The sequence below is a fragment of the Mesorhizobium sp. WSM4842 genome, assembly GCF_055901575.1.
This window is the reverse complement of record NZ_CM148372.1, coordinates 2115001-2229952: the sequence shown is the minus strand read 5'-3', so window position 1 is coordinate 2229952 and position 114952 is coordinate 2115001. Positions and strand designations below refer to the sequence as shown.

Here is a 114952-nt window from a genome sequence, read left to right as displayed (position 1 = left end):
TGGTGGTGGTTTCGAGAACCGGCGCGCAGCGGACATTTGGGTCCGTGAGCACCGGAAGCGCAGAAAACGCCATCAGATGGCCGCCAGAGTAGAGTTTCCAAACAGTCTCTTAGGCCAGCGCGGCAGCGATCGCGTGGACGGCTTTCATCGTCGCCACCGAATAGGCGATGCTGGTGAAATCCGGATAGCTCGAAAGCTTCACCACGACCATTCTCGTGTTCCAGTCGATATGGATCAGCTGCCCGAACACGCCCCGGCACATAAGCGCGCGCGAACGCGGGTCCTCGATCCAGAACTGGTTGCGGTAGCTGCCTTCCGGCAGGCTGGGATTGAAGTCGGGCCCATGCCTGCCGGTGCGCGTTGCCTCGATCCAGTCGGCCGGCACCACGCCGCCGCCATTGTCGAGGATCAGCTGGCCGAAACGGCCATAGTCGCGCAGCGTGGCGTTGAAACCGCCGTCGGCGATGGCGTAGCCGGCGCTGTCGACGGTGAAGCAGGCGCTTTCATCCGCCCCGAGCTTTTGCCAGAGTTCCTCCGAAACCAGCTGCGCCAGCCGCTTGCCGGTTATTCGCTCCATGATGAAGGCGAGCACGTCGGTCTCGATCGAACGGTATTCGAAGGCAGCACCATGCGGCCGGCTTGTCTCCTTGAGTCGCAGGATCAATTCGAACATATGCGACGGCCACTCGAAGGCCGGATCGCTGTCCGGCGGCACCGGTTTCCAGCCGCTGGCGACATCGACCTGGCCGATGTCGGAATAGCGGTCGGTGTATTCCTCGGAAAAGCGCACGCCGGTCGTCATGTCGAGCACATGCTGCACGCTTGCGCCGGCCCAGCCGGTGGCGCCGAGTTCCGGCAGATAGGTCGTCACCGGCAGGGCCGGATCGATCAGGCCGCGCCCGGCCAGTATGCCGAATACCGAGCCCGTGACCGATTTCGCCATCGACTGCGACAAATGCAGCGTGCGCTCGCTCATGCCGTTGCAATAGCGCTCATAGGCGATCTTACCGTCCTTGAGCACGAGAAGGCCGTCCGTGTAGGTTTCGTCCAGCAGCCCGGCCAGCGTCGTCGGCTGGCCTGTGCTGTCGCTCACCGGCAGCGCGTCAAGATCGACCTCGGTCCGCTCGAACCGGCGGCGATGGCCATTGCCGCGCCAGACTTCGACGGTCGGCAGAATTTCGCGGATGTCCTGGAACGCCCAGCGGTTCCATGGCGGCCGGTCCCAGTCGAGCTTCGGCGGCACCATCTTGGGCGGCGAGCCCTGCATGATCGGCGGCACCGGTTCACTGTTACGGTAGGAGGTCATTGCATGCTCCGGGAAGTGTCGTCCCGCGGTGTCCCGACGGTTTTGCTTTCAGTGCGGTCGTGCCGTCCGTCATAGTTTCGGCCGACGCGTCTTTTCTCCGTACCAGCCACCAACTGCTTTCTCATAGGCCATGCCGGCGCGAAACACATCTTCGTCGCTATAGGTGCGGCCGACGATCTGGATACCGGTCGGCACGCCGTTCTTTGCGTGGCCGGATGGAACCGACAGCACCGGACAGCGGCTCATCGTGTTGAACGGCGTCGTCATCACCCAGCCCAGCGAGGGATTGACCAGCTTGCCGTTGATCCTGATCTCGTCTTTCGATTGGTCATAGTCGGCCGGCACTGACGGCAGAGCCGTGGTCGGGCAGATCAGCACATTGTAGTTTTCGAGCAGCGGCCCAAGCGTCATGTACATGCGGCCAGCCACCTCCAGGCTGCCGACGAAATCGGTCGCCTTGGATACTGCTCCCTCCTCGGCGAACTTGCGGGCGTAGGTCGTCATCTCGTCGGCATGGTCGGGCAGCAGTTTCGACAGGAACGCACCGAACAAATGGTTCAGATAGGCGAGCCCGGCCTCCAGGACCTCCGGTCCCCAGCCGAGATCGACCTCCTCGACCTCGGCACCCAGCGAGCGGAACACGTCGAGCGCTTTCTTCGTGTTCTTCACCACTTCCGGATCGACCTCGAAGCAGCCGAGATCCATCGAATAGGCGATCTTCCAGCCCTTGATCGGCTTGAACCTGGTCGACAGCGTCAGCTTCGGCCGGAGCGACGCTATATCCAGCGGACTGGGACCGGTCATGACGTTCTGTAGCAGGATCGCATCCTCCACCGTGCGTGCCAGCGGCCCGGTGTGGCAGTAGAAGTCGAGATTGAAGGGTGGGTCGTCCGGGTTGCGGCCATAGGGCGGCTTGTAGCCGACGACACCGCAGGCCGATGCCGGGATGCGGATCGAGCCGCCGATGTCGGAGCCTGTGGCGATCGACGACGTGCCGGAGGCGAGCGAGGCACCCGAGCCGCCCGACGAGCCTCCGGGCGTGAACTTGGGATTCCACGGATTGCGGGTGACACCCCATAACCTGGACCATGTGTAGGTCGCGCAGGAGAACTCCGGCGTCGCCGTGCGTGCATGGACGATGCCGCCCGCCTCGATGACGCGTTCGTTTATGGTCGAGCTGGCGTCGGCAACGAAATCCCTGGTGATCAGCGAGCCACCGGTGGTCGGCTTGCCCTTGATGTAGCTCTCGTCCTTGATGCCGATGGGCAGGCCCTCGAGCGGGCCTGTCTTCTTGCCCTTGGCGTATTTCGCCTCGGCTTTTTTGGCCAGCGCCATCGCCTCGTCGAAATGCGTGTTGGTGAAAGCGTTGACCGTGTCCTTCGTTGCCTCGGCCTGGCTGATGACCGCTTCCATCAGCTCGACCGGTGAGAGCTTCTTTGCCTTGAAGCGCTTCAGCGCTTCGCTTGCCGGCATGTAGCAAAGATCGAGATCGGACATGGCAGGCGCACTCCAGGCGCGTCGGACGACAGCCGACGTTGGATCTTGTCGAAGGCATTCCCTTGATGGATTCAAACAGGACCCGGCAGCCATGGCTGCCGGGTCAATGGTACTGCGATCACTTCTGCAGTTCGGTCCAGATCCTGGTGTAGAGTGCCTGCACGTCGGGCGCGCAGGTCAGCATGAACGTGCCCTTGTCGGCGAACTCGGCGGGGATGTTGACCTCCGGCGCCGTTTTCATGTCCTCAGGCATGAAGGCTTCCGATCCCTTGATGCCGTTGGCGTAGCGCGCGAAAGACGAGATCATCGCGGCGTTCTCGGGATCCATGACGAAGTTCTGGAACAGCTTGGCGTTTTCGACGTTCTTGGCGTCCTTCAGCACCGCGAGATTGTCCATAAAGATCGGATAGCCCTCCTTCGGATAGCCATAGACGATATCCTTGTTCTGCAGGCGGGAGCGAAACGACGCGCCGTTCCAGTCGACGCTGGCGGCGAAGTCGCCCTTGGCGAACTTCTCGACCGTGCCGTAGTCCATGGAGATCCATTTCGGCTTGGCCGCCACCAGCGCATCGCGCACCTTCTTCAGCACCTCCTTGTCGCCGGTGCACGGCTCGCCGCCGACATATCTGATGGCGAGATGCATGACGTCGGCCATTTCGGGAACGACGTTGATCTTGCCGACCAGTTCCGGCGGCGGATCCAAGAAGATGGCCGAGGTGTTGGGATCGCCCTTGTAGACTGAGGTGTTGACCGTGACGCCAGTCGTGCCCCACTGCCACGGCACGGTGTATTTGCGGCCCGGATCGAAGGGAACATCGACCCATTTCGGATCCATGTTCTTGAAGTTCTCCATCTTGTTCGGCTCTGTCTCCAGGAGCAGCCCTTCCTGGATCCAGATCGGCACGAAGCTCGCCGAGGGCACCACGACATCGAAGCCGCTGCCGCCCTGCCTGATCTTGGCCAGCGCGGTGTCGTTGGAATCGTAGTCGGTGACGGTCACCTTGACCTTGTATTTTTCCTCAAATTTCTTGATGAGGTCGGGGCTGGTGTAGTTGCCCCAATTGTAGATGTTGAGTTCGCCATCGGCGCGGGCGAGACCCGCCGAGGCGAACAGCGCGGCGCTGAGTGCCGTCGCAGTCAGTTTCCACTTCATCGTTTCTCCTGTCACTCCTGATCCTTTTTCCTGCTGATGAAAAAGAAGACGGTGACGATCAATATCGAGATCAGCAGGAACACCGTCGAAATCGCGTTGATTTCCGGCGTGATAACGCGCCGGAATTGGCCGAGCATGTAAGTCGGCAATGTATCCTGGCCGCCGGACTTGACGAACTCCGTGATGACGACGTCGTCCAGCGAGATGACGAAGGCCAGCATCAGCCCGGCAAGGATGCCTGGCCAGAGCAGCGGAAAGGTGACGCGCCGAAAAGCCTTCCAGGGTGTCGCGTAGAGGTCGGCCGCCGCGATCTCCAACGACAGGTCCATGTTCTCGAGCCGCGCCCGGATCGGCAGATAGGCAAAGGGAATGCAAAAGGCCGTATGCGCGGCCATCAGGTAGCCCAGCCCCGAATAGCCGGTCCAGATCTTGATGCGCGAAAAGAAGATCAGCAGCGCCACCGCAGTGACGATTTCCGGCACCATCAGCGGCTGGTTGATGAAGGCGTATTTGAAGCCGAGGCCGGGATATGGCTTCGTCCGGGTCGTGGCGAGTGCAGCCATGGTGGCGACGATCGTGGCAATAGTCGCGGCGACCGAGGCGATCTGCAGCGACCGGATCGAGGCATCGACGACCTGGTCGTTGTTCCAGGCCTGGTAGAACCAGCGCAGCGACACGCCTTCCCAGATCGCGATCGAATTGCCGGCGTTGAAGGCATAGACGACAACCGTGACGATCGGCAGGTACAGCGCGAAAAAGCAGATCATCGCGATGGTCGTGAAGCCGGTCTGCCGGCGAATGTCGAAGCGGCTAGCCATGCGCGCCGTCCTGGCGCCCGGCGGAGCGGACATAGAAGAGCAGCGCGACCATCACGATCGCCATCAGCGAGAGCGACAGCGCCGAGCCGAGCGGCCAGTTGCGGCCTTGCCCGAATTGCAGCTCGATCAGATTGCCGAGCATCATATTCTTCGACCCGCCGAGCACGCGCGGGGTGACATAGGCGCCCAGCGCCGGGATGAAGACCAGGATCGAGCCGGCGACGATGCCGGGCTTGACCAGCGGGATGATGACCCGCCTCAGCACCTGCAACCGGTTGGCATAGAGGTCGTAACCCGCCTCGACCAGCCGGAAGTCGATCTTTTCCATACTGGCATAGAGCGGCAGCACCATCAGCGGCAGATAGACATAGGTCATGCCGACCATCAGCGCGAAATCGGTGAACATCATCTGGATCGGCTGGCTGATGATACCGAGCTTGATCAGCACCGTGTTGACGATGCCCTCGTTGCGGATCACCTCCTGGATGGCGAAGGTGCGGATCAGCAGATTGGTCCAGAACGGGATGGTGATCAGGAACAGCCAGATGTTGCGCTGTCGCGCCGGCCGGGTGGCGATGAAATAGGCCGTCGGGAAGCCAAAGAGCAGCGTGAAGATCGTCGTCAGGAACGACAGCTTGGCCGAGCGCCAGAAGATCGACAGATGCGCGTCGGCGAAGGCCAGCGTATCGTCGAAGATGTCACGCTGCATCAGCACCGACAGCCAGCCGTCCGTGGAGAATTTCCACACCACGTCGCCGTAGGGCCCCGGCGTCAGGAATGAGTAGATCACGACGATCAGCAGAGGGCCGGTCGCCGCGAGAAAGATGATGATCAGTGCAGGCGCCGACAGCAGCCAGCGATCGCGGATTTCACGGTGTTCGGCGTCCTTGGCGACTTCTTCCGCGCTCGCCATCAATCCCTCAGCACTTGTGCGGCGTCGTTGCCGATCGAAATGCCGACCTTGTCGCCCCGCTCGAAACCGCAGCCGGCGCTGCGCGTGTTCTGCTGGCGCACGGTGAAGGCCTCGCTGCTGTCCAGTCGAACATGGATATGCGTGTCCGTGCCGAAATAGACGATGTTTTCGAACCGTGCCTGACAGGTCGCCCTTGCCGCTGGTCAGCTTGGCATGTTCCGGCCTGACCACCACGGTGGCATTGTCCTTCGGCTGGAAGCCCTCAGCCACGGTCGCGTCGATCGTCGCGCCGGATTTGAGCGTTGCGCGTGCCTTGCCGTTGCCCATGCCGGTGATGGCCGCCGTGAGAAAATTGGTTTCGCCGATAAAGTCGGCGACGAAGCGCTCCGCCGGCTTGTCATAGATATCCCAGGGCGTTCCGACCTGCAGGATCTTGCCCGACGACATCACCGCGATGCGGTCCGACATGGTCAGCGCTTCTTCCTGGTCGTGGGTGACGAAGATGAAGGTGATGCCGGTCTCGTGCTGCAGCCGCTTCAGCTCGATCTGCATCTCCTTGCGCAGCTTGAAGTCGAGCGCCGACAGCGGCTCGTCGAGCAGCAGCACTTTTGGCTGCGGCGCCAGAGCCCGCGCCAGCGCCACGCGCTGTTGCTGGCCGCCGGAAATCTGGCTGGTGCGGCGGTTGCTGAGCGCCTCCATCTTGACCAGCTTCAGCATCTCGGCGACCCGCGCCTTGACTTCGGCCTTGGGCTTGCCGAGCATTTCGAGGCCGAAGCCGATGTTCTCGGCCACCGTCATATGCGGGAACAGCGCATAGTTCTGGAACACGGTATTGACCGGCCGTTTGAACGGCGGCAGCGGTGCGATGTCCTGGCCATGCAGCAGGATCTCGCCGGCGCTCGGGAAATCGAAGCCGGCGATCAGCCGCAAAAGCGTCGTCTTCCCGCAGCCGGACGGACCAAGCAGCGTGAAGAACTCATTTTCGCGGATCGACACCGAAACCGTGTCGAGGGCGGCGACCTGTGACTCCCCGGTACCGAACACCTTGCGGACGCCACGAACTTCAATTGCACTTTTACCCGGTTGTTCCGGCACGATTACCCCAATCTTGTGTCCGCTCTTAAGGGCGAATCCAGTTCCCACTCGATTGTCAGCACACGGCGCATGGCTTGGCAAGCACACATCCGAATGTCGATTCAGAACGCAATTCCCGTGCCACCGTCAGACCTGATAAGTGACCTTGCCGCCGCAGATCGTCGTCACCGGCCGTACCGTATGCAGCGCTTCCGGTGCGGTCGCCTCGATGTCGCCTGAGAGCACCACGAGATCGGCCATAAAGCCTGATTTCAGGCGGCCCTTGCGATGCTCCATGAACTCGGCATAGGCGCCTGCCACCGTATAGCCCGCGAGCGATTCATGCAGCGAAAAACTCTGGTCGGGATCGCCGTCTGCCCATGGTTTGCGCAGCACTGCCGCCTGAATGCCCAGGATCGGATCGATCGGCGACACCGGCCAATCGGAGGCGAAGACGACGCGCGCGCCGGCATTCTTCAGCGTCCGCCAGGCATAGCTCAGCGGCCAGCGGGCGGACCCGATGCGCGACACCGTCGGCTCCAGCGGCAAGCCCATGCTGCCCGGCGGATGCGGCGGCTGCATCGAGGCAATGGCGCCAAGCTTTGCGAAGCGCGGTATGTCGGCGGCGGTGACCACCTCGATATGCTCGACCCGGTGCCGGCTGTCGCGCCTGCCATTCGCCTTTTGCGCCGCCTCATAGCCGTCGAGCACGGCGCGCACGGCGCCGTCGCCAATCGAGTGCACCGCCATCTGCAGCCCGCGCCTGTCGACGGCCACGGCAAGGTCGATGAATTGCTGCGGCGTGAACAGCGGCTCGCCCACCCAATCCGGACGGTCCGCATAGGGCTCGACCATCACCGCCGTCCATGAATCGAGCACGCCGTCGTAGAACACCTTGACCATGCCTGACGACAGCCATTCGCCAGCGTAGCGCTCAGCCATATCAGAGGCTTTGTCGAGCATGTCGAGCGTCATGAAATTCTTATAGTGGAACGGCACCTGCACGCGGCACAGCAAGCCGCCCTCGGCCTCGATCTCCGACAGGAGTTCGAGCTGGTGCAAATTGCCGTCCATGTTCTGGATCGAGGTGATGCCGTGCCTGGCACACCATTCCAGCCCGCGGCGCATGATCGCCCGGTCGGAGGCCTGCTCCGCCGGCGTCGGCTTCGGGTCCGGCTCGCCGCCGGTGGCCAGGCCGAGCCGCACGCGATCCTCGCCGGCCAGCGCGATCAGCGGCCCAAAAGCCTCGCCCTCGCGCAATTCGCCACTGGCCAGCCCGTCGTCGCCCATGACGATCTCGTTGCCGGGACCAAGCCGCTTGCCTCTAAGCAGGCCGGCCAGTTCCAGCGCCTTGGTGTTCGCCCACATTGTGTGGTGGTCGGGCGCTGCCATGACGAGGGGCCGGTCCGGCAGGATGCGGTCGAGGTGATGGCGGCTGACCCGCTCCGTCGCCGACAGGATGGTATAGTCGGCGCCTTGCGCCTGCAGGACGGATAGATCCGGCCGCTTTGCTGCATAATGGCGCACAGCATCGCAAAGCGCATCGAAACCGTGGATGCCCATCAGCTGGAGGTGATCGAGTTCGGCCGCGCCGGCGAAAAGATGCATATGCGCTTCGATGAAGCCGGGGACGACCGAGCCGCGGCCGGCATCGATGACGCGCGTGCCGGGTCCCTTGTGCTCCAGCACGGTCGCGCGATCTGCGATCGCAATGATTTCGCCGCCCTTGACGGCTATGGCTTCGGCGCGGGGAGTATCGGGATCCATTGTCAGTATGCTGGCGTTCTCGACGATCAGATCGGCCGATGGCGGCATAAGTTTCTCCCGTTTGAGCTTAGGCTAGCAGAGTCTTGGCGTCTGGCAAGCCGGCCGCTGCCACTCGCAACAGCGGTCCGGAATGCCTCTTGGCGGCGCTGAAACTCTCTGCCACAAAGCAGTCCGTCAATGACAGATGCGCAACTCGAAGAGCGAGCCGGCCGCCCAAATGAAGACTGTTTTCTCCCCTCTCCACGCCGGTCATGCCGGCAATTTCGAACTGATTTCAGGCGCCATTGTGTCGGCCTTCGAGAAGCCCTCGCGCGCCGAGTTCATCAAGGCGAGGGTGGAGAGCGAAAAGCTCGGCCCGATCCTGCCACCCGAGACCCACGACCTCGCAGCCGCCAGGAAGGTGCATACCAGCGACTACATCGATTTCCTGCCGACCGTATGGCCGCTCTGGGAAGCGTCGGGCCGAACAGGTTCGGCCATCCCCTTCACCTGGCCGACGCGCGGCTTGCGCGGCGATGTGCGCCCCCAAACCATCGATGCGCTGCTTGGCTTTTATTCCTTCGACGGCGGCGCCACCTTCGTCAAAGGCACCTGGGAGGCGATCAAGTCGTCCTATGACGTGGCGCTGACCGCGGCCGCTCTGGTCAAGGGCGGTGAGACGTCAGCCTTCGCGCTCTGCCGCCCGCCCGGCCATCACGCCGGCGCTGCCTTCATGGGCGGCTATTGCTACGTCAACAATGCCGCCGTTGCCGCGCAATGGTTCCGCGACCACGGCGCCAAACACGTCTCGATCCTCGATGTCGACTACCATCATGGGAACGGCACGCAGGAGATCTTCTACAGCCGCGGCGACGTTCAGGTGCTGAACCTGCATGGCGACCCAATGACCGAGTATCCGTTCTTCCTTGGCCATGCCGACGAGCGCGGCGCCGGCGCAGGCGAGGGCTTCAATGTCAACTATCCCCTGCCGTTCGGCACCGCATGGGATGCCTGGAATGGCTCGCTGGAAGACGCCCGCGCGAAACTTGCGGCTTACGCTCCCGATGTCGTTGTCGTCTCGCTCGGCGTCGACACGTTCGAGAAGGACCCGATCAGCAAGTTCAAGCTGAAAAGCGCCGACTATCCCAAGATTGGCCGTCGCATCGCCAAGCTCGGCCTGCCGACGCTGTTCGTCATGGAAGGCGGTTATGCCGTCGAGGAAATCGGCATCAACGCCGTCGGCGTGCTGACCGGATTCGAAGATCGGTAATGCATGTCGCCCAAAGGACTGCCCCGGGGCGTTCGACCCGAGAGAGCGGAGCGGCTTTGGGCAACGACATTCGTAAAAATCTAGGCCGTAGACTCATAGCGCGGAGCCAAAGCCGCATTGAGTTCTCGCCGTCGTGCGCAGCCGTGATACTCTCCATCAGTCGGCCCCACACGCCTGCCTTCCGCCATCGCACGAAGCGGCTGTAGCAGGTGGTGCGGGCCATAGCGCTCGGGCAGGTCGCGCCAAGGCGCACCAGATCGCAGCACCCAGAAGATGCCGTTCAGCATGCGCCGCAATGCGAGTGGTCGGATTAGTTCTGTTGGCAGCCTATGACCGAGGAAGCACATCCTGCCATTCCGGATGACGGTCGATCTGCGCTTTTGCGAACGGACAAAGCGGAATGATATTGACTCCTTCGCGTCGTGCATCCTCGACCGCCTGGCGCACCATTTGCTCGCCGACCTTGCGGCCCCGCAAGGCTGCTGGAATTTCTGTATGGTCGATGATGATCAGTCCCTCGCCGGCGCGGCTATAAGTCATCTCGGCTTCGACGCCATCGATGACCATCCGGTAGCGTCCCTTGGATGCGCCATCCTCCCGTTCAACCTTTTCGTCGGTCGATGAAGGGGCCTTCTTCGGCAGCTCGGCGTGTGGTGGCCGCACCTGCCCCGGCCGCCCTTGCAGGCACTCCAGCAGATCGCGGTCCCATCCTCCGAGATCGGCGGCGGCCTCGTAGGTCGAGACGAGAAACGCCAATAGGGTCTCGTCGCCATCGGCAGCCGACTGCACGGCATCGTAGGGCAGGATGAACTCCGACAGGCCGTCATGCCAGAACGCCGCATCCGGCCGGACCGATGCGCCTCGAAAGCCGTTCGGCGTTGGATAGGCGTAAGCGTAGAAGGCGGGATAATCGATGCCGCCGCCGCCCGGCCAGAAGCCTGCCGAGGAGACCTCGCGGTCGTAGGCCTCCTGCGTCACGTGGTCCGGCAATGCCGGAATTCCGCCCGGATGGAGAGGAGCACGCCTCCCTGAGAAGCGCGTGACGGCCAGATCGAGAGCGCCCCAGAACAGGTGAACCGGGCTGGACTTGCCGAGAAAGGAGGTCCGGAACGTCTTGAAGACCCTGTCGACCGCCATCGACGCGTGATGGAAGCGTTGAACGGCGTCGCGGTCATAGGGCCGTTCGCGATGATCCTCTCTGAACGGCACCGGGTCCGGCACTTCGTTCGGCTGGCCGTTGAAGGTCGGCGTGCCGCCGAGTTCGGAAACCAGCCGGACGAAACTGGCGTGGAATGCCGCGACCGTGGTCGGCCCGAGCGCAAAGGACGCCTTGCGGCCGTCGCCGCTCGCGCCGATCACCATGTGGTCTCGAAGGTCGAACAGGATCTCGATGCCAGGGCCGTCGGGGATCGGCGACGATGTCAGGCCGTTAGGCGTGACATAGAAGGTCGCGTTCCAGGAATGGTTGAGCCACGGGCTATGAGCCAGCCGATACTTGCCGGCGATCTGCAAATAAAGATGCAGCGCAGAGCACGTCTCGCGCCAACCGAGGTAGTCGAGGTGGGGCCACTTGTTGCTCATTTTCGCTGTCTCCATCCAGAATTCAATTGGCACGCGACATCGTTCATGTCGTCCTCGACCGCCCGAGCCGCGTCCGCGCGATCATCTTATCAGCGCCGGTCAGTCCGGAAGAGGAATGTGCTCATCCCGGTCATCGACCGGGAGATCGAAGCGCCCCTTGCCCCAGTTTTGCGCGCGCCATTCTGCTTTGGCCTCCTCGATGCGCTCCTGAGAAGACGCGACGAAATTCCACCAGATATAGCGAGGACCCGGAAGGGTCGCGCCGCCGAGAATCATCAGGCGCGCGCCTCTGTCGCCGGCCGCGACAGTGATCCTGTCGCCGGGGCGGAAGACCATCATCCGACCTGCCTCGAAATCCTGGCCGGCGATCGAGATCGAGCCTTCGACGATGTAGATGCCCCGGTCCTCGTGATCGTGCGGCATCGGCAACCGGCCTCCCGCATCGAGCTTCACGTCGGCGTAGTACGTCTCCGAGTACATTGTCGCGGGGGCCTTCTCACCATAGGCGTCCCCGAGGATCAGCCGGACCGAAACGCCGCGATCCTCGATCACCGGGAGCGCCTCCTCGCCATGATGCTCGAACATCGGTGCCATATCCTCGTGACGCTGGGGCAGCGCCAGCCAGGTCTGAATTCCGAACAGGCTGTTCGGACCGCTTCGGGCGGCCGCTGATGTACGCTCCGAATGGGTTACACCGCGCCCGGCGACCATCCAGTTCAATTCGCCGGGACGGATGATCTGGTCTGCCCCGGTGCTGTCCCGGTGATGGAAGTCGCCGCGATATAGATAGGTGACGGTGCCGAGACCGATATGCGGATGCGGCCGAACGTCAACGCCCTGTCCGGTCAGGAGCTCGGCCGGGCCGGCCTGATCGAAGAAGATGAACGGTCCGACCATCTGCCGCTTCGGCGCCGGCAGGGCGCGCCGAACCTCAAAGCCGCCGAGATCGCGAGCGCGTGGAACAATGAGAGTTTCGATCGCGTCGAGGCTCACCTCATCGGGACAGCCCGGTTCGATTGCCGGGTTCCAACTCATGCGTCTCATCCTCTCTTGGGTTTCCGGGAGGCCCCGCCCTTGCTGATGCGAATGCCTGATTTCGATTAATCCGGACCGCGCGAGCGGGAAGAGCGCTTTCGGCCCGACGAATGCCTAAACTGGCGAGCGACCGTCTGCCCAACTAGCCCTGTGATACGTCAAGCTGTGTCGCAGTAAGTGGAACGTGCGGGCAATGTGGTCGAGTTCAGCGGCTCGGTGTAGAGCGACCGTCGAACGCAATTCTTTGATAAGGCTTCGCCCCGTTCGTGTTTTAACGGTCGAGACCCCAAAGATCCGGATTCCGTTTGAAATACTCAATCAGCATCTCGGTGAGCACCCGCACTTTCCGCGTGGGACGCTGACCCGGCGGGCGGACGACATATGCGGCCGCCGGAGGTACCGGATAGCGTGTCATGATCGGGACCAGCGCGCCGGAGGCCACATATTCATGTGTGATGCAATCGGCGAGCCAGGCGATGCCAAGACCTGCCGCCGCCGCGGCGGCAAGCGCCGTGGCACTATCGGCCTTGAACCTGCCCTGCGGCTGGACCGTAACAATTTTGCTGCCATCCATGAACTGCCAGGTTTCCGTTCCCTGCATGAGGGCCTGATGGGTGACGAGTTCGTCCGGAGTCTCGGGTGAACCGTGCGCTTCGATATAATCCGGGCTTGCGACAAGCTTGCCATGGAACGGCCCGACGCGCTTCGCGATCAGGTTGGAGTCCTGAAGGTAGCCAGCCCGGATCGCGCAATCGAAACGCTCTGCGATGAGGTCGACGAAGCGATCGCTGTAGGAGGTATGAATGTGAAGCTGCGGGTGCTGGCGCGCCATTTCCGCGAGCACCGGGGCGAAGTGGGTCGGGCCGAAAGTAAGCGGCATGGCAACCCTCAGGCGGCCGCGCAGCTCACCGGTGGGGAGGATCGTTTCCCTGGCCGTATCGATCTCGGCGCTGGCTCGGGCCGCGTGATCCCTGAACGTGATTCCCGCTTCTGTGAGCGCGGCGCCACGGGTCGTTCGTGCAAGAAGCTGGACGCCAAGCTCCGCTTCAACCCGAAAGAGCCGCCGACTGACGATTGACTTGGAGACGCCGAGCCGGCGCGCGGCGGCCGATACGCCCCCGGCATCGGCCACTGCGACGAATGTCTGTAGGTCTTCGATGTCCATTCCGGCGTTCCTTATTTCGCGACACAGCTTGCCCGACTATGGCACTACCGCACCACCAAAAGGAACAGCAAATTGCGTCCAGGCAACGTCGCCCGCTGGCGCATGTCTCCCGTGAACCCATCGCCGTCCATTGCGGCAGAGAAAGGAAGTCTTGATGACCCCTCGTAACGGCCTCGATTCGCTTCTTCGTCCCGAAGATTCGGTCCTCGTTCTGATCGATCACCAACCTTATCAACTCGCGAACCTGAACAGCCACGATCCGCATATGGTGGTCAACAACACGACCGCGCTGGCGAAGCTAGCAAAAGCCTTCAATGTTCCGACCATTCTCACCAGCGTGATCGCGGCGCGCGGTGGACTTCTCTTTAAGCAGATCACCGACGTATTTCCGGACCAGGAAGTCATCGATCGCACCTGGGTGAACACCTGGCAGGACGAGAATGTGGTGAACGTCGTCAAGGCGACCGGCCGCAAGCAACTGATCATCGCCGGCCTGTGGACCGAGGTCTGCGTCGCAATGCCTGTCATCCAGGCCGCCGGCGAAGGCTGGGACGTGACCGTGATCACCGACGCGTCGGGCGGGATTTCGAAGGAGTCTCACGAAGTTGCCATCCAGCGCATGGCCGCGGCCGGCGCGAACGTGATGACCGTGATGGCGCTCGCTGGCGAATGGCAACGCGATTGGGCGCGCACCGAGCATGTCGAGGAGCTGACCGAGATTCTCATCCAGCACTTCGGCGGCAGCGGCATCGCGTATCTTTGGGAGCAGCAGCTTCTCAACACGCCGGTGCCGAGCGAAGGCTGACCCGGGCCGGCATGGCGAGCACTTCGGTGAGGGTCGGGATCGACTCGTTTGCCGGCCCTCGCCATCCTCGTCCTGCAGAGAAGCCCCTGCAATGTCGGGAACAGTCCGATGCACGCAAGTGCCGCACCCGCTGGCCCCGGCTGGCCCGAAATTATCGTTGGCCTCGTCTGCCTCTCCGTTCTGCCAATAGGCGGGGGGCGTCGGCCTGGTTCGCCTGGGCATCGATCCGGTTCCGCTCGACCTCATCCTGACTGCGCTGTCAGGATGAGGCGGCATGGCCGGTTTCTTCGCGGCTTTCCTGCTGCGCATCCGGTCCTGGGCGGTGTGCGTCGCACGACCTAGCGATGGATCGTAATCGATGCTGCGGTTGGGATGGGCGCCTTCTTCGCGAAACTGGCTCTCATGGTCCTTACAAGTGCGGCCACATGATCAAGTTCAGGATCATGGCGGAACGTGCCTATCGGTTTGTTGAGTAGCAACGGCTGGATCACGCGCCATTCGAAGTCTGTCAGGTAATATCGGCTCATGGTGAGCCCTGAATCAGAATCCGGCGCGATGTGAAAGCAGCCAGTCGGCAACGCCCCCAATTCAGCTGTTCCGAGCTGGCCGCGCCAAACCCATAAGCGGTCATTCACAGATTTAAGGTGATGGCAGCTACGCCCCTTGGCCGCCGATCGTCTGGAGCGCGCCGCTTCCCCGGGCCCTCCCTCTTCGACAAGCCAAGTTGACGGGAAAGAGCGGATCGATCGTCATTGTCTGCTCTCCGGCGCGTAACGGAGGATGACAACACCAGACTTGAGCGTCTTCGTCTCCAGATGCTTCAGGGGTATCCGGTTCGGGCCGCCCTTGAAGAGCGGCGTGCCTCTCCTGAGAATGACGGGGTTGATCCCGAGGTGATACTCGTCGATCAGGCCGTGCTCCATCAGGGTCGCCGTCAGGTCGGCGCTGCCGAACACGAAGATGTCTCCGCCGTCCCTGGTCTTCAGCTTGGAGACTTCTTCCGCGACATTGCCGTTGAAGAGCTTCGTGTTGTTCCAGTCGGCGCTTTTCAGCGTGCGCGAGAAGACCACCTTCTCGATCTTGTTCATGAAGTCCGCGATCCAGCCTTGCTCGGACGGCCAATAGGCTGCCATGAGCTCGTAGGTCACGCGGCCGAAGATCAGCGTGTCGGCCTTTTCCTGGGTCTCACGAATGTAGTTCTCGAGTTCTTCTTCGAAGACGAACCAGCTGATGTCCCTGTCCGGACCTTCGAAGAAGCCGTCGACGGTCACCATGTCCCATATGATCAGTTTTCTCATAGAACCCTTCTCTTCGTGTATCCCTTTGTGAATTCTCGGCCCCATCCCGCCAAAGCGGAAGCGCATGTTGGTGATCTGCCCCGCTTCCGAGACCTCGGTCTTCTCCAGCCTGACCGGCTCCATGCCCTCCTGACTGAAGAGGCGGCTGCCGTCGCCGATGAGGACGGGCGCGATATCGATGAGGACCTCGTCCACAAGCCCTAATTCGAGCCGACGGGAGGTCGCAGCATTTCAGCGGGATGCGACGAAGCGTTCCAGTTTGCCCAGAGTTTGCAGTCCGAGTTCCACGGCACCGAAGCCCTTCGCCTCCTGGAACTCGGCAGCCGTGCTGAATACCATGCCCAGCGTTACCTTCGTTGCCCCGTCCTGATCCTCGAACGAGGCCCAGGCGTCGGCATGTTTCGGCCCGTTCTCACCCCACAACAGCGTATAGCCGAGCCTCTCCTCGGGCCGGACATCGACATAGAGATGGTGGTTGGGGAAGACCGTGCCATCAGGCGCGATCATGTCGAATACCCATTCACCGCCCTTCCGCAGGTCGATCCTTTGCGTGCGACAGGAGAAGCCTTCCGGCCCCCACCATAACGGCAGCGTTTCAGGGTTCATCCACGCGCCCCACACGATGGATCGTGGTGCCTGAATCACCCGCTGCAGCACCATGGTCCGTTCGGCCGCGCCCGCGAGGTTGTCCAGGCCGGCGCCGAAGCCTTCACGGTAGCCTGCCTCCATGTCCTTCGCCAGCGAGGAAAGCTGCACCGCCACGACCAACCGGCTGCGCTCGTGCGTTCCCGAGATATCCGCCGTCACCAGCGCGACCGATTGCGTCACGCCTTCGGATGAGATCACCTCGTAGTTCACGCTGCACACCTCTGGCTGCAACGCGAGCCAGCCATTCTCGCAGCGGATGTCTGGCTGGCCCTCTACCTTGCAGAGCGAGACCTCGCGACCACCCACCCTGGTGTCGGCCCCCAAGAACTCCACGGTGACCGAGGGCGATGGCGCAGCCCAGATCGCCCGCGCGGTCGGGGCCGTCCATGCCTCCCACAGCACGGCCAATGGCGCGGCCACGTCCCGTTCGAAGGTGAGCGTCGCAAAGCGGCCCTTCCTATCATCAGGCACCGCACGGGTCGCACTGTTTGTAGCGAGGTTCTGTGTCATTCTTCGCTTTCCTTCATCACATTCATCACAAATGCATCCAATCGGTTGAGCCGAGCCTCCCAGATGGCGCGCTGTTCATCGAGCCATGTCCGCACCGGATCCAGAGCCTCGGGTACGATGGCGCAGGTGCGTATCCGCCCGTCCTTGGACGTGGTGATCAACCCTGCCTCCTCCAGTACGGAAAGGTGCCGCATCACCGTGGGCAGCCGTAGTCCCGTGGGCCCAGCCAGATCCGTTACCCGCGCAGGTGTTTCGGCGAGCCGGGTCAGGATCGACCGGCGCGTCGGATCAGCCAGCGCATGGAAGAGCAGCGAGAGAGCAGGATCATGCTTAGCCATGTCGCTAACTATCGCCCAATTTGCCGGTGGCGCAAGCGAAAACTTCGTCAAGTCGCTAAGTATTTTTAGCCCAACGCGCCGAGTTCTTGGAGCAGGCGGCTTCCGTTGCCGAGTCCGCTGGGAAGTTGCTCGCAGCGATGCGAGCGCAGTCCGATGCCTGCAATCGAAGACAAAATCCTGAAGCCGCCAGTCCGCTTCCCACCAATCTCAGCCGTACGCGTTTTATGGGTTCACGGCCTAGTAGGCAGCGGGCGCGGCGGGCAGAAAGTCGGCCACCTCACCGAAGCGCTTCACGCGGCCTGCAAGAATGGCCGCTGACCTGTTCCAGCCACCGCTATCTTATTGTTGGACCATGATCTTCTTTGAAAAGGCGTTCGCCCTTTGCGAAGTCATGCTCTACTTCTAAGGGACGGCATGAGGGCACCGATTCTGGAAGAACGCAGCATTTGAAGTCGGGGAAGCATCCATGATCGACGACGAGCCGGACAGCGAACGCGTCTCGGCGCTGGCGCCGTTCCGGCACGGCATTTTCCGCGCCGTATGGTCCGCCAGTCTGGTTTCGAATTTCGGTGGCTTGATCCAGGGCGTCGGCGCCGCCTGGATGATGACCACGATCGCCACCTCGTCCTATCAGGTTGCGCTGGTCCAGGCCTCGACCACCTTGCCGATCATGCTGTTTGCGCTCGTTGCCGGTGCGATCGCCGACAGCTTTAATCGGCGCAAGGTCATGCTGATTGCCCAGATCTTCATGCTGGTTGTCTCGGTTCTGTTGACCGTGTTCACCTATCTTGGCTTGATGACGCCGTGGACGCTGCTCGCCTTCGCCTTCCTGATCAACAGCGGCACGGCGCTTTACAACCCGTCATGGCAGGCTTCTGTCGGTGACATGGTGCCGCGCGCCAAGCTGCCTGCGGCCGTCGCGCTCAACTCCTTGGGCTTCAACCTGACACGCAGCGTCGGCCCGGCGATCGGCGGCATCATCGTTGCCGCCGCAGGTGCTGCAGCGGCTTTTGCCGCCAACGCTTTGAGTTATGTTGGGCTCCTCATCGTGCTTGCCCGCTGGAAGCCGGACCTGCCGGCCTCGACACTGCCGCGCGAGACGCTGGGGGCGGCGATGGGCGCCGGCCTGCGCTACGTCGCCATGTCGCCCAATATCGGCAAGGTGCTGGTCAGGGGTGCGGCTTTCGGCTTCAGCGCCGGCGCGGTTCTGGCGCTGCTGCCGCTGGTGGCGCGCGATGTCGTCAAGGGCGATGCCTTGACCTACGGCATCATGCTCGGTGCTTTCGGTATCGGCGCCGTCGGCGGCGCCCTGATCAGCGTCCGGCTGAGGCAGATCCTGTCCAGCGAGGCGATGGTGCGCATGGCATTCGCCGGCTTCGCGCTCTGCGCCTTCAATGCCGCCGTCAGCGACCACGCCTGGCAGACGTCGCTCGGGCTGTTCATCGGCGGCGCCTGCTGGGTGATCGCGCTGTCGCATTTCAACGTCACCGTGCAGATGTCGACGCCGCGCTGGGTGGTCGGCCGGGTGCTCTCGGTCTATCAGACGGCGACCTTCGGCGGCATCGCGCTCGGCAGCTGGATTTGGGGTGTCGTCGCCGATGCGCATGGCGCCGAATTCGCGCTGGTCGCGGCCGCTGTCGCGATGCTGGCGGGCGGCGCAGTTGGCCTCTTGTTGCCGTTGCCGCAGCAGGCGGTGCTCAACCTCGATCCGCTGAACCGTTTCAAGGAGCCGCATCTTGCGCTCGACCTAAAACTGCGCAGCGGCCCCATCGCCATCATGATCGAGTACATCATCCGCGAGGAGGACGTGCCGGAATTCCTGGCCACCATGGCCGAACGCGGCCGCATCCGCCGCCGTGACGGCGCCCGAAACTGGACGCTGGCGCGCGATCTCGAAAATCCCGCAATATGGATCGAGCACTATCACACGCCGACATGGCTCGAATACATCCGCCACAACAAGCGGGCCACCCATGCCGACGCTGTTATCGGCGAGCGCGTACGGGCGCTGCACAGCGGCGACGAGCCGCCGCGCGTCCGTCGCATGATCGAGCGTCCGACAACCGCCGGCACCACGATCGTCATGCCGAAAGGACCGATCGAACACTAGACCGTGCCGGTGTGTTCAGCTGGATGAGCACATGACGTTCCAATCCATGCGCCAAGCTGATGGGTCACACCGTACACGAAATCGGCACCCTACCCGCGCCTCAGGATGCAGCGCGCAGGTTTGTACGGACGCGCCGCCTGCTTGTGGCGCGGGCCTTCTCCGCCACGACACCGGTGATCTCGACCACGCCGTTCTCATGCGGTCTGGCGTTTGTGACCTTGTGGAGACGCTCATAGGGCAACAGTTCCTTGACCCGAGCATCGAGCAACGCGACTTCGGCTCGCAGATCCTCGCATTCCTGCCTCTGGACATCGAGCTGTATCTGTTCGGATGCCTGCTGCAGGGAAAGCTGCGAAAAATTCGCGCTCACCGTCGAAAGGTGCATCTTGTCGTTTTCGTTCTCCTTTCTGAGAGCGGACAACCTTTCCTCCGCAATTTGCTTTTCGGCCACAGCGTCGCTGCATTGAGCCTTGAGATTGGCGATCTCGCTGGCGGCTTGACTGTTCTCGTTCGAGGCAACTTCCAATCGTGATTGGAGGTTGCGAATTTCAGAACGCAGGCCGCCGATCTCCGTGAAACTACGCGTACGCTCGGCTTCCCTGTCACCTTCCATGATACGGGCCGCTTCCGTCATTTCCGACAGCTTCGCCTGCGCGATATCGAGCGATTTCTGCAGCCGCATTTCCTCTTTCTCGCTCTTGCCAAGCGCAACCAGCAGTTCCGAAAGTCGCGCCGCGTCATTGGCATGAATCGTCGAGAGTTCATCCAGCCTGTGCCGCGCCTCAGCTTCCCGTTTCAGCGCCTTGTCGAGATCGATCGACAGGCTGACATGTTTTTCCCTCAGTATCTCGTTCTCGCGTGCGCATCTGTTGGCCTCGGCCGTTCTGGCCGAAAGCGTTTTGACGAGGTCGCCGAACTCCGCTTCGCGTTCTGCACTCGCATTGCCTGCCACCACGAGTTCCAGCCTTGCTGCAGCCAGCGCACCGCGAAGTGCCTCCTTGTCCTCGACCAGGCTTATCTCGCGCTGCTGCAGGGCCTCGACAGCGCTTTCACGCTCGCGCTGCTTTCTGGTCGCGTCGTGGAGCTGCTCCGACAGCACTCCTTGCTGCGTGGTCAGGCTGACATTTGCCAGTTCCAGCTCGTTGGCGCGAAGAATGTCCCCGTGAAGCAGCTTCAGGAATTCGCCTGTCAGATGATGCGAGGTCGCGATCTCCGACAGTTTCGTGTTGATCTCCTCCAGATACTCCCGTGCATCGTCAAAAAGCCCATCAACGGCATTTAACGCAGCCAGTCGGGTTTGTGTGTGGGAAGTCAGCCGTAATGCGATCTCGGGAGTGTCCGCATCGTCCTCGGGCTGAGAGTTGTCATTCCTTGCCGCGAGATTCTCATCCGGGACGTCATTCAACGGCGATTGGTAGTCCAGGTTGAGACACTCATCGAATGCATCCGCCAAATCGGCTTCGAGTTCTTTGAATGCTCTGTCCACCTTCTCGGCACGCTTGATCAGACTTTTGATTCTCATGACTGAACGTCCCCTCCTTCTAGCGCCACCACGGAGTCTTGATCCTCGCCTGCCGGATACGGGTTCATCCTACCTCCCCTGATCGTCCGCGGTCGCCGCGTGAGATGACCGCTCTTGATTCTCCTGTCATGGTCCCGTTTACGCCACCTCCGAGCGCAAAAGGTCGACCCTACGCTAGGGACAGGCTGGGCCACTGTCCTCGTCTGTTTGAATGATGCAAACTGTAACTGCCCTGATTGTCGCGGGCTTTCGGGCAAACAACCCACCGGAGGAACGTCCGCCGGAGTTCAAGACCTTGGGTACCCGACAGCTACTGACCGCGCATCCGCGATCATCGTCGTGCCGCTATCGGGAGAGGACGCGAATGCGGCTCTGAAACTCACCCCGATCGACATAGCATCCCTGCAGATGTCTCAGCCCCGTGTTTGGGTTGAACGATTGGCGGCCGTGAAGCACCCGGCGATTGTCGAAGACCGCCATTTCGCCGGCCTTGAGGCGGTAGACTTCTGATAGAGCGTTCGCGGATGTTGCTGGAGCTGAATGACGAAATATTCGCGACCTTGCGCGCGCGGGCACGCACGGTTCGGTCCGCCTCGGGGCTCCCGAAGCCTACGCGCATCTCTTTGTGCCACAGGTTCTCGCCCGTTTCGCGGCGACCAACCCCACAATGACAATCGAACTTTCTCATGCGCCGTCGTGCCAGCTCGTACCCAAGCTCAAGGCAGGTAACATCGATTTGCTGCTCTGTGTCGGGGGCCACGAGCCACGCCAGTGGCCGGTCTCCGAATTGTGGCGCGGTCCGTTGAAGTGGATCATGTCCGCACAGCATTCGGCCCATTTGCAAGACCGCTCCCGTTGGCCCTTTCTCCAGGGGACTGTCCATGGCTGCCACCATGGCTGGATGGGTATTTGTGGCGCGGCACCGCTCTTCGCGCTCTTGAACGAGCCGGCCGGCGTTACAAAATCGTGTCTACGGCCACAACAGTCGAAGGTCAGCAGGCTGCTGCCTTGGCGGGTCTCGCCGTGGTGATCTTGCCGGAAGCAACGCTGGTGCCCGGACTGCGGGCTGTAGGGAGCGACGAGGGCCTGCCCGACCTGCCGGAGACTGCCGTCTTGTTAGTCAAGGCACGGGAGGCTCGCCAGCCCGAAACAGACACGCTTGCTACAGTGATCATGGATACATTCGAAACGATAAGGGCCGCCGCACGACGAGAACCTGTTGGGCAGCCGAAATCCTCGTAAAACAGGTAATGCCCTGCGCGACCTTATCTCTCCAGCCACGCAAACGCGCACCGGGCAGCATCGACGGGGCAGCTTCGCTGCGGCGATAAAACCCATTCTCATCTCGGGGAACCGCGTTGACGTAAACGTCAACCCAAAGCTATATGCGCCAGCGATCGTGATCGCGAAATGCGCAAGACGGCGACTTCGGCCAGACCGAAGTGCCAATCTGCGACAAACGCAACGAGACGAGGAGAACGGCCATGGGCGTTCAGGAAATTGCCGACAAGATCAGCGCGCGCGTGGCGAGTGCCGGGTTCGATCGTTCGGTGAAATTCGATACCGGCGGCGACGGTGTCATTGTCATCGACGGCGCCACCATCTCGACCACCGACGCGCCAGCCGACTGCACCATAAAGCTTTCGCTCGACGATCTGGAGTCGCTGATAACAGGCGATCTCAACCCGACCATGGCCTTCATGTCCGGCAAGATAAAGGTCGAAGGCGACATGAGCGTCGCCATGGCGCTGAGCCAGTTGATCGGCTGATCCACTCCAATCCGGGATGAAAAAAGACGCCGCCCGATGGGCGGCGGCTTATTTCCGATCCGTCAGGCCGCGAGCGGCAGTCGCTGTGCCTTCAGCTTGCGCCCTGCCGCTTTCAGCGTGCCCTGGGCGCCGGCGAGTACGCCTTCCACCAGTTCCAGCGCCAGCAGGCGGTGCCGCTCATAAGGGCCAGGCATGGCCAGCGAGCCGGTTTTTTCGGCCGAAAACCCGAAGCGCTCGTAATAGGGCGCATCGCCGACCAGCAGGATTGCCGCATGGCCGAGGCGTGCGGCTTCAGCGATCGCATGGCGCATCAGCGCCGAGCCGATGCCGGTATTCTTGATTGTAGGATCGACGGCGAGCGGGCCAAGCAAAAGGGCTGCCCGACCGCCCTCGCCCAGCACCACATCCCAGAGCCGCACGGTGCCGGCGACGGCACCCGACGCATCGCGCGCGATAAAGGCCAGGCCTTCCGAAGGCCGGCGGCCGCGCCGCAGCTTTTCCGACGATTTTTTCCTGCGCTTCGGCCCCATGGCGCGATCGAGCAAAGCCTCGCGCGCCGAAACGTCAGCAGCGGTTTCGGCGGTGATCGCAAAAGCGCTGGCAATCTCCCCCCTCGAGGGGGAGATGTCGCCGAAGGCGACAGAGGGGGTCGCCGCGCGTGAAGCGCCGGCCCCACACAGCCCAAGAGAGGTCGCGACAGCTGAGCCGACCCCCTCTGGCCGCTTTGCGGCCATCTCCCCCTCAAGGGGGGAGATTTGCCAGCCCACGGCGCCCTCAACAATGAAATCCAAAACGTCCATGTCCGCGATCCTTCACGAGCGGATTGTTCCACAGGCGAACCGAAGCGGGCGATCTCGTCGCCCGCACCGGGTGATCTGACCGGCTCTTGCGAGCCGTCAGATCACGTAGGATCGGAGAGGCTCAAAGCCGTTGAAGGCGACCGAGGCGTAGGTCGTCGTGTAAGCGCCGGTGCCCTCGATCAGCACCTCGTCGCCGATGGTCAGCGACAGGGGCAGCGGATACGGCGTCTTCTCGTACATCACGTCGGCCGAATCGCAGGTCGGGCCGGCGAGCACGCACGGAGCAGTCTCGGTGCCGTCATGCGCGGTCACGATCGGGTAGCGGATCGCCTCGTCCATCGTCTCGGCGAGACCGCCGAACTTGCCGATGTCGAGGAAGACCCAGCGCACATTGTCGTTGTCGGCCTTCTTCGAGATCAGCACGACTTCCGATTTGATGACGCCGGCATTGCCGACCATGCCACGGCCCGGTTCGATGATCGTCTCGGGAATCGCGTTGCCGAAATGCTTGCGCAGTGCCGAGAAGATCGCCTGGCCATAGGCCTGTGCCACCGGCACATCCCTGAGGTAACGGGTCGGGAAGCCGCCGCCCATATTGACCATCTTGAGCACAATGCCTTCCTCGGCGAGCGTCGCGAACACCTTTTTGGCGTCACCGAGGGCGCGGTCCCAAGCGGTCAGGTCGGTCTGCTGCGAGCCGACATGAAACGACACGCCATAGGCGTCGAGGCCGAGCGTCCTGGCATGGCGCAGCACGTCGACCGCCATCGCCGGCACGCAGCCGAACTTGCGCGACAGCGGCCATTCGGCGCCTTCGCCGTCGGTCAGCACGCGGCAGAACACACGGGCGCCGGGTGCAACGCGGGCGATCTTCTCGACCTCCTCGACGCAGTCCACCGCGAACAGCCGGATGCCGAGCTGATAGGCGCGCTGGATGTCGCGCTCCTTCTTGATGGTGTTGCCGAAGGAGATGCGGTCCGCCGGCGCACCGGCGTCCATCGCCATCTCGACTTCGGCAACGGAAGCGGTGTCGAAGGACGAGCCCATCGCAGCAAGCAGGCGCAGGATTTCCGGCGCCGGATTTGCTTTCACCGCATAGTAGATTTTCGAATCGGGAAGCGCCTTCTCGAAGGCGCGGAAATTGTCGCGCACGACGTCGAGATCGACGACGAGGCAAGGGCCGTTCGGACGTCGGGTGGCGAGGAAGTCAAGGATGCGCTGGGTAGCCATCGGGGTCTCTCCATCAGCGCCTTTCGGCGCGCACAAAGGCTGCGGGACGCGGGTCATCGACCTCGCGAACACGCGGTGGACAAAGGCGGGACGTCAATCCATGGAACCAGCCGGTGGAGACCCCGGAACCATGAAGCGCCGTCTCGCGGCGGTGAACCTTGGCCTTGCCCGGCCTCGGTTCGCTTTGTCTGCCTTGGCTTGGATGGGAGACCCGTCCGCACTGCCGGCAATGAAGGTGTGCCTCTTCAGTAACCCCGGTCTTTGGACGACCGGCAGAACACCAGAAAGGCCCGCACCGTCGTTGCTTCAAGGTGTCCTCGGTCTGGCGGTTGGCCGCTAAACCGACTGGAGGGGTTAGCTCCAGTTACCTTACCGATATCCCTCACCATTTTGAGGATCGGCGGACACCCACAGGCACGTGCGACTTTGGGCAAGCGCGATATAAGAGCGAAGGGTTTCACAATCAATAAAAATCGTATGGCAGGTTGTAAAATTCCTGGCACCGAACAATGTTGCAACAACTGTATCCGGATATCGAACGCATGACAGGCACTCGCGGCCCCCTGAACGCTTTTCTCGACCTCGACGATATCCCGGTATCCAATGCGCAATCCGGCCTGCTTGCCGGCCTGCGGCTGGCCGTCAAGGATATCTACGACGTGGCCGGCTACCGCACCGGCTGCGGCAATCCACAGAAATACCAGGAGGCTTCACCCGCTTCGGCGACAGCGCCGGCCGTCCAGGCGCTGCTTGATTCGGGCGCGCGCTTCGTCGGCAAGACGCAAACCGACGAGTTGGCCTTCTCCCTGATGGGGCTGAACGCGCATTTTCCGTCGCCGGTCAATCCAGCAGCGCCGGACCGCATCACCGGCGGCTCGTCCTCCGGTTCCGCCGCCGCGGTCGCCGGCGGGCTGGCCGACATCGCCATCGGATCCGACACCGGCGGCTCGATCCGCGCGCCGGCAAGCTTTTGCGGCCTGATCGGCCTCAGGGTCACGCATGGCCGCATCTCGCTCGACGGCACCATGCCGCTGGCCCCCTCCCTCGATACGTTCGGGTGGTTTGCCAAGGATATGGCCACCTATGACAAGGTCGGCGCGGTGCTGCTTGGCAATGATCTGCATCGCGACGAATTGCAGAGTCCGCTCGCCCTGGATGTGCTGGACGGGCTCGTGCTCGGCCCGCGGGAGGCGGATGAATACCGCGGCATGGTCCGCCATGTCTCTTCGGTAATGGGCACGCCGCGGGTCATTGCGCCGCTCTCGCATTCCACCGACGAACTTTACTGGTGCTTCCGCACGCTGCAGGGGTACGAGGCGTGGCAAAATCATGGTGCCTGGATCTCGCAGGGTGACCGGATGCTCGGCCCCGGCGTCAAGGGGCGTTTCGAGCATGGCGCGACTATCGACGTCGCGATCGCGCAACGTGAAACGGAACGTCGCGTTTCGTTTCGGCTTGAACTTGTCGACCTGCTTGGCGATGACGGCGTCCTTGTGCTGCCGACCGTTCCGGGTGCCGCCCCGCTCAAGACCGATTCCTTCGATGATTTGCAGACCTATCGCGAACGCGCGCTAAGGCTGCTGTGCCTCTCCGGCCTGTCGGGCTTTCCGCAGATCAGCCTGCCGCTGGGCCATGTCGACGGCGCCCCTTTCGGCCTCTCGCTGCTCGGACCTGAGAACAGCGACCGGCAGTTGATGGCGCTTGCCGCGCGCATCCTTTCAGCCCACCAAAGGAGCGCATGACATGGATACGCTGACCCGCATGCGCGCCTTCATCGACGTGGTCGAGGCCGAAGGTTTTTCGGCGGCAGCGCGCAAGATCGGCCGCTCCAAGGCGCTGCTGTCGAAATATGTGCGCGAGTTGGAGGACGAGCTCGGCGCGTTGCTGCTCAACCGCACCACCAGGCAGTTCTCGCTAACCGAGGCCGGCCACACCTATTACCGCCGCGCCTCGGAAATCGTCCGCGAGGTCGACAGCCTGGCCGATGCGGTGCGCGAATCCTCCGGCGACGTGCGCGGCAGGATCAAGCTGTCGGCACCGCGCACTTTTGCCGACGCACCGATCGGCCAATCGCTGATCGACTTCGCCAAACAACATCCCGACATCGTGCTCGACATTCATCTCGACGACCGCTTCGTCGATCTGGTCGAGGAAGGTTTCGATCTCGCTGTGCGCATTTCGCGGCTGGAAAGCTCCTCGCTGATCGCCAGGCGTCTGGCGCCGTTCTCGGTGCGGCTCTGCGCATCGCCCGAGCTGATTGCCAAGCACGGCATGCCGGTGCGGCCGCAGGACCTTGGCCGCGTGCCCTGCATCATCGACACCAATGGCCGCTGGCTGACCAACTGGCCGTTCAAGGGCGACAGCGGCGACACGGTAACCGTTTCGGTCTCCGGTCCGATCGAGGTCAACAGTCCGATGGCGGCAAGGGCCGCCGCCGTGGCGGGATTGGGATTTTCCATCCTGCCGGATTTCATCGCCGCGCCCGACATCGAAAGTGGCCGGCTAGTGACCGCGCTGAATGACCGCATCCTGCCGGGTGGCGGCATCTTCGCCGTCTATCCGCACCGACGCTATTTGCCTGCGAAAGTTCGCGTCTTTGTCGATTTCCTGGTGCAGTGGTTCAAGACGATTGACAATGCATGAGCTTTTAGCCGCCGGGAGTCCCATTTTCGCCCCCTTTCTGGTAACTCTCGATATTTACCCAAGCTGATGGAATCGCGACCGAGAATGCACCTGAAACGGCAAGCAATCATGATGGCTTCGGCCATGGCGGCGACATTTGCCACGGTCGGGCCAGCAAATGTGCATCCCCACGTCTTCGCCGAGGCTCGCCTCGAAGTGATCCTCAGCCCGGATCACCAAAGTGTGAAGGCCTTGCGCCATGTCTGGCGCTTCGACGATTTGTTTTCGAGCACGGTGATGATGGAGTTCGATAAGAATTCCGACCTGAAGCTCGACGACAAGGAGCTGAAGGAAGTCGCCGACACCGTCCATGCTTCGCTGGCGGAGTTCAATTACTTCCAACTCGTCACCGTCGACGGCAAGGACGAGGCGATGAACCCGCCGCCGCAGCTGATGGCGAATTTCGACAACGACCAGCTCATCATCCTGTTCGAATCCGAACCGAAGGCGCCGACCAGGCTGGCCGGCAAGATCGATATCGGCGTCTATGACCCGACCTTCTACACGGCGATCGATTTCACCGAGGACGCGAATCTGCAGGTCGCCGGCTTGCCGTCGACATGCACGAGCAAGGTCGTTCGTCCCAACCCCGACGAGGCGCTCGCCGAGAACCAGAAGACCCTGACGGACGCCTTCTTCAACGATCCGACAGGCACCGATATGAGCAAGATCTTTGCGACCAAGCTCGAACTGAACTGTCAGCCAGAAGGATAATCCGGTGACGAAACCGTCCCTGCGTTTGGCTTTCGGCCTTTTGGCAGCCGCCCTTGTGATGACGCACGTCCTCGGCTCCGCCCACGCACAGAGCTCGCTCGGCATCGGCACCAATGACGGGATAGCTCCCACCACCGGGCCGTTCGCCCATATCCTGATGTGGATCAATCTGCGTCAGCAGGAATTCTACCGCGCGCTTGCCGGCGCGATGAAGGCAATGCGCGAGGATGGCGGCAAGCTGTGGTTGCTTATCGGCCTGTCCTTCGCCTACGGCATTTTCCATGCCGCCGGCCCCGGTCACGGCAAGGCGGTGATCTCGTCCTACATGGTGGCGAACGAAGTCGCGCTCAAGCGCGGCATCATGCTGTCCTTCGTCTCGGCCCTGCTGCAGGCGCTGACGGCGATCCTCGTGATGATGCTCGCCTACTTCGTCCTGCGCGGCACCACCATATCGATGACCGACGCGGCATGGTTCCTCGAAGTCATGAGTTTTGTCTTCGTCACCCTGTTCGGCGCCTGGCTTTTGTGGCGCAAGGCCGGCCCCGCTATCCTTCGCCTGTTCGGCGCGAACCCTGCCTACAGCCTGTCGGCGGCCCATGCCGGCCATTCGCAAACAGGCCACTCACATTCCGCCGATGCTCATTCGGCGCATTCCCATGCGCTTCACGCACATGGCCATGATGGCCACGACCATGATCATGGCGCACACGACCATCACCATGACCATGGCGGGCACGATCATCATCACCATGCGGGCGAGGTCTGCGAGACGTGCGGACATTCACACGCGCCCGACCCGGCGCTGCTTTCCGGCGACCGCTTCGACTGGCGCACCGCCTGGTCGGCGGTGGCTGCGGTCGGTATCCGCCCCTGCTCGGGCGCGTTGATCGTGCTGAGCTTTGCCATGCTCAACGGGCTGTGGTTCGGCGGCATCCTGTCGGTGCTGGCGATGGCGCTCGGCACCGCGATCACGGTCTCGATCTTGGCGACGCTGGCGGTGACGGCCAAGAACTGGGCAGTCTATTTCGCCGGTGACGGCCGCATGGGTAACCGCATCCATTCGATCGTCGAGATCGGCGGCGCAGCCTTCGTGTTTTTGTTCGGGTTGCTGCTGTTGTCGGCCAGCCTGACTGGCGGATAGCGCCTCGATCGGACGCGCAGCCTCCAAACTGAACCAGGAATTGTCGACCTCGGCGCCGCCCCTCATCGCCCTGCCGGCAACGCCGGCCATTGGCGAAATCACCGATGAGAGCGCCCCTCGCCCCGTTTACGGGGAGAGGATGCCGGCAGGCAGGTGAGGGGCAGCACCGAGATCGGCAATTTGTGTGTCGCCGCTGGCCCGAATATCGACACCTAACCCGCGATCTTCCCATCCAGCTCGTCCTCGATATGGGCGCGGATGATGTCGTCGAAGCTGGTTTCGGCGGCAAAGCCAAGCTCCCTCGACCGCCGCGCCTCGAACCGTGTCGGCCAGCCCTTGACGATCGCCCAGATCGTATCGTCGGGCTCCTCGCGGATCAGTTTCACCGCCTTGGCGCCGGCAATGCGTTCCAAGGCCTCGATCTGCTCGCCGACCGTGACGGCGACGCCGGGCATCGTCAGATTGCGGCGCGGCCCGACGGCGCTGCCGTCGATCCCTGCTGCGTGGATCAAAAAATTCACCGCCGAGCGCGGGCTGGCGTGGGTGTGCACGACAGAGCGCGGCACCGGCAATATTGCTTCCTGGCCGCTCAACGGCTCGCGGATGATGCCGGAGAAGAAGCCCGAAGCCGCCTTGTTGGGCTTGCCCGGCCTGACGCAGATGGTCGGCAGCCTGATGCCGATGCCGTCGAAGAAGCCGCGCCGCGTATAATCGGCGAGCAATGCTTCGCCCATCAGCTTCTGCGTGCCGTAGGAGGTTAGCGGCGTCGGGTGGAATTCGTCGGGGATGATGTCCGGAAACGGTGCGCCGAACACGGCGATCGACGAGGTGAAGACGACGCGCGGCGCAAACCCCGCCAGCCTTATGGCATCGAACAGCGCCCTTGTGCCGTCGAGATTGACGCGATAGCCGAGATCGAAATTGGCTTCCGCCTCGCCCGACACGACGCCGGCGAGATGGAAGATCACGTCGGGGCGCGACGCGACCAGCCGTTCCATCCCGCCCGCCGCGGCGAGATCGCCTGTATGGATGGTGACGCCGACGCCTTCCAGCGCCGGCGCCTGCGGCGGCACGATATCGTGAAGGTCGAGCGCGGCGATCTTCCGGCCGCTGAGCGTTCCGTCCTTCGCCAGCCGGGCGATGAGCTTGCGGCCGACCATGCCTGCCGCGCCGGTAATCAAAATACGCATATCAATGATCCTTTTTGCGCTGGCTGCGGCCACGCAGCCAAAACACGACGAAAATGGCCACCATGAAGACAGCGGCAATTACAGCGGCAAGAATGGTCGAGACACGGCCGGCCGCCAGCATCACGGTTGGCAAATAGTAGGCGGCGATGCCGAACAGCAGCAGCACCCAGAGGGCGCCTATCGCCGCGTTGCGCGTGTCGCGATCCATCACGCGGCCCTGACGCGGCGGGAATTCATCAAGTTCGTTATCAATGCCATGGAACTCCCGGTATCAGTGATAGTGGCCATGATGCGGAGCCGCATCGTGCGCATGGTCGTGCTCGCCATCGTGGCCATCATGGCTGTCGGCGCAATGGCCGAATTCCGGTTCTACGGTGGCGTGGGCAATGCCATGCTCGGCGGCAAGCCGCTTCTTGATGGCGCTGACCGCCTTGTGGGCATCTACGCCATCGTAGAGGCAAGCATGCAAGGTCGCCATGTTGCTTGACCCGTCGAGCGACCAGACATGCATGTGATGCACCTCGCGCACGCCCTTGACTGTCGCTTCTATGTCCCTGGCGATCAGGTCGCGATCGAGGCTCGCCGGCACGCCTTCGAGCAGGACATGGGCTGCTTCGCGCATCAGCGACCAGGCCGTGGACAGGATCAGCAGCGAGACGAGGACGGACAGGATCGGATCGATAGGCGTCCAGCCCGTTGCCAGGATGACCAGCGCAGCTATGATCGCCGCCGCCGAGCCAAGCAGGTCGCCGAGCACGTGCAGGATGGCACCGCGCATGTTCAGGCTGTCGCGGTCGCCGCCATGCAGCACGAAGAAGGAGCCGATATTGACCAGCAGACCGGCGATCGCGACGACCAGCATCGGCCCGCCGAGCACGGGCGCAGGCGTCAGCAGGCGTTCCCAAGCCTCATAGATGATCCACAGCGCAATGACGAAGATGGCGATGCCGTTGGTATAGGCGACCAGCGTTTTGACCCGGCCGAAACCATAGGTGAGGCGAACGGTGGCCGGCCGGCCGGCCAGATGAAAAGCATACCAGGCGAGACCGAGCGCGATACAGTCGGCGAGCATGTGGCCGGCATCCGCCAGCAGCGCCAGCGATCCGGTGAAGAGACCGCCAAGCGCTTCCACGACCATGAAGCCGGCGGTCAGGCAGGCTGCGATCAGCACCCGTTTCTTGTCGGTCGAGCCGTGCACATGACCGGCGCCGTCGCTGTGGTCATGCCCTTGCGAACCATGGTCATGCGCCATCTGCAAACTCCTGTTAGAGCCTGATCCATCCCGGCAGAATCAGGATGGAGGCTCAATCTCGTTTGACCATGATCTTGCCCGAATCCGGCCTCCACTTTTCGGGATCATGATCCGTCTTGTTTGACCATGATCTTATCCGAAAACCGGCCTCCACTTTTCGGGATCGTGGTCAGGCGCCGAACTCGGCGCGGAAATACTCGAGCCGTCGCTTCTGGCGACCGTCGCCATCGAAATTGGCCGGATCGAGCCATGCCTCATAGGCTCTGCGCAGTGCCGGCCACTCCTTGTCGATGATCGCGTACCACGCGGTATCGCGGTTTTCGCCCTTGACCACAAGATGCTGGCGGAAAATGCCCTCGAACTTGAAGCCGAAACGTTCGGCCGCGCGCTTCGACGGCTCGTTGCGGTTGTTGCATTTCCATTCGTAGCGGCGATAGCCAAGCTCATCGAAAATGTATTTCATGAACAGGAACTGCGCTTCCGTCGCCGCCGGCTTGCGCGAGATCAGCGGCCCCCAATAGATGTTGCCGATCTCGATCACGCCATGGGCCGGATCGATTCGCATCAGCGTCTGGCGTCCGGCGACCTTGCCGCTGGCCTTGTCGATGACCGCGAAGAACAGCGGGTCCTCGCTGGCTTCGGCCTTGTCCAGCCATGGCTGGAAGGCGGCGCGGGTCTGCGGTGGATAGTCGAACAGCCAGGCGAAACGACCATCGACGTCAGGCACCGACGACGCCTCGAACAGGCCGTCGCCGTGCTTTTCGGCGTTGAGCGGTTCCAGCCTGGCATAGCGCCCCTCCAGGACTTTGCGTTCGGGCCGCGGGCGCGGTTGCCAATTCTTGAGGTTTTCCGACACCCAAAGCTCCAATCCGTTTGACTTTTGCGAAAGGACGCTCACAAAAACGCTCGCTCGGTGAAAGAACCACACGGACGGGAAAAATGCTCCACACGATTTCGGCCTTCGATCGTCTCGGCGAGGAAAACGCCTTCGCGGTGCTGGCTCGTGCCACCGCGCTCGCCCATCAGGGCCGCGATATCGTCAATCTCGGCATCGGCCAGCCCGACTTCAAGACGCCGCAGCACATCGTCGAGGCGGCGATCAAGGCGCTGCGCGACGGCCACCACGGCTATACGCCGGCTAACGGCCTGCTGGCGACACGAGAAGCGGTGGTGCGCCGCGCGCTGACCACCACCGGCGTCGAGGTTTCGCCCGAGGCGGTGATGATCCTGCCCGGCGGCAAGCCGACCATGTTTGCCGCGATCCTGATGTTCGGTGAACCGGGCGCCGAGATCCTCTATCCCGATCCCGGCTTTCCCATCTATCGCTCGATGATCGAGTTCACCGGTGCTGCTCCGGTACCGGTGCCGATGCGCGAGGAGAACGGCTTTGCCTTCTCGGCGCAGGAGACGCTGGCGCTGATCACGCCGAAGACCAGGCTGCTGATCTTAAACTCGCCGGCCAACCCGACCGGCGGGGTCACCCCCCGCGCCGAGATCGAGAAGCTGGTCAATGGGCTGGAAGCGCACCCTGATGTCGCCATCCTCTCCGACGAGATCTACGACGTGATGACCTATGACGGCGAGACGCATTGCTCGCTGCTCAACTTTCCCGAGATCCGCGACCGGCTGATCGTGCTCAATGGCTGGTCGAAGACCTGGGCGATGACCGGCTGGCGCATGGGCTGGTCGATCTGGCCGAACGGCGACAAGGGCGCCCACCTCTACGATAAGGTGCGCAAGCTCGCGGTCAATTGCTGGTCATGCGTCAACGCGCCGAGCCAGTATGCCGGTATCGCGGCCATCGACGGTCCGCAGGACGACGTCGACAAGATGATGCGCGCCTTCGACCGCCGTAGGAAGATCGTGGTCGAAGGGCTGAACGCCTTGCCGGGCGTTTCCTGCATCACACCGAAGGGCGCGTTCTATGCCTTCCCCAATGTCTCAAAAACCGGCTGGAAGGCCAAGAAGCTGGCGTCTGCCCTGCTTGAGGATGCCGGCGTAGCGCTGATCGGCGGACCCGATTTCGGCATCCTGGGCGAAGGCTATATCAGGTTGTCCTACGCCAATTCCGAAGAGAACATCCTGCGCGCGCTGGAGCGGATCGAGGCGTTTCTGGGCAAGTGAGAACAAGCGCATTACCCCGAAATCGGAATCGATTTTCGCGGAGGCGCAAATCAAAGTGCTACGGCGTCCTTTGCGCCCGATAGAACGCGCGGCACTGTCTCAACGAGGAGATCGCTGTCGTCGGCGATAGAATTCACGACCGAAGAAAGGTGACGTCAGATGTTTTATGCCATCCTCGCCTATCACGTTGAGGAAGTGATCACTGCGCTGACTCCGGACGAGGATGCGGCGCTGATGACCGACCTGCTCCAGATAAACGAACGGCTATACCGCGAAGGCACGCTTGGCCCGGCGGCGCGGCTCGGGGCGACCCAAGACGCCTGTACCTTGCGCGGGCCGGGCGCCGGAATGGTCATTGACGGACCCTTCGCCGAGACCAAGGAACAATTGTTGGGGCTCTACGTCGTCGACTGCGCCACGCGCGATGCCGCGATCGCGATTGCGCGCGACCTTCGCCGCGTCAATCCGACCGCCGTCTACGAAATCCGCCCCATTTCGCTGTATCTTCCCGGCGTGCCGCTTTCGGTTATGCAGTCCTAGCCAAAATTGATCGCGGCCCGGCCGGGTCCCCGCTGCTGCGCAGCGTCCAGGCGTTCGCCGGCCTTCATCGTGCCACTGGCACGATGAATTCGCTTACGCGAACCAACCGCTCACCCTCGCCCGACATACGGCATCTTCGTCGCCATCACTGTCATGAACAGCACATTGGCGTCGAGCGGCAGGCTGGCCATATGGACGACGGCATCGGCGACCTGCTGGACATCCATCACCGCTTCGGCGGCGATAGAGCCATTGGCTTGCGGTACCCCGACCGTCATCGCCTGCGCCATGTCGGTCAAGGCGTTGCCGATGTCGATCTGGCCGCAGGCGATGTCATAAGGCCGGCCGTCCAGCGCCAGCGTCTTGGTCAGCCCGGTAATAGCGTGCTTGGTCGCGGTATAGGGCACTGAGCCCGGACGCGGCGCGTAGGCAGACACCGAGCCGTTGTTGATGATGCGGCCACCCATCGGCTGTTGCCTGCGCATGGCGCCGAAGGCGGCGCGGGCGCACAGGAACGAGCCGGTGAGATTGACCCCGACAACTTCGTTCCACACCTCGACGGGAATCTCGTCGATCAATGTCGACTTGTAGCTTGTGCCGGCATTGTTGAAGAGCAGGTCGACACGGCCGAAGGCCGCCGCCACCGTCTCGAACATCTCGTCGACCTGATCGGCCTTGCTGATGTCGCAGGCGACCGCCAGCGCCTTGGCTTGTGTAGATCCGGCATCGGCGATCGCCTTGTTCAGCACCGGCTTGCGGCGTCCGCAGAACACCGTGTTCCAGCCGGCCCTGAGCAGCGCCGTAGCGACGGCTTTGCCGATGCCGGTGCCGGCGCCAGTGACGATGGCTGTTTTGTAGTCTGTCATAACTGTCCTCCTGCAGCGCCGCGTGTCCGCAAAGGACGCCATAGCACCTTGATATCGAGCAATTTGATTTTGTGCATGATCGCTTCCAAAAATCGATTCCGATTTCGGCTCATGCGCTAACGGCATCGACAAAAGGGCGGCCATTGGCGGCCGCCCTGATCTGAACCGGCTTGGGAGGAGGAAAGCCGATCCGACTACCTAAAATCATGCGCTTCCTAGGTAAACGAGACATTAACGCGAGAGCGGTGCCCGGATTCCCGCTCTCCGCGGCCCGGAAGCCTACCAGCGCGAACCGGCGGTTGCCTTTCCCGACGCCGGCACCCCTGACTCCGGCACCTCTGGCGCCGGCACTTTTGCCGCCGACACCGTCGCCTCGACATGGTCGAGCAGTGCATCGGGCAAGCTGAGGCGGCCGGCGAGCAGATCGAGATAGCCGCGTTCGGCACGTGTATCCAGATCGATGGCGAGGCGCGAGGCGGTGTAGAGCTCGAGCTTCTGCGCGTCGGTTTGGGCGCCGGCGACCAGCGTATCCAGGTCGAGCGGCGTTTCCAGCTCAGACATCAGGAATTTCTCAGCGTCGGAGCCGATGCCCGCGAGGCTGAGCTTGCCGGCGATCTTTTGCCGTTCGTCGTCGTCGATATGGCCGTCGGCCTTCGCCGCCGAAATCATCGCCCGCACCAGCGTCAGCGTGAATTCGTCCTCGCCTTGCGGCGCTTGCGAGGGATGGAAGCTGGTGTCGGCGGGCGGCGGCAGCAATTCCGGCGAGCCGGCTGCGGCCGTCTCCGCAGGCGCCTTGCCGTTCTTGTAGTTCTGGTAGGCCTTGTAGGCGAGGCCGCCGATCACGGCCAGGCCGCCGAGCTTCACCGCAGTGCCGGTGACCTGACGGCCAGCGCCGGTTCCGAGCAGCACCGCGGCCAGCGCGCCGGCCGCCAGCGGATTGTCCTTGGCCATCTGCATCGCCTGACCCCCTTTGTCGCGGACGGTCGACCCCGTTCCGGGAATTTGCGAGCCGAGCAGATCGTCGAGGAGCTTCTTGGGATCGAACATCAATGCCTCCAGAATTGGCCCGGCCGAACGTGGACGGGCAGGTTTTCGGACGTTGAAGAGGTAGGCCCCGCATATTGGCATTACAATGACGGATGAGCGCTTTGCCAATGATGGCGAAAACAAGATGATGTCAGGATCTGCAGTGTCGGCCCGAAAATCGGAATCCATTTCGGAAGCACGATGCGTAGATTCAAAGTGTCAGAGCGTACTTTGTGCGTCCAAGCGGACGCACGTCGCTCTAACGTCCGACGTGCGGAGCCCTGCCTTGCGCTTCTGCAAGCTCGACCTGGCGCTGACGCTCGGCGTAGCGCGCGCGATCCTGGTCGGAACGGGCATCGAAGCAATGCGGGCATGAGATGCCGGCAGCGTATTTCGGCGGTAACAGGTCCTGCCCGATCAGCGGATGCCGACAGGCGCGGCACAGTTCCGCCTCACCCTCGACCAGCCCGTGCGACACCGAGACGCGCTCGTCGAAGACGAAGCACTCGCCCTGCCAGAGGCTCTGTTCGGCAGGCACCTCTTCGAGATATTTCAGGATACCGCCCTTGAGATGGAACACATCCTCGAAGCCGAGCAACTTCACATAGGCCGTTGCCTTCTCGCAGCGTATGCCGCCGGTGCAGAACATGGCCACCTTCCGGCCAACGAGCTCGGCTTGGTGCTGCTCGACCCAGGCCGGGAATTCGCGAAAGCTCGCCGTAGCGGGATCGACCGCGCCCTTGAAGGTGCCGATCGATACCTCGTAGGCATTGCGCGTGTCGATGACGATCGTGTCCGCATCCGAGATCAACGCGTTCCAGTCGGCCGGTGCGACATAGGTGCCGGCGCTTGCCGTCGGATCGAAATCCCTAACGCCCATGGTGACGATCTCGCGCTTCAGCCGCACCTTCATGCGGTGGAACGGCATCTGCTTGGCGCTGCTGTACTTGACCTCGAGACCGGCGAGACCTTCGATGGATCCGAGATGATCGATGAGCGCGGCGATGTCAGCTTCGCTGCCGGCGACCGTGCCGTTGATGCCCTCATGCGCCAGAAGCAGCGTGCCCTTGATACCGCGTCCGCAGCAGAAGGCGGCGAGCGGCGCGCGCAATGCCTCGAAGTCGTCGAGACGGGCAAACCTATAGAGCGCGGCAACGCGGAAAGGTTGATTGGGCAGTGTCATCGCCGAAGCCACTAAACGCTCATGAAAGCCGATTCAAGGCTGACGCGTGGAACTGCCTCTTCTTGTTGTCCGGGCTGCCGGAATTGCCGGCAGTGCGTGACATCGCGACACGCTTGGTTTCGTGGACAGAAAAACGGCCTTCTGCTAACCGGTTGAACGGATCAATACCGGAGAGACGACAAATGCCCAGCAAGACCGAAAAGCTTCTGTCGCTCCTCAACGGCCAACCGGTTATCCCGGTGCTGAAGGTCGCCAACGTCGCCGATGCCGTGCCGCTGGCGCGTGCCCTGGCGCGCGGCGGCCTGCCGGCGATCGAGATCACGCTGCGGACAGCTGACGCGCTGGAGGCGATCCGGCTTGTGGCAAGCGAAGTCGAGGACGCCATCGTCGGCGCCGGCACCATTCTGGACGCCCGCCAGTTCGGCGAGGCGGCAGCAGCCGGCTCTAAGTTCATCGTCAGCCCCGGCATCACCTGCGAGCTTCTGGCGGCGGCGAAGGACAGCGACGTTCCCTTGCTGCCCGGCGCCATCACGCCGGGTGAGATCATGGCCGCCCGCGAGGCAGGCTTGCGTTTCCTGAAATTCTTCCCAGCGGAACAGTCGGGCGGCATTGCGTCGCTCAAGGCATTCGCCTCGCCGCTCGCCGATGTGCAATTCTGCCCGACCGGCGGCATCACCGGCAAGAACGCCGCCGACTATCTGAGCTTGCCCAACGTCATCTGCGTCGGCGGCTCCTGGGTGGCGCCGGACGATTTGGTCAAGGCCGGCAGGTGGGACGAAATCGAGGCGTTGGCGCGCGCGGCGAGCAAGCTCGGGCGGTAGAGAAACTCTTATCCCCAAGTGGACTGGCAGCATCGCGGCGTGTTTGTTTGCGAACAGCAAAAAGCCGCGCGGGTTACCCGGCGCGGCTTTGTATTGCTGGTCGATCCGCTACTTGGTCTGGAAGCGGGCGACCGACAGGAACTTGACGGCATTGCCGGTGAACCGGTTGGCTTCGGCCAGTTGATCGTTCGACTGGAAGCCGGCGGTGTAGACCTCGGTCGGCGGCGTGTGCACGATATTGTAGGCATAGCGCGGTGCCGTCGTCGCGCTGGAGACGGTGGCGACATTCTCGTCGCTGTTCAACGCCCAGCGCGCCGCCTGAGGCTCGGCGGCGACGACTACGGACTTGGGACCAGGCTTCAGGTCACGGGCGGTTGCCCTGGCTGCCTTGCGGGTGGTCTTCACACCCGCACCGATCGCCGCGGCCGGATCGGAGCCCGGCGAGCGGGCAAAGACAGCCTCGCGCGGCGATGCAGCGTTGATGTTCGCCGGATCGCTGAGGACCGAACTCGGCTGGGACAGCGAAGCGACCTGGTACTCGTCGGTTGCGCTGACCCGCTCGAGGACGGCCTTGACCGCATCGGGTTGGGCCGCGTCGGGCTGGACCTGGGCGGGCTGCACCAAGTCGGGCCGAGCCGAGGGCAGCACCGAGAACGCATCGGTAGCGGTCTTGCCGTGGCCGGCCGTATCCGCGAGCGCCAAAAGCACAGCCTTGTCCTGCGGCGCAAGGTCGGCCGCTGCAAGGTCGGCCGGCAGCGAGTGATCGGGACGCCAGGTCGGCAACGGAATGTCGTTGGCTGCAACCTGCGCCGCATCGGCGACAGTGGACGGTTCGGCCATGCCGAAGGGAGCCGGCGCTTGTTCGGTGGTGGCGGTGGCATCCGCCACGCCGAACGGAACGTTTTCGGGCGGCTGAGCGCCGACATCGGTCTTCGGACGCGGGGCGAAATCAGGCAGCGGCACGCTGCGCGCCGGCAGCGCCGCAATGATCGTTTCCGGCGTGTCCTCCTCCGGTTCCGGAGCAGGCGCATCGGGGATCTGCGGAATCTCAGCGCGTTTCGCATCCTGAGGCGACACGATGGCAATGCCCGGAAGCTTGCTGCTCTTGGCGGCCGGCGCCGGCTTCGCGTTCGCCAGCTTCACGTTCGCCGGCTTCACGTTGGTTGACTTCGGCGTTGGCGCGGCTGCGACATCGGCGCTGTCATCCGCCTCGTCCTCACCGCCGCCGAAGAAAGCCGCCAGCAGACCACCGGATCTTTTGGAACCGCCACCTGCGCTGGCCAGTTCGATGGCGGGAGCGCCGGCGCCCTTGCGCGCCTTGTAGGAGGCGAGCGCCTGTGAATAGCCGGGCAGCGGCTTGCCGTCGCTCGGCACATGCAGCGTCTTGCCATTGGGGAACACACGCGCCAATTCCTGGCGGCTGATGCCCGGCCAGTGGCGCACATTGCCGACATCCATGTGGACAAAGGGCGAGCCGGATCTCGGATAATAGCCGACGCCGCCGCCCTGCATCCGCAGACCGATGTCGCGAAGTTTCTTCAGCGGCACGCCGGGAATGTAGAAGTCCATGGCCTTGCCGAGCATATGCTGGCTTTTCTTGGCGACGCCCCTGCTGCGGCTGCGCAGCATCGAGTTGGTGGACGACGAGCGATAACCGCACACGACCTGGATAAAGTCGGTGGCGCCGCTCTGCCGGTAAGCCTCCCAGACCAGGTCCAGCAGGCGCGGATCCATCTTGGTCGGCTCGTTGCGGCGCCAGTCGCGCAGGATGACGTTGATCTTTTTCAAACCCGCCTGGTCGTAGCGGCCGCCGCGCTTGAAGACGATCTCCGCCTTCTCTTTGGTGTGGAGGTTATAGAGTTTCAGCGAACGCGTCTGGGCGCTGGCGCCGGTCGCAGCCGCTGTAAGGAAGCCAAAGGCGAGGACCACCGCTGCCAGCCATCTCGGCCAGACGCTCATGTGATAATGCCGCCCGTTTGTGTGTCGTTCGACTTTGTTCAAATCAAAAGGCCTTGCAGGCTGCCGTTTGTCCCCGGATTTGACCAACGGATGCGGTGGTGTTCGCATCCGAATATCGATCCTAATGGTTAATCATCGCTTATTGAAGCCGAAATGCGGTAACACCGTGGCGATATCCCGTCAAAAATATTGCGCAGGGTTTCTTGGTAAACTGCTGGTTTAGATCATGTTTCGGCCTTTGCCATGAACACGATCTGTTACCGGCCGCCTCAATGCGTGAACACCGCCGCAAGCGTGTCGCCCGACGCACGTCACGCCCGATCGATGACTGTCGATTGTCCTGATGCCAGGCTGACAAGCTGGTCCGCACTTGCTTTGTCAGGAAGCAAGCCGGTCGATACGGCCTGTTTCCGGATCGATGCCGTATTCCTTGAGCTTCCTGTAGAGCGTGGAGCGGCCGATGCCGAGGCGGCGGGCGACTTCGCTCATCTGGCCGTTGTAATGGTCGATGGCGAGCTTGATCATTTCGAGTTCGACATCGGCCAGCGCCCGCACATTGCCGCGTTCGTCGAGTGCCCGCAGCGTGCCGAAGCGGGGCTGCGGCCAGGCCGGCGGATCGCGCTCGGTCGCAGCGATGCCGTTATTGGCCGGCGCGTCCTCGCCAGGCGGCTCGATGACCAAGGGCGAGGCGGGCAACGCGCCATCCGCATCGAGGTTGACGGTGCCCTCGACCTGCGCCCGTATCTGCGGAAACTCCTCTTCGGTCAGCACATCGCCTTCACAAAGCACTGAGGCCCGGAAGACGGCGTTTTCCAGCTGCCGGATGTTTCCCGGCCAGTCGTAGGCCTGCAGCATGGCGAGCGCCGCAGCCGAAATGCCGTGCAGGCGGTGACGTGGATCGGTGGGCGCAACCTTCTCCAGGAAGTGCTCGACCAAATACGGGATGTCGTCGCGACGATCGCGCAGCGACGGCACGAAGATCGGATAGACGTTCAGGCGATAGAACAGATCCTCGCGGAACTTGCCGTCCTTGACCTGCTGCAGAAGATTGCGGTGTGTCGCCGAGATCAGCCTGATGTCGACCCTGACGGTCGAACGCCCGCCGACCGGATCGACCTCACCGTCCTGCACGGCGCGCAGCAGCTTGACCTGCACGTCGAGCGGCAGGTCGCCGATCTCGTCGAGGAAGAGCGTGCCCGAATGCGCCTCGACGAACTTGCCCGTGTGTTTTTCGGTGGCGCCGGTGAACGAGCCCTTCTCATGGCCGAACAGGATCGATTCGACCAGATTGTCGGGGATGGCGCCGCAATTGACGGTAACGAAGGGTTTTGAGCGGCGGTCGCCGCTGCCCTGGATGGCGCGCGCCACCAACTCCTTGCCGACACCGGATTCGCCCTCGATAAGGATCGGGATGTTGGACGCGGCCGCCTTCTGGCCGAGACGGATCACCCGATCCATCGCCGGGCTGTGGGTGATCATGTCCTTGAAGGTCAGATGGCCGCCGCGCCGCCGCGACGTGCGCTTCACTTCGCCCTCGACCGCCTCGACCTTGAGCGCATTGCCGATCGATGCCTGCAGCCTGTCGGGAGAGGCCGGCTTCACGACGAAGTCGAAAGCGCCGTGACGCATGGCCGAAACGACCGTCTCGATGCCGCCCTGGGCGGTTTGTACGATGACCGGAACTTGGATGCCCCGCTCACGCATCGCCTTCAGCACGCCGATACCGTCAAGGCCCGGCATGACGAGGTCGAGGATGACCACCGACACGTCGCGCGCATTGGGCCCGTCGAGGGCGTCGAGACCGGCCTCGCCGCCATCCGTGATGATCGCGCTGTGGCCGAATTTCGTCACGGCCGCCTCGAGCAGCCTGCGCTGCACGGGATCGTCATCGACTATGAGTATGGAACCTGTCATGACTGGTTCAACGATGCTCGCCCAATATGCCCACCCAAGGGCAATCCACCCTATGGATCATCCTGGCACAGGGTTCTAAATAAGGTTTCAAAAAACCCGGTGAACGAATTCCTTAGGATTTGACCGGCTTTCTAATCCCCCTCTTGAATCTTTGAGTCTGACCGCTTGGGTCCTGCAATCTGGAAAGTATCGGCAATGCGCATGGTTTTTGGTCGGCAGCTTGCGGCGGCGGCGTCCGGTCAGGGCGCGGCGGAGCTTGGCAATCTGCCGGAATGGGATCTCGTCGATCTCTATTCGGGCATGGATGACCCCGAGCTGAAGCGCGACATCGCCAGGGCGGCGGCCGATGCCATCAGCTTCGAGAGCCGCTGGAAAGGCACGCTCGCCGCCGAGGCGGAGCGTGCCGACAGCGGCAGGCTGGGCGAGGCGCTTGCCGCCTATGAGGGACTGGAGGAACTGATCGGCCGGATCGTCTCCTATGCCGGACTGATCTATGCCGGCAACACCGCGGATCCGCAGCGCGCCAAGCTCTATGGTGACATTCAGGAGAAGATGACCGACGCCAGCGCGCATCTTCTGTTTTTCGCGCTCGAACTGAACTTCATCGACGATGCCGCGATCGAAACCGCGCTTGCTGCCGATCCCGCCTTTGCTCACTACCGGCCGTGGGTGCTCGATCTGCGCATGGACAAACCCTACCAGCTCGAGGATCGGGTCGAGCAGCTTTTCCACGAGAAGTCGATTACCGGACGCGGCGCCTGGAACCGCCTGTTCGACGAGACGATGACCGATCTGCGCTTCGACATCGATGGCGAGGAGCTTACCCTGGAGCCGGCGCTGAACCGCCTCCAGCATGCCGATGGCGAGGTGCGGCGCCGGGCCTCTGAAGCGCTGGCCGCAACCTTCCGCAAGAATCTGCGCACGTTCACGCTGGTCACCAACACACTGGCCAAGGACAAGGAGATTTCCGACCGCTGGCGCGGCTTCGAGGACATCGCCGATTCGCGCCATCTCGCCAACCGCGTCGAGCGCAGCGTGGTGGATGCGTTGGCCTCAGCCGTTCGCGACGCCTATCCGCGCCTGTCGCACCGCTACTACGCGATGAAGGCACGCTGGCTCGGCATGGAGGTGATGAACCACTGGGATCGCAACGCGCCTTTGCCAGAAACGCCGCAAGCGATCATCGGCTGGGACGAGGCCAAGAACACGGTGCTTTCCGCCTATCAGCGCTTTTCACCTGACATGGCTGAGATCGCCCGGGTTTTCTTCGACCGCAACTGGATCGACGCGCCGGTCAGGCCAGGCAAGTCGCCGGGCGCCTTCGCGCATCCGACTGTGCCGTCGGCGCATCCCTACGTTCTGCTCAACTACATGGGCAAGCCGCGCGACGTGATGACGCTGGCGCATGAGCTTGGCCACGGCGTGCATCAGGTGCTGGCCGCAGGCCAGGGCGCGCTGATGGCTTCGACGCCGCTGACGCTGGCCGAGACGGCATCCGTGTTCGGCGAGATGCTGACCTTCCGCTCGCTGCTGGACCAGACCACGGACAAGCGCGAGCGCAAGGCCATGCTCGCCCAGAAGGTCGAGGACATGATCAACACGGTCGTGCGCCAGATCGCTTTCTACGAGTTCGAGCGCAAGGTGCATGCCGAGCGCAAGAACGGCGAACTGACATCCGACCGGCTCGGCCAGTTCTGGCTGGAAGTGCAGGCGGAGAGCCTCGGGCCGGCGATCAAGCTGCGCGAAGGTTACGAGGTCTTCTGGACCTATATTCCACACTTCATCCATTCGCCCTTCTACGTCTACGCCTATGCTTTCGGCGACTGCCTGGTGAATTCGCTCTATGCGGTCTATCAGAATGCGGAGCGTGGCTTTCAGGAGAAATATTTTGCCATGCTGCGCGCCGGCGGCACCAAGCATCATTCCGAGCTCCTGGCACCCTTCGGTCTTGACGCCACCGACCCTGCCTTCTGGCAGATCGGACTTGGCGTGATCGGTGGGCTGATCGACGAGCTCGAAGCTTTGGACATTGACGCACAGCGCTGAACATCCGGGGCTGACAGAACAGTTTAGCCGCAATGCATATTGAGGCCGTTCTATTCTTGCCCTAAATATCTGTTCTTAAATAACTCTCCGTGGAATTTTTCCGTTAGCTTTCCGGAAGCTGTATGATAGCGTCCCGCCTCAAGCTCAGTCTGGCGCGGGGCTCAGGCCAGGAAAAAATCTTCGGCCGGTCACGGCGCTTCGGCGAGTGCGACAGCGGCCGTTGGCCATGGCAGGAAAAGCCGGTCGCCGACAGCTCGATCTAAGCCGGCTGTTCCGCGAAAAGCGGAGCCACCATTGAATGGTCCTTGTGCCAAGGTCACCACTCCAGGCCGTGGCAGGTGGATCGGACTGGAGAGAGAGACAATGGGCACTTTTTTCTACATGCTCCTGGCGTTCCTGGTAGGTGTGTTGGTTGGCTGGTTCATCTGGGGACGCCTGCGTGGCGAACTCGACAGCCTGCGCGGTGACATGGACCGCACGCGCAGCGAGCGCGACAGGCTGCGCGCCGACGCCGACCGCCTGACCGGCGAGCTGGAAGTATGCCGCGGCGCCCGCGCCGACCTGGAGCGCCAGTTGACCGAGGCACAAGGCGCCAAGACCGGCGCGACAAAGGCAGCAATCCCGGCACCGTCGGCATTGATGTCGACATCCGCGCCGGCCAAGCCCACGCCGGCCAAGTCCGCGCCAGCAAAGACTGCGCCGGCCAAGTCGACACCGGCCAAGACCGCGTCCAAGAAACCGGCGGCCGCCAAGGCGGCAGCCGGGCCAAAGGCCAGTGCGTCGAAAGCGGCCGCGTCGGAAACGAGCGCCACAGCCAGGAAGGCTGCGCCGGCGGCAAAGAAGGCCACCGCCGGCACGGCAACAGCGGCGGCAGCAGCTGATAAGACCGACAGTCTGCGTCGCTTGATCGGCATCGGCCCGGTCAACGAGCGGAAGCTGCACGGCCTGGGGGTTAGAACCTACGCTCAGATCGCCGCCTGGACGGCGGCGGATATCAAGCGGATCGAAGACGTTCTCCAGTTCGACGGCCGCATCGAGCGTGAGCGCTGGATCGAGCAGGCGAAACTGCTTGCCGCCGGCGACGAGAAGGAATTCGCGCGCCGCTTCCCGACCGCGGGGACCGCGAGCAACACCTGAATTGCCTGCCAGCATCGAGCACTAGCGGCGCCTTGAGGTGCCGCCAGTTTGCTTTTGCACCAAGCCTGCCTTTGCGTCCTGAGACGCCGCGCTCTCGATTGCGCCCGATCGAGCCCCCATATAGAGCGATAGCTGGCGTCATCGACCGCAGCATCCGAGTCCCATGTCCCTGCCCTCTGCAATTTTCCGGAATGACGAGCGCGCCCATCAGCTCGTTTTCGACCGCCCGTCCGGCATCATCGTGGCGCATGAGGCGGAGGATTTCCTGCCGGCGCTGGAAATTGCGCAGGCAGCGCATGACGCCGGCAAATGGCTGGCCGGCTATTTCTCGTACGAGGCCGGCTACCTGCTCGAACCGAAGCTCGTTCCGCTGCTGCCGGGCGAACGCCGCGCCCCGCTTGTCTGCCTGGGGATCTTCGACGCGCCTGTCGAACAGGCGGTCGTGCCCAGCAACGCGCCGGCGACCAACGGTCCGATCTTCGATGCAAGGGCTGCCTGGTCTTCAGAAGACTACGCAAAACGCTTTGCGCGGCTCCACAATCACATTCGAAAGGGCGATTGCTATCAGGGCAATCTGACCTTTCCGGTTCATGCGCAGTGGTCGGGCGATCCGCTGGCCGCCTTCGACGCGCTGACCGAGCGCCAGCCTGTGAAATACGGCGCGCTGATCGCGCTCGGCGATCCGGTCGTTTTGTCGCGTTCGCCGGAACTGTTCTTCGAGGTCGACGCCGAAGGCATCATCGAGACCCATCCGATGAAAGGCACCGCCCCGCGCGGCGCGACCAAGGCGGAGGACAAGCGGCTGAAGGCGTTCTTGCTAAATGATGAGAAGAACCAGGCTGAGAACCGGATGATCGTCGATCTGCTGCGCAACGACATCTCGCTGATCAGCGAGGTCGGCACGCTGGAAGTGCCGGAGCTTTTCCGCATCGAGAGCTACCCGACCGTCCACCAGATGGTGAGCCGTGTGCGGGCCAAGCTCTTGCCCGACCTCACCATCCGCCAGATCTTCGCTGCGCTGTTTCCATGCGGATCGATCACCGGCGCCCCAAAAATCCGCGCCATGGAAATCCTGCACGATCTGGAAGCCACACCACGCGACGTCTATTGCGGCGCCATCGGCTGGATCGCGCCCGGCGGCACGATGCGCTTTTCGGTTGCGATCCGCACCATATCGCTCTTTTCCAGTGGCGAAGCCGTCTACAATATCGGTGGTGGCGTCGTCTTCGATTCGACGGCCGAGGAGGAGTATCAAGAGTGCCTGCTGAAAGCGCGCTACGCGACGGGAACACCGCCGATTTCGAGTTGATCGAAACCATGCGTTGGCAGCCGGGCCAGGGCTTCCTCCGTTTCGACCGCCATTTGGCTCGCCTTTATGGCTCGGCAGCCGAACTGGGTTTTGCCTGCGATCCACAAAAGGTCGGCGAGATGCTCAGGAACGCCGTCGACCGGCCGGACATAGCCTTGCGCACACGCCTCGTCCTGTCGCGCAGCGGCAAGGTGACGGTCTCGGCGCTGCCTTATGAGCCGCATGCAGCCGACAAGGTGTGGAGGCTGCAACTGGCGCGGGTGCGGCTCGATTCAAGCGACACGCTGCTGCGCCACAAGACGAGCCGCCGGGACACCTATCAGCGGGCGCGAGCCGAATATCTGATCAGCCGGGCCGACGAGGTGCTGCTGGCCAACGAGCGTGGCGAAATCTGTGAGGGCACGATCACCAATCTCTTTGCCGATTTCGGCGACGGCGCGCTGGCGACGCCGCGGCTCGATTGCGGCCTGCTGCCGGGCGTATTGCGTGGCGAATTGCTGGACGAAGGCCGCGCCCACGAGGCAATCTACAGCTTGGATGATCTGAAGTCGGCCAAAGCGCTGTTCGTCGGCAATTCCCTGCGCGGATTGATCCCGGCGCGGCTGGGCTGAAATGCAACCGAAAAGATATCGACGACACGCCCTTGGCTGTGTCTCAAGCATGGTTTTCCCCTTGCGAGCTGGAGAAGATGCGTCCGGCCCGAGAAAGAATGGGCCGGACGCGCGGCAGCCGCTTGGGAGGAGCGACTATTCGCCTTCGTGGGTCTGACCGGAGCCGCCGACGGAAACGATGTTGAAGGGTTTGCCTTCGACGGCAACGTCGCCGGTTTTCTCGAACGACGTCACGTCAACGAGATGCAGCACACCTTGCAGAGGATCCGTAACCACGATCCTGTCGCCGGCGACCGCAACACGCGGCCTCGGCTCGCTCCAGTGACCATCCATCGAATAGGGGTCGGTCAGCTTGAGCGAGTTTGCGATCTCCCCCTTGACCACATCGAGCTGGTGAAGCTGGCCGTCCTCAGTGAAGACGTAGGCGAACTTCGGACGAACCGGATCGATCGCGAAATGCACGCGGCGCGTCGGAAGGCTGATCAGCCGGAATGCGTCGCTTTCGACCGTCGGATCGATCAGCACCACCTTGTCGGCGCCGTAGTTGCCGAGGAAATATTGCAGGCCCCTGCCGCCGATCAGCGTCGTCGTTTTGCCATCCGGCAGGCTGTCGGCATAGGGCAGATGACGGATCGCCGGGGTGCCGTCGCCATGGCTGACGACAAGCAGGCCGGTCGCGCAGGCGAAAGCCAGGATATTGGCGGAAGACGCCTCGCCGTGGAGGTCGGGGCAGGCGTGGATGCCGCCGATCGGCGCGCCGGCTTCGTCAGCGACCCTGATGCCGACCGGGAGTTCGTCCGGCTTTTCCCTGTTCGGCTCCGAGAGGAGGACATGGGAGCCATAGGCAACTGCGACGCCGTGCTGCGGCGCGTCCGTCTTCACTTCCCTGAAGTCCGATTTGCCTTCCAGGACGACCTTCTCGGAGACGATGCGGGCGACACCTTCGCCGTCGAAAAAAGCGGCGAAGTCTCCGTCATGCTCGACGAAATGCGACGGCTTCTTGCCTGTGATCTCGACGCCGGCAAGCTTTGGCGCTTCAACGTCGATGTCGCCGTGTTCGCCGTGGTCCTCGAAGGAAATGCCGCTCGCGATCCCGGTAACGACGCCGGCCGAGCCCTGCACGGCGAACACCGTCCGGCCGCTTTCGCTGCGATGGAGCGACGCCGGCCCTTTAATCTGGAATGTGTCGAGCTTTCCGCCATCGACCGCATCGATTACGGTCACCTTCGGATCCGCGTGATCCGAGATGAAGAGGCGCCAGGCGGTTACCTCCTCGGCATGGGCCGCACTTGTTGATAGAGACAGAAACAGCGCGATGGTCGTGGCTGACGCCAAATTTGTCCTCACGGTATTCTCCTTGATGTTATTACCTAACTGATTGCGGTCGACGAAGGGCGGGTTGCTCCGCCTTTCCGTCGTGGCGCGACGATCAGCTTCCGAGGATCGCGCCTTTGATCGTCGTGATGTTGTGCCGCATCATCTCGAGATAGGTCGCAGCCGGACCGTTCTTATCCGACAGGGCGTCGGAGTAGAGCTCACCGCCGACTTTCAGGCCCGTCTCGCTGGCGATCTGCTCGATCAGGCGCGGATTGGTGACGTTCTCGACGAAGATTGCCGAGGCCTTGTCTTGCCTGATCTGTTTGATCAGGGCCGCGACATCGGAAGCTGACGCCTCGGATTCGGTGGAGACGCCCTCCGGTGCCAAGAATTTTATGCCGTATTCGTGTTCGAAATAGCCATAGGCGTCGTGGGAGGTGATGATGGTGCGCTTTTCCTCGGGAATCTCAGCGACGGCAGCTTTGATCTCCGCTTCCAGTGCCTCGAGCTGCTGGCCGTATGATTCGGCATTGGCCCGATAAGTGTCACAGCCGGCTGCATCGGCGGCACAGAAGGCATCGGCGATGTTCTTCACATAGAGTTCGGCATTATGCACCGACTGCCATGCATGGGGATCGGACTCGCCGTGATGATGGTGCCCTTCCTCATGGCCCTCTTCCGCCTCCGCGGCGTGCCCTGCCTCGCCCTTGGCGGCTTCATCCTGATCGTGGTGACCTTCTTCCTCGGTGTTGCGCAACACCTCGCCGCCTTTGGTCAACTCCACGACCGGCGCTTTCGTCGCGCTCGCCTCGACGAGACGCTGGAGGAAGCCCTCGAACTGGAGGCCATTGACCAGCACCACGTCGGCAGAACCGACGGTGGCCGCGTCGGCCGGCTTCGGTTCGTAGACATGGGCGTCACCATTCGGGCCGACCAGCGTGATGATGTCGACACGGTCACCGCCGACATTCTTGGCGAAATCGGCAATGATCGAGAAACTGGCGACAACCTTGAGGTTCTCGGCCGCGGCCACCGACGGGATGATTGGCAACGATGTTATGACGCCCATCACGGCGGCGAGCTTCAGCGTCCTGGACATTCGATCAACTCCTTTGTTCAAGCGGTTCTGTGGAAGATGTGCCGGACTCGTGGCGAGCAGCCGCGCATCCCGGCAGAGATGGAAGAAATCGTAGATCGCGCCCGCCGACAGATGATCGTCGGGCCGGCCGATCCCATCGAGGTGATGCACGGCGGGATGGCTGTTGTAGCCCAGCGTCAGGTCTTGAAAGATCACACAAGCAGCCATTCGATCCATCTCCGCGGGAGCCATCAAAGTCAGCCCAGCTCTTGACGATCCGTTATGTTATGTTATCACGTTCGTCAATCGAAAACGTTATATTATAACTAACGGTCACCGTTGTTGGAACACGAGGGAACAGTGGATGCCTGGACGCAACCAGCAGTTGGTGCTCGACGCGTTGACGCGCTCCGAGAGGCCGATGGGGGCCTACGAACTGCTTGAACTTCTTCGCCAGGAAGGGCTCCGCTCACCGCTACAGATCTATCGCGCTCTGGATCGGCTCATCGAGGAGGGCCTGGTTCACAGGATCGAGAGCCTGAGCGCGTTTGCGCTCTGCCTCCCCAGCGAATGCGGCACCCACGGGCGCGCCGCTTTTGCAATCTGCGCGAATTGCGGGCGGGCAAGTGAAGTTCATGACCCGGCATTGGAGCGGGTGCTGCGCCGGATTGCCCGACGGCAGGGCTTCCGAACCACGTCGGCCACGGTGGAGCTTTCGGGTCTCTGCGAGGCTTGCGCGCATGCATAGCGCAACGCGAGAGGGTCCGCTTCGACGGATGGTCGATAAAAAGGCCCAAGTTCCATCCGCCAGCTTCCAGTGCATCTCCCGGTGATGCACTTCAATCGGCTCGCCATTTTGATCCACTCCCTTTGATTTGGCATTGCGATCACGTCATCGCGAGTCGCCGGCAATCTTTGAGGAGAGCCTTGCTTGAGCTTCGCCATCCACGATTTTGGCCTTAACCACGTAGCCAACTGAGCGTAGCCGAGGTTGGCGCTTTTCGCTGGTTTATGACAATGATCTGTGGTTGTAGCGCGTGGCGGTCGGGCAAAAAAATGCTCCGCTTTGCGTCTGTTTGCCCGGCTTTTCAGCCTATCTGAGGGAGTAATCGATAAAATGGCGAATGAAAACTGGCCCGTTTACGGTGAGATCACCGGCCCTGTCGTGATGATCGGCTTCGGCTCGATCGGACGGGGAACGCTGCCGCTGATCGAGCGCCATTTCAACTTCGACAAGTCGCGCATGACGGTCATCGACCCACGCGATACCGACCGCAAGCTGCTCGACGAGCGCGATATCACCTTCATGCAGGATGCGGTGACCAAGCAGAACTATAAGAAGCTGCTGACGCCGCTGCTGACCAAAGGTGGCGGCCAGGGCTTTTGCGTCAACCTGTCGGTCGACACCGGCTCAGTGGATTTGATGCGGCTCTGTCGCAAGCTTGGTGTGCTCTACATCGACACCGTCGTCGAGCCATGGCTCGGCTTCTATTTCGACCCCAAGGCCGACAATGCCAGCCGCAGCAACTACGCGCTGCGTGAATCCATGATCGAAGAAAAGCACGCGCATCCCGGCGGGGCGACCGCAATCTCCACCTGCGGCGCCAATCCAGGCATGGTCTCGTGGTTCGTCAAGCAGGCGCTGGTCAACCTCGCCACCGATCTTGGCCTCGAGTTCTCAGAGCCCGCGCAGCAAGATCGCGAAGGCTGGGCCAGGCTGATGAAAAAGGCCGGCGTCAAGGGCATTCACATCGCCGAGCGCGACACACAGCGCACCAAGAAGCCGAAGCCGATGGACGTGTTCTGGAACACCTGGTCGGTCGAAGGCTTCATCTCGGAAGGGCTGCAACCGGCCGAGCTCGGCTGGGGCACGCATGAAACGTGGATGCCGAAGAACGCCAAGGAGCACAAGCATGGCTCGAAGGCCGCGATCTACCTGGAGCAGCCGGGCGCCAACACGCGTGTGCGCAGCTGGTGCCCGACGCCCGGACCGCAATACGGATTCCTGGTGACGCACAACGAGTCGATTTCGATCGCCGACTTCTTCACCCTGCGCGGCAAGAAGGGCAAGGTTCAATATCGCCCCACCTGCCACTACGCCTACCACCCCTGCAACGACGCCATACTGTCGCTGCACGAGATGTTCGGTGCCGCCGGCAAGCCGCAATCCGTACACCACGTGCTCGATGAGAACGAACTGGTCGACGGTGTCGACGAACTCGGCGTGCTGCTCTACGGACACGACAAGAACGCCTATTGGTACGGCTCGCAACTGTCGCTGGCGGAAGCACGCAAGCTGGCGCCTTATCAGAACGCGACGGGCATGCAGGTCACGTCGTCAGTGCTGGCGGGCATGGTCTGGGCGCTGGAAAATCCCGAGGCCGGCATCGTCGAGGCCGACGAGATGGACTACAAGCGCTGCCTGGAAGTGCAGTCCCCCTATCTCGGGCCGATCAAGGGCTACTACACCGATTGGACGCCGCTCGATAACCGCCCTGGTCTGTTCCCGGAAGACCTCGACAAGAACGACCCATGGCAATTCCGCAACATCCTCGTTCGATAGTGCAACATCCTCGTTCGATAGCAATGTCTCACTGCCTTGCAATCGCCTGGAAATCGGGCGATTGAAGGAAGGTGGCCCAGAGCGACGTGCGTCCATTTGGACGCACAAAGTGCGCTCCAGCGCTTGAAATGTACGCATCATGCTTTCCGAAAATCGGATCGATTTTCGGGCCGATGCGAGAGGAGAGGGTTTTGATGATGACGATTGCGCGCAAATTGCTTTCGGCCGGCATTGTCGCGGCCGCTGCTGCCTTGGCGGCGTGCACCACCGCCGGCCCGGGCGGGCCGCCATTGGCCGCGCGGAGCCCGGTCGAAGGCTCATGGATCGACGCGCAAGGCACGGGCCTGTCGACCTTCGCCGGCGGCAGCTTCAACACCGTCGCGACCGACACCGGCCAGAAACTTGCCGACGGCAGCTACACCATGACCGGCGGCACCTCGGTCGAGATCCAGGGCACTTCGCTGATCCGCCAGACGCCGATCAGCTTCAACTGCTTGTTGATCTCCACCTCGCAGCTTAATTGCACCAGCGCGAGCGGGCAGAACTTCGTGCTGACGCGACGCACCTGAGGCCCCTACTGAACTGCTTTGCAAAGGACGGTGGCTTGAGGCCTCCGCCCTTTTTTTGCGCCGGCAAAACTGTCCCCGATTCCGCTTGCTGAAACGCGATGTGTATATGGGCAAAAGCTGGCTGTTATGCTCCAGTCAAGCAAGGGCGTTAAACACCTCTGCGCATGACCCCAAAATCGGAATCGATTTTCGGAAAGGATCATGCGCAAATTGGTACAGTGTCCTTGTGCGTCCGAAATGACCCGCGGCGCTGTACTCAGGTCATCCGGGAGACGAAAATGAAGAAGATCGCCGCCGTTGCCGCCCTGTCGGCGTCCACGCTTGGCCTGTCGGCCGGCGTGTCCTTTGCCGACTACACGCTGAACATCCTGCACATCAACGACTGGCACAGCCGCATCGAAAGCAACAACAAATATGAATCGACCTGCTCGGCCGAAGAGGAGACCAAGGGCGAGTGCATCGGCGGCGCGGCGCGGCTGATCACGGCGATCGCCCAGGAGCGCAAGAAACTCGAGGGCCAGAACGTGCTGCTGCTCAGCGCCGGCGACAATTTCCAGGGATCGCTTTTCTACATCACCTACAAGGGCAAGACCGAAGGCGAATTCCTCAACCAGATGAAATTCGACGCCATGGCGGTCGGCAATCACGAGTTCGACGACGGCGAGGCGGCGCTGGCGCCGTTTTTGGACATGATCAAGTTTCCGGTGCTCGGCGCCAACGTGAAGGCCAACGCGCAATCCAAGCTCGGTGACCGCGTGAAACCGTCGATCGTGATCGAGGTCGGCGGCTGCCAGAAGATCGGCGTCGTCGGCGCGGTCACCAACGACACGCCGGAACTCACTTCGCCAGGCCCTAACGTCACGATCGAGGACGACGTCAAGTCGATCACATCAGAGGTCGAGAAGCTGAAGGGAGAAGGCGTCAACAAAATCATCGCGGTCACCCATATCGGCTACAAGCGAGAGCGCGACGTCATCGCCAAGATCCCGGGTGTCGACGTGGTGGTCGGCGGCCACAGCCATTCGCTGCTGTCCAACACCGACCCCAAGGCTGAAGGCCCCTACCCGACGATGGTCGACAATCCGGACGGCTACAAGGTGCCGGTCGTCCAGGCGGCGTCCTTTTCGAAATATCTCGGCGAGTTCAAGGTCGTGTTTGACGATAACGGCGTCGTCAAGCAAGCCAGCGGAGACCCGATCTACCTCGACAAGTCGATCATGCCGGATCCCGCCGTGCTTGCCCGCGTCAAGGAGCTTGGCGCGCCGATCGAGGCGTTGAAGAACAAGGAGGTCGCCGAGACCACCAAGGCGATCGACGGCAGCCGTGAGAACTGCCGCACCCGCGAGTGCGAGATGGGCAATCTTGTCTCCGATGCCGTCCTCGACCGCGTCAGGGACCAGGGTGTCGAGATCGTCATCACGAACGGCGGCGGTCTGCGCGCTTCGATCGACCAGGGCACCGTCACCATGGGCGAGGTGCTGAACGTGCTGCCATTCCAGAACACAGTGGCGACCTTCCAGATTTCCGGTAAGGATCTGGTTGCCGGGCTCGAGAACGGTCTTAGCCAGATCGAGGATGGCGCCGGACGCTTCCCGCAGGTTGCCGGCCTGAAGTATTCATTCGACAAATCGGCCGCCCCGAATGCCGGGCGCGTCAAGTCGGTCGAAGTCATGCAAGGCGGCGCGTGGACGCCGATCAATCCGGATAAGGATTACCTGGTCGCCACCAACAACTATGTGCGCCAGGGCGGCGATGGCTACGACGTATTCGCCGACAAGGCCAAGAACGCCTACGATTACGGTCCGGGCCTCGAACAGGTGGTCGCCGATTATCTCGGCGCGCATCGGCCCTATACGCCGAAGCTCGATGGCCGCATCACCGAGATCGCGGCCGCCGCCGCGGCGGAACCGGCAAAGCCGGCAGAAACGGCTCCAGCCGCAACCGCGGAGCCGGCGATGCCCGAACCGCCGGCTGGTTCGGACGATATCGCCACGACGCCGCCAGCCGTCCCGGCGGAACCCGCCCCGGCAGCGCCGGCACCTGCCGAGCCGGCTAAACCGGCCGAGACGGCACCCGCGGCACCGGCTCCTGCGGCGGAACCGGCCAAACCAGCCGAGGCTGCGCCTGCCGAGCCGGCAAAGCCGGCCGAGGCAACACCGACCGAAAGCAGCCATGTGATCGTTGCCGGCGATACCTATTGGGACCTGGCGGAGAAGGCCTATGGCGATGGCACCAAGTGGAAAACGATCTCGGACGCCAACAAGGACTATGAGCCGCGCCGCCTTCCCGTCGGTGCAACCTTGACCATCCCGGCCGCAAACTAAATTCTTCCGTCATTGCTGGAAAACCCGTCCGGGGAACCGGGCGGGTTTTCTGCTTTCCGCCCGAGGTAAGATAAGGTGCGGCCAGACGCTGCATTGAAAACCGGCGCGGCATCGCTAGTTTCGCGCGGTGTCCGGAGATCCCTAATGACGCTTTGCAACCCTGTCGATCCGAAGGGCCTCGGCCCGCAGCCGGCAGGACAGCCGCCGGTCGGGGCGGGCAGGATCGGCGTCATGCTGGTTAATCTCGGCACGCCCGACGGCACGGAATTCAAGCCGATGTGGCGCTACCTCAGGGAATTCCTGTCCGATCCGCGCGTCATCGAGCTCAACAAGGCGATCTGGTACCCCATCCTCTACGGGCTGGTTCTCACCACACGGCCGAAGAAGTCGGGCGCCAACTATGCCAGGATCTGGAACCGGCAGCGCAACGAGTCGCCGCTGCGCACCTACACCCGCGCCCAGAGCGAAAAGCTGACCGAGGCGCTGCGCGACCTGCCCGACGTTATCGTCGACTGGGCGATGCGTTACGGCAATCCGTCGACCGAGAGCGTCGCCAAAGGGTTGGTCGCGCAAGGCTGCGACCGCATTCTGTCTTTTCCGCTCTATCCGCAATATTCCGCGACCACCACAGCGACCGCCAACGACCAGCTGTTTCGCGCGCTGATGAAGATGCGCCGCGCCCCGGCGATCCGCAGCGTGCCGCCCTACTATGCCGAACCGGTCTATATCGAGGCGCTTGCCCGTTCGATCTCGCGCCATCTGGCGAGCCTCGATTTCGAGCCGGAGGTGGTCATCGCCTCCTATCACGGCATTCCGAAACCCTATTCCGACAAGGGTGACCCCTATCAGGCCCATTGCTTGGAGACGACCCGGCTGCTGCGGGAAAAGCTCGGCTGGGATGAGAAGAGGCTGATCACCACGTTCCAGTCGCGCTTCGGTGCGCAGGAATGGCTGCAGCCCTACACCGACAAGACGGTCGAGAAATTAGCCGGAGAAGGTGTGAGATCGATCGCCATCGTCAATCCGGGCTTTTCTGTCGACTGCATCGAGACGCTGGACGAGATCGGCAGAGAGGCGGCCGAGACCTTCCATCATGCAGGCGGCGAGAAGTTCGCACACATCCCCTGCCTCAACGACAGTGCCGAGGGCATGGCGGTGATCGAGGCGATGGTGCGGCGCGAATTGTTAGGCTGGATTTGAAGCGGACATAATCGAGCGCCGCTAGCCCAGCCGCCTATACGCCGACAATTCGCGATCACCCGATTGTAACATTTCTGAAACACACTTAAGTGTTTGGTGAAGTCGGTTGCGTTGAAACGTCTACCGCATCGGCGGAAAATCGGAATCGATTTTCGGAAAGCACGATGCGCAGGTATAAAAGTTAGAGCGTACTTTGTGCGTCCAGTGGACGCGCGTCGCTCTAATGTGCTCGGCATCTGAGGGAGGGCCAAATGGATTTCAGTGGTTTCGATATCGCGCTTCTTGTTCTTGTCGCTCTTGTCGTGCTCGTGCTTTTCAAAGGCATCCGGACAATCCCGCAAGGCTACAATTATACGGTGGAGCGCTTCGGTCGTTACACCAAGACATTGAGCCCCGGCCTTAACCTCATCGTGCCGTTCGTCGATCGCATCGGCGCCAAGTTGAACATGATGGAGCAGGTGCTCGACGTCCCGACCCAGGAGATCATCACCCGCGACAACGCCACCGTCGCCGTCGACGGCGTCGCCTTCTACCAGGTACTCAACGCCGCGCAGGCCGCCTACCAGGTCGCTGGGCTGGAGAACGCCATCCTCAACCTGACGATGACCAACATCCGTACCGTGATGGGCTCGATGGACCTCGACGAGCTTTTGTCGAACCGCGACGCCATCAACGAACGCCTGCTGCGCGTCGTCGACGAGGCCGCGCATCCCTGGGGCATCAAGATCACTCGTGTCGAGATCAAGGACATCAACCCGCCGGCCAATCTCGTCGAATCGATGGGTCGCCAGATGATGGCCGAACGCAACAAGCGCGCGCAGATCCTTGACGCCGAAGGCCTCAAGCAGTCGCAGATCCTGGAAGCCGAGGGCCGCAAGGAAGCCGCCTTCCGCGACGCCGAGGCGCGCGAACGCTCCGCCGAGGCCGAGGCCCGCGCCACGCAGGTGGTGTCGGAAGCGATCTCCAAGGGCGACGTGCAGGCGCTCAACTACTTCGTCGCGCTGAAATACACCGAAGCGCTGACCAGGATCGGCTCCGCCACAAACAGCAAGGTTGTGCTGATGCCGATGGAAGCTTCGTCGCTGATCGGCACGCTCGGCGGCATCGGCGAGATCGCCAAGGAAGTCTTTAGGGGCGACGGCACTGCCGGCACGCCGCGGCAAGCCGCCCGCCCGCCCGTAGTTCGCCCGAGCGAGAGCTGAGGCCGGTCCGATGTTCGACCGCATCATTTCCGAACTCGGCCCTTGGAACTGGATGGTTCTCGGCTTCCTTCTCCTCGTAATGGAGGTCGTCGCACCGGGCATTTTCATGCTGTGGATCGGTATCGCCGCGCTGCTGATCGGTGCAGTCTCCCTGCTCATCTGGGACGCAGGTTTTTGGACTTGGCAGGTCCAGGTTCTCGCTTTCCTGGCGATGTCGCTGGTTTCAACCTATGTCGGCAAGAGACTGGCGGGCGGGCGTCACGACCCGACAGACCAGCCGCTGCTCAACCGCCGCGGCGAACAAATGATCGGCAGGATGGCGACACTGGCCGAGCCGATCAAGGACGGCCGCGGCCGCATAAAGCTGGGCGACACGCTATGGCGCGTCTCCGGCCCCGATCTGCCGGCCGGCACGCAGGTGCGCGTGACGGGCGCGGCCGATACCGATCTGGAACTGACGGTCGAGGCGGTTTAGGACCGATCCCACCGATCTCGGCGGGACGACTTTTGAGCCTCTATCAGAGACTGTTTCGAAATTCGCTCTGGCGAGTCATATGGTGGTGGTTTCGAGAACCGGCGCGCAGCGGACATTAGAGCGCTGCGCGTCCAATTGGACGCGCAAAGGACGCTCTAACACTTTGCATTTGCGCATGATCCTTTCCGGGAAACCGAAATCGGTTTCCGGGGTCATGCGCTGGTCCGTGAGCACCGGCCTACGCCGGCCGTAGCTTTAACTGCCACGACCGCTCATAAGTGCTTCGGCCGGCGAAGGCCGGAAGCGCAGAAAACGCCATCAGATGGCCGCCAGAGTAGAGTTTCCAAACGGGCTCTCAGGCCGCGCCGATGCGCAGCAGATCGTGCAGATGGACAAGTCCGACCGGCCGTCCACCCTCGACAACCATCAGGCTGGAGATGGCCGAATTGTTGATCGTCTGCAGCGCCGTCGCCACCAGCGTATCTGGACCGGCCGTCTTCGGCTCCTTGGTCATGACCTGATCGACACTCATCGCCAGAAGATTGCTGCCGATGTGGCGCCTGATATCGCCGTCGGTGACGATGCCGATCAGCGCACCATCCGCAGCGGTTATTGCCACGCAGCCAAACCCCTTGCGCGACAATTCGAGGATCGCTTCGCGCATTCCAGTGCCGGAAGGCACCAGCGGCAGCCTGTCGCCGACATGCATGATGTCGCGGATCTGCGTCAGATTGGCGCCAAGTTGCCCGCCGGGATGGAAGGTGCGGAAATGATCCGGCGTGAAGCCGCGCGCTTCGAGCAACGCGATGGCCAGCGCATCGCCGATCACCAGTTGCAGCAGCGTCGATGTCGTCGGCGCCAGGCCATGCGGGCAGGCTTCCGGCGCACGCGGCAGCAAAAGCACCACATCGGCCGCGCGCGCCAGCGCCGATCGCTCTCCGGCGGTGACCGCGATCAGCGGAATCGAGAAGCGCCTGGAATAGGCGATGATGCCCTTGAGTTCCCGGCTCTCGCCCGACCACGACATGGCGATGATGGCATCGTCCCTGGCGATCATGCCGAGGTCGCCGTGATTGGCTTCGGCAGGATGGACGAAGAAAGCCGGCGTGCCGGTCGAGGCGAGCGTCGCGGCGATCTTTGAGCCGATATGGCCGCTCTTGCCGACACCGGTGACGATGACGCGGCCCTCGATCTGCGACACCATGTCGACGGCGCGCGCGAACGGTTCGGTCAATCCGTTTTCGAGCGCGGCCGCCAGCGCCGCGACACCGGCCTGCTCGGTCGCTACCGTTCTGAGCGCCGAGGCGATCGAAGCTTGCCCGTCGAACCGCTTCTTGTCTTGGGATCCCGCATGCATGGCTGATGCGATTAGCGCTTTGCTGCGCGCCTGTCCAACGGAATTGCCATCCAGCGGGGCTTTAAACCAACGCCGCCTCAACCCTCCATTAACCATCCCTATTTACGGTTCGGTAAGTATGGCGCGCGGGCGCCGCGCAAGCAGTGGTGGCAATGTCCGGGGCCCAGCATGAAAAGAAAGGAAGGCAAAACGGCAAGGCGGTCTACGCCTTGCTGTTGGCGACCAGCGTCTTCGCCTTGCTGCGGCCCGCGCAGCCCTATGCCCAGGTAGCCGAGCTGCGCGGCGAGGTTTCGGAATCAGCGATTCTGGACGACCAGCAGCGCGAAACCAGGCAATTGAGTATGGTTAGCGCCCAGGATCAGACGGCACGGGCCGACGCAGCCATCCAGGGCAATGCACCGGCGCCGACCTATCAGCCGGCCAGCCCGGGCGCCGTGCAGGACGACGACACGGCACCCGCGACCGGCAGCATTTTTGATCCGCCGGAAGCCACCGACGATGCGTTTGCGGACACGCCCGCTCCAATCCCGCCGCGCCGGCCATCGAGCGTAACGCAACGCGCGGACGATCAAGACTTGGCCGCCGAGGCCGCCGCCGGGGCCGCCGCCGCGACTGCAGCCACGACGGATGACACGGACACCGGCGAAACTGACCAGGACGCCACCAATCCCCGTGCCGTCACCATTGATTCCGCCGACAGGCAGCAGCTCGATCCGGGCGCCGAGCGCGCCGAAGCCATCGAAGGTCAGGACAAGAGGGCCGAGGACGACCCGTTCGCCGCCACCGGCATCAAACTCGGCTCCTTCGTGATCAGGCCGACGCTCGAGCAAGGCCTGACGGCGTCGTCGAATGCCGATTCAAGCACCGAAGGCAAACCGGCCCTGCTGTCCGAAACGGCGCTGCGCTTCAATGCCGTCTCCGACTGGCGGGAGAATTCGGCTGTCATCGACGGCTATGGCATCTTTCTCAAGACCATATCGGGCGACGAGGTTCAGGAGGCACGGGGCCGTGTCGACGGCACGCTCAATGTCGACCTCGACAACGATCTGCGCGCTATCGCCAGCCTTGGTTACGAGGCGGCGCCGGAATCGGCTTCGTCGCCGGTCGTCATCGAAGGCACCGTCGAGCAGCCGGTGCGTCAGAGCATTAACGGCAGCCTCGCGGTCGAGAAGGATGCCGGCAAGATGCGCTTAGCCCTGACCGGCGCAGTCGAACACGACATCTACGGCGACGCCAAGCTTTCGACGGGCGGAACGCTGTCGCAGAAAGACCGCGACTCGACGCTCTATACCGCCACCTTGCGCACCGGCTACGAGATTTCCCCCGCTATCACCCCCTTCACCGAAGTCGAAATCGGCCGCCGGGTCTATGATTTGCGCGTCGACACCAATGGTTTCGAACGATCCTCGACGGGGCTTGGGGTTCGGGCCGGCGCCGAGCTCGACCTCGGCGAGAAGCTTGCCGGCGAATTCTCGGCCGGCTGGCTGCGGGAGGCGATCGACGACGACCGGCTGCCGGCAATTTCGGGTGCCACGGTGAACGCCGACCTCAGATGGTCGCCGGAACGCGGCACCACGATCGGCCTCATCGGACAAACGACCGTCGAGGGCACGACAACCCCCGACGAAAGCGGCGACATCCTTTACTCCGGCATCCTGACGGGCGAGCGGGAAATCCGTGCCAACCTGATCGGGAACGCAGCTCTCGGCGTGGGCTGGCGCGACTACGTCGGGTCCGACGGCCATGATCTGATACTGAGCGCCGAGGCCGGACTGACATGGTGGCTGAACCGGTATGCCGGACTGACCACCCGCGCCAGAACCGAAAAACAGACCAGCAACCTGGAGGGCCGCGACTACACTGCCCACAGCATCTTCGTCGGGGTAAAGCTGCAGCCGTAAGGCAGCCGTTGAAGATTGGGGTATGTCGAGATTCGAGTCAGGCGGTGGCGAGGACGGTGGTTTCGAGACCTGAACGCGGCCTACATTGGGGTATGCGATTTTCCTAGAACGCCGCGCCCCGCTGCTCTGACGGTTTCATCTCGTCGAGAAGCTTGCGGATAACGCCCGCCATTCGGCCGTTTATGTCGCTGCGCCACAGCGCGAAGGCGACGTTGGCCTCGACAAAGCCTTCCGGCGATCCGCAATCAAAGGTGCGCCCCTGGTAGTGGCAGCCATAGAAGGGCTGTTGCTTCTCCAGCTTCAGCATCGCATCGGTGAGTTGGATCTCGTTGCCGGCGCCCTTCTCCTGGCCCTCGAGAATCCCAAATATCTCCGGCTGCAGGATGTAGCGCCCGTTGATGTATAGGTTGGAGGGCGCCGTGCCGGCCTTCGGCTTCTCCACCATGCCGGTGATGCGGAAACCGTGATGCGTATCCTCGCCACGGCCGACTATGCCATATTTATGGGCCTCGGCGGGGTCGCATTCCTGAACCGCGACGATGTTGTTGCCGGTCTCGGCATAAAGCTCGACCATCTCCTTCATGCAGCTTTTTTCCGACTGCATGATCATGTCAGGCAAAAGCAGCGCGAAGGGCTCGTCGCCGACCAGCTCGCGGGCGCACCAGACGGCATGGCCGAGGCCAAGCGGTACCTGCTGGCGCGTGAAGCTGGTCTGCCCCGGCGAGGGTTGCAGCCGCTGCAGGCGGGCGAGCTCGTCGTCCTTGCCGCGCTGGGCGAGCGTGTCATAGAGTTCGAACTGGACGTCGAAATGGTCCTCGATAACCGCCTTGTTGCGGCCGGTCACGAAGATGAAATGCTCGATGCCGGCTTCGCGTGCCTCGTCGACCACATACTGGATGACTGGCCTGTCGACGACCGTCAGCATTTCCTTGGGTATGGCCTTGGTGGCCGGGAGAAAACGCGTGCCGAGACCGGCGACCGGGAAAACTGCCTTGCGAACTCTCTTCATGCTGTCAATTATCCGCTTCTAAGCCTGTTCGGCAATCCCGCCTCGAGACATTTTCGTGCCGGAATCCAGGATTATGGAACGGCTGGTCAGAAAAAAATTTGTAGTCCGTAAAGCACCAACCCGCCTTTTCGTTCCCAACGGCACCTATGGTAAACTAAATGCTAACCGGGTTCGGCGATGAATGATCTTCCTGTGATGAAGAAGGAGGAAAAGATGACCGTTCGCAACGCCGCAACGCGCTTCACAAGCTTCGTTGCGGCCGCCAGCCTGTCGCTTGCCTTGCTGTTGCCCACCGGATCGGCTTTTGCCGACGCCGGTTTCCGGCAATGGGTGGCGAGTTTCCGCGCCACCGCGGTGCGGAGCGGCGTTTCCGGCGCCGTTTACGACCGGGCATTCGAGGGCATCAGCGATGCCGACCCGGTCGTGCTGGAAAAAGCGCGTTATCAACCCGAATTCACCGCGCCCGCCTGGGACTATTTCGACAACCGCGTCCACGACCAGTCGGTCGCTGTTGGCCAGCAGATGGCAAGGAAGTGGAAGCCGTGGCTAGACAGGATCGAGGCAAGATACGGCGTCGACCGTCACATCCTGCTGGCCATCTGGTCGATGGAATCGAATTACGGCGAAATCCTCAAGCGCGACGATGTCATGCGCAATGTCGTGCGTTCGCTGGCAACACTTGGCTATGCCGATTCGAGACGATCGAAGTTTGCCCGCACTCAGTTGATCGCGGCGCTGAAAATCCTGCAAAGGGGCGACATCGACAAAAGCCACCTCAGCGGCTCATGGGCCGGCGCCATGGGCCATACCCAATTCATTCCCACCAGCTATCAGGCCTATGCGGTCGATATGGACGGCGATGGCAAGCGCGACATCTGGAATTCGATTCCCGATGCATTGGCAACGGCCGCCAATCTGCTCAAGAAGAACGGCTGGCAGGCCGGCAAGACCTGGGGCTATGAAGTCAGCCTTCCCGACGGAAAGAAGTTCCCGGCCGGATCGAAGTCACTATCGCAATGGCAAGCGCTGGGTGTCACGCGTGTCAACGGCAAGCCGTTCAAGAATAGCGCGGAGAAGGCCACGCTGAAGGTGCCAGGCGGCCGCGGCGGCCCGGCTTTCCTGATGATCAAGAATTTTTCGGTCATCAAGCGGTACAACAATGCCGACAAATACGCGGTTGCTGTTGGCCTTCTTGCCGACGGAATCGCCGGCTATGGTGGGCTTGTGCAGGACTGGAAGCGGCCTTTCACGAAGCTCTCCTTCGAGGAGAGGCAAGAGCTTCAGCAGCGGCTTTCCCAGTACGGCTACTATGACGGCAAGTTCGACGGCAAGATCGGCGAGGGATCGAAAGCCGCCATCATGGCCTTCCAGGCGAAGGCTGGCTTGACCCAGGACGGACATCCGAGCATGGAAGTGCTCAAATGGCTCAGGCAGAACTAGCCTCGCATAGGGGCTGACCTGGAGCATCGGACCCAAACCGGTTTGGGGAATCCGATGCTCAAAAAAAGATAGAGCGGCGGCACGGTTGGATTTGAGGGTCCGGCGCTCTTAAGGGATGGAGACGGTAATTGGTTTCGGCTGCGCGTATCCGTGTGATCCTTCGTCGCGTGCCGATCCTGATTCTGGCTATTGCCGTTCTGGCCGTCAGCACTGCCGCCGTCTTTCAGGCGCCGGCCATGGCGCAGGAAGAACAAAGGCGTGGCTGGTCGCTGCGCGACTTGTTGTTTCTGCGCCGAAGCGAGCGGGTGGAACCGCCGCGACTGATTCAGCCGCGACGGATTCAGAGGATCGGGCCACGGAAGCCAAAAGCAAGAAAGCCCCGCGCCGCGCCGCGCCGGCCGGCTGAGCCGGCAACCCCGATTGTCGAGAAGGCGCCGGATGCCCGCACCGTTCTGGTGGTCGGCGATTTCATGGCGAGCGGCCTCGCCGAAGGTCTCGACACCGCCTTTGCCGAAAACACCAAGGTCAGGATCGTCGTCCGCAGCAACGGTTCGTCGGGTTTCGTGCGTGACGATTTCTACAACTGGCCCGAACAGATCAAGTCGCTGATCGAGACCGAAAAGCCCGCGGCCGTGATCGTCATGCTGGGCTCCAACGATCGGCAGCAAATGCGCGTGAACGGTGAACGCGAACAGCCGCGGTCCGAAGCCTGGACCAAGGAATACGAGCGCCGCACCGAATCGTTCGGCAAGGCCATTGCGTCGGCCAAGGTGCCATATCTGTGGGTCGGCGTGCCGGCCTTCAAGGCGCCGAAGATGACCTCCGACATGCTGGCTTTCAACGACATCTACCGCTCGACGGCCGAAAGTCACGGCGGCGAATTCATCGACATCTGGGACGGTTTCGTCGACGAGGACGGCGCCTTTGTCACCAGCGGGCCTGATATCAACGGCCAGCCGGTGCGCCTGCGCACCGACGACGGCATCTATGTCTCGAAAGCCGGCAAACGCAAGCTCGCCTTCTATGCCGAAAAACCCTTGATGAAGATCCTTGGAATGACCGCTCCCCCTGGCACACTGGCAGCTTATGCGCCAGCCGGCGCTCCCGTCGGGGCGCCGGCGCCGACACCCATGGCCGTCGATCGCACCGTGCCGATGCTGCTCAACGATCCGGCACTCGACGGCGGCTCGGAACTTCTCGGCGCCGCAGCGCCGGCAAAGGCGGACGGGCCCGGCGAAAAACTCGTCGTCGAGGGCAAGGCATCAGCTGCTTCGCCCGGCCGCGCCGACGATTTTTCCTGGCCGCCAAGGAAGCAGCCTGCGGCGGCGGCGGCACCCGAAACGACCACGGCGATCACTCCGTAAACCTGCCCCGGGCACCGGAAGGGCAGAAAGCGCCTTCAGATAGCCGCAGGAGTAGCGATCGAGACAGTCTCAGCGCGGCAGCACGCTCGATCCCATCAGCGTCTCGTCGATCGAACGCGCTGCCTGACGGCCCTCGCGGATCGCCCAGACGACCAGCGATTGACCGCGGCGCACATCGCCCGCCGCATAGAGCTTTTCGACGCTGGTCTTGTAGTCGCGGTCATTGGCCTCGACGTTGTTCGAGCGGCGGCTGTCGATGGCGATCTTCATCTGGCCAGCCAGCTCCGACACCGGTCCGACGGTAGCCGGCCCGGCAAAGCCGATGGCGATGAAGGCGAGATCCGCGCGGATGACGAATTCCGTGCCGGCGATCGGCTTGCGCTTTTCATCGACCTCGCAGCATTTGACGCCGGTCAACGCGCCGTCCTCGCCGATGAATTCGAGCGTCGCCACCTGGAACTCGCGCTCGGCGCCTTCGGCCTGCGAGGACGAGGTGCGCATCTTCGTTGCCCAGTAAGGCCAGACTGAAAGCTTGTCTTCCTTTTCCGGCGGCTGCGGCCGGATGTCGAGCTGAGTGACGCGCACGGCGCCCTGGCGGAAGGCGGTGCCGACGCAGTCGGATGCGGTGTCGCCGCCGCCGACGACGACGACATGCTGGCCGCCGGCGACGATCGGCGGCGAGGGCCACGCCACCGACTGGATCGGCTCGCCGCCGATGCGCTTGTTCTGCTGCACCAGATAGGGCATCGCGTCATGCACGCCGTCGAGATCGTCGCCGGGAATGTTGGCCGGGCGCGGCGTTTCCGAACCGCCGCAATAGAGCACAGCATCGTATTCGGCGAGCAGTTCCGCCACCGGTTTGTCGACGCCGACATTGACGCCGCAATGGAAGCTCACGCCCTCGCCTTGCATCTGCTCGATGCGCCGGTCGATATAGTGCTTCTCGATCTTGAAGTCGGGGATGCCGTAGCGCATCAGCCCACCCGGCCGGCTCTCGCGCTCATAGACGTGGACGTCGTGGCCGGCGCGGCCAAGCTGCTGGGCGGCCGCCATGCCGGCCGGCCCCGAGCCAATGACGGCGACGCGCCTGCCGGTCTTCTTTTCCGGCGGGTAGGGCCGGATATGACCGGTTTCATAGGCCTTGTCGGCGATCGCCTGCTCGATCGTCTTGATGGCGACCGGAATGTCCTCAAGGTTCAGCGTGCAGGCTTCCTCGCAAGGTGCCGGACAGATGCGGCCGGTGAATTCCGGGAAATTGTTGGTCGAGTGCAGGTTGCGGATCGCATTGTCCCAGTCGCCATTGTAGACGAGGTCGTTCCAGTCCGGGATCTGGTTGTGGACCGGGCAGCCGGTCGGCCCGTGGCAGTACGGAATGCCGCAATCCATACAGCGCGCGGCCTGTTTCTCGACCTCCTTATCCGACATCGGCAACGTGAACTCGCGAAAATGCCGGATGCGGTCGGAAGCCGGCTGGTACTTGTGCACCTGCCGGTCGATCTCGAGAAACCCTGTTACCTTGCCCATAGTCCAGTCCCTGCTGTCCAGATGGCGCGCTCGACGACGCACCCGTTAACCTCATAAGGCAGCCATGGCAACCTTCAGTCCGAGGCCAGGATTGTTGATGAAGGCGTCGACCGGGAAGCCTCGCTTCCCGGCAACTCCCAAAGCCTATTCCGCCGCCACGCCCATGCGCATGCGTTCCATTTCGATCAGCGCGCGGCGGTATTCGACCGGCATGATCTTCCGGAATTTCGGCCGGAAAGTCGCCCAGTTGTCGAGGATCTCGCGGCCTCGCACCGAACCCGTATAATGGACGTGATTCGAGATCAGCTGATAGAGCCGCTCCTCGTCATGGCTGGTCATGTCGCCGGACACGTCGACGCGGCCTTTGTGGTCGAGGTCGCCGCCATGATGGAGCAGTTTCTCCATCAGGTCGTCTTCTTCGGGAACGGGTTCCAGTTCGACCATCGCCATGTTGCAGCGCTCGGCGAAATCACCTTCCTCGTCGAGCACATAGGCGACGCCGCCCGACATGCCGGCGGCGAAGTTGCGGCCGGTCTGGCCGATGACGACGACAATGCCGCCGGTCATGTACTCGCAGCCATGGTCGCCAACGCCTTCGACGACGGCGGCCACGCCCGAATTGCGAACCGCAAAACGCTCACCTGCAACGCCGCAGAAATAGGCCTCGCCTTCGGTTGCGCCGTAGAGCACGGTGTTGCCGACGATGATCGACTCCGCTGCGACGATCTTCGTGTTCTCCGGTGGGCGGATGACGATGCGTCCACCCGACAGGCCCTTGCCGACATAGTCGTTGCCGGCGCCAATCAGTTCGAACGAAACCCCCCGCGCCAGGAAGGCGCCAAAGGACTGGCCGGCGGTGCCGGTGAGCTTCACCGAGATCGTGTCCTCACGCAGGCCCTTGTGCTTGAAGCGCTTTGCCACTTCACCGGACAGCATGGCGCCGGTGGAACGGTCGACATTGCGGATCGGCAGCTCGATGCTGACCGGCTGCCTGGCCTCGAGCGCCGGCTTGGCCAACTCGATCAGCCTGCGGTCGAGCACGTCGTCGATCGGATGCTTCTGCCGCTCGGTCCAGTGCACCGCCTCATGCGGGGCATCCGGCTTGAAGAACATCTTGCTGAAATCGAGCCCGCGCGCCTTCCAGTGCTGGATCAGCGCCCGCTTCTCCAAGAGTTCGGTGTCGCCGATGATCTGGTCAAGATGGGTGTAGCCCATCTCGGCGAGCAGCGCCCGCACCTCTTCCGCCACATAGAAGAAGAAGTTGATGACGTGTTCCGGCGTGCCCTTGAAACGCTTGCGCAACACCGGATCCTGCGTCGCTACGCCGACCGGGCAGGTGTTGAGATGGCACTTGCGCATCATGATGCAGCCGGCCGCGATAAGCGGCGCGGTCGAGAAGCCGAATTCGTCGGCGCCAAGCAATGCACCGATGACGACGTCGCGACCGGTGCGCAGGCCGCCATCGACCTGCAACGCAACGCGCGACCTGAGGCCGTTGAGCACCAGCGTCTGGTGAGTCTCGGCAAGGCCCATTTCCCACGGGCTGCCGGCGTGCTTGAGCGAGGTCAGCGGCGATGCGCCGGTGCCGCCGTCATAGCCGGAAATGGTGATGTGATCGGCGCGCGCCTTGGCGACGCCGGCCGCAACCGTGCCGACGCCGACTTCGGACACCAGCTTGACCGAGACATCAGCCGCCGGATTGACGTTCTTGAGATCGAAGATCAGCTGCGCCAGATCCTCGATCGAATAGATGTCGTGGTGCGGCGGCGGCGAGATCAGGCCGACGCCGGGCGTCGAATGCCTGACCTTGGCAATGGTGGCATCGACCTTGTGGCCGGGCAGCTGACCGCCCTCGCCGGGCTTTGCGCCTTGCGCGACCTTGATCTGCATCACATCGGAATTCACCAGATATTCCGCCGTCACGCCGAACCGCCCGGAAGCGACCTGCTTGATCGCCGACCGCTCGGGGTTCTTGCCGCCGCCCGGCAGCGGCAGGTAGCGGTCGGCCTCTTCGCCGCCCTCGCCGGTGTTCGACTTGCCGCCGATCGTGTTCATGGCGCGCGCCAGCGTGGTGTGCGCTTCCCTGGAAATCGAGCCGAAGGACATCGCACCGGTCGAGAACCGCTTGACGATATCGGCCGCCGACATGACCTCGTCGAGCGCGACCTTCTTGCGGCCGGTTTCTTCGGCGAACCTGATCTTGAACAGGCCGCGAATGCTCTGCGCCCGCGCCGCCTCGCTGTCGATCTGAGCGGAATAGTCCTTGAACGTCTCCCACGATCCTTGGCGCACGGCGTGCTGGAGGGTGGCCACGGCATCGGGTGACCAGATATGCGCTTCGCCGCGCATGCGGAACATGTATTCGCCGCCGACCTCGAGACTGTTGCGCAGCACCGGGTCGTTGCCGAAGCCGTCGGCGTGGCGGCTGACCGTCTCGGCCGCGATCTCTTCCAGCCCGACGCCTTCGATCAGCGTCGCGGTGCCGGTGAAATACTTCTGCACGAAATCGGTCTTCAGCCCGATCGCGTCGAAGATCTGCGCGCCGCAATAGGACTGGTAGGTCGAGATGCCCATCTTCGACATCACCTTGAGAATGCCCTTGCCGATCGACTTGATGTAGCGGGAGACGACCTCGTAGGCGTCGACCTCGGCCGGCAGCTCGCCGCGCTTGTGCATGTCGAGCAGCGTGTCGAAGGCGAGATAGGGGTTGATCGCCTCGGCGCCGTAGCCGGCAAGGCAGCAGAAATGGTGCACCTCACGCGGCTCGCCGGACTCGACGACGAGCCCCACCGACGTGCGCAATCCCTTGCGGATCAGATGATGGTGGACCGCCGCCGTGGCCAGAAGTGCCGGAATGGCGATGCGGTCCGGCCCGAGCTGACGGTCGGACAGGATGATGATGTTGTAGCCGCCGGCGACCGCCGCTTCAGCGCGCTCGCACAGCCGGTCGATGGCGCCCTGCATGCCGGCCGCGCCTTCGTTCGAAGCATAGGTGATGTCGATCGTCTTGGTGTCGAAACGGTCCTCGGTGTGACCGATGGAGCGGATCTTCTCCAGGTCGCCATTGGTCAATATCGGCTGGCGCACTTCGAGCCGCTTGCGACGCGAATTGCCGACGAGGTCGAAGATGTTGGGCCTCGGCCCGATGAAGGACACCAGGCTCATCACCAGTTCCTCGCGGATCGGGTCGATCGGCGGGTTAGTGACCTGGGCGAAGTTCTGCTTGAAATAGGTGTAGAGCAGCTTCGATCTGTCCGACATCGCCGAAATCGGCGTGTCGGTCCCCATCGAGCCGACCGCTTCCTGGCCGGTGGTTGCCATCGGCGACATCAACAGCTTGGTGTCTTCCTGGGTGTAGCCGAACGCCTGCTGGCGATCGAGCAGGCTGACGTCCCTGCGCAGCGCGCGCGGCTCGACCGGCTTCAGGTCTTCAAGGATGAGTTGGGTGTTGGCGAGCCAGCTCTTGTAGGGATGCCTGGTCGCGATCTCCGACTTGATCTCCTCATCGGAAACGATGCGGCCCTTCTCCAGGTCGATCAACAGCATGCGGCCGGGCTGCAGCCGCCACTTCTTGACAATCCTTTCCTCCGGCACCGGCAGCACGCCGGCTTCCGAAGCCATGATGACGCGATCGTCGTCGGTGACGATGTAGCGCGCCGGGCGCAGCCCGTTGCGGTCGAGCGTAGCGCCGATCTGGCGGCCGTCGGTAAAAGCTACTGCGGCCGGTCCGTCCCACGGCTCCATCAGGGCGGCGTGGTATTCGTAAAAGGCCTTGCGATCCTGATCCATCAACTTGTTGCCGGCCCAGGCTTCCGGGATCAGCATCATCATCGCATGGGCGAGCGAGTAGCCGCCCTGCGTCAGGAATTCGAGCGCATTGTCGAAACATGCGGTGTCCGACTGCCCCTCATAGGAGATCGGCCACAGCTTGGAGATGTCGTTGCCGAACAATTCGGAATCGACCGAGGCCTGCCGCGCCGCCATCCAGTTGACGTTGCCGCGCAGCGTATTGATCTCGCCATTGTGGGCGACCATGCGATAAGGATGCGCCAGCTTCCACGACGGGAAGGTGTTGGTCGAGAAACGCTGGTGGACGAGGATCAGCGCCGTCTCGAAACGCGGATCGGTCAGATCCTTGTAATAGGCGCCGACCTGATAGGCCAGGAACATGCCCTTGTAGACGATGGTCCGCGATGACATCGACACGACGTAGAAGCCATTGTCGACGCCCTTGGTCTCTTCATGGATACGACCGGAAATGACTTTGCGCAGGATGTAGAGCCGCCGCTCGTAATCATCGTCGCTCTCGATCTCGGCGCCACGACCCAAAAACACCTGCCGCTGGACCGGTTCGGAAGCAGCGATATCAGGTGCCTTTGACAGCAATGAATTGTCGACCGGCACATCGCGAAAGCCGAGCAGCGGCTGGCCTTCAAGCTGCGCCACCTCGGCGATGATGCCTTCGATATGCGCCTGAAGCTGAGGATCGCGCGGCATGAACACATGGCCGACGGCGTAATGGCCGGGCTTGGGCAGTTCGACGCCTTGGCTGGCCATCTCCTCGCGGAAGAAGCGGTCGGGAAGCTGCACCAGCACGCCGGCGCCGTCGCCCATCAGCGGATCGGCGCCGACGGCGCCGCGATGCGTCAGGTTTTCGAGCACCGCAAGGCCGTCCTTGACGATCTGATGCGACTTCTCGCCTTTCATGTTGACGATGAAGCCGACGCCGCAGGCATCGTGCTCGTTGCGGGGATCGTAAAGGCCGTGGGCGGCGAGGCCGGTATGGGTGCGCCCGATATTGGTCAGGCCAGTGGCGTTGGACCGATTTTTGACAGCTGGCGCTTTCGTCTGCGCGGCCGGGCCGTTCGTCGCAGATGGCGTCATTTCCGTCATCATCCTGTCCTCCATTCCGCGCCCCTCAGGGCGCTGGTTTCCGTCGGGAAGCGCCTGGGCTTCCCTCTCATCCTTGCGGCACGTCTTGCGAAATCCTTGCCGAACCAGGCGGCCTGGTTCGCACCGGCAATCGTACAGGCCAGAGTCGGGCTGTCTACCTGTCGCTCGCGGCAACGGCCGGAGAGGCCCAATGATACGCCAATCCAGCCTGTTTTTGTGCGACAAAATAAGACAGCACTACTGTCCTAAATTTTTATGACAGAAATTGCGGATGCGCACAAGACCGATTCACAACAATCTTAGGCATTTAGAGACAGAAAATTACGCGCGACCGTACCAAAACGCAACCTTCGGTCGTCCGCCTGTGTCCCGGCCTCTCGCTGGCTTTACCGCTTTTCCGCCGCTTGGCACTTGCGAGCGGCATGCGAAAGCGGCCAAGGTTGCATCGATTTTCCCAGCACAGGCAAACGCATGAATTTCGCTTCCGACAATTGGGCAGGCGCCCATCCCGACATCTCAGCCAATTTATCCCGGCATGCCGCAGGTGCTGCCAATGCTTACGGCGACAGCGACCTGGACCGCGCCATCTATCGGCGCTTCAGCGAAATTTTCGAACGCGAGGTTGCAGTGTTCTTCGTCGCAACCGGTACGGCGGCCAACGCCCTCTCCATGAGCGCGTGCAACCGAATTGGCGGCATCGCCTTCTGCCATTCCGAAGCGCATATGACCGTCGATGAATTCGGCGCGGCGGGCTTCTACACCGGAGGGGCGCGCATGTCGCCGGTGCCGGGTCCATTGGGGCGCATCAATCCGCAGGCGCTCGACCGGGCCATCATGCGCTATTCCCAAGACCTGGCTCCCGCCGGCCAACCGATGGCGGTCACGATCACGCAGGCGACGGAAGTCGGCACCGTCTACACCGTCGCCGAGATCACAGCCATCTCCGAAGTGAGCCACCGTCATGGGTTGCCTCTGCATATGGACGGCGCGCGCTTCGCCAACGCGATTGCCGCGATAGACACCAGTGTGGCGGAAATGACCTGGAAGAGCGGCGTCGACATCGTCTCGTTTGGCGGCACCAAGAACGGCTGCTGGATGGCCGACGCAGTCGTGGTTCTTAATCAAGACCTGGGGCATGATTTGCGCCTGTTGCGCCAGCGCGCCGCCCAGAACTTTTCCAAGTCGCGCTTCATCTCGGCCCAGTTCGAAGCCTATTTCGCCAACAATCTGTGGCTGGAAACCGCGCGACACGCCAACGCCATGTCGGCTCGGCTGGCGGCAGCAATTGAGGATTCTGCTTCGGCCCGGCTCGCCTGGCTTCCCCAGGCCAATGAAGTCTTCGCAATCCTCAGCCGCAACAATGCCGAACGGTTGCAAGCCGCCGGCGCCAAATTCTACGATTGGGGGGTGCCGCATGGCCTTGACGGCCACATCGGCGAGGACGAGGCGCTCTACCGTTTCGTCACCAGCTTTGCGACCACGGCCGAAGAGGTCGACCGCTTTGGCCAGCTAATTGCTGGATAGCGGCACCTTATCCACATCCACAAAAAAGGGCGACGCCAAGCGCCGCCCTTCGTCCCTGAGATCGTCTTGTGACGCAGCTTACGCGGCGGTCTTGGCCTCGATCTGCTTGGCCTTCGCCGAAGACGCGGTGATCGCGATCTTGCGGGGCTTCAGCTCCTCGGGAATATTGCGCTTGAGATCGACGAAGAGCAGGCCGTTCTTCAGCGAGGCGCCGACGACTTCAACATGGTCGGCAAGCTGGAAGCGGCGCTCGAAGGCCCTGCTGGCGATGCCGCGATAGAGCAGTTCGGAGCCTTCGCCATTGCCCCCTTCCTTGCGCTCACCCTTGACGGTCAGGACATTGCGGTGAGCTTCGATCGAGAGCTCGTCGTCCGAGAAGCCGGCGACCGCCATCGAGATGCGATAGGAATCCTCACCGGTGCGCTCGATGTTGTAGGGTGGATAGGTCTGCGCACCTTCGGGCTGCGCAAGCGAATCGAGCATGGTGAACAGCCGGTCGAAACCGACGGTCGAACGATAGAGCGGGGAAAAATCAACGTGACGCATAGTGTGTTCTCCTGTTGAGCAACAAAGTTTGCGTATGGCCGGTGCGAAACCCGTGACGGCGTTCCGAATAGGCCAGCGGCCCCGACATTGGCGGCCACAGCAGACATTTGGGGAACACCTGAAAGCATTTCAAGATTTCTCGATGAACGGCAGATGAACCGCGGCTTCGGCGGACGTTCAGCTAAGTGGCGGTAGACTGCTTCCAGGATCAAGGAACAGGCGGCGGTTACGGCGTCGCGCGTCCTCTCGGACACGCAAGGACGCTGTAACACTTTGATTGCGCATGATTCACAGCGAAAATCGGGTCCGATTTTCGGTGTCACGCGCGAGATGCCGCAACGGCGCCGACCGGGTGTAACGTCCCTTCCTCCCGGATCGACGGGGGCCGGAAGCATGCCGCAAGCTGCTTTCGGCCTCACTCGCTGGCTGCCTCGTTCAGCCTTTCCAACGCGTCCGGAATTCCTTTGCTTTTGCTGCATGGGCGTCTATGCCTACCAAAGCTTGCGCCATGCAGGCAGCGACACACAAACGCAGCGCGAATGACGGACCTCCTCAACAAAATTCCCCTCTTCCGCGAAATTCCGGGCAATCCGCTACCGGAAAATGCGGCCGGTGGTTTCTTTACGACGCGCGATGGCAAGAAGATCCGCTACGGCCTCTTTCCCGCCGTTGCCCGCCCGATGAAGGGCACCGTGGTCGTCTTGACCGGCCGCAACGAGTGCATCGAAAAATATTTCGAGACCATCCGCAACCTTGCCGATCGCGGCTTCGGCGTCGCCACCCTCGACTGGCGCGGCCAGGGCGGTTCCGACCGGCTGATCAGCGACCGCGAGCGCGGCTATGTCCGGAGCTTCTTCGACTATACCGGCGACCTGGAACAGTTCTTCGAGGAGATCGTGCTGCCCGACTGCCGGGGGCCATATTACATATTGGCCCATTCGGCTGGGGCGGTGATTACGCTGCTTGCCGCACCGTCGATGGTGAACCGCGTACGGCGCATGGTGCTGATCGCGCCATTCCTGGCCGTCCCCGACCTGCCGGTCTCGACAACCACCGTTCGCCGCCTGTGCTCGCTGTTCTGTCTGCTGGGCCTTGGCAAGCTTTATGCCGCCTGGGGTCCGCGGCCCAGAAGAATCATTCCGTTTGCCGCCAACATGGTGACATCAGATCCAGAGCGGTACCGACGCAACACGCTGATCTACGAAACCTACCCGCAGCTGGCGCTCGGCGGCCCGACGATACGCTGGCTGAAAGCGGCGGCGCAGGCCTCCGAGGCCATCAGCGATCCCGACTTCATGGCCAGGATCCAGGTACCCTTGCTGGTGATCGCCGCCGGTGCCGACCAGGTCGTCTCGACCAAGGCGGTGGAAACCTACACCAGACGTCTGCGCCTCGGTTCGCTGCTGGTGATCGATGGTGCACGCCATGAAATATTGCAGGAAGCCGACTTCTATCGCGAGCAGTTCTTTGCCGCCTTCGATGCCTTCATCCCGGGAAGCGACGACACCGCCTGATTGAGTGCCGCACTCCCTCCGGACGCTCCAAGAGCGCTCCAAGTCATTGAAGTCCATGCCTCGGCTTGAAAAATGCCTGCCAACCTCGATCGTCGGCCTATCCCTGCCGGGCGAAATCCATGATCCAGTTGGTCTCCCAGGTCTTGCCGCCATCCGGTGAAAAAGCCTGCTCCCAGCGCGCCGATTTTTCAGTGATCCGCGACCAGAGGAAGCGAACCTGGATATTGCGTCCGTCGAAGACGTCGTCGCACAGGAACGTGCCGACGCCTGCTTCGAAGGTGCCGCGCATCGGAACATCGATGGTTGCCGGGTTGCGGCCGTCGATCCACCAGATCGACCATTGTCTCGTCGCCGGATCGAACGTCCGCAGCGTGGCGGTGCGATAGGCCTCGCCGGGCAATTCAATCACATTGTCGTCGACATTGCCGAGGCCGCCAAGGATCGGGCGCACGTCGCATGTCCCGCCAAACACGTCCCAGTTCGTGTCGCCTTGCAGCCGCTTCTGCAACCTTCGATGGCTGACGTTCCAGCGTGCGAAGAAGAGATCGAAATCGGCCCGGCCGTCTGCTGGAGCATTTTCGGAACGGCTGGCTGTTGACTGCGTCGACATGAATACCTCCCCGTGGCATGATCTCCATAGCAGAGAGCTGCTGACATCTTCCTGTCAGGAGCGTGGGCTACATCGCCGGTGGGCACCTTGGTCCCGCAATCGCCAGCTGCCCAGCCGGTTCAGCCACGCAGCGCCGCCATCGCGGCGGCATGAAGCTCCGGCGTTGCCGCAGCCAGGATGTCGCCGCCCCTTTCCGCCGGTCCGCCTTCGAAGGTGGTGACGACGCCGCCGGCCTTCTCGATGATCGGGATCAGCGCGACGATATCGTAGGGCTTTAAACCGGGGTCGGCGACGATGTCGACGCTTCCCGCCGCGACCATGGCGAAGGCATAGCAGTCGGTGCCGTAGCGGGCGAGCTGGACCTGCTGCTCGAACAGGTCGTAGCGCAGGCGCGCGTCTCCCTTGAACAGTGCCGGCGTGGTGGTGAACAGCGTCGCCTCGGCGAGGCTTGCCGTCTTGCGTGTCGTCAGCCTTCGCGGTCCGCCCGGGCCTTCATAATGGGCACCGGACGCGTTGGCATAGAAAAGCTCGCCGGTGAAGGGCTGCGACATCATGCCGGCAACGGCATCGCCGTCGACTGTCAGCCCGACCAATGTTCCCCACACCGGCAGGCCGGAAATGAAGGCGCGCGTGCCGTCGATCGGATCGATCACCCAGACGTGCCTGCTGGAAATGTTCTCGCTGCCATGCTCCTCGCCAAGGATGCCGTGATCGGGATATTCCGCTGATATAAGCGCCCGGATGACCCGCTCGGCCTCGCGGTCGGCCTCGGTGACCGGGTCGAAGCTGCCTTGCTCCTTGTTGGCGACCGCGCCCTGGCTGCGGAAGCGCGGCAAGGTTTCGGCCGCGGCGGCATGCGCAATGCGCCGCATGAAATCGATGCTGATATCCAACTGAGTCTCCCCGCGTTGCAGCCTGCTGGAACCGTCGTTTGCCTGTGGTTTTCCGCCAAAGCAAGGGCGTGCGGAACTTTTGCGCATCGTCAACTGTTGCTCGAATGCAACGCTGGCGCCCTCGAATTCAGTTTCCACATCACCGTGAATTAAAAACTCCGGTCGACGGCTTGACATTTGTGCATCGCACAATAGATTTGTTCTCGGACAGGCTTTCCTGTCCATGCCCTCCTTGGGCGTTTCCTCCCTAGACTTCGACCGTGTCGTGCAAACGATGCGGTCTTTTTTTCGGCGTGGCATCCAGCGGATTGCGCTTCCCCGACCCGCACGTCGACGCCTTTATCTGGCGCAAGGTCTCGTTTCGATTTTCGGCATCATTCGGCGGCAAGCGGCAGATCGATAAAATGGTGGTCGGGCATCGCCATCAGATCGGCCGAGAATTGTGCCAGATCGTCGGCGAGTGCATCGAAGCCGGCGGATTTCTGGAACGTCCGCTCGTTCATGTAAAGCCCGCGATTGACCTCGATCTGCAGTGCATGGAGATGGCGCACGGGGCGGCCATAGTGCTCGGTGATGAAGCCTCCGGCGTAAGGCTTGTTATGGGCGACGGTGTAGCCCATGCCGATCAGCAGGCCGATCGCCGTCTCGGTCAACGCTGCCGAGGCGGAGATGCCGAAACGGTCGCCGACGATGAAGTCGGGCCTGACACCGCTGTCGCCGACCCTGATGCTCGCCGGCATCGAGTGGCAATCGATCAGCACGGCAAAGCCGAACCGCGCATGGGTCCTGGTCAAAAGCCGTTTCAGCGTCTCGTGATAAGGCTTGTAGACAGCCTCGATACGCGCGACGGCTTCCGCCAGTGGCAAGCGGCCGGCATAGATTTCGAGCCCCTCTCCCACCAGCTTGGGCACGGTGCCAAGCCCGCCGGCCACGCGTGCCGAGCGGATGTTGCAGAAGGACGGCACGGGTTCGGCGAACATCCGCGGATCGAGTTCCCACGGCTCCCGGTTGACGTCGAGATAGGCGCGCGGGAAGTTTGCCGCCAGCATCGGCGCGCCGAGCGCGACGGCGCCGCCGAACAATTCGTCGACGTAGCAATCCTCGGAGCGGCGGATGGCGTTTCGATCCAGCCTTGCCATCGCCAGGAACCGGTCCGGATAGTGACGGCCGCTATGCGGCGAGTTGAAGAGGAAGGGGACGCGCTGTTCGGCGCCCGACCGGATTTCGAAGGGAGGAACGACCGAAAAATCCTCGGCTGCCGTTTTCAATTTGAACGAATCCGGAAACACCAATGCATCATGGTTGGAAACGTGCCACCTCGCCGGCCGCATGTCCAGCGTTTCGGCGTCCGGGCCGCTTTGTTAAAGGCCGATCGGGCCTTTATCGTTCACTTGATGTTTACCCTCACCTCCTCATATACAGGATGGTTAACGGGCTGCCCCACGGCAGACTCGGACGGGTGATTCGGACGGGAAAAGATGGCACGCATTCTACTGGCGGAAGACGACGATGACATGCGCCGGTTCCTCGTCAAGGCGCTGGAGCGTGCCGGCTACCAAGTCAGCGACTTCGACAATGGCGCCAGCGCCTATGAGCGGCTGCGCGAAGAGCCTTTCTCGCTGCTCTTGACCGATATCGTCATGCCGGAGATGGACGGCATAGAACTCGCCCGCCGCGCCACCGAGATCGATCCCGACCTCAAGGTCATGTTCATCACCGGCTTCGCCGCCGTTGCGCTCAATCCGGATTCCAAGGCGCCGAAAGACGCCAAGGTGCTGTCGAAGCCGTTCCATCTGCGCGACCTCGTCAACGAGGTCGAAAAGATGCTGCAGGCAGCCTGATCCGATTCCGGCACGGCTTCAGCGCGCCTTCGACGGCGTGGCAAGGCGAACCTTTCTTTCCCTTTTCCTGCTATTGACGCGCCGTAGCAAAAATGGTGTATGCGCGGCTTCGGATGGGCGTGTAGCTCAGCGGGAGAGCACTGCATTGACATTGCAGGGGTCACAGGTTCAATCCCTGTCACGCCCACCATCCAGACAATCCGCCGTATCCCGCAGATATCCTCGCTCAAGGGCGCTTCCGGGCTGGACCGCGTGAATGCCGCATTTTCGAGAATGCCAAAATCGGACGCCTTGATTTTCTCGCCCAGCCAATGCTTCTCAATAAAGTCGGCAGAGAATATCTTTTCGACTACATCGACGACATGAAACATGAAATTTGGGTGAGGGCATCGCTCCTCTAGGTCAATCCGAAACGGTATCCAAGCGTGTCGGCGAGCGACTTTGCATTGGCCATGGCCAAGAGACGGCCGCCCAAGCCGTCATGTCTGGTGCGGCAATCAGCGTCGTTGAGGATCAGGCCGCGCCGAGGCGGAGGTCACCTGTCTCGATATGCTGGAGAAACCAGGCATAGGTCTGTTCCAATCCGCTCTGAAGCGAGTACCGCGGGCGCCAGCCCGTGGCAAACAGGCGCGACACGTCCATCAGCTTGCGCGGCGTGCCGTCCGGCTTCGTCGCATCGAATGTGAGCACCGCGTCGGCGCCGACGACGGAGAGCATGGTGCGGGCCAGCTCGGCAATGGTGATGTCTTCGCCCGAGCCGACATTGACGTGGCTGTCGCCGGCATAGTTTTTCAGTAGCCAGACCAGAGCGTCGGCGGCGTCGTCGACATGCAGGAACTCGCGCATCGGCGTGCCCGATCCCCAGACCTCCAGGGTTTTGTCGCCGGCCCGCTTGGCCTTGTGCGCCTTGCGCATAAGGGCTGGTACGACATGGCTGGTGGAGAGGTCGAAATTGTCGCCGGGGCCATAGAGGTTGGTCGGCATCGCCGAGATGTACTCGACACCGTATTGGCGCCGATAGGCTTGGCACAGTTTCAGCCCAGCGATCTTGGCGATCGCGTACCATTCGTTGGTCGGTTCGAGCGGACCGGTCAGCAAGGCGTCCTCGGAGATCGGCTGTGCCGCAAACTTCGGATAGATGCAGGACGAACCGAGAAACAGCAATTTCTGCACCTCGTTGCGAAAAGCGCTCTCGATGACATTGGTCTGCATGATGAGATTGTCCTGCAGAAAATCGACCGGCAACCTGTTGTTTGCCAGGATACCGCCGACCTTAGCCGCAGCCATCACCACCGCATCCGGCCTGTGGTCTGCCATCCAGCGCCGCACGCCGGCCTGGTCCATCAGGTCGAGTTCATCGCGGGATGCGGTCAGGACCTCGCAGTCCTCGTCCGCCAGCCTGCGCAATATGGCCGATCCGACCATGCCGCGATGCCCGGCCACGAAAACGCGCTTGCCCTGAAGGTCGAAGTCCATTGGCGTATCCCTATGCAGAACGGTCGCTATGACCACTGGCGTCGCCGCGCCAGATGGTCCTGCGTCGGACGCATAGCGCATACAGATTTGCCCGGACAAGGCAAATCGGAGATTCGGGCGAGCTCTTCTTGCGGTTGGCGCTCAGACGCCCGCCACGGCGCACAGGTTCTTCATTCTTGCGACGGCAAGCTCCGGGTCGGCCAGCAATCCGGCCTGGTCGGCAAGACGGAACACATCCGCATAGTGGCTAATGCCGCGCGCCGACTGCATGCCGCCGATCATCGAGAAATGGTCCTGGTGGCCGTTCAGCCAGGCCATGAGGACGATACCGGCCTTGTAGTACTCGGTCGGCGCCTCGAAGATTTTCCGCGACAGAGATACCGTCGGCGCCATCAGCGCGTCATAGCCTGGGCGGTCGCCAGCGGCCAGTTTCGCCAGCGCGGCATTGGCGACCGGCGCAATGGCGTCGAAAATCCCGAGCAGCGCATGCGAATGTCTTTCGCCGTCGCCGGCGATCAGCTCGGGGTAGTTAAAGTCGTCGCCGGTGAACATGACGACCCCTTCCGGCAGCCGGTTGCGCAGGGCAACCTCTTTGCCGGCATCGAGCAGCGATATCTTGATCCCCTCGACCTTGCCGGCGTGGCGTTCGATGATGGCGACGACCGTGTCGAGCGCGGTGTCGAAATCATGGCTGCCCCAATAACCCTTCAGCGCCGGATCGAACATGCCGCCCAGCCAGTGCAGGATGACCTTGCCGGATGCCTGGGACAGGATGCGATCATAGACGCTTATATAGTCGTCGGGACCCTTGGCGACAGCCGCCAGCGCGCGGCTGGCCATCATGATCGCCGTGCCGCCCAGGCCTTCGATGAAATCGAACTGCTCTTCATAGGCCGCGATGACATCGTCGAGTGTCCTGACGGCGCCTGGCGCCAGATGGTCTGTTCCGGCACCTGAGGCGAGGTCGGCGCCCTCGACGGTTCGCGCCTCGGCGATCGAGCGGCGGATCAATTCCCTGGCGTTTGTCCAGTCGAAACCCATGCCACGCTGTGCGGTATCCATCGCCTCGGCGATGCGGAAGCCGAGCCGCCACAGATGATGGCGAAACGCCATCGTGCGCTCCCAGTCGACCGCTGGATGAGCCCATGGATCGGTCATCTCAAGGGGATCGGCAACGACATGGGCGGCGGCATAGGCGATGCGCGAAAACCGCGCGCCGATCACCGGCTGTGCCGGCTGGCCGACAAGGCGGTAGCGAGTGCTGCGACCGCCCTCCCCGGGCAAGGCAATGTCCATCGATCTCTCCCTTGGTCGCGCCTATAAATGGAACGTTCCAATAAATCAAGAACCTTTTGATCCTCAATCCATGCCCCGAAATGCTGCCTCGCAGCGACAAAGCCCTTTGAGTGCACCGTCCTCAGCCGCGGGGTACTCGTTTTCTGGATTCGAGAAAATCCTGATTGACTCAAATGCAGCACGGAATTAGAACGTTCCAATAAATTCGACCAGAAAATACCGAAGGACGATCGGGATGGCCAGCAGGCCCAAGGCGACGATACTCGACATTGCCCGTGAGGCGGGCGTGTCCAAGTCGACGGTGTCGCTCGTGCTGCAGGGCAGCGGTCTGATCCGGCCTGAGACCGCGCTGAAGGTTCGCAAGGCGATCGAGGATGTCGGCTATGTCTACAACCGCGGCGCCGCCAATCTGCGCAAGGCCCACTCCAACGTCATCGGCATGGTCATCAACGACCTTACCAACCCGTTTTTCGCCGAAATGGCGGTCGGCATGGAGCGTGTCTTCCAGTCGGCGGGCATCGTGCCGTTCATCGCCAACACGGCGGAGAACCCGGTGCGCCAGGAAGAGGTGCTGAAATCGCTGATGGAGCAAGGTGTCGCCGGGCTGATCGTGTCGCCGGCGCGCGGCACGACGCCCGGTGCTTTCCGCCGCATCGAGACGGCGGGGCTTCCGATCGTCTTCACCATGCGCCGCCTTCCTGAAAGCCGCATCCCGGTGATCGCGCCTGACAATCATCGCGGCGCCTGGCTCGCCACCGCCCATCTGATCGGCAAAGGGCATCGCCGGCTGGCCTTCTTCGGCGGCTCATCGGATCTGGTGGTCTATCACGAGCGGCTGGGCGGTTTTCGCGAGGCCTGCGAGGGGCTCGGCATCGCCAAACGCGATATACTCGTCGTCGAAGGCGAAACCAGCCGCAAGGGCGGCATTGCCTGCCTGGAGACGGCCCTCGCCATGGCCGAGCCGCCGACCGCGGCGCTGTGCTTCAACGATGCGGTCGCCTTCGGCGTCATGTTGGCGCTGCGCAAGCGCGGCCTCGAGCCCGGCGCGGATTTCGCCGTCGTCGGCTTCGACGACGTGATCGAAGCCCAGCATTACATGCCGGCGCTGACCAGCGTCGCGGTGGATTCGGCAGGCCTGGGCGAGCGCGCCGCCCATGTCATGCTGAAGATGATCCAGTCGCGCACCACGCGCGCCGAGGATCATATCGGCGCCGTCAACCTCGTCGTCAGGGACAGTTGCGGTCCTGATCGCCGCGCTGGAATGGGAGACGCGGCATGACCGTCAAATGGGGACTGATCGGCGCAAGCACGATCGCCAGGCAATTCATGATCAATGCCATCCGCGCGCAACCGAACAGCGAGATCACGGCGGTGATGAGTTCCAGCCCGGATCGCGCCACTTCCTATGCCAAGGACAACGGCATTCCGCTCGCCGTCTCGACGCTCGATGAATTGCGCGGCTCCGGCATCGACGCCGTCTACATCTCGACCACCAACGAATTGCATCTCGAACAGGCATTAGCCGCCATCAGGGCGGGAAAACATGTGCTGTGCGAAAAGCCGCTGGCGCTGACCAGCGCCGATGCACGCGCAATGGTCGCCGCCGCCAAGGCGGCCGGCATCGTGCTCGGCACCAACCATCATCTGCGCAATGCCGGCGCGCACCGGGCGATGCGCGAAGCCATTGCCGGCGGCCGCATCGGCAAGCCGATCGCCGCGCGCGTCTTCCACTCGGTCTATCTGCCTGAGAATTTGCAGGGTTGGCGCATCACCAGGCCGGAAGCCGGCGGCGGCGTGGTGCTCGACATCACCGTGCACGATGCCGACACGCTGCGTTTCGTGCTCGACGACGATCCGCTCGAGGTTTCGGCGTTCACCCAGGCCGCAGGCATGGCCGCCGGCGGCCTGGAGGACGGCGCCATGTGCATCTGGCGCTTCAAATCGGGCATCATCGCCCAGTCGCATGAGGGCTTCACCACCAAATTCGCCGGCACCGGCTTCGAGGTGCATGGCAGCGAAGGCTCCCTGATCGCGAAAGATGTGATGACGCAGAAGCCGATCGGCTCTGTGCTGCTGCGCACGGCACAGGGCGAGGAAGAATTGAGCTTCGACCGCGAAGATCTCTATGTCAGGTCTTTGCGCCAGTTCCATGCGGCGATCCGTGGCGAAGGCCAGCCGTCGGCGACCGGCGAGGACGGCGTCTGGTCGCTGACTTCAGCCGAAGCGGCGTTGCAATCCGCCAAGTCCGGCAAATCAGCCGCGATCGATCCGAAACTCGGGGGGGCAGGGTGAGCAAGCTCATCTCCGCAGCGCAAGCCGCCAGCCTGATCAGGGACGGCATGGTCGTTTCCGTGTCGTCGTCGAGCGGTCTCGGCTGCCCGGATGCGGTACTCGCCGCGATCGGCGAGCGCTTCGACGCGGAAGGCCATCCGAAGAACATCACGACGCTGCATCCGATCGCCGCCGGCGACATGTACGGCATCAAGGGTATCGACCATCTGGCCAAGCCCGGCCTGTTGAAGCGCACGCTGTGCGGCTCCTATCCGTCCGGCCCGTCATCTTCGGAGCCGCCGCAGATCTGGAAGATGATCGGCGACAATTCGGTCGCCGCCTACAACGTGCCATCCGGCATATTGTTCGACATGCACCGCGAGGCTGCGGCCAAGCGCCCCGGTGTGCTGACCAAGGTCGGCCTCGACACGTTCGCCGACCCGCGTCATCAGGGCTGTGCCATGAACGCGGCCGCCAGCGAGCCGATCGTTTCGGTGCAGCAGTTCGACGGCGAGGAATGGCTCTATTTCCGCTCGATCGTGCCTGACGTCTCGATCATCCGGGCGACGACGGCCGACGAGCGCGGCAACCTGACCTATGAGCACGAGGGCGCCTATCTCGGCGGGCTGGAACAGGCGCTCGCCGCCCGCAACAACGGTGGCATCGTCATCGCGCAGGTCAAGCGCGTCGTCGAGAACGGCACGCTGAAGCCGCATGACGTGCGCGTGCCCGGTGTGCTGGTCGACCATATCGTGGTGGCGCCCGACCAGTTGCAGACGACGCTCACATCCTACGATCCGGCGATCTCGGGCGAGATCTTCCGGCCGCTGTCGACTTTCCGTAACGCCGAGATGAGCGTCCAGAAAGTGATCGCGCGGCGCGTCGCGATGGAGCTTGCCGACGGCATGGCCGTCAATATCGGCTTCGGCATCTCGGCCAATGTGCCGCGCATCCTTCTCGAGGAAGGCCAGCACGGCAAGGTCACCTGGGTGATCGAACAGGGCGCGGTCGGCGGCGTGCCGCTGCTCGACTTCAAGTTCGGCTGCTCATCGAACGCCGACGCCTTCATGCCTTCGCCACACCAGTTCATCTACTTCCAGGGTGGCGGTTTCGACGCCTCGCTGCTGTCCTTCCTGCAGATCGACCGCCACGGCTCGGTCAACGTGTCGAAGCTTTCGGCGAGGCCGCATGTCACCGCCGGCGCCGGCGGTTTTGTTGACATCACTGCGCGAGCGAAGAAGATCGTGTTTTCCGGCTTCTTCAATGCCGGCGCCAAGCTGTCGCTGGCCGATGGCGGCATCCGTATCGACGGGGAAGGCAAGGTCAAGAAAGTGGTCGGCGAGGTCGAGCACATCTCCTTCTCGGGCAAGCGCGCGGTCGCGCAAGGACAGGACATCACCTATGTCACCGAACGCTGCGTCATGAAGCTGACGCCGGACGGGCTGATGGTGACGGAGTTGGCGCCGGGCATCGACCTTCAGCGCGACGTGCTGGCGCAGGCCGAGATCCCGCTCGCCGTCGCCAACGACCTGAAAGTCACGCCGGACGCGCTCTACCGTGACCGGCCGATCGGACTGTCGCTCAATGGCGGCGCCTCGCTTGGAGGCGCGCATGGCTGAGCGTCTCGTCACCTTTGAAACCGACGGCGACCTCGGCATCGTCACGCTGCGCCGGCCGGAGAAATTCAACGCGCTCGACATCCCGATGCTGCGCGCGCTGGAAGCCGCGCTCGATACGGCCGAGGCCGCGGACGGCGTCCGCGTCGTGCTGCTGTGCGGCGAAGGCAAGGGCTTTTGCGCCGGCGGCGACGTCGAAGCGTGGTCGCAAATGAGCGCCGCCGATTTTCAGGTGCAATGGGTGCGTTATGGCCACCGCGTCTTCGACCGGCTGGCGCGGTTGCGGCAGCCGACCATCGCCGTGCTGTCCGGCCATGCGCTGGGCGGCGGGCTGGAACTGGCGGTCGCCTGCGACTTCCGTGTCGCCGAGGCGCAGGTCAAATTAGGTTTTCCGGAAACCGCGATCGGCGTGGTGCCCGGCTGGTCCGGCACGCAGCGCGCGGTGCGCCGCTTCGGCGCGCAGACGGTGCGGCGCATGGCAATCGGCGGCGAGACGTTCGTGGCGGCCGAAGCACTCGCTCTGGGCATCGTCGACCGGGTGGTCGACACGGGCAAGGCATTCATCGAGGCCAAGGCCTGGGCCGGCAAGATCGCCGAGCGCGGCCCGCTGGCAACGCAGGCCGCCAAGCTGATGATCGCGGTCGCCGAGGGCGAGGAAAGTGCTGCCGCGACAGAGGCGCTGGCCAGCGGCTTCATCGCGCTGACCGGCGACCTCAAGGCCGGCATCGACGCTTTCAAGACCAAACAGAAACCAGCGTTTTCAAGATCCTAGAATGCATGCGGGACCTGGAAATCACATGAACTTGCCCCTCACTATCGCCATGCCCGCCGAGGCATCCGCGACGCCGAAGACCTACCGGCTGCTGATCGACGGCAAGTTCGTCGATGCGCGCGACGGCCGCACGCTGGAGCGCAACAGCCCCGGCCACGGCTTCACCGTTTCGCGCTATGCACAAGCCGGCGCGGCCGAAGTCGAGGCGGCGGTGACCGCCGCGCACAAGGCTTTTGAGACCGGCCCTTGGCCGCGCATGAAGGCAGCAGAGCGCGCAGCGATCCTGCTCAAGGCGGCGGACCTGATCGAGGCGCGGCTCGAGGAGATTGCCCGGCTCGACGCGCTGGAATCCGGCAAGCCGATCGCCCAGGCGCGCGGCGAGATCGGCGGCGCCGTCGACATCTGGCGCTATGCCGCGGCGCTTGCCCGCACGCTCCATGGCGAAACCTACGCCAATCTCGGCGACGCCATGCTGGGCGTCGTGCTGCGTGAACCGATCGGCGTCGTCTCGATCATCACGCCGTGGAATTTTCCCTTCCTCATCGTCAGCCAGAAACTGCCGTTCGCGCTCGCCGCCGGCTGCACGGCGGTGGTCAAGCCGAGCGAGATGACCTCGGCCTCGACCTTCGTGCTCGGCGACATCTTGATGCAGGCCGGCTTGCCGGACGGCGTCGTCAACATCCTCGCCGGCCTGGGCGCCGATGTCGGCGCGCCGATGGTCAGCCACCCGCTGGTCGAGATGGTGTCGTTCACCGGCTCCACCCGAGTCGGCAAGATGACGATGGCGTCGGCTGCGAACTCGCTGAAGAAGGTCTCAATGGAGCTTGGCGGCAAGAACGGCCAGATCGTCTTTCCAGATGCCGACCTCGAAGCGGCAGCCGACGCGGCAGTGTTCGGCGGCTTCTTCAACGCCGGCGAATGCTGCAACGCCGGCAGCCGGCTGATCGTTCATGAGGCGATAGCCGACGACTTCCTCGGCGCAGTGAAGGCGCTCACCGCAAGGGTGACCGTCGGCGATCCGCTCGATATCAGCACCAAGGTCGGCGCGATGATCTCTTCCGAGCACCTTTCCAAGGTGACCGGCTACGTGGCGGCGGCGGCAAGCGACGGCAGCAGCATCTATAGCGGCGGCAAGCAAATCGCCTCCAGTGCCGGTCAATATCTCGATCCGACCATCCTTCGCGGCGTCACCGAAGACATGGCCATTGCGCGTGAAGAAGTGTTTGGACCGGTGCTGTCGGTGCTGACGTTTGGATCGATTGAAGAGGCGTTGCGCATCGCCAACAACACGCCTTATGGTCTATCGGCGGGCGTGTGGAGCGCCAGCATCGACACCTGCATGTCGGTGGCGCGGAATGCGCGTTCGGGAACCGTTTGGGTGAACACGTTCATGGAAGGTTATCCCGAGCTGCCTTTCGGAGGCTACAAGCAGTCCGGTCTGGGACGCGAACTCGGCAAGCGCGCCGTTGAGGACTATACCGAAGAAAAGACAATCCAGTTTCATCGCGGCCAGCGCACCGGATGGTGGGTCGGCTGAGTTGGGAAGAACCCGGCGGACAATCGCCGGTCGTGTAGCTGCAACAAGGGAGGAAGTACATGTTGCGCAAATTGCTTATCGGAACGGCTCTCGGCTCGGGTCTTGCGTTCGCGGCCCATGCCCAGGACGTCAAGGAAGTCGAGATGCTGCATTGGTGGACGTCTGGCGGCGAAGCGGCTGCCTTGAACGTGCTCAAGGAGGATCTGGCCAAGCAAGGCTTTGCCTGGAAGGACGTGCCCGTGGCCGGCGGCGGCGGCGACGCCGCCATGACCGCGCTGAAGGCGATGGTCGCGGCCGGCAACTACCCGACCGCCTCCCAGATGCTCGGCTATACCGTGCTCGATTATGCCGCGGCCGGCGTGATGGGCGACCTGACCGAGACGGCGGTAAAGGAAGGCTGGGACAAATCCGTTCCGGCCGCCCTGCAGAAATTCTCGGTCTATGACGGCAAGTGGGTCGCGGCTCCGGTCAACGTCCACTCCGTCAACTGGCTGTGGATCAACAAGGCGGTGATGGACAAGATCGGCGGCACCGAGCCCAAGACCTTCGACGAATTCATCGCGCTGCTCGACAAGGCCAAGGCGGCGGGCGTCATCCCGCTCGCGCTCGGCGGCCAGAACTGGCAGGAAGCCACCATGTTCGATTCGGTCGTGCTGTCGACCGGCGGACCTGAGTTCTACAAGAAGGCCTTCAACGACCTCGACGAGGAGCAGCTGAAGTCCGACACGATGAAGAAGTCGTTCGACAACCTTGCCAAGCTCGTCACCTATGTCGACCCGAACTTCTCCGGCCGCGACTGGAACCTTGCCACCGCCATGGTCATCAAGGGCGATGCGCTGGTGCAGGTCATGGGCGACTGGGCCAAGGGCGAATTCAACGCCGCCAAGAAGACCCCGGGCACCGACTTCCTGTGCTACCGCTTCCCGGGCACCGACGGCAGCGTGGTCTACAACTCCGACATGTTCGGCATGTTCGACGTTCCGGAGGACCGCAAGGCCGCCCAGGCCGCCTTGGCCACCGCCACTTTGTCGAAGAGCTTCCAGTCGGCTTTCAACGTCGTCAAGGGCTCGGTCCCGGCCCGCACCGACGTGCCCGACACCGACTTCGACGCTTGCGGCAAGAAGGGCATGGCCGACCTGAAGGCCGCCAACGAAGGCGGCACGCTGTTCGGTTCGCTGGCGCAAGGCTATGGCGCGCCGCCGGCTGTCGCCAATGCCTATAAGGACGTCGTCTCGAAGTTCGTCCACGGCCAGATCAAGACCTCGGACGAGGCCGTGACCCAGCTGGTTAACGCAATCGAAGACGCCAAATAAGAACCGGCATGAAAGGACCTTCCCCGCTCCGGTGGGGAAGGTTCCACCAAGCCAGGATGGTCGGCCTCTGGTCGGAATGGCGCCGGCGATCAACCAACACGCCCCGTCTCGACGGGGCTATCCTTCCCCGCCTGGCGGTGAAGGGACCCGAGAGGGAGGAGCCCATGACTACGGTCGCGACCCAGATCAAGCTGACGCCGGAGCATAATGCCCGCCCGGGTGTCTCCATGCGTTCGCGCCTGCAGGACGCGCTGCCGAAGATCGTACTGGCGCCAAGCTTTGCGATCACAATCGTCTTCGTCTACGGCTTCATCCTGTGGACGGTCTATCTGTCCTTCACCAACTCCAAGACCTTCCCGTCCTATGCCATATCAGGGCCGCGCGCCTATCAGCGGCTGTGGCGCTGGACTTTCGAGAGCGACCCGCCGTCGAGCTGGTACACGTCGATCACCAATATGGGCATTTTCGGCTTTCTCTACATCTTCATCTGCCTGGCGCTCGGCCTGTTCCTGGCGATCCTGCTCGACCAGAAGATCCGCGGCGAAGGCATGTTGCGGCCGATCTATCTCTACCCGATGGCGCTGTCTTTCATCGTCACCGGCGTCGCCTGGAAATGGTTCCTCGATCCCGGCCTCGGCCTTGAGCAGACGCTGCACCAATGGGGCTGGACGAGCTTCCATTTCGACTGGATCAAAAACAAGGATTTCGTCATCTACACCGTGGTGATCGCCGGCGTCTGGCAGGCCTCGGGTTTCATCATGGCGATGTTCCTCGCCGGCCTGCGCGGCATCGACGGGGAGATCATGAAGGCGGCGCAGATCGACGGCGCCACGACTTTCCAGCTCTATCGGCGCATCGTCATCCCGCTGCTGCGGCCCATCTTCCTGTCGGCCTTCATCGTGCTCGCCCACCTCGCCATCAAGTCCTACGATCTGGTCGTAGCGCTGACCAGCGGCGGGCCGGGCGGCTCGGCTTGGTTGCCCTCGAACTTCATGTACGAGTACACCTTCAAGCGCAACGAAATGGCCGTCGGCTCGGCCAGCGCCGTGATCATGCTGATGACCATCACCGCGATCATCGTGCCCTATCTTTATTCCGAGCTCAGGGAGCGGCCGCGATGAGCGTCATTGCCACTCCCGCTCGCCAGAGCACTGGCGGCATCAGCGCCAAAACCGTCAACCGCATCGTCATCTATGGCCTGCTGGCGCTGTTCGCGCTGTTCTACCTGATGCCGCTGTTCGTCATGCTGGTGACTTCGTTCAAGACGATGGACGAGATCCAGAACGGCAACATGCTGGCGCTGCCGCAGGCGCCGACCTTCGAGCCGTGGCTGAAGGCGTGGGGCGAGACCTGCGTCGGCCTGACCTGCGCCGGCATCAAGGGCTATTTCTGGAATTCCATCAAGATGGTGGTTCCGGCGGTGCTGATCTCGACGCTGCTCGGCGCGCTCAACGGCTATGTCCTGACCAAATGGCGCTTCCGCGGCCACACGCTGGTCTTCGGGCTGATGCTGTTTGCCTGCTTCATCCCGTTCCAGTCGGTGCTGTTGCCGATGGCGACGATCCTCGGCAGCCTTGGCCGTTTCGGCGTGACGCTGCGAAACGCAACGGGATTTTCATTCGGTCTCGGCAACCCGACGGTCAACCTGGTCTTTGTCCACGTCGTCTACGGGCTTGGCTTCACAACGCTGTTCTTCCGCAATTATTACGAGGCGTTCCCGACCGAACTGGTCAAGGCGGCACAGGTCGACGGCGCCAGCTTCTTCCAGATTTTCCGGCGCATCATGTTGCCGAATTCGATGCCGATCTTCGTCGTCACCGTCATCTACCAGTTCACCAACATCTGGAACGACTTCCTGTTCGCCTCGGCCTATGCCGGCACCGGTGACGCGATGCCGATGACCGTGGCGCTGAACAACGTCGTCAACACCTCGACCGGCGTCGTCGAATACAACGTCAACATGGCGGCAGCGATGATCGCCGCACTGCCGACCCTTCTCGTCTACGTGGTCGCTGGCCGCTATTTTGTGCGCGGCCTGATGGCCGGCGCCGTCAAAGGATAATCGAATGGCTTTTCTCGAAATCAATGGGCTGAGGAAGCGGTTCGGATCGGTCGAGATCCTGAAGGGCATCGACGTTGATCTCGAAAAGGGCGGCTTCCTGGTGCTGGTCGGCCCGTCCGGCTGCGGCAAGTCGACCTTGCTCAACACCATCGCCGGCCTGGAAACCATCACCGAAGGCGAGATCCGTGTCGACGGCCGAACGATCAACGATCTCCATCCCTCAAAGCGCGACATCGCCATGGTGTTCCAGAGCTACGCGCTCTATCCGAACATGACTGTCGCCGGAAACATTGCCTTCGGCATGGAGATGCGCGGCGTGCCGGCTCAGGAGCGCCAGAAGGCGATCGACAAGGTGGCGAAGGTGCTGCAGATCGGCCACCTCCTGCAGCGCAAGCCGAGCCAGCTTTCCGGCGGCCAGCGCCAGCGCGTCGCCATGGGCCGGGCGCTGGTACGCGACCCCAAGCTCTTTCTCTTCGACGAGCCGCTCTCCAATCTCGACGCCAAGCTGCGCGTCGACATGCGCATCGAGATCAAGCGGCTGCACGCGACCACCGGCACGACAATCGTCTACGTCACCCACGACCAGATCGAGGCGATGACGCTGGCCACCAAGATCGCGGTGATGCGCGACGGCGAGGTGCAGCAGTTCGGCACGCCGGCCGAAATCTATAACAACCCAACCAACCTGTTTGTTGCCGACTTCATGGGCTCGCCGGCGATGAATCTGATTCCGGCGACGATCGGCGGCAATGGCAATGCGCTTTCCGTGGTGCTGCAGCGCGAGGCGCGCGAGCCGATCTCGCTGCCGCTGGCCGATGCGCCGACGGGTCTGTCGGCATTCCACAGCAAGCCGATAATCTTCGGCGTCCGCCCCGAGGCCCTGACCGATCCTGAAGGAGCCGAACGCAACGCGTCGAACATCGCCACCGCCGACTGTCATATCGAAGTCGTGGAACCGGCCGGCTCCGATACCTTCGCCGTCACCAATCTCGGCGGCAAGGCGGTGGTGGCGCGTCTGCGCGCCGACGCCAATATCCAGCCGGGCACGGTCACGCCGCTCGCCTTCAACCTGACCAAGGCGGTGTTCTTCGATCCGGCGACCGAGAACCGTATCCTCTGACAGCCATGACAAACCCGGACATCGTCATCATCGGCTCCGGCATCGGCGGCGCCACGATCGCTTCCGGCCTTGCCGGCAGTGGCGCCTCGATCCTGATGCTGGAGCGCGGCGAGACGCTGCCGGCGACGCCGCATACGCGCGACACGCGCGCCATCTTCGTCGACGGCCACTATCGGCCGAAGGAAATGTGGCGCGAGGCCGGGGGTGCTGCGTTCAATCCCGGCAACTACTACTATGTCGGCGGCAATTCGAAATTCTATGGCGCGGTGCTGATCCGCTACCGCAAGGAAGACTTTTCGGAGATGGAGCACTATGGCGGCGTCTCGCCGGCCTGGCCGTTCTCCTATGAGGAGTTCGAGCCATGGTACTCCAAGGCCGAGCAGCTTTTTCGCGTGCGCGGCGCACTCGGCGAAGACCCAACCGAACCGTTCCACTCGATCCCCTATGCGTTCGGGCCGGTGCCGGACGAGCCGCCCATCGCCCGCGCCCGCGCCGAACTCAAGGGACTCGGCCTGCATCCGGCATCGCTGCCGCTCGGCGTCGATATCGATGCCTGGCTGAAGGACGGCAAGACAGGCTGGGACGCGTTTCCCAACACCGGGACCGGCAAGGTCGACGCCCAAACGGGGCCGCTCGCGGCGGCACTGGCCGACCGGAACATCAAGCTCGAGACCGGTGCCCATGTCGAATATCTCGAAGCGTCATCGGATGCCAGAACGATCGCCGCCGTTCATTATCGCCAGAATGGCACGCTGAAGAAAGTGACGCCGAAGCTGGTCATCCTCTCGGCCGGCGCGGTCAATTCGGCGGTCATCCTGCTGCGCTCGCCCTCCCCCAGCAGCAAGGGAGGCGGCAACGGACTCGCCAACCGTTCCGACCAAGTCGGCCGCAACTTCATGAACCACAATTCGAGCGCCATGCTGGCGATCGACCCACGCCGCAGGAACACATCCGTCTACCAGAAGACGCTGATGCTCAACGACTACTATCTGTCCGACGGCAAGGGCGGCAAGCCGCTCGGCAACGTCCAGCTTCTCGGCAAAATCGATGGCTATATCTTGAGGGCCAACGTCAAGCTTGCTCCCAAATTCGCGCTGGACTTCATAGCCGGCCACACCGTCGACTGGTACCTGATGTGCGAGGACCTGCCCGATCCCGAAAGCCGCATCATGGTCGACGGCAAGGACATCGTCATGCAGTGGCGGCGCTCCAACATGCAGTCGCTTGAGCGACTGACCAAGGTGATGCGCGAGAATTTCCGCGCCTGCGGCTATCCGATCGTCCTGTCGCGGCCTTTCGACAAGCGCACGCCCTCGCACCAATGCGGCACGGTCAAGATGGGCGACGATCCGGCAACCTCGCCGCTCGACCCGTTCTGCCGCTCGTTCGACCACAAGAACCTGTTTGTCGTCGACGCCAGCTTCCTGCCGAACTCGGCCGCAGTTAACCCAGCACTTTCGATTGCCGCGCAGGCCCTGCGCGTCGCCGATCACATCCGCAAGAGCGAGCTGGCATGATTGGTTTGCGCTGCCCCTCATCCGCCTGCCGGCACCTTCTCCCCGTGAACGGGGAGAAGCCCGCTGGCCGCAACCTCGGCGCTTTTTTTGCAACGCTGGCGATTGGCGAAGCAGGCGATGAAGGCGTCCTTCTCCCCGTCAATATACGGGGAGAAGTGCCCGGCAGGGCGATGAGGGGCGGCACTGACATGCGAAGGGAGATCTTCACATGAACCGCCCGGCAGCCATCGTTACCGGCGGCGCGCGCGGCATCGGCCTTGCTTGCGCCGAAGCGCTGGCCTATGCGGGCTTCGACATCCTTGTCGTTGATCTTGCCGAAGAAGCCGCCGACGGACTTGCCGCTGACATCACTGCCCGCGGCGCGAAATTCGCCTACCATTGCGGCGACATCGCCGATCTCGACCGCCATGCCACACTGGTCGATGCCGCGACAAGCGCCTTCGGCCGCATCGACTGCCTCATCAACAATGCCGGCATCGGCGCCGTCATACGCGGCGACCTGCTGGAATTGAAACCGGAGAATTTCGACCGGATCCTCGCCATCAATCTGCGCGGCACCGTCTTCCTCAGCCAGGCCGTTGCCAAGGCGATGCTTGCGGAGCCGGGTGCTTACCCCCGGTCGATCATCACCATCACCTCGGTCAGCGCCGAAATGGCCTCGCCGGAACGTGCCGACTATTGCATCTCCAAAGCCGGGCTTTCGATGTGGGTGAAGACCCTGGCGCTGCGGCTTGCTCCCGAAAATATCGGTGTGTTCGAGGTGCGGCCGGGCATCGTCCGCACCGACATGACATCAGGCGTCACCGCCAAATACAACGCGCTGATCGACGGCGGTCTGGTGCCGGCGAAGCGCTGGGGCGAAGCCGCCGATGTCGGGGCCGCGGTGGCGGCACTCGCCGGCGGCAAGCTCGGTTTTTCGACCGGCTCGATCATCAATGTCGACGGTGCGCTGTCGGTGCCGAGGTTGTGAACAGGTGACGCCATGACCGACTACATCATCGCCGGCGCCGGCCCGGCCGGCTGCGTCCTGGCCAACCGGCTGAGCGAAGATCCGTCGCATCAGGTGCTGCTGCTCGAGGCCGGCGGCAAGGACTGGCACCCGCTGATCCACATGCCGGCCGGTTTCGCCAAGATGACCAAGGGCATCGCCGCCTGGGGCTGGTCGACCGTGCCGCAAAAGCACATGAAGGACCGCGTCTTCCGGTACACACAGGCCAAGGTGATCGGCGGCGGCTCCTCCATCAACGCCCAGATCTATACACGCGGCAACGCCCGCGATTACGACGCCTGGGAGAAGGAAGAGGGCCTTGCCGGCTGGGGCTATCGCGACGTGCTGCCCTATTTCAAGCGGGCCGAGAACAACCAGCGCTACGCCAACGATTTTCACGGCGACCAGGGTCCGCTCGGCGTGTCGAACCCGATTGCGCCGCTGCCGATCTGCGAGGCCTATTTCCGCGCTGGACAGGAGATGGGCATTCCCTTCAATCCGGACTTCAACGGGATAGCCCAAGAAGGCGTCGGTTATTACCAATTGACGCAGAAGGACGCGAGACGCTCCTCCGCCTCGGTCGCCTATCTCAGGCCGATCCGCGAGCGCAAGAACCTGACCGTCAGGACCGGCGTGCTGGTGACGCGCATCGTCGTCGAGAACGGCCGGGCCGTCGGTGTCGAGATCGTCGACAGGCCGGGCGGCCAGCCGACGACCCTGCGTGCCGAGCGCGAAGTCATCGTCTCGTCCGGCGCCATCGGCTCGCCAAAGCTCTTGATGCAGTCGGGCATCGGCCCGGCCGACCACCTGAAGTCGGTCGGCGTGACGCCAGTCCACGACCTGCCCGGCGTCGGCTCCAACCTGCAGGATCATCTCGACCTGTTCGTTATTGCCGAATGCACCGGCGACCACACCTACGACAATTACGCCAAGCTGCACCGGACGGTGTGGGCCGGCTTGCAGTACCTGCTGCTGAAAAAAGGTCCCGTTGCCTCCAGCCTGTTCGAAACCGGCGGCTTCTGGTACGCCGATCCGACCGCTGCCTCGCCCGATATCCAGCTCCATCTCGGCCTCGGCTCCGGCATCGAGGCCGGCGTCGAGAAGCTGAAAAATCCGGGCGTGACGCTGAATTCGGCGTTCCTGCGCCCACATTCGCGCGGCACGGTGCGGCTGAACAGCGCCGACCCCGCCGACCACCCGCTGATCGACCCGAACTACTGGTCAGATCCCTACGATCGCGACATGTCGATCAAGGGGCTCAGGCTGGCGCGCGAGATCATGCGGCAGAAAGCGCTAGCCCCTTACGTGCTGCGCGAGGTGCTGCCGGGACCGGTACTCACCAGCGACGACGAGCTGTTCGACTATGCCTGCCGCAGTTCCAAGACCGACCACCACCCTGTCGGCACCTGCCGCATGGGTCATGATGCGATGAGCGTGGTGATGCCGGATCTCAGGCTGCGCGGCATCGAAGGGTTGCGCGTCTGCGACGCCTCGGTGATGCCGCACATCCCCTCCTCCAACACCAATGCGCCAACGATCATGGTCGGCGAAAAGGGCGCCGATCTGATCCTTGGCCGCGAACCACTGCCGCCGGCCGTGTTTTCCACCAACCAAGCGGCATGAGATCCCAAGAATGATCAGGCACTGTGTTTTCGTTCGATTCCGCAATGACGTCACCGACGACGAGCGCGCGGCAATCCATGCCGATCTTGAGGCGCTGCGGCGGGTGATCGACGGTATGGGCAAGGTCGAATTCAGCGTCAACACCAGCCCAGAGCCGTTCGCGCGCGGCTTCACGCACGGCTTCACCATCGACTTCCGCGATGCCGCCGCACGCGACGCCTATCTGGTGCATGAGGCTCACAGCCGAGCGGCGCCCGGCTGGTCGCGGCGCTTGAAGGCGGCACTGACGGGCTGATGGTGTTCGACCTCGAGTCAGGCGCTTAGCCTATCCGAGCCTCAGCGCGACGACGCCGGCAACAATGCTGAGCACGGCGGCACCGCGCCATCCTGTCATCTTCTCGCCGAGCGCAAACACCGAGATCATCATGGCGAACAGGATCGAGGTTTCGCGCAGCGCCGCGACCGAGGCGATCGGCGCCTTGGTCATCGCCCACATCACGATCCAGTAGGCGGCGCCGCTGAGCACGCCGGTGTACACGCCCGCCTTCCAGTCGCGCGCCAGCACCGGCAGCGCTTTTGGTCCGCGAAAGATCAGGCACAGCACCAACGCCCATGCCGCATCACAGACGAACAGCCATGCCGCATAGCTTGAGGCGGTATCGGCCAGCCGCGCGCCGCTGCCGTCGGAAAGCGTATAGCCGGCGATGAAGATCGAGGTGCCAAGCGCAAAGCCGACCGCGCGCAGGTTCAGCCTCTCCAGATGTGCGCCGCCGCGAAACGACAGCACCAGCGTGCCCGCCGACAGCAGGACGATGCCGAGAATAGCGAGTGGCGCCGGTACCTCGGCGACGACCACGATGCCGCCAAGTGCAGCCAGCAGCGGCGCCGTGCCGCGCGCCAGTGGATAGGTCTGGGCGAAATCGCCGGCCTTGTAGGCGCCGATCAGGAACGTCCTGTAGCCCATATGGAAGATCACCGAGGCGATGATGTACGGCCACACTTCCGCCCTCGGCACCTCGACGAAAGGCAGCGCCAGAAGCGCCACGGCGCCCATGCCGAGCGTCATCAGCGTGATCGACAGGAAGCGGTCGAGATGGACCTTGACCAGCGCGTTCCAGATCGCGTGCATGGCGGCGGCGGCAAGCACCGCGAAGAAGACGGACAGGGTCATCGGTGGCTCATGCGCCTCCGATCCCTGTCGCGAAGGGCGTTTCCAGGTCGATGTCGACCCGCAGCGGAAAATGATCCGAAGCGACTTCGCCGATATCGGCGCTGACCGAGCGCACCCGTCCCGCCAACATCCCGCCGACGAAGCAATGGTCGAGCCGGCGCTTTGTCAGCCTGCCGTCGATGGTTTTCACATGGGTGTGGAAATCCGACGTTGGTTCGCCGGCGACGGCGGCGGCATCGACGAAACCGTCGAGATAGGCCGCACCGCGATGATAGGGCATGCTGCCGACGATGCGCCGGTACTCGACGCTGCCTGGCTCCATGTTGAAATCGCCCATCCAGATCGCCGCCAGCGGGTTTTCCGGCTCCGGCTGGCCATTGCTCCAGTTGCGCACCGGCTCATCGTCGGCGCCGCTCCACGGGCCGCCGTCGGACGGCGCCCGGCGATGCTCGGCGAGCAGATAGTCGATCTGCTCCAGCCGCTCTTCGGCGGCGATATGCGCGAGATGCAGCGACAGCACCCGCACCGGACCGGCAGGGGTGTGGATCATGCATTCCAGCGCTGCGTTGCGGGTGTTGAGCGGACGCACGGTGCGGCGCAGCGGCAGCGTGTGCAGGCGCGACCAGACGATCGGCAGCTTGGACAGGACCATGGTGCCGAATTGCCGCCGCCGGTTGACGATGCGGCCGTCACGCCGCTCGCTGGCGTCCATGTCGAAGGCCGGCCCATAAACCCAATAGTATTCGGGCAGCAGTCGCGAAAGAAGTTCCGGCTGGTCGTCATCGCTGCTGCGCAGCCAGTGCCGCTCCACCTCTTGCAAGGCGATGATGTCGGCGCCGGCCACGACGCGTGCCGCGCGCGCGAGATCGTAGCGGCCGTCGCTGCCGAAGCCGTATTGGATGTTGTAGCTGACCAGCTTCATCGCTTAACCGGCTCAATTTCGTGATGGCAGTAGCCGTTTGGCGGATTGGTTGCAATGTGCAGCCGGGTGGAGAGAGCTTGGGCCAGGCAGCGCGCGGCTAGAGCATCGGACCCAAAAGCCTGCCCTCGGGGCCTGACCCGAGGGTGGTACCGGTTTTGGGAAAATCCGATGCTCAAACAAAAAGATAGAGCGGCCGTACGATTCGATTTGAATGTCCGCCGCTCTAAGAGACTGTTTCGAAATTCGCTCTGGCGAGTCATATGGTGGTGGTTTCGAGAACCGGCGCGCAGCGGACATTTGGGTCCGTGAGCACCGGAAGCGCAGAAAACGCCATCAGATGGCCGCCAGAGTAGAGTTTCCAAACGGTCTCTAAGTCGTCAGCGGCTGGAATCGTCCGGGCGGAGAGGCGGCCAGTTCCGACCAGTCGATTTCCTCCTCCAGGCGATGATATGCTTCGTCGCCGATCGTCCCGTCGATACGCAGCTGTTCCAGCGCGTCACGCTGGCTCTTGATGGCGTAGAGCCGCAACCTGTCGTACTCGGTCGCAGCCTGGGCGTCGTCAGGATTTTCGGCGATCACGCGCTGCGCGGTAAATTGCTCGCGGACCGCAACCGCGGCATTCGATGTCTTGCCGCTCAACACGTCCAGCGCTGCCTGCATGATGGCGACGCGCGCCTGCGCGACTTCGCGGTCGACAATTTCGTCCGGATCGAGACCAAGCAAGCGCAGCAGCGGCTTCAGGCTGATGCCTTGCAGCACCAATGTGCCGAGGACGACCGAGAAAGCGGCGAGCACGATCGGGTCGCGGCCCGGAAAGTCGGCCGGCAAGGCAAAAGCTGCAGCAAGGGTGACCAGACCGCGCATGCCGCACCAGCCGATCAGCACGCCGCCGCGAAACGACGGGGCTTCGGCCTGCCGATCCGCGTCACCGAAGCTGGCAAGCCACCTCATGATCGCGCCGCATCCCAGCACCCAGGCGAGACGCGAGACGATGACGACAGCCAGCACGGCTGCGGCGAAGACGAACGCTTCGACCTGCCCCTGCTCGGCAAGCCGGCCGACGATCAACCGTGCCTGAAGTCCCATCAGGACGAATGCCAGCACGTTGAGCACGAAGACCGCCGTCTCCCAGACCGAGTAGGAACTGACGCGATTTCTGGCCGGCATGCGGCGCGGCGCGGTGCGCGCGATGGTCATGGCATAGACCACGATTGTTATAATGGCGGAGAGCCCGATCCTGTCGGCCAGGATCCAAACGCCGAATGTTCCGGCAAATTGCACCACCGTGCCGCTTGCCGGATCTCTGATGCGACTGAGGGTGACGAGAGACAACTGGCCGAGCACATAACCAGCGGCAAGGCTGCCGACCGTCGACAGCAAGATCATTGGAACCGCGCTGCTCAGCAGGATGGAGCCGGCAGCGGTCGAAACCGCCATGCGGTAGATCAGGAGTGCCGTGGCGTCGTTGAGCAGGCTTTCGCCTTGCAGGATCGCGGTGACGCGGTGCGGCACCTTGAACTGTCCAAGCACGGCAGACGCCGCGACGGCATCGGGCGGCGCGACGATCGCGCCAAGGGCGATCGCCGCAGCGATCGGCAGGCCTGCCATTGTCCATCCAACGAGCGCCACGGCAGCGGTGGTGAAAACGACGGCGCCAAGCGCCAGCAAGACAAGCGGCAGTCTGTAGCGATTGAGATCGCGCAGTGACGTGTCGTAGGCCGCGTCAAGAAGCACCGGCGCGATGAACAAGGCGAGCGCCAGTTCGGGATCGATCTCGATGGTCGGCGCAAACGGCAGGAAGGCGATGCCCGCGCCTGCCAACGCCAGCAACGACGGATAGGGAACCTGGAGACGCCGCGACAGCGCCGTCAGCGCGACGGCGATCAGCAGAAGAATAAGGGTCAGCTCGAAAAGCGCCATGCCCTACCGTACCGGTGAAGCCGGGCGATTGGCACTGCAAAAAAACGGCGACCGGCTTTGGCTGGTGAATGGTGAATGGTGAATGGTGAATGGTCGCTTGCAGAGAAATTTCGGCGCGTAAAGTGCACTTCTTGCTATTCACCATTCACTATTCACTCTTGCCCTAATGCAGCACCAGCATGTCGCCTGACGAGAAGGAAATCTCGGCCTTTTCGCCGACGGCGGGCGGCGGTGTGGCCGGGCTGTTAAACGTGTCGAGCGACACCGTGCTGCCGCCGATGCCGACGCGAACCCGGATGACCGAGCCGAGGAAATGCACTTCGGTGATCTCGCCCGAAAGGCTCGCGTCGCGGCCGGGATGGCGGCCGAGCGAAATCGCTTCGGGCCGCAGTGCCAGCGACAGCGTGTCGCCGGACTTGGAGCCGTTGAGCTTGCCCTTGAGCGAGATCTCTTGCGCGTTGACGCGCACCTTGCCCGACGCCGCGTCGGTGACGGTACCCTCGAGCACGTTCAGTGTGCCGACGAAATTGGCGACGAACTTGGTTGCCGGCCGGTTGTAGATCTCGAACGGCGTGCCGACCTGCTCGGCCTTGCCGCCATACATGACGGCGATGCGGTCAGAGATCGACAGCGCCTCTTCCTGGTCGTGGGTGACGAAGACGGTGGTGATGCCGAGCTTCTTTTGGATCGAGCGGATTTCCTCGCGCAGCGACACGCGCACCTTGGCGTCGAGCGCCGACAGCGGCTCGTCGAGCAGCAGGAGCTTCGGCTTCGGCGCAATCGCCCGCGCCAGCGCGATACGCTGCTGCTGGCCGCCGGAGAGCTGATAGGGATAGCGGTCGCCCATCTGCGGCAGCTTGATGAGGTCGAGCATCTCGGCAACGCGCCTGTCGGCATCGGCCTTGGGCATGCCCGCGACCTTCAGCCCGAAGCCGATGTTTTGCGCCACGGTCAGGTTCGGAAACAGCGCGTAGGCCTGGAACACCATGCCGACATTGCGCTGGTTGGGCTTGAGCCGGGTGATGTCCTTGCCGGCCACCACGATCTTGCCGGCGCTCGGCTCCTCGAAGCCGGCGACCATGCGCAGCACCGTCGTCTTGCCGCAGCCCGACGGCCCGAGGAACGAGACGAATTCGCCCGGCTCGACGTCGAGATTGAAGTCCTGGACGACGGTGGTGGCGCCGAAAGCTTTTCGAACCTGCTGGATGGAGAGGAATGGCTCGGCCATGGCTTTTCTTTCGGTCAGTACTTTTTCGATCAGTTTGGCCGGTTCGCCGATCGCGGCGCAAAACGCGACAGGATCTGGATCAGCGACATACAGCCCCAGGTGATGGCGAACGAAATGAGCGCCAGTGCCGACGGCTCATAGGCACTGTTGGCGCCGATGTTCTGCAGATAGGGGCCGAAGGCCGGGCGATTCAGCAGCGAGGCCATGGTGAACTCGCCGATGACGATGGCAAAACTCAGGAACGCGCCGGATAGGACAGCGATCAGTACGTTCGGCAGGATGATGCGGGCGATGATGGTGGTCCAGCCGGCGCCGAGGATTTGTGCGGCTTCGGTGAGCGTTCTGACGTCGATGGTCCTGAGACCGGTATCGACCGCCCGGTACATATAAGGCAGCGCCAGCACTGCATAGCCGATGACCAGCAGAGCATCGGTGCCACGCGCCGTCGCCAGAAAAGGCAACGCTGAATTCGAACCGAACATTCTGATGTAGCCGAAGACGATGACGATAGCGGGGATAACCAGCGGCAGCAGGGTGATGAACTCTACGACCGGCCGCAGATTCGGTAGCCGCAGCCGTATCCAGTAAGCCGTCGGCACGACCAGGAGCACGCCCAAAAGGATGGTGAATACCGCCACAACGACGGAATAGGTAAATGTCGCCTGGAAATTCGGATCTTCGAAGACCGAGCGGTAGGCGTCAAAGGAATATTCCCCTCGCCGCTTACGCAAGGAGAATTCAAAGGTCGCCACAAGCGGCAGGACGAAATAAGTGGTTCCCACGCCAAAAACGAGCCAGGCCCAAAAGCGGTTGCCTTGCTTCATTTCAGCCACCGTTCGGCTCGCCGTTGGAACAAGATATAGAAGAGATTGGCCAGGCCGGTGATGACGATCATGCCGAATGCAAGTGCGTAGCCTAGATTCGGATTGTAAAGCACGTCGCCGCGAATCTGCGCGAACAGCTGAATTGGCACGATGTTGAGTGACGGCCCCGTCAGTGCATAGGCCGTTGCGACCGCCCCGAACGCGTTGGCAAAGAGGAGGACCGTCGTACCGAGAAAACTCGGCCATAACACCGGGATGACCACCATGCGCCAATATTGCCAATTGGTTGCCCCGAGCGTCGCGGCAGCTTCGCCCCATTCCTTCTTCAGCCCATCGACCGCCGGTGTGATGATCACGATCATCAACGGAATCTGGAAATAAAGGTAGGTGAGAATCAGACCCCAGAACGAAAAGATACTGAAGCCGAGCGAATAGATGTTAATGCCGAAAATGTCACGCAACAGGATCGTCGCCACTCCGAGCCGACCTAGCGTCGCGATGAACGAGAATGCCAGCGGTACGCCGGCGAAATTCGAGGCGACGCCCGAGAAGGTCAATGTTGCCGAGCGTAACCACGGCGGCAAGCCTCCGCGAACGACTGCCACGGCCATCGCCAGACCGATCAAGGCGCCAAGGATCGCAGAAACAAAGCTGATCTGAATGGATACCCAATAGGCCGCCGCGAGCTTGGGTTGCGACAACGCTATGATGTTGTCGAACGTATAGTCGCCGGCTGCATTTTTGAACGCGCCCGCGATCAGCCCGACCGTGGGCAAGATCAGGAAGACCAGTGCGAAAGCGAAGAACGGAGTTACGCCTAACCAATGCAGTGGCAGCCGAAGGCGGCTGATCTCCGGCGCGCGAGGACTGACGCGGGCTGTCTCGGATATTGTGGAGTCTGCCATGGAATTCCCGAAGCTGGCATAGGGCGCCGGGCGGCTCGCCGCCCGGCGCCCTATGAATTACTTCACGACGGCGCCAACGATGGCATCCCAATTCGTGCTGATTTCCTTCTTGGCGGCGTTCTGTTCCTCCAAGGTTGGGAAGATCGCTTTTTCGTAGTTCTCGGCCGCCGGCAGCTTGTCCAGCATCTCCTTCGGGATCACGCCCTTCTTGGCTAGATCATTGAAGCGGATCGGGTGGCAATAGCCCTTCAGCCAGCCGAGCTGGCCTTCGTCTGAATAGAGATACTCCATCCACAGCTTGGCGGCGTTCGGATGCGGCGCATAGGCGCTGATCGCCTGTACGTAGACGCCTGCGACCACCGCTCCCTTTGGCACGACGATTTCGATTTCCGGATTGCCGGCCATCTTGTCGCGCATGGCAAGCAGGTTGTAGTCCCAGTTCATCACGATCGGTGTCGTGCCCTGGGCGACAGCTGCCGCTTCACCGTCGACCGGCACGAAGTTGCCGCCATCGTTGAGCTGCTTGAAGAACTGCAGACCCTTGGCGGCGGCATCCTGGCCGCCGGTACCGCCAGCCGCGAGGCCCGAAGCGTAAACCGACATGACGGCGTTGTTCGATGTGCGCGGGTCACCGGCGAGCGCCACCGAGTTGGCATATTCCGACTTCAGCAGGTCAGCCCAGTCCTGTGGTGCGTTCTGCACGACGGCCTTGTTCACGCCGAAGGCGAGCACGCCATAATAGTCGCCGTACCAGTAGCCATCGGCATCCTTGGCGCTGTCAGGGATCGTATCCCAGGTCGACACCTTGTAGGGCTGGATCAGGCTGTCTGCCTTGGCGGACGGGCCAAAAGACAGGCCGACGTCGATGACATCAGGCGCCTGCGGGCCCTTATTGTCCTTGTTGGCCTTGATCGCCTCGATCTCGTCGCCGGAGCCGGCATCGGGATTGAGCTCGTTGATGGTGATTTCCGGATACTTCGCCTTGAAGCCGGCGATGACGTCGCCGTAGCCGCACCAGCTGTGCGGCAGCGCGATGGTGGTGAGTTGGCCTTCCGCCTTGGCGGCGGCGACCAGTTCATCCATGGACTGCGCCGACGAGATGGCAGAGGTCGCCATCAGGGCGACGGCCGTGAGGGAAAGCACTTTTCCCGTGAATTTGAACATGTGTTCTCTCCGTTGAACTGACGCCGTTGGACGCCTGCGATGCGGTATCGTTTTCGTGTGACAACCCGATGAAAGCTTTGTGAAAGCGATGCCCAGCAGTACGAAAAAGTAAACTCTTTTTAACCGGCTGTAGCAATCGCTCCGCGATTATTTTTCCGGCTAACGAATTTCGGTCTTACCTTTCATCTCTTCCCCTTTCTTTGCCCTCATTTCCCAGATCAATTTTCGGCGCGAAACCGTCTCAAACGGTGCCGGCAATGGCATTGTCGAGCAACGTCAGCGCCGCCTTCCTGGTCAGCTTGACCGGGTTGCCGCCGGCGGTCGGATCGACCACCGCCATGTCGGCGATCAGGCCCTTGCGCTTCTTGTCCATGTCGAGCCCCTTGATCAGGCCCGGCAGCGCGTGCGGCACCTTCAATTCCTTGCGCAGCTTGATGACAGCCTTGGCGAAGCCGTCGAAGCCGCCTTTGATGCCGCAATAAGCCGCGAGCCGGGCGATGCGCGCCTCGATGGCGTCGCGGTTGAAGGCCAGCACATAAGGCATAAACACGGCGTTGGTCATGCCATGATGGGTGTCGTAAAGCGCGCCGATCGGATGCGACAGCGAGTGGATGGCGCCCAGCCCCTTCTGGAAGGCGGCAGCACCCATCGCTGCCGCACTCATCATGTGGGCGCGGGCGACGAGATCCTTGCCGTTGGCATAGGCTTTGGGCAGGTTCTCGAAGACGAGCCGCACGCCTTCGACCGCGATGCCATCGGCCATCGGATGATAGCCCGGCGCGCAATAGGCTTCCAGGCAGTGGGCAAGCGCGTCCATGCCGGTGCCGGCGGTGATGAAGCCCGGCATGCCGACCGACAGTTCCGGATCGGCGATGACGATGGCCGGCAAAAGTTTCGGATGGAAGATGACCTTCTTGGTGTGGGTCGCTTCATTGGTGATGACGCCGGCGCGGCCAACTTCCGATCCGGTGCCGGCGGTGGTCGGCACAGCGATGATCGGCGCGATCGCATCGGAGTTGGCGCGCGTCCACCAGTCACCGACATCTTCGAAATCCCAGACCGGCCGCGCCTGGCCGGCCTGGAAGGCGATCAGCTTGCCGAGGTCGAGCGCCGAGCCACCGCCGAAGGCGATGACGCCGTCATGCTTGCCCTTCTTGAACACGGCAATGCCGGCGGTCAGGTTGGAGTCGACCGGGTTCGGCTTGACCTCGGAAAACACGCCATAGGGCACCTTGGCGTCGTCGAGGATCTTCAACGTAGAAGCGACGACCGGAAGTTTGGCCAGCCCTGGATCGGTAACGAACAGCGGCCGTTTGATGCCGGTCGCATCAAGCACATCAGGCAATTCCTTGATGCGCCCCGCGCCGAAGCGCACGGTTGTCGGGTAGTTCCATTTGGAAATCAATTTTGTCATTTTTATCTTTCAGAAAATCAGATGGCTTCACGCAGATGATATGACTTCGGCCTCGTCAGATTGTCGTAGCCGATGGCCGACAGCGCAGCGCCCTTGCCGGTGTCCTTGACGCCGGTCCAGACCAGCGCCGGATCGAGATAGTCGCAGCGGTTCATGAACACGGTGCCGGTCTCGATGCGATCGCCGAGAGCCGCAGCATGGTCGGTGTCGCGCGTCCAGATCGAGGCCGTCAGCCCGTAGGGGCTGTCGTTCATCAGCGCGATCGCCTCTTCGTCGTTGCGCACCTTCATGATGCCGACGATCGGCCCGAAACTTTCCTCGCGCATGACGCTCATCTGGTGATCGACCTCGGTCAGCACTTCCGGCGCCAGATAGGGCGAGCCTTGCTCGTCATTGGCCACCTTCATGTTGATGTGGGCCTTGGCGCCCTTGCGCAGCGCCTCGGCCTTTTGCTCGCGGATCAGGTCGGCGAAGCGCGCCTGTGCCATCGGCCCCATCGTCGTCCCCTGGTCGAGCGGATTGCCGACGACGTAGTTCTTGGTTTCGGCGATGAAGCCTTCGACGAATTCGTCATAGACCTTCTCGTGGACATAGACGCGCTCGATGCCGCAGCAGCACTGGCCGGAATTGTAGAAGGCGCCGTCGACCAGGTTGGCGACGGCATGGTCCATCTTGGCGTCGGCCAGGACATAGGCCGGGTCCTTGCCGCCGAGTTCGAGGCCGAGCGTCATGAAGGTGCCTGCCGCGGCCTTCTCGATGGCGCGTCCGCCGGCGACCGAGCCGGTGAAGTTGACATGGTCGATCTTGCCTGAGCCGAGCAGTCTTTCGGTCTGCACATGGTTCATGACGAGGTTCTGGAACAGGCCCCTTGGCAGGCCGGCTTTGTCGAAAGCCTGCTGAAAGCGTTCGCCGACCAGCAGCGTCTGCGCCGCGTGCTTGAGGATGACGGCACTGCCGGCCATCAGCGAAGGCACGATAGTGTTGACGGCGGTGAGATAGGGATAGTTCCACGGCGCAATCACCATGACCACGCCGAGCGGCACCTTCTTCACATAGCGGCGAAACCCGTCCTTCGGATTGGAGGCCATCACCGGCTTGAGTGCCGCTTCGGCGATCTCGACCATGTAGTTGGTGCGTTCCTTGACGCCGCCGAATTCGCCGCCATAGCGCACCGGACGACCCATCTGCCAGGCAATCTCCGGCACGATCTCGTCGGTCATGGCGACCAACGCTTCCAGCATGGCAAGCATGTATTTGCCGCGCTCGACGACCGGCGTCTCAGCCCATTTCTCCTGCGCCGCCTTGGCACGCTCGACCGCCGCATTGATCGCCTGGTCCGTGGCCACAGGCCGTTCGGCATAGATCGAACCATCGACGGGAGATTTTATCTTGACCGTTTCGGTCATTCCTTGAGTCCTCGCAGTTTATGACAATCTCGGTTTTGAGCCGCCCGCCCGTCGGGCGGCAAAGGCTGAACGGCAGCGCTGGCGTAGTTAGTACCGCTCGAACCCCCTGTGCAGTTCCCAATCGGTAATGCGGCGGTCGTATTCGAACTGCTCCCAATGCGCCGTATGGACATAATGCTCGAGCACGCCGTCGCCGAGCGCCTGCTTCAGCATCTCCGATTTCGCCAGCGTCTCGGTGGCATCACGCAGGGTCTTCGGAATTTCCGGCAGCTGCGAGGCTTGATAGGCATCGCCGACGAAGGGTTTTTGCAGTTCAAGCTTTTCGTCGATGCCGGCAAGGCCGGCCGCGATCAGCGCGGCGAAGGCGAGATAGGGGTTCAGATCGGCGCCGCCGATGCGGCATTCCATGCGGATGCCCTTGGTGCCCTCGCCGCACAGGCGGAAACCGGCGGTGCGGTTGTCCTCGCTCCACATGATCTTGGTCGGCGCGAAGGTGCCGGCCTGGAAGCGCTTGTAGGAGTTGACGTAGGGCGCCAGGAACCAGGTGAATTCCTTGGCGTATTTGAGCTGGCCCGCCGCCCATTGCTGGCCGAGCGTCGACAGTGTCCAGTCGGCCTTCTTGTCGTAGAAAAGCGGCGTCTCGCCGTCGGCGCTCCACAGCGAATTGTGGATGTGGCTGGAATTGCCGGCCAGCCCGTAATTGTACTTGGCCATGAACGAAATCGCCTTGCCTTCGGACTCGGCGATTTCCTTGGCGCCGTTCTTCAGGATGACGTGGCGGTCGGCCATCTCGAGCGCCTCGGCATAACGCACATTGATTTCTTCCTGGCCGGGGCCCCACTCGCCCTTGGAGTTCTCGATCGGAATGCCGGCCGCTTGCATCTCGTTGCGCAGCCGGCGCATGACGCCTTCTTCCTTGGTGGTGATGCCGATCTGGTAGTCGCCGATATAGGGCGAGGCTGTGTCGAGGCCTTGCCAATGCTTCTTGCGAGCGGAATCGTAGGTTTCGCTGAACAGATAGAATTCGAGCTCGGAGGCGAAATAGCCGAGATAGCCGCGCTCGCTCAGCCGCTTGACCTGCTTCTTCAGGATGGCGCGCGGCGAATGCGGCAGGTCGTCATGGGTGTGGTGGTCGAGCACGTCGCAGATCACCAGCGCCGTCTTTTCCAGCCATGGAATGCGCCGCAGCGTCGACAGATCGGGCTTCATGACGAAGTCGCCGTAACCCTTCGACCAGCTCGCCGCCTTGTAGCCGGGCACCGGTTCCATATCGATGTCGGCGGCCAAGAGATAGTTGCAGCCATGCGTCTCGTCATGGGCGGAATCGACGAAATACTGTGCCAGGAACCGCTTTCCCGCCAGCCGCCCCTGCATGTCGACAATACAGGCCAGCACCGTGTCGACCTCACCGCTGGAGACCGCTTTCTTCAACTGATCGAACGAAAAATTTCCGGCCATTCCTTTGGCACTCCAGTGCTTGTCGTTTTGAGCTTGTCACTTGGAAGATGTGGAACGCCATGGCCGGCAAGGCGCCGGCCATGATCATGAAGAGGGTGTCAGACGCCGGCTTCGCCTATGGCTACCTCGGCAGCCTTGATCGCCGCCTGACGCTTTGCAATCTGGTCACCAATCGGCGGACCCTGGAAGCGGCGGTTCTCGAAAGCGAACCAGATTATGAGTGCCAGCAAAACGAAACCGACGGTAATCTCAAGCGCCCAGTCATTCGGCGGCTGAATGCCGATGAAGAAAATCAGCGCCATTGACAAGAGAGAGAGGATCGCAAACAGACGATAAGCTCCGATGCCCATATTCCACGGGCCCATCGCCGGCCATTTCGGGCCGCCTATCGTTACCAGGCCCAGCGCAATCGGCACTGCAAATGACAGGAATAGGAAGATGACGGTGCACGACACGACGATGGAGTACGCCGGCGTACCAGCGATCGTGATGGCAGAGGTCAGCCAGACGAATAGGATCGCCAGGATGGAGGCTCCCCATATCGCGGCGACCGGCGTCCGGTGCTTCGGGCTAACGGTCGCCAGTTGCTTGGAAATGCCGGGCATTCCGCCATCCCGCGAGAAGGCAAAGAGCATGCGCGAAGCCGACGTTACCGTGGCAAGGCCACAGAGCCATTGCGAAACGAAGATCGCAACGTAGAGGATCTGCTTGACCGCCGGATTCACCTGCGCATCCATCGCCCAGAAGAACACGTTCCAGCCCTGTTTTGCGGCGTCGTCCATGCTGGGGATCATCAGCACGAACGCACACAACATGATCCAGCCGAACAGCCCCGACCAAAATACAGAAGAAACCATGCCGCGAGGAACTGAATGCGCCGCCTTCAATGTCTCTTCCGACGTGTGCGCTGAAGCGTCATAGCCGGTGATGGTGTAGATCGGCAGCAACAGGCCAAGCAGGAACGCCATGCCTCCCGAAACCGCGACTGGCCATACCGAGCTTGCGCCTTCGGTGCCCGTGTAGTTGGCGAAGGTGAACAGCCTTCCGAATTCAAAACTCGAAGCAGAGCCCAGACAAACAAGGGTCAGCGCGATCGCCGTGGCAAAGATCAGGTAACCAGAGAAGTCAGTCAGCTTGGCCGTCAGCTTAATGCCGAAATGATTGACCAGAGCCTGAAGCACGGTGATGACGGCCACGAAGACGACGCGATGGGTCAGTGTGTCCTCGACGCCGAACATGGAACCGAAAGCTCCAAAAAAGAAGTAGAATGTGCCGACGTTGATGGCGCCGAGTACCGTCACGAGGCCGAGCAGGTTGAGCCAGGCCGACAGCCATCCGGTGAAGCGATTGCCAAGGATAGAGCCCCAATGGTACAGGCCGCCCGCTGTCGGATAGGCCGAGGAAATCTGTGCAAGTGCCAGCGCAAAAACGCCTGAAATCAAAACACCCACGGGCCAGCCGATGCCTATCGCCGCGCCACCGGCGCCTGATGTGGCCTGACCGAGCGAATTGATACCGCCAGACAAAATACAGATGATCGAGAACGAGATCGCGAAATTGGAAAACTTGCTCATGCTACGCTCGAGTTCTTGAGCGTAGCCCATTCCATGGAGGACGTTTACGTCCTCCTTCTTGTCGACTTCCGTATATTCTTGAGCTGACATTTTTGTCCCCTTCTGGTTCTTAGCTAGCCGATTGTACTGACTTTCCCACTGCGCTTGGTCTGGAGCTCCTGGCCTCCTCGGGCTCCAGATCTAGAAAAATCCCCGTGAGCAGATCCGCCCATTTCCGCTGCCCGGCTTCGTCGGATATTTCGTCGTTGCGGATTTCGATCATCGCGCAGGGTAGCCCCCGCGGGCGCGCGTGCCGTTCCAGCGTGAAATAAACGCGGTCGGCCGGCGAATAGGGTTCGTTGACGCCGACATTGACGCCGGCGAGCCGCTGCAGCGCGGCGACAAGCGGCGCCGCAAGCCGGCGATCCTCGTCATGGATGATGCCGATGTGCCAGGGCCGGCTATTGCCCCTGTAGACCGGGGTGAAGGAATGGATTGAAACCAGCCGCGTCTCAAGCCCGCGCGCCCGCCTTTTGTCGATGATGTCAGCGACCGCATCGTGGAAGGGCTGCCAGGACAGGGCGATGCGCGCGGCGCGCTGCTTTTCCGACAGGCCGGCATTGCCCGGAATGGCCGTGCTCTCGCTGACCGGCGGCACCAGATCGGGTGCGTCGAGCGGGCGGTTGCAGTCGATGACAAGGCGCGAAATGCGGGTCTCGACCAGCGTCGCGTCAAGCGCCTCGGCCATGCGGCGGGCGACCGGCAGCGCGCCGGGATCCCAGGCGATGTGGCGGGAGAGCTCTTCGGCAGCAAGGCCGAGCGTTCCGAATTCCGGCGGCAGGAAATTGGAGGCGTGGTCGCAGGTCAGCACGAAAGGGCTCGATCCGCCGGGGTTCGTCACCCTCACGGTTTCAGGCGATGCAAGGCTGGCGGGCCGTGCTGTCTCCATTATCCTGTCGTCCCCGGGGAGCGCTGTATCGTATGTTACGTATTTTGCCTCATTGCGTCCCTGTGGATGATTTCATACAGTTTGTCGGGCTTTGTCAAACGCGATTTCGGGTCAAATGCGATTTCGGCAAAACGGCCAGGCATGGGGAAAAGATGATTTCGAGCATTGCCGAACTGATCTCGGACCGCATCGGTACGATGCCGGCGGGCGAGCGCCGCGCAGCGCAAACGCTGATCGCCAGCTATCCGCTGATCGGCCTGAAGACTGTCGCCGAGTTCTCAGCTGCCGCCGGCGTCTCCTCGCCGACGATCCTGCGTTTCGTCGCCCGGCTCGGATTCCAGAACTACCCGGAATTCCAGTCGGCGCTGCAGGACGAACTGGCGGCGCAACTGCAGTCGCCGGCGTCACGGACGCTCAACCCGCCATCGCCGAACGGCGGCGCGGTGTCGCCGATGCTGGAGGCGACGCTCGACAACCTGCGCGAGACGTTCAGGCACCTGTCGGACAAGCAGCTTGCCGACATCGTTGCAAAGCTTGCCGATCGGCGCGGCAAGACATTCCTGATCGGTGGCCGCTTCACCGATCCGCTGGCGCGCTACATGGCCGCCCACCTCGCCATCATCCAGCCCAATGTCTTTCACCTCGCCGGACAGGAAAGCGTCTGGCGCGACCGGCTGATCGACATGGGCAAGCGCGACGTGCTGGTGATCTTCGACATCAGGCGCTACCAGGACAGCCTGGTCCGTTTCGCCGAGACGGCGCATCAGCGCGGCGTGCAGATCGTGCTGTTCACCGACCAGTGGCTGTCGCCGATCGCCCGCTTTGCCCGCCATGTCATCGCCGGGCGCACCGCCGTACCCTCGGCCTGGGACTCCTCCGCGGCCCTTTTCGTCGTTGCCGAAACGCTGATCGGCGCCGTCACCCGGCAGCTCGAGGCCGACGGCGCCAAACGCATCCGCGAGCTGGAAAGCCTGCGGTAGGCCGACGCGGCCTGAACTCGACCGCATGATCGCTTCCGCGCCGGAAACCGCGCCAGGCCGCAAACGCAAAACGGCCCGCGCGAGGCGGGCCGTTTTGTGTATTTGGTTGCGGGGACAGGATTTGAACCTGTGACCTTCAGGTTATGAGCCTGACGAGCTACCGGGCTGCTCCACCCCGCGTCAACTTGACGGCGAATGCCGGCCGGGCAGCCCGGACTTTTTGGTTTGTCCGTCCTCGAGGCCTTCGGCCTTTGCGGGCGGACGGGGCGCTGCTCCACCCCGCGTCAACTTTCAAGCAAGTCAGCGCTTTACTTAGGTACGAGTTCCGCCAAATGAAAGGGCCGCTTGCGCGGCCCGAGCTCCCGTTTGGCGGGCCTTTTGGTAGAGAGAAGATTTGGATTTTTGCGACGTGCGTTTTGCAGACCTGGCAGCGACCTACTCTCCCGCGTCTTGAGACGAAGTACCATCAGCGCTGGAGCGTTTCACGGCCGAGTTCGGAATGGGATCGGGTGCAGCCGCTCCGCCATAACCACCAGGTCGGCAAAGCGCACGTTGCTCGAGAAGCTTTTTGAGCGAATAGCCAATAGTGAGTAGCGAATAGGGAACCCTATTTTCTGCTCTCTCTGAGCTGTTCGCTGGTCTTATGTGTGCCTTTACCGTTCTTTTGGTCTTGGCGCCTTTCGAAGCGAAGCTTCGCAAGGTCGACCGACCGTCGGCGCCGATGCGCCGCACCCACGTAGCGCCGCCCGCAGGGCGGAACAAGCGTGAGTGAGAACAGACCATCTCGGCGCAATCCGAAGGATTGCGCTGGCGATGGGCATAAGGAATGAGAACGATCAAGCCGATCGAACTATTAGTACCGGTAAGCTTCAAGCGTTGCCGCTCTTCCACACCCGGCCTATCAACGTGGTCGTCTTCCACGGTTCTCAGGGAATACTCGTTTTAAGGTGGGTTTCCCGCTTAGATGCCTTCAGCGGTTATCCCGTCCGGATATAGCTACCCTGCTATGCGGCTGGCGCCACAACAGGTCCACCAGAGATCCGTCCATCCCGGTCCTCTCGTACTAGGGACAGATCCTTTCAATATTCCTACACCCACGGCAGATAGGGACCGAACTGTCTCACGACGTTCTGAACCCAACTCACGTACCGCTTTAAATGGCGAACAGCCATACCCTTGGGACCTGCTCCAGCCCCAGGATGCGATGAGTCGACATCGAGGTGCCAAACAACCCCGTCGATATGGACTCTTGGGGGTCATCAGCCTGTTATCCCCGGCGTACCTTTTATCCGTTGAGCGATGGCCCTTCCACGCGGGACCACCGGATCACTATGACCGACTTTCGTCTCTGCTCGACTTGTCAGTCTCGCAGTCAGGCAGGCTTATGCCATTGCACTCAGCGAACGATTTCCGACCGTTCTGAGCCCACCATCGCGCGCCTCCGTTACTCTTTAGGAGGCGACCGCCCCAGTCAAACTACCCACCATACATTGTCCCGGACCCGGATAACGGGCCGCGGTTAGACATCCATAGTGATAAGGGTGGTATTTCAAGGGTGGCTCCACCTGAGCTGGCGCCCAGGTTTCAAAGCCTACCACCTATCCTACACATGCCACTACGAATGCCAATGTAAAGCTATAGTAAAGGTGCACGGGGTCTTTCCGTCTAACCGCAGGAACCCCGCATCTTCACGGGGAATTCAATTTCACTGAGTCTATGCTGGAGACAGCGGGGAAGTCGTTACGCCATTCGTGCAGGTCGGAACTTACCCGACAAGGAATTTCGCTACCTTAGGACCGTTATAGTTACGGCCGCCGTTTACTGGGGCTTCGATTCAGAGCTTGCACCCCTCCTCTTAACCTTCCAGCACCGGGCAGGCGTCAGACCCTATACGTCGTCTTGCGACTTCGCAGAGCCCTGTGTTTTTGATAAACAGTCGCTACCCCCTGGTCTGTGCCACCCTCCTCCACTTGCGTGGAAAAGGGTCACGCTTCTTCCGAAGTTACGCGTGCAATTTGCCGAGTTCCTTCAGCATAGTTCTCTCAAGCGCCTTGGTATACTCTACCAGTCCACCAGTGTCGGTTTCGGGTACGGTCTATAAGGAGGAGCTATTTCCTGGAACCACGCAGCAGCCCGTTCAATCCGATAAGATTGGACTACCTCAATGATCCGTCACTTCCTCCAGGCCCACGAATATTAACGTGGTTCCCATCGTCTACGCATTTCTGCCTCGACTTAGGGGCCGGCTAACCCTGCTCAGATTAGCTTTAAGCAGGAACCCTTGGACTTTCGGCGGGGGAGTCTCTCACTCCCCTTACGTTACTCATGTCAGCATTCGCACTTCTGATACCTCCACCACCCCTCACGGGTATGGCTTCATCAGCTTACAGAACGCTCCGCTACCGCTCGTGATTGCTCACGAACCCTAAGCTTCGGTGTATGGCTTGAGCCCCGTTACATTTTCGGCGCAAAGACCCTTATTTAGACCAATGAGCTGTTACGCTTTCTTTAAATGATGGCTGCTTCTAAGCCAACATCCTGGTTGTTTTGGGATCCTCACATCCTTTCCCACTTAGCCATAACTTGGGGACCTTAGCTGTAGGTCAGGGTTGTTTCCCTTTTCACGACGGACGTTAGCACCCGCCGTGTGTCTGCCGACTAGTACTCCCAGGTATTCGGAGTTTGGTTAGGTTTGGTAATCCGGTGAGGACCCCTAGCCCATCCAGTGCTCTACCCCCTGGGGTATTCGGTCGACGCTCTACCTAAATAGATTTCGCGGAGAACCAGCTATTTCCGAGTTTGATTGGCCTTTCACCCCTAGCCACAAGTCATCCCGAACTATTGCAACAGTTATGGGTTCGGTCCTCCAGTAAGTGTTACCTTACCTTCAACCTGCTCATGGCTAGATCACTCGGTTTCGGGTCTAATGCGACGAACTGAACGCCCTGTTCAGACTCGCTTTCGCTGCGCCTACACCTAGCGGTTTAAGCTTGCTCGTCACACTAAGTCGCTGACCCATTATACAAAAGGTACGTGGTCACCCAGGACGAACCTTGGACTCCCACTGTTTGTAGGCAATCGGTTTCAGGTACTCTTTCACTCCCCTTGTCGGGGTGCTTTTCACCTTTCCCTCACGGTACTAGTTCGCTATCGGTCATGCACGAGTACTTAGGCTTGGAGGGTGGTCCCCCCAATTTCAGACAGGATTTCACGTGTCCCG

The 114952-nt window shown here is 62.4% G+C and carries 93 protein-coding genes, 2 tRNA genes, 2 rRNA genes and 4 pseudogenes (1 of these 101 cut by a window edge); 44 read left to right on the top strand and 57 right to left on the bottom strand.

Going from position 1 to position 114952, the window contains the following annotated elements:
- Positions 1-109 precede the first annotated feature (109 nt).
- The 7 genes and pseudogenes from AC0NIE_RS10725 to AC0NIE_RS10695 all read right to left on the bottom strand — a co-directional run bounded on the left by AC0NIE_RS10725 (position 110) and on the right by AC0NIE_RS10695 (position 8576).
- On the bottom strand, positions 110-1306 hold the full coding sequence (locus AC0NIE_RS10725; RefSeq protein WP_473486464.1) for a serine hydrolase domain-containing protein: 1197 nt from the start codon (positions 1304-1306) through the stop codon (positions 110-112).
- A 69-nt stretch (positions 1307-1375) separates the two neighbouring features.
- Positions 1376-2803 carry an amidase gene (locus tag AC0NIE_RS10720; RefSeq protein ID WP_473486463.1) on the bottom strand — a complete coding sequence of 476 codons (1428 nt, stop codon included), beginning with the start codon at positions 2801-2803 and terminating at the stop codon, positions 1376-1378.
- 118 nt (positions 2804-2921) lie between these two features.
- The gene (locus AC0NIE_RS10715; protein ID WP_473486462.1) at positions 2922-3956 is read right to left on the bottom strand and encodes an ABC transporter substrate-binding protein; all 1035 of its coding nucleotides are present in this window, start codon (positions 3954-3956) and stop codon (positions 2922-2924) included.
- Positions 3957-3967: 11 nt separating this feature from the next.
- Positions 3968-4774: an ABC transporter permease gene (locus AC0NIE_RS10710; RefSeq protein ID WP_473486461.1), complete on the bottom strand. Its 807-nt coding sequence runs from the start codon at positions 4772-4774 to the stop codon at positions 3968-3970.
- Positions 4767-5687, bottom strand: coding sequence for an ABC transporter permease (locus tag AC0NIE_RS10705; protein WP_473486460.1), 921 nt, complete (start codon positions 5685-5687; stop codon positions 4767-4769). Before AC0NIE_RS10705 ends, AC0NIE_RS10710 begins: the two co-directional genes overlap by 8 nt.
- Positions 5687-6782 (bottom strand): annotated as a pseudogene (locus tag AC0NIE_RS10700) (ABC transporter ATP-binding protein). Before AC0NIE_RS10700 ends, AC0NIE_RS10705 begins: the two are co-directional and overlap by 1 nt.
- 126 nt (positions 6783-6908) lie before the next feature.
- Positions 6909-8576: an amidohydrolase gene (locus tag AC0NIE_RS10695; RefSeq protein WP_473486459.1), complete on the bottom strand. Its 1668-nt coding sequence runs from the start codon at positions 8574-8576 to the stop codon at positions 6909-6911.
- 169 nt (positions 8577-8745) lie between these two features.
- Between AC0NIE_RS10695 and AC0NIE_RS10690 the strand changes: the two genes are divergently transcribed.
- The gene (locus AC0NIE_RS10690; protein WP_473486458.1) at positions 8746-9777 is read left to right on the top strand and encodes a histone deacetylase family protein; all 1032 of its coding nucleotides are present in this window, start codon (positions 8746-8748) and stop codon (positions 9775-9777) included.
- A gap of 124 nt (positions 9778-9901) precedes the next feature.
- Here the strand turns inward: AC0NIE_RS10690 and AC0NIE_RS10685 are convergent.
- The 4 genes and pseudogenes from AC0NIE_RS10685 to AC0NIE_RS10670 all read right to left on the bottom strand — a co-directional run.
- Positions 9902-10070 (bottom strand): annotated as a pseudogene (locus AC0NIE_RS10685) (transposase); the annotation flags it as partial.
- A gap of 34 nt (positions 10071-10104) precedes the next feature.
- The gene (locus AC0NIE_RS10680) at positions 10105-11358 is read right to left on the bottom strand and encodes a DUF5996 family protein (protein ID WP_473486457.1); all 1254 of its coding nucleotides are present in this window, start codon (positions 11356-11358) and stop codon (positions 10105-10107) included.
- Positions 11359-11457: 99 nt separating this feature from the next.
- The gene (locus AC0NIE_RS10675) at positions 11458-12393 is read right to left on the bottom strand and encodes a pirin family protein (protein WP_473486456.1); all 936 of its coding nucleotides are present in this window, start codon (positions 12391-12393) and stop codon (positions 11458-11460) included.
- Positions 12394-12664: 271 nt separating this feature from the next.
- The gene (locus tag AC0NIE_RS10670) at positions 12665-13558 is read right to left on the bottom strand and encodes a LysR family transcriptional regulator (protein ID WP_473486455.1); all 894 of its coding nucleotides are present in this window, start codon (positions 13556-13558) and stop codon (positions 12665-12667) included.
- Between the two features lie 154 nt (positions 13559-13712).
- On the opposite strand from AC0NIE_RS10670, the gene AC0NIE_RS10665 reads away from it, so the two are divergent.
- Complete coding sequence (locus tag AC0NIE_RS10665) at positions 13713-14363, top strand: hydrolase (protein WP_077374570.1); 651 nt, start codon at positions 13713-13715, stop codon at positions 14361-14363.
- A gap of 440 nt (positions 14364-14803) precedes the next feature.
- Here the strand turns inward: AC0NIE_RS10665 and AC0NIE_RS10660 are convergent.
- The 5 genes and pseudogenes from AC0NIE_RS10660 to AC0NIE_RS10640 form a co-directional block, all read right to left on the bottom strand.
- Positions 14804-14890: pseudogene (locus AC0NIE_RS10660) on the bottom strand (IS5/IS1182 family transposase); the annotation flags it as partial.
- 222 nt (positions 14891-15112) lie between these two features.
- Positions 15113-15661 (bottom strand): dihydrofolate reductase family protein, encoded by a 549-nt coding sequence (locus AC0NIE_RS10655; RefSeq protein ID WP_473486509.1) that lies wholly within the window; start codon positions 15659-15661, stop codon positions 15113-15115.
- Positions 15662-15751: 90 nt separating this feature from the next.
- A pseudogene (locus AC0NIE_RS10650) lies at positions 15752-15859 on the bottom strand (dihydrofolate reductase family protein); the annotation flags it as partial.
- Positions 15860-15892: 33 nt separating this feature from the next.
- A complete protein-coding gene (locus AC0NIE_RS10645) occupies positions 15893-16819 on the bottom strand; it encodes an SRPBCC family protein (RefSeq protein WP_473486454.1) in 927 nt (308 codons plus the stop codon).
- Entirely contained in the window at positions 16816-17157 is a 342-nt protein-coding gene (locus AC0NIE_RS10640; RefSeq protein ID WP_473486453.1) for an ArsR/SmtB family transcription factor, read from the bottom strand. The genes AC0NIE_RS10645 and AC0NIE_RS10640 overlap by 4 nt, the downstream gene beginning before the upstream one ends.
- A gap of 466 nt (positions 17158-17623) precedes the next feature.
- Here AC0NIE_RS10640 and AC0NIE_RS10635 point away from each other — a divergent pair, with 466 nt between their 5' ends.
- Positions 17624-19267, top strand: coding sequence for an MFS transporter (locus AC0NIE_RS10635; RefSeq protein ID WP_473486452.1), 1644 nt, complete (start codon positions 17624-17626; stop codon positions 19265-19267).
- A 100-nt stretch (positions 19268-19367) separates the two neighbouring features.
- Here AC0NIE_RS10635 and AC0NIE_RS10630 read toward each other — a convergent pair whose 3' ends face one another.
- A complete protein-coding gene (locus AC0NIE_RS10630; protein ID WP_473486451.1) occupies positions 19368-20789 on the bottom strand; it encodes a coiled-coil domain-containing protein in 1422 nt (473 codons plus the stop codon).
- A gap of 345 nt (positions 20790-21134) precedes the next feature.
- Positions 21135-21365, bottom strand: coding sequence for a TauD/TfdA family dioxygenase (locus tag AC0NIE_RS10625; RefSeq protein WP_473486450.1), 231 nt, complete (start codon positions 21363-21365; stop codon positions 21135-21137).
- On the opposite strand from AC0NIE_RS10625, the gene AC0NIE_RS10620 reads away from it, so the two are divergent.
- Together AC0NIE_RS10620 and AC0NIE_RS10615 are read left to right on the top strand one after the other, a co-directional pair.
- Positions 21340-21819, top strand: a complete 480-nt coding sequence (locus AC0NIE_RS10620; RefSeq protein WP_473486508.1) for a LysR substrate-binding domain-containing protein — start codon at positions 21340-21342, stop codon at positions 21817-21819. The two genes, AC0NIE_RS10625 and AC0NIE_RS10620, sit on opposite strands and share 26 nt — an antisense overlap.
- Positions 21820-22273: 454 nt before the next feature.
- Positions 22274-22558, top strand: coding sequence for an SCP2 sterol-binding domain-containing protein (locus AC0NIE_RS10615; RefSeq protein WP_473486449.1), 285 nt, complete (start codon positions 22274-22276; stop codon positions 22556-22558).
- A gap of 62 nt (positions 22559-22620) precedes the next feature.
- On the opposite strand, the gene AC0NIE_RS10610 is transcribed toward AC0NIE_RS10615, so the two are convergent.
- On the bottom strand, positions 22621-23184 hold the full coding sequence (locus tag AC0NIE_RS10610) for a GNAT family N-acetyltransferase (RefSeq protein WP_473486507.1): 564 nt from the start codon (positions 23182-23184) through the stop codon (positions 22621-22623).
- 270 nt (positions 23185-23454) lie between these two features.
- Entirely contained in the window at positions 23455-24588 is a 1134-nt protein-coding gene (gene odc2 / locus AC0NIE_RS10605) for an ornithine/lysine decarboxylase (RefSeq protein ID WP_473486448.1), read from the bottom strand.
- A gap of 542 nt (positions 24589-25130) precedes the next feature.
- Between odc2 and AC0NIE_RS10600 the strand changes: the two genes are divergently transcribed.
- The 4 genes from AC0NIE_RS10600 (at position 25131) to AC0NIE_RS10585 (ending at position 29125) form a co-directional block, all read left to right on the top strand.
- Positions 25131-26330: an amidase gene (locus AC0NIE_RS10600; RefSeq protein ID WP_473486447.1), complete on the top strand. Its 1200-nt coding sequence runs from the start codon at positions 25131-25133 to the stop codon at positions 26328-26330.
- Between the two features lies 1 nt (position 26331).
- Positions 26332-27231: a LysR family transcriptional regulator gene (locus AC0NIE_RS10595; protein ID WP_473486446.1), complete on the top strand. Its 900-nt coding sequence runs from the start codon at positions 26332-26334 to the stop codon at positions 27229-27231.
- A gap of 84 nt (positions 27232-27315) precedes the next feature.
- Positions 27316-27984, top strand: coding sequence for a DUF1007 family protein (locus AC0NIE_RS10590; protein ID WP_473486445.1), 669 nt, complete (start codon positions 27316-27318; stop codon positions 27982-27984).
- A gap of 4 nt (positions 27985-27988) precedes the next feature.
- Positions 27989-29125: a nickel/cobalt transporter gene (locus AC0NIE_RS10585; protein ID WP_473486444.1), complete on the top strand. Its 1137-nt coding sequence runs from the start codon at positions 27989-27991 to the stop codon at positions 29123-29125.
- A 212-nt stretch (positions 29126-29337) separates the two neighbouring features.
- Here AC0NIE_RS10585 and denD read toward each other — a convergent pair whose 3' ends face one another.
- From denD to AC0NIE_RS10565, 4 genes are all read right to left on the bottom strand, one after another.
- Positions 29338-30315: a D-erythronate dehydrogenase gene (denD, locus tag AC0NIE_RS10580; RefSeq protein WP_473486443.1), complete on the bottom strand. Its 978-nt coding sequence runs from the start codon at positions 30313-30315 to the stop codon at positions 29338-29340.
- A 1-nt stretch (position 30316) separates the two neighbouring features.
- A complete protein-coding gene (locus AC0NIE_RS10575; protein WP_123149641.1) occupies positions 30317-30523 on the bottom strand; it encodes a hypothetical protein in 207 nt (68 codons plus the stop codon).
- A 63-nt stretch (positions 30524-30586) separates the two neighbouring features.
- Positions 30587-31567, bottom strand: a complete 981-nt coding sequence (locus AC0NIE_RS10570) for a cation diffusion facilitator family transporter (RefSeq protein ID WP_473486442.1) — start codon at positions 31565-31567, stop codon at positions 30587-30589.
- A gap of 169 nt (positions 31568-31736) precedes the next feature.
- On the bottom strand, positions 31737-32423 hold the full coding sequence (locus tag AC0NIE_RS10565; protein ID WP_473486441.1) for a GNAT family N-acetyltransferase: 687 nt from the start codon (positions 32421-32423) through the stop codon (positions 31737-31739).
- Positions 32424-32506: 83 nt separating this feature from the next.
- Between AC0NIE_RS10565 and AC0NIE_RS10560 the strand changes: the two genes are divergently transcribed.
- Both AC0NIE_RS10560 and AC0NIE_RS10555 read left to right on the top strand, forming a co-directional pair.
- Positions 32507-33691, top strand: coding sequence for a pyridoxal phosphate-dependent aminotransferase (locus AC0NIE_RS10560; protein WP_473486440.1), 1185 nt, complete (start codon positions 32507-32509; stop codon positions 33689-33691).
- A gap of 159 nt (positions 33692-33850) precedes the next feature.
- Positions 33851-34231, top strand: coding sequence for a YciI family protein (locus AC0NIE_RS10555; protein ID WP_473486439.1), 381 nt, complete (start codon positions 33851-33853; stop codon positions 34229-34231).
- Positions 34232-34341: 110 nt separating this feature from the next.
- Here the strand turns inward: AC0NIE_RS10555 and AC0NIE_RS10550 are convergent, their stop codons facing one another.
- The 3 genes from AC0NIE_RS10550 to trhO all read right to left on the bottom strand — a co-directional run bounded on the left by AC0NIE_RS10550 (position 34342) and on the right by trhO (position 37306).
- A complete protein-coding gene (locus tag AC0NIE_RS10550; protein WP_473486438.1) occupies positions 34342-35097 on the bottom strand; it encodes an SDR family oxidoreductase in 756 nt (251 codons plus the stop codon).
- Between the two features lie 279 nt (positions 35098-35376).
- A complete protein-coding gene (locus tag AC0NIE_RS10545) occupies positions 35377-36144 on the bottom strand; it encodes a tellurite resistance TerB family protein (RefSeq protein WP_473486437.1) in 768 nt (255 codons plus the stop codon).
- A 238-nt stretch (positions 36145-36382) separates the two neighbouring features.
- Complete coding sequence (gene trhO / locus AC0NIE_RS10540) at positions 36383-37306, bottom strand: oxygen-dependent tRNA uridine(34) hydroxylase TrhO (protein WP_473486436.1); 924 nt, start codon at positions 37304-37306, stop codon at positions 36383-36385.
- A gap of 182 nt (positions 37307-37488) precedes the next feature.
- On the opposite strand from trhO, the gene AC0NIE_RS10535 reads away from it, so the two are divergent.
- Positions 37489-38127 (top strand): 2-dehydro-3-deoxy-phosphogluconate aldolase, encoded by a 639-nt coding sequence (locus AC0NIE_RS10535; RefSeq protein ID WP_473486435.1) that lies wholly within the window; start codon positions 37489-37491, stop codon positions 38125-38127.
- A gap of 108 nt (positions 38128-38235) precedes the next feature.
- On the opposite strand, the gene mepK is transcribed toward AC0NIE_RS10535, so the two are convergent.
- A complete protein-coding gene (gene mepK / locus AC0NIE_RS10530; protein ID WP_473486434.1) occupies positions 38236-40086 on the bottom strand; it encodes a peptidoglycan L,D-endopeptidase MepK in 1851 nt (616 codons plus the stop codon).
- Positions 40087-40464: 378 nt separating this feature from the next.
- The gene (locus AC0NIE_RS10525; protein WP_473486433.1) at positions 40465-42000 is read right to left on the bottom strand and encodes a sigma-54-dependent transcriptional regulator; all 1536 of its coding nucleotides are present in this window, start codon (positions 41998-42000) and stop codon (positions 40465-40467) included.
- 195 nt (positions 42001-42195) lie between these two features.
- On the opposite strand from AC0NIE_RS10525, the gene AC0NIE_RS10520 reads away from it, so the two are divergent.
- Complete coding sequence (locus tag AC0NIE_RS10520; RefSeq protein WP_473486432.1) at positions 42196-44046, top strand: M3 family oligoendopeptidase; 1851 nt, start codon at positions 42196-42198, stop codon at positions 44044-44046.
- A gap of 377 nt (positions 44047-44423) precedes the next feature.
- Here the strand turns inward: AC0NIE_RS10520 and AC0NIE_RS10515 are convergent, their stop codons facing one another.
- Positions 44424-44960, bottom strand: a complete 537-nt coding sequence (locus AC0NIE_RS10515; RefSeq protein WP_473486431.1) for a pentapeptide repeat-containing protein — start codon at positions 44958-44960, stop codon at positions 44424-44426.
- On the opposite strand from AC0NIE_RS10515, the gene AC0NIE_RS10510 reads away from it, so the two are divergent.
- The 3 genes from AC0NIE_RS10510 (at position 44950) to AC0NIE_RS10500 (ending at position 47103) form a co-directional block, all read left to right on the top strand.
- Positions 44950-45183, top strand: coding sequence for a hypothetical protein (locus tag AC0NIE_RS10510; RefSeq protein ID WP_374120339.1), 234 nt, complete (start codon positions 44950-44952; stop codon positions 45181-45183). The two genes, AC0NIE_RS10515 and AC0NIE_RS10510, sit on opposite strands and share 11 nt — an antisense overlap.
- 163 nt (positions 45184-45346) lie before the next feature.
- Entirely contained in the window at positions 45347-46492 is a 1146-nt protein-coding gene (locus tag AC0NIE_RS10505; RefSeq protein ID WP_473486430.1) for an aminodeoxychorismate synthase component I, read from the top strand.
- Entirely contained in the window at positions 46441-47103 is a 663-nt protein-coding gene (locus AC0NIE_RS10500) for an aminotransferase class IV family protein (protein ID WP_473486429.1), read from the top strand. Before AC0NIE_RS10505 ends, AC0NIE_RS10500 begins: the two co-directional genes overlap by 52 nt.
- A gap of 135 nt (positions 47104-47238) precedes the next feature.
- Here AC0NIE_RS10500 and aztD read toward each other — a convergent pair whose 3' ends face one another.
- Together aztD and aztC are read right to left on the bottom strand one after the other, a co-directional pair.
- Positions 47239-48450 (bottom strand): zinc metallochaperone AztD, encoded by a 1212-nt coding sequence (gene aztD, locus AC0NIE_RS10495; RefSeq protein WP_473486428.1) that lies wholly within the window; start codon positions 48448-48450, stop codon positions 47239-47241.
- A gap of 82 nt (positions 48451-48532) precedes the next feature.
- A complete protein-coding gene (gene aztC / locus AC0NIE_RS10490; RefSeq protein ID WP_473486506.1) occupies positions 48533-49519 on the bottom strand; it encodes a zinc ABC transporter substrate-binding protein AztC in 987 nt (328 codons plus the stop codon).
- A gap of 343 nt (positions 49520-49862) precedes the next feature.
- On the opposite strand from aztC, the gene AC0NIE_RS10485 reads away from it, so the two are divergent.
- From AC0NIE_RS10485 to AC0NIE_RS10455, 7 genes are all read left to right on the top strand, one after another.
- Positions 49863-50246 (top strand): Fur family transcriptional regulator, encoded by a 384-nt coding sequence (locus AC0NIE_RS10485; protein ID WP_473486427.1) that lies wholly within the window; start codon positions 49863-49865, stop codon positions 50244-50246.
- Positions 50247-50615: 369 nt separating this feature from the next.
- Positions 50616-52061: a homospermidine synthase gene (locus AC0NIE_RS10480; protein ID WP_473486426.1), complete on the top strand. Its 1446-nt coding sequence runs from the start codon at positions 50616-50618 to the stop codon at positions 52059-52061.
- Between the two features lie 197 nt (positions 52062-52258).
- A complete protein-coding gene (omp10, locus tag AC0NIE_RS10475) occupies positions 52259-52630 on the top strand; it encodes an outer membrane lipoprotein Omp10 (RefSeq protein WP_123149715.1) in 372 nt (123 codons plus the stop codon).
- Positions 52631-52908: 278 nt separating this feature from the next.
- Positions 52909-54954 (top strand): 5'-nucleotidase C-terminal domain-containing protein, encoded by a 2046-nt coding sequence (locus AC0NIE_RS10470; protein ID WP_473486425.1) that lies wholly within the window; start codon positions 52909-52911, stop codon positions 54952-54954.
- Between the two features lie 144 nt (positions 54955-55098).
- A complete protein-coding gene (hemH, locus tag AC0NIE_RS10465) occupies positions 55099-56154 on the top strand; it encodes a ferrochelatase (protein WP_473486424.1) in 1056 nt (351 codons plus the stop codon).
- Between the two features lie 251 nt (positions 56155-56405).
- On the top strand, positions 56406-57356 hold the full coding sequence (locus AC0NIE_RS10460; RefSeq protein ID WP_123149656.1) for an SPFH domain-containing protein: 951 nt from the start codon (positions 56406-56408) through the stop codon (positions 57354-57356).
- Between the two features lie 10 nt (positions 57357-57366).
- Positions 57367-57831 carry an NfeD family protein gene (locus AC0NIE_RS10455; protein WP_473486423.1) on the top strand — a complete coding sequence of 155 codons (465 nt, stop codon included), beginning with the start codon at positions 57367-57369 and terminating at the stop codon, positions 57829-57831.
- A gap of 355 nt (positions 57832-58186) precedes the next feature.
- Here AC0NIE_RS10455 and AC0NIE_RS10450 read toward each other — a convergent pair whose 3' ends face one another.
- Positions 58187-59188, bottom strand: a complete 1002-nt coding sequence (locus AC0NIE_RS10450; protein ID WP_473486422.1) for a KpsF/GutQ family sugar-phosphate isomerase — start codon at positions 59186-59188, stop codon at positions 58187-58189.
- Positions 59189-59340: 152 nt separating this feature from the next.
- On the opposite strand from AC0NIE_RS10450, the gene AC0NIE_RS10445 reads away from it, so the two are divergent.
- A complete protein-coding gene (locus AC0NIE_RS10445) occupies positions 59341-61089 on the top strand; it encodes an outer membrane beta-barrel protein (RefSeq protein WP_473486421.1) in 1749 nt (582 codons plus the stop codon).
- Positions 61090-61192: 103 nt separating this feature from the next.
- Here the strand turns inward: AC0NIE_RS10445 and galU are convergent, their stop codons facing one another.
- On the bottom strand, positions 61193-62098 hold the full coding sequence (galU, locus tag AC0NIE_RS10440) for a UTP--glucose-1-phosphate uridylyltransferase GalU (protein ID WP_287211435.1): 906 nt from the start codon (positions 62096-62098) through the stop codon (positions 61193-61195).
- A 213-nt stretch (positions 62099-62311) separates the two neighbouring features.
- Between galU and AC0NIE_RS10435 the strand changes: the two genes are divergently transcribed.
- Entirely contained in the window at positions 62312-63538 is a 1227-nt protein-coding gene (locus AC0NIE_RS10435; protein ID WP_473486420.1) for a lytic murein transglycosylase, read from the top strand.
- Positions 63539-63666: 128 nt separating this feature from the next.
- Entirely contained in the window at positions 63667-64902 is a 1236-nt protein-coding gene (locus AC0NIE_RS10430; protein WP_473486419.1) for an SGNH/GDSL hydrolase family protein, read from the top strand.
- Between the two features lie 69 nt (positions 64903-64971).
- Here the strand turns inward: AC0NIE_RS10430 and AC0NIE_RS10425 are convergent, their stop codons facing one another.
- Positions 64972-66426, bottom strand: coding sequence for a glutamate synthase subunit beta (locus tag AC0NIE_RS10425; protein WP_473486418.1), 1455 nt, complete (start codon positions 66424-66426; stop codon positions 64972-64974).
- Positions 66427-66570: 144 nt separating this feature from the next.
- The gene (gene gltB / locus AC0NIE_RS10420) at positions 66571-71319 is read right to left on the bottom strand and encodes a glutamate synthase large subunit (RefSeq protein ID WP_473486505.1); all 4749 of its coding nucleotides are present in this window, start codon (positions 71317-71319) and stop codon (positions 66571-66573) included.
- Between the two features lie 471 nt (positions 71320-71790).
- On the opposite strand from gltB, the gene AC0NIE_RS10415 reads away from it, so the two are divergent.
- On the top strand, positions 71791-72843 hold the full coding sequence (locus tag AC0NIE_RS10415; protein WP_473486417.1) for a threonine aldolase family protein: 1053 nt from the start codon (positions 71791-71793) through the stop codon (positions 72841-72843).
- 78 nt (positions 72844-72921) lie between these two features.
- On the opposite strand, the gene AC0NIE_RS10410 is transcribed toward AC0NIE_RS10415, so the two are convergent.
- The gene (locus AC0NIE_RS10410) at positions 72922-73389 is read right to left on the bottom strand and encodes an Hsp20 family protein (RefSeq protein ID WP_473486416.1); all 468 of its coding nucleotides are present in this window, start codon (positions 73387-73389) and stop codon (positions 72922-72924) included.
- Between the two features lie 539 nt (positions 73390-73928).
- Here AC0NIE_RS10410 and AC0NIE_RS10405 point away from each other — a divergent pair.
- Positions 73929-74903: an alpha/beta fold hydrolase gene (locus AC0NIE_RS10405; RefSeq protein WP_473486415.1), complete on the top strand. Its 975-nt coding sequence runs from the start codon at positions 73929-73931 to the stop codon at positions 74901-74903.
- A 97-nt stretch (positions 74904-75000) separates the two neighbouring features.
- Here AC0NIE_RS10405 and AC0NIE_RS10400 read toward each other — a convergent pair whose 3' ends face one another.
- From AC0NIE_RS10400 to AC0NIE_RS10390, 3 genes are all read right to left on the bottom strand, one after another.
- Positions 75001-75513, bottom strand: coding sequence for a DUF1579 domain-containing protein (locus tag AC0NIE_RS10400; RefSeq protein ID WP_473486414.1), 513 nt, complete (start codon positions 75511-75513; stop codon positions 75001-75003).
- A gap of 119 nt (positions 75514-75632) precedes the next feature.
- On the bottom strand, positions 75633-76406 hold the full coding sequence (hisN, locus tag AC0NIE_RS10395) for a histidinol-phosphatase (protein WP_473486413.1): 774 nt from the start codon (positions 76404-76406) through the stop codon (positions 75633-75635).
- Between the two features lie 374 nt (positions 76407-76780).
- Positions 76781-77737: an N-formylglutamate amidohydrolase gene (locus AC0NIE_RS10390; RefSeq protein ID WP_473486412.1), complete on the bottom strand. Its 957-nt coding sequence runs from the start codon at positions 77735-77737 to the stop codon at positions 76781-76783.
- Positions 77738-77884: 147 nt separating this feature from the next.
- Here AC0NIE_RS10390 and cpdR point away from each other — a divergent pair, with 147 nt between their 5' ends.
- Together cpdR and AC0NIE_RS10380 are read left to right on the top strand one after the other, a co-directional pair.
- Positions 77885-78247, top strand: coding sequence for a cell cycle two-component system response regulator CpdR (cpdR, locus tag AC0NIE_RS10385; protein ID WP_006199474.1), 363 nt, complete (start codon positions 77885-77887; stop codon positions 78245-78247).
- Between the two features lie 115 nt (positions 78248-78362).
- Positions 78363-78437, top strand: a tRNA-Val gene (locus AC0NIE_RS10380).
- Between the two features lie 323 nt (positions 78438-78760).
- Here AC0NIE_RS10380 and fcl read toward each other — a convergent pair.
- Both fcl and AC0NIE_RS10370 read right to left on the bottom strand, forming a co-directional pair.
- The gene (gene fcl, locus AC0NIE_RS10375; protein WP_473486411.1) at positions 78761-79723 is read right to left on the bottom strand and encodes a GDP-L-fucose synthase; all 963 of its coding nucleotides are present in this window, start codon (positions 79721-79723) and stop codon (positions 78761-78763) included.
- A gap of 141 nt (positions 79724-79864) precedes the next feature.
- Entirely contained in the window at positions 79865-81019 is a 1155-nt protein-coding gene (locus AC0NIE_RS10370) for a dihydrodipicolinate synthase family protein (protein ID WP_473486410.1), read from the bottom strand.
- A gap of 235 nt (positions 81020-81254) precedes the next feature.
- Here AC0NIE_RS10370 and AC0NIE_RS10365 point away from each other — a divergent pair, with 235 nt between their 5' ends.
- The 13 genes from AC0NIE_RS10365 (at position 81255) to AC0NIE_RS10305 (ending at position 96133) form a co-directional block, all read left to right on the top strand.
- Positions 81255-82298 carry a LacI family DNA-binding transcriptional regulator gene (locus AC0NIE_RS10365; protein WP_123149668.1) on the top strand — a complete coding sequence of 348 codons (1044 nt, stop codon included), beginning with the start codon at positions 81255-81257 and terminating at the stop codon, positions 82296-82298.
- Positions 82295-83311, top strand: a complete 1017-nt coding sequence (locus AC0NIE_RS10360; RefSeq protein ID WP_473486409.1) for a Gfo/Idh/MocA family protein — start codon at positions 82295-82297, stop codon at positions 83309-83311. Before AC0NIE_RS10365 ends, AC0NIE_RS10360 begins: the two co-directional genes overlap by 4 nt.
- Positions 83308-84909 (top strand): acyl CoA:acetate/3-ketoacid CoA transferase, encoded by a 1602-nt coding sequence (locus AC0NIE_RS10355; protein WP_473486408.1) that lies wholly within the window; start codon positions 83308-83310, stop codon positions 84907-84909. Before AC0NIE_RS10360 ends, AC0NIE_RS10355 begins: the two co-directional genes overlap by 4 nt.
- Entirely contained in the window at positions 84902-85678 is a 777-nt protein-coding gene (locus AC0NIE_RS10350) for an enoyl-CoA hydratase/isomerase family protein (protein ID WP_473486407.1), read from the top strand. The genes AC0NIE_RS10355 and AC0NIE_RS10350 overlap by 8 nt, the downstream gene beginning before the upstream one ends.
- A 25-nt stretch (positions 85679-85703) precedes the next feature.
- Positions 85704-87215 (top strand): aldehyde dehydrogenase family protein, encoded by a 1512-nt coding sequence (locus AC0NIE_RS10345; protein WP_473486406.1) that lies wholly within the window; start codon positions 85704-85706, stop codon positions 87213-87215.
- 59 nt (positions 87216-87274) lie between these two features.
- Positions 87275-88528: an ABC transporter substrate-binding protein gene (locus AC0NIE_RS10340; RefSeq protein ID WP_091600411.1), complete on the top strand. Its 1254-nt coding sequence runs from the start codon at positions 87275-87277 to the stop codon at positions 88526-88528.
- A 164-nt stretch (positions 88529-88692) separates the two neighbouring features.
- On the top strand, positions 88693-89649 hold the full coding sequence (locus AC0NIE_RS10335; protein ID WP_473486405.1) for a carbohydrate ABC transporter permease: 957 nt from the start codon (positions 88693-88695) through the stop codon (positions 89647-89649).
- Positions 89646-90590 (top strand): carbohydrate ABC transporter permease, encoded by a 945-nt coding sequence (locus AC0NIE_RS10330; protein WP_473486404.1) that lies wholly within the window; start codon positions 89646-89648, stop codon positions 90588-90590. The genes AC0NIE_RS10335 and AC0NIE_RS10330 overlap by 4 nt, the downstream gene beginning before the upstream one ends.
- Positions 90591-90594: 4 nt before the next feature.
- The gene (locus tag AC0NIE_RS10325) at positions 90595-91710 is read left to right on the top strand and encodes an ABC transporter ATP-binding protein (protein WP_192356886.1); all 1116 of its coding nucleotides are present in this window, start codon (positions 90595-90597) and stop codon (positions 91708-91710) included.
- A gap of 5 nt (positions 91711-91715) precedes the next feature.
- Complete coding sequence (locus AC0NIE_RS10320) at positions 91716-93227, top strand: GMC oxidoreductase (RefSeq protein ID WP_473486403.1); 1512 nt, start codon at positions 91716-91718, stop codon at positions 93225-93227.
- Between the two features lie 208 nt (positions 93228-93435).
- Positions 93436-94197, top strand: a complete 762-nt coding sequence (locus AC0NIE_RS10315; protein WP_473486402.1) for a 3-ketoacyl-ACP reductase — start codon at positions 93436-93438, stop codon at positions 94195-94197.
- A gap of 12 nt (positions 94198-94209) precedes the next feature.
- Positions 94210-95838, top strand: a complete 1629-nt coding sequence (locus AC0NIE_RS10310; RefSeq protein WP_473486401.1) for a GMC family oxidoreductase — start codon at positions 94210-94212, stop codon at positions 95836-95838.
- A 10-nt stretch (positions 95839-95848) separates the two neighbouring features.
- The gene (locus tag AC0NIE_RS10305; protein WP_473486400.1) at positions 95849-96133 is read left to right on the top strand and encodes a Dabb family protein; all 285 of its coding nucleotides are present in this window, start codon (positions 95849-95851) and stop codon (positions 96131-96133) included.
- A 30-nt stretch (positions 96134-96163) separates the two neighbouring features.
- Here the strand turns inward: AC0NIE_RS10305 and AC0NIE_RS10300 are convergent, their stop codons facing one another.
- The 12 genes from AC0NIE_RS10300 to AC0NIE_RS10245 all read right to left on the bottom strand — a co-directional run bounded on the left by AC0NIE_RS10300 (position 96164) and on the right by AC0NIE_RS10245 (position 110752).
- Positions 96164-97009 carry an EamA family transporter gene (locus AC0NIE_RS10300; RefSeq protein WP_473486399.1) on the bottom strand — a complete coding sequence of 282 codons (846 nt, stop codon included), beginning with the start codon at positions 97007-97009 and terminating at the stop codon, positions 96164-96166.
- Positions 97010-97016: 7 nt separating this feature from the next.
- A complete protein-coding gene (locus AC0NIE_RS10295; RefSeq protein WP_473486398.1) occupies positions 97017-97931 on the bottom strand; it encodes an endonuclease/exonuclease/phosphatase family protein in 915 nt (304 codons plus the stop codon).
- Between the two features lie 369 nt (positions 97932-98300).
- The gene (locus AC0NIE_RS10290) at positions 98301-99851 is read right to left on the bottom strand and encodes a cation:proton antiporter (RefSeq protein ID WP_473486397.1); all 1551 of its coding nucleotides are present in this window, start codon (positions 99849-99851) and stop codon (positions 98301-98303) included.
- Between the two features lie 163 nt (positions 99852-100014).
- On the bottom strand, positions 100015-101079 hold the full coding sequence (locus tag AC0NIE_RS10285; protein ID WP_473486396.1) for an ABC transporter ATP-binding protein: 1065 nt from the start codon (positions 101077-101079) through the stop codon (positions 100015-100017).
- 29 nt (positions 101080-101108) lie between these two features.
- Entirely contained in the window at positions 101109-101903 is a 795-nt protein-coding gene (locus AC0NIE_RS10280) for an ABC transporter permease (RefSeq protein WP_473486395.1), read from the bottom strand.
- Complete coding sequence (locus tag AC0NIE_RS10275) at positions 101900-102808, bottom strand: ABC transporter permease (RefSeq protein ID WP_473486394.1); 909 nt, start codon at positions 102806-102808, stop codon at positions 101900-101902. The genes AC0NIE_RS10280 and AC0NIE_RS10275 overlap by 4 nt, the downstream gene beginning before the upstream one ends.
- 57 nt (positions 102809-102865) lie before the next feature.
- Positions 102866-103972 carry an ABC transporter substrate-binding protein gene (locus tag AC0NIE_RS10270; RefSeq protein WP_473486393.1) on the bottom strand — a complete coding sequence of 369 codons (1107 nt, stop codon included), beginning with the start codon at positions 103970-103972 and terminating at the stop codon, positions 102866-102868.
- A gap of 241 nt (positions 103973-104213) precedes the next feature.
- Complete coding sequence (locus AC0NIE_RS10265) at positions 104214-105386, bottom strand: iron-containing alcohol dehydrogenase (RefSeq protein ID WP_473486392.1); 1173 nt, start codon at positions 105384-105386, stop codon at positions 104214-104216.
- A gap of 17 nt (positions 105387-105403) precedes the next feature.
- Complete coding sequence (locus tag AC0NIE_RS10260) at positions 105404-106792, bottom strand: aldehyde dehydrogenase family protein (RefSeq protein WP_473486391.1); 1389 nt, start codon at positions 106790-106792, stop codon at positions 105404-105406.
- 87 nt (positions 106793-106879) lie between these two features.
- Entirely contained in the window at positions 106880-108250 is a 1371-nt protein-coding gene (locus AC0NIE_RS10255; protein WP_292210348.1) for a glutamine synthetase family protein, read from the bottom strand.
- Positions 108251-108348: 98 nt separating this feature from the next.
- Positions 108349-109914: an amino acid permease gene (locus AC0NIE_RS10250; RefSeq protein ID WP_419694648.1), complete on the bottom strand. Its 1566-nt coding sequence runs from the start codon at positions 109912-109914 to the stop codon at positions 108349-108351.
- A 19-nt stretch (positions 109915-109933) separates the two neighbouring features.
- A complete protein-coding gene (locus tag AC0NIE_RS10245; RefSeq protein ID WP_473486390.1) occupies positions 109934-110752 on the bottom strand; it encodes an N-formylglutamate amidohydrolase in 819 nt (272 codons plus the stop codon).
- Between the two features lie 152 nt (positions 110753-110904).
- On the opposite strand from AC0NIE_RS10245, the gene AC0NIE_RS10240 reads away from it, so the two are divergent.
- Entirely contained in the window at positions 110905-111732 is an 828-nt protein-coding gene (locus AC0NIE_RS10240; RefSeq protein WP_292598548.1) for a MurR/RpiR family transcriptional regulator, read from the top strand.
- 103 nt (positions 111733-111835) lie between these two features.
- Here AC0NIE_RS10240 and AC0NIE_RS10235 read toward each other — a convergent pair.
- From AC0NIE_RS10235 to AC0NIE_RS10225, 3 genes are all read right to left on the bottom strand, one after another.
- Positions 111836-111912: transfer RNA gene (locus AC0NIE_RS10235), tRNA-Met, on the bottom strand.
- A 242-nt stretch (positions 111913-112154) separates the two neighbouring features.
- Positions 112155-112269, bottom strand: a 5S ribosomal RNA gene (gene rrf, locus AC0NIE_RS10230).
- Between the two features lie 295 nt (positions 112270-112564).
- Positions 112565-114952 (bottom strand): 23S ribosomal RNA (locus AC0NIE_RS10225); it runs 432 nt beyond the window's last position.

What these genes read in the sequence shown, in the direction of transcription:
- AC0NIE_RS10725 (WP_473486464.1), bottom strand. Translation starts at nt 1,306, where the DNA reads ATGACCTCCTACCGTAACAGTGAACCGGTGCCGCCGATCATGCAGGGC.
- AC0NIE_RS10720 (WP_473486463.1), bottom strand. Translation starts at nt 2,803, where the DNA reads ATGTCCGATCTCGATCTTTGCTACATGCCGGCAAGCGAAGCGCTGAAG.
- AC0NIE_RS10715 (WP_473486462.1), bottom strand. Translation starts at nt 3,956, where the DNA reads ATGAAGTGGAAACTGACTGCGACGGCACTCAGCGCCGCGCTGTTCGCC.
- AC0NIE_RS10710 (WP_473486461.1), bottom strand. Translation starts at nt 4,774, where the DNA reads ATGGCTAGCCGCTTCGACATTCGCCGGCAGACCGGCTTCACGACCATC.
- AC0NIE_RS10705 (WP_473486460.1), bottom strand. Translation starts at nt 5,687, where the DNA reads ATGGCGAGCGCGGAAGAAGTCGCCAAGGACGCCGAACACCGTGAAATC.
- AC0NIE_RS10695 (WP_473486459.1), bottom strand. Translation starts at nt 8,576, where the DNA reads ATGCCGCCATCGGCCGATCTGATCGTCGAGAACGCCAGCATACTGACA.
- AC0NIE_RS10690 (WP_473486458.1), top strand. Translation starts at nt 8,746, where the DNA reads ATGAAGACTGTTTTCTCCCCTCTCCACGCCGGTCATGCCGGCAATTTC.
- AC0NIE_RS10680 (WP_473486457.1), bottom strand. Translation starts at nt 11,358, where the DNA reads ATGAGCAACAAGTGGCCCCACCTCGACTACCTCGGTTGGCGCGAGACG.
- AC0NIE_RS10675 (WP_473486456.1), bottom strand. Translation starts at nt 12,393, where the DNA reads ATGAGTTGGAACCCGGCAATCGAACCGGGCTGTCCCGATGAGGTGAGC.
- AC0NIE_RS10670 (WP_473486455.1), bottom strand. Translation starts at nt 13,558, where the DNA reads ATGGACATCGAAGACCTACAGACATTCGTCGCAGTGGCCGATGCCGGG.
- AC0NIE_RS10665 (WP_077374570.1), top strand. Translation starts at nt 13,713, where the DNA reads ATGACCCCTCGTAACGGCCTCGATTCGCTTCTTCGTCCCGAAGATTCG.
- AC0NIE_RS10655 (WP_473486509.1), bottom strand. Translation starts at nt 15,661, where the DNA reads ATGAGAAAACTGATCATATGGGACATGGTGACCGTCGACGGCTTCTTC.
- AC0NIE_RS10645 (WP_473486454.1), bottom strand. Translation starts at nt 16,819, where the DNA reads ATGACACAGAACCTCGCTACAAACAGTGCGACCCGTGCGGTGCCTGAT.
- AC0NIE_RS10640 (WP_473486453.1), bottom strand. Translation starts at nt 17,157, where the DNA reads ATGGCTAAGCATGATCCTGCTCTCTCGCTGCTCTTCCATGCGCTGGCT.
- AC0NIE_RS10635 (WP_473486452.1), top strand. Translation starts at nt 17,624, where the DNA reads ATGATCGACGACGAGCCGGACAGCGAACGCGTCTCGGCGCTGGCGCCG.
- AC0NIE_RS10630 (WP_473486451.1), bottom strand. Translation starts at nt 20,789, where the DNA reads ATGAGAATCAAAAGTCTGATCAAGCGTGCCGAGAAGGTGGACAGAGCA.
- AC0NIE_RS10615 (WP_473486449.1), top strand. Translation starts at nt 22,274, where the DNA reads ATGGGCGTTCAGGAAATTGCCGACAAGATCAGCGCGCGCGTGGCGAGT.
- odc2 (WP_473486448.1), bottom strand. Translation starts at nt 24,588, where the DNA reads ATGGCTACCCAGCGCATCCTTGACTTCCTCGCCACCCGACGTCCGAAC.
- AC0NIE_RS10600 (WP_473486447.1), top strand. Translation starts at nt 25,131, where the DNA reads ATGACAGGCACTCGCGGCCCCCTGAACGCTTTTCTCGACCTCGACGAT.
- AC0NIE_RS10595 (WP_473486446.1), top strand. Translation starts at nt 26,332, where the DNA reads ATGGATACGCTGACCCGCATGCGCGCCTTCATCGACGTGGTCGAGGCC.
- AC0NIE_RS10590 (WP_473486445.1), top strand. Translation starts at nt 27,316, where the DNA reads ATGCACCTGAAACGGCAAGCAATCATGATGGCTTCGGCCATGGCGGCG.
- denD (WP_473486443.1), bottom strand. Translation starts at nt 30,315, where the DNA reads ATGCGTATTTTGATTACCGGCGCGGCAGGCATGGTCGGCCGCAAGCTC.
- AC0NIE_RS10575 (WP_123149641.1), bottom strand. Translation starts at nt 30,523, where the DNA reads ATGGATCGCGACACGCGCAACGCGGCGATAGGCGCCCTCTGGGTGCTG.
- AC0NIE_RS10570 (WP_473486442.1), bottom strand. Translation starts at nt 31,567, where the DNA reads ATGGCGCATGACCATGGTTCGCAAGGGCATGACCACAGCGACGGCGCC.
- AC0NIE_RS10560 (WP_473486440.1), top strand. Translation starts at nt 32,507, where the DNA reads ATGCTCCACACGATTTCGGCCTTCGATCGTCTCGGCGAGGAAAACGCC.
- AC0NIE_RS10555 (WP_473486439.1), top strand. Translation starts at nt 33,851, where the DNA reads ATGTTTTATGCCATCCTCGCCTATCACGTTGAGGAAGTGATCACTGCG.
- AC0NIE_RS10550 (WP_473486438.1), bottom strand. Translation starts at nt 35,097, where the DNA reads ATGACAGACTACAAAACAGCCATCGTCACTGGCGCCGGCACCGGCATC.
- AC0NIE_RS10545 (WP_473486437.1), bottom strand. Translation starts at nt 36,144, where the DNA reads ATGTTCGATCCCAAGAAGCTCCTCGACGATCTGCTCGGCTCGCAAATT.
- trhO (WP_473486436.1), bottom strand. Translation starts at nt 37,306, where the DNA reads ATGACACTGCCCAATCAACCTTTCCGCGTTGCCGCGCTCTATAGGTTT.
- AC0NIE_RS10535 (WP_473486435.1), top strand. Translation starts at nt 37,489, where the DNA reads ATGCCCAGCAAGACCGAAAAGCTTCTGTCGCTCCTCAACGGCCAACCG.
- mepK (WP_473486434.1), bottom strand. Translation starts at nt 40,086, where the DNA reads ATGAGCGTCTGGCCGAGATGGCTGGCAGCGGTGGTCCTCGCCTTTGGC.
- AC0NIE_RS10525 (WP_473486433.1), bottom strand. Translation starts at nt 42,000, where the DNA reads ATGACAGGTTCCATACTCATAGTCGATGACGATCCCGTGCAGCGCAGG.
- AC0NIE_RS10520 (WP_473486432.1), top strand. Translation starts at nt 42,196, where the DNA reads ATGCGCATGGTTTTTGGTCGGCAGCTTGCGGCGGCGGCGTCCGGTCAG.
- AC0NIE_RS10515 (WP_473486431.1), bottom strand. Translation starts at nt 44,960, where the DNA reads ATGCCGATCAAGCGACGCAGACTGTCGGTCTTATCAGCTGCTGCCGCC.
- AC0NIE_RS10505 (WP_473486430.1), top strand. Translation starts at nt 45,347, where the DNA reads ATGTCCCTGCCCTCTGCAATTTTCCGGAATGACGAGCGCGCCCATCAG.
- aztC (WP_473486506.1), bottom strand. Translation starts at nt 49,519, where the DNA reads ATGTCCAGGACGCTGAAGCTCGCCGCCGTGATGGGCGTCATAACATCG.
- AC0NIE_RS10485 (WP_473486427.1), top strand. Translation starts at nt 49,863, where the DNA reads ATGCCTGGACGCAACCAGCAGTTGGTGCTCGACGCGTTGACGCGCTCC.
- AC0NIE_RS10480 (WP_473486426.1), top strand. Translation starts at nt 50,616, where the DNA reads ATGGCGAATGAAAACTGGCCCGTTTACGGTGAGATCACCGGCCCTGTC.
- omp10 (WP_123149715.1), top strand. Translation starts at nt 52,259, where the DNA reads ATGACGATTGCGCGCAAATTGCTTTCGGCCGGCATTGTCGCGGCCGCT.
- AC0NIE_RS10470 (WP_473486425.1), top strand. Translation starts at nt 52,909, where the DNA reads ATGAAGAAGATCGCCGCCGTTGCCGCCCTGTCGGCGTCCACGCTTGGC.
- hemH (WP_473486424.1), top strand. Translation starts at nt 55,099, where the DNA reads ATGACGCTTTGCAACCCTGTCGATCCGAAGGGCCTCGGCCCGCAGCCG.
- AC0NIE_RS10460 (WP_123149656.1), top strand. Translation starts at nt 56,406, where the DNA reads ATGGATTTCAGTGGTTTCGATATCGCGCTTCTTGTTCTTGTCGCTCTT.
- AC0NIE_RS10455 (WP_473486423.1), top strand. Translation starts at nt 57,367, where the DNA reads ATGTTCGACCGCATCATTTCCGAACTCGGCCCTTGGAACTGGATGGTT.
- AC0NIE_RS10450 (WP_473486422.1), bottom strand. Translation starts at nt 59,188, where the DNA reads ATGCATGCGGGATCCCAAGACAAGAAGCGGTTCGACGGGCAAGCTTCG.
- AC0NIE_RS10445 (WP_473486421.1), top strand. Translation starts at nt 59,341, where the DNA reads ATGTCCGGGGCCCAGCATGAAAAGAAAGGAAGGCAAAACGGCAAGGCG.
- galU (WP_287211435.1), bottom strand. Translation starts at nt 62,098, where the DNA reads ATGAAGAGAGTTCGCAAGGCAGTTTTCCCGGTCGCCGGTCTCGGCACG.
- AC0NIE_RS10435 (WP_473486420.1), top strand. Translation starts at nt 62,312, where the DNA reads ATGACCGTTCGCAACGCCGCAACGCGCTTCACAAGCTTCGTTGCGGCC.
- AC0NIE_RS10425 (WP_473486418.1), bottom strand. Translation starts at nt 66,426, where the DNA reads ATGGGCAAGGTAACAGGGTTTCTCGAGATCGACCGGCAGGTGCACAAG.
- gltB (WP_473486505.1), bottom strand. Translation starts at nt 71,319, where the DNA reads ATGACGGAAATGACGCCATCTGCGACGAACGGCCCGGCCGCGCAGACG.
- AC0NIE_RS10415 (WP_473486417.1), top strand. Translation starts at nt 71,791, where the DNA reads ATGAATTTCGCTTCCGACAATTGGGCAGGCGCCCATCCCGACATCTCA.
- AC0NIE_RS10410 (WP_473486416.1), bottom strand. Translation starts at nt 73,389, where the DNA reads ATGCGTCACGTTGATTTTTCCCCGCTCTATCGTTCGACCGTCGGTTTC.
- AC0NIE_RS10405 (WP_473486415.1), top strand. Translation starts at nt 73,929, where the DNA reads ATGACGGACCTCCTCAACAAAATTCCCCTCTTCCGCGAAATTCCGGGC.
- AC0NIE_RS10400 (WP_473486414.1), bottom strand. Translation starts at nt 75,513, where the DNA reads ATGTCGACGCAGTCAACAGCCAGCCGTTCCGAAAATGCTCCAGCAGAC.
- AC0NIE_RS10390 (WP_473486412.1), bottom strand. Translation starts at nt 77,737, where the DNA reads ATGCGGCCGGCGAGGTGGCACGTTTCCAACCATGATGCATTGGTGTTT.
- cpdR (WP_006199474.1), top strand. Translation starts at nt 77,885, where the DNA reads ATGGCACGCATTCTACTGGCGGAAGACGACGATGACATGCGCCGGTTC.
- fcl (WP_473486411.1), bottom strand. Translation starts at nt 79,723, where the DNA reads ATGGACTTCGACCTTCAGGGCAAGCGCGTTTTCGTGGCCGGGCATCGC.
- AC0NIE_RS10370 (WP_473486410.1), bottom strand. Translation starts at nt 81,019, where the DNA reads ATGGACATTGCCTTGCCCGGGGAGGGCGGTCGCAGCACTCGCTACCGC.
- AC0NIE_RS10365 (WP_123149668.1), top strand. Translation starts at nt 81,255, where the DNA reads ATGGCCAGCAGGCCCAAGGCGACGATACTCGACATTGCCCGTGAGGCG.
- AC0NIE_RS10360 (WP_473486409.1), top strand. Translation starts at nt 82,295, where the DNA reads ATGACCGTCAAATGGGGACTGATCGGCGCAAGCACGATCGCCAGGCAA.
- AC0NIE_RS10350 (WP_473486407.1), top strand. Translation starts at nt 84,902, where the DNA reads ATGGCTGAGCGTCTCGTCACCTTTGAAACCGACGGCGACCTCGGCATC.
- AC0NIE_RS10345 (WP_473486406.1), top strand. Translation starts at nt 85,704, where the DNA reads ATGAACTTGCCCCTCACTATCGCCATGCCCGCCGAGGCATCCGCGACG.
- AC0NIE_RS10340 (WP_091600411.1), top strand. Translation starts at nt 87,275, where the DNA reads ATGTTGCGCAAATTGCTTATCGGAACGGCTCTCGGCTCGGGTCTTGCG.
- AC0NIE_RS10335 (WP_473486405.1), top strand. Translation starts at nt 88,693, where the DNA reads ATGACTACGGTCGCGACCCAGATCAAGCTGACGCCGGAGCATAATGCC.
- AC0NIE_RS10330 (WP_473486404.1), top strand. Translation starts at nt 89,646, where the DNA reads ATGAGCGTCATTGCCACTCCCGCTCGCCAGAGCACTGGCGGCATCAGC.
- AC0NIE_RS10325 (WP_192356886.1), top strand. Translation starts at nt 90,595, where the DNA reads ATGGCTTTTCTCGAAATCAATGGGCTGAGGAAGCGGTTCGGATCGGTC.
- AC0NIE_RS10320 (WP_473486403.1), top strand. Translation starts at nt 91,716, where the DNA reads ATGACAAACCCGGACATCGTCATCATCGGCTCCGGCATCGGCGGCGCC.
- AC0NIE_RS10315 (WP_473486402.1), top strand. Translation starts at nt 93,436, where the DNA reads ATGAACCGCCCGGCAGCCATCGTTACCGGCGGCGCGCGCGGCATCGGC.
- AC0NIE_RS10310 (WP_473486401.1), top strand. Translation starts at nt 94,210, where the DNA reads ATGACCGACTACATCATCGCCGGCGCCGGCCCGGCCGGCTGCGTCCTG.
- AC0NIE_RS10305 (WP_473486400.1), top strand. Translation starts at nt 95,849, where the DNA reads ATGATCAGGCACTGTGTTTTCGTTCGATTCCGCAATGACGTCACCGAC.
- AC0NIE_RS10300 (WP_473486399.1), bottom strand. Translation starts at nt 97,009, where the DNA reads ATGACCCTGTCCGTCTTCTTCGCGGTGCTTGCCGCCGCCGCCATGCAC.
- AC0NIE_RS10295 (WP_473486398.1), bottom strand. Translation starts at nt 97,931, where the DNA reads ATGAAGCTGGTCAGCTACAACATCCAATACGGCTTCGGCAGCGACGGC.
- AC0NIE_RS10290 (WP_473486397.1), bottom strand. Translation starts at nt 99,851, where the DNA reads ATGGCGCTTTTCGAGCTGACCCTTATTCTTCTGCTGATCGCCGTCGCG.
- AC0NIE_RS10285 (WP_473486396.1), bottom strand. Translation starts at nt 101,079, where the DNA reads ATGGCCGAGCCATTCCTCTCCATCCAGCAGGTTCGAAAAGCTTTCGGC.
- AC0NIE_RS10280 (WP_473486395.1), bottom strand. Translation starts at nt 101,903, where the DNA reads ATGAAGCAAGGCAACCGCTTTTGGGCCTGGCTCGTTTTTGGCGTGGGA.
- AC0NIE_RS10275 (WP_473486394.1), bottom strand. Translation starts at nt 102,808, where the DNA reads ATGGCAGACTCCACAATATCCGAGACAGCCCGCGTCAGTCCTCGCGCG.
- AC0NIE_RS10270 (WP_473486393.1), bottom strand. Translation starts at nt 103,972, where the DNA reads ATGTTCAAATTCACGGGAAAAGTGCTTTCCCTCACGGCCGTCGCCCTG.
- AC0NIE_RS10265 (WP_473486392.1), bottom strand. Translation starts at nt 105,386, where the DNA reads ATGACAAAATTGATTTCCAAATGGAACTACCCGACAACCGTGCGCTTC.
- AC0NIE_RS10260 (WP_473486391.1), bottom strand. Translation starts at nt 106,792, where the DNA reads ATGACCGAAACGGTCAAGATAAAATCTCCCGTCGATGGTTCGATCTAT.
- AC0NIE_RS10255 (WP_292210348.1), bottom strand. Translation starts at nt 108,250, where the DNA reads ATGGCCGGAAATTTTTCGTTCGATCAGTTGAAGAAAGCGGTCTCCAGC.
- AC0NIE_RS10250 (WP_419694648.1), bottom strand. Translation starts at nt 109,914, where the DNA reads ATGTCAGCTCAAGAATATACGGAAGTCGACAAGAAGGAGGACGTAAAC.
- AC0NIE_RS10245 (WP_473486390.1), bottom strand. Translation starts at nt 110,752, where the DNA reads ATGGAGACAGCACGGCCCGCCAGCCTTGCATCGCCTGAAACCGTGAGG.
- AC0NIE_RS10240 (WP_292598548.1), top strand. Translation starts at nt 110,905, where the DNA reads ATGATTTCGAGCATTGCCGAACTGATCTCGGACCGCATCGGTACGATG.